Annotated in this window: 107 protein-coding genes (1 of these 107 running past the window's edge); 27 read left to right on the top strand and 80 right to left on the bottom strand. The window is 43.5% G+C overall.

The window, feature by feature from the left end; genetic code table 11:
* The 5 genes from CXK86_RS11595 to CXK86_RS11575 form a co-directional block, all read right to left on the bottom strand.
* On the bottom strand, positions 1-543 hold the 5' portion of the coding sequence (locus tag CXK86_RS11595; protein WP_036615975.1) for a sugar ABC transporter ATP-binding protein. It extends 939 nt beyond the left edge of the window; 543 of the gene's 1,482 nt are visible here — the first part of the coding sequence; its start codon is at positions 541-543; the stop codon falls past the left edge of the window.
* Between the two features lie 14 nt (positions 544-557).
* A complete protein-coding gene (rbsD, locus tag CXK86_RS11590; RefSeq protein ID WP_101313743.1) occupies positions 558-959 on the bottom strand; it encodes a D-ribose pyranase in 402 nt (133 codons plus the stop codon).
* Positions 959-1,837, bottom strand: a complete 879-nt coding sequence (rbsK, locus tag CXK86_RS11585) for a ribokinase (protein WP_101313742.1) — start codon at positions 1,835-1,837, stop codon at positions 959-961. The genes rbsD and rbsK overlap by 1 nt, the downstream gene beginning before the upstream one ends.
* The gene (locus tag CXK86_RS11580; protein WP_101313741.1) at positions 1,830-2,819 is read right to left on the bottom strand and encodes a LacI family DNA-binding transcriptional regulator; all 990 of its coding nucleotides are present in this window, start codon (positions 2,817-2,819) and stop codon (positions 1,830-1,832) included. Before CXK86_RS11580 ends, rbsK begins: the two co-directional genes overlap by 8 nt.
* A 310-nt stretch (positions 2,820-3,129) precedes the next feature.
* Positions 3,130-3,537: a cupin domain-containing protein gene (locus CXK86_RS11575; protein ID WP_036615986.1), complete on the bottom strand. Its 408-nt coding sequence runs from the start codon at positions 3,535-3,537 to the stop codon at positions 3,130-3,132.
* 281 nt (positions 3,538-3,818) lie between these two features.
* Between CXK86_RS11575 and CXK86_RS11570 the strand changes: the two genes are divergently transcribed.
* The gene (locus CXK86_RS11570; protein ID WP_373888061.1) at positions 3,819-4,298 is read left to right on the top strand and encodes a TetR/AcrR family transcriptional regulator; all 480 of its coding nucleotides are present in this window, start codon (positions 3,819-3,821) and stop codon (positions 4,296-4,298) included.
* A gap of 159 nt (positions 4,299-4,457) precedes the next feature.
* Positions 4,458-5,426, top strand: coding sequence for a DMT family transporter (locus CXK86_RS11565; RefSeq protein ID WP_101313739.1), 969 nt, complete (start codon positions 4,458-4,460; stop codon positions 5,424-5,426).
* A 100-nt stretch (positions 5,427-5,526) separates the two neighbouring features.
* On the opposite strand, the gene CXK86_RS11560 is transcribed toward CXK86_RS11565, so the two are convergent.
* The 9 genes from CXK86_RS11560 to CXK86_RS11520 form a co-directional block, all read right to left on the bottom strand.
* On the bottom strand, positions 5,527-6,669 hold the full coding sequence (locus CXK86_RS11560) for a DUF4309 domain-containing protein (RefSeq protein ID WP_101313738.1): 1,143 nt from the start codon (positions 6,667-6,669) through the stop codon (positions 5,527-5,529).
* A 294-nt stretch (positions 6,670-6,963) separates the two neighbouring features.
* Positions 6,964-8,097 carry a serine hydrolase domain-containing protein gene (locus CXK86_RS11555; protein WP_101313737.1) on the bottom strand — a complete coding sequence of 378 codons (1,134 nt, stop codon included), beginning with the start codon at positions 8,095-8,097 and terminating at the stop codon, positions 6,964-6,966.
* Positions 8,098-8,428: 331 nt separating this feature from the next.
* On the bottom strand, positions 8,429-9,013 hold the full coding sequence (locus tag CXK86_RS11550) for a nitroreductase family protein (protein ID WP_101313736.1): 585 nt from the start codon (positions 9,011-9,013) through the stop codon (positions 8,429-8,431).
* A gap of 31 nt (positions 9,014-9,044) precedes the next feature.
* Positions 9,045-11,015 carry an AraC family transcriptional regulator gene (locus CXK86_RS11545; RefSeq protein WP_101313735.1) on the bottom strand — a complete coding sequence of 657 codons (1,971 nt, stop codon included), beginning with the start codon at positions 11,013-11,015 and terminating at the stop codon, positions 9,045-9,047.
* Positions 11,016-11,196: 181 nt separating this feature from the next.
* On the bottom strand, positions 11,197-11,391 hold the full coding sequence (locus CXK86_RS11540; RefSeq protein ID WP_017688524.1) for a hypothetical protein: 195 nt from the start codon (positions 11,389-11,391) through the stop codon (positions 11,197-11,199).
* Positions 11,392-11,529: 138 nt separating this feature from the next.
* On the bottom strand, positions 11,530-11,844 hold the full coding sequence (locus tag CXK86_RS11535; protein ID WP_100526216.1) for a DMT family transporter: 315 nt from the start codon (positions 11,842-11,844) through the stop codon (positions 11,530-11,532).
* A 3-nt stretch (positions 11,845-11,847) separates the two neighbouring features.
* Positions 11,848-12,189, bottom strand: a complete 342-nt coding sequence (locus tag CXK86_RS11530) for a DMT family transporter (RefSeq protein ID WP_076327622.1) — start codon at positions 12,187-12,189, stop codon at positions 11,848-11,850.
* A gap of 250 nt (positions 12,190-12,439) precedes the next feature.
* Entirely contained in the window at positions 12,440-13,312 is an 873-nt protein-coding gene (locus CXK86_RS11525) for a YitT family protein (RefSeq protein ID WP_017688526.1), read from the bottom strand.
* 90 nt (positions 13,313-13,402) lie between these two features.
* Positions 13,403-13,759: a MerR family transcriptional regulator gene (locus CXK86_RS11520; protein WP_101313734.1), complete on the bottom strand. Its 357-nt coding sequence runs from the start codon at positions 13,757-13,759 to the stop codon at positions 13,403-13,405.
* Positions 13,760-13,870: 111 nt separating this feature from the next.
* Here CXK86_RS11520 and CXK86_RS11515 point away from each other — a divergent pair, with 111 nt between their 5' ends.
* A complete protein-coding gene (locus CXK86_RS11515) occupies positions 13,871-14,644 on the top strand; it encodes an SDR family NAD(P)-dependent oxidoreductase (protein WP_101313733.1) in 774 nt (257 codons plus the stop codon).
* 185 nt (positions 14,645-14,829) lie between these two features.
* On the opposite strand, the gene nspC is transcribed toward CXK86_RS11515, so the two are convergent.
* From nspC to CXK86_RS11490, 4 genes are all read right to left on the bottom strand, one after another.
* Entirely contained in the window at positions 14,830-15,957 is a 1,128-nt protein-coding gene (nspC, locus tag CXK86_RS11510) for a carboxynorspermidine decarboxylase (RefSeq protein WP_062834375.1), read from the bottom strand.
* A gap of 1 nt (position 15,958) precedes the next feature.
* Positions 15,959-17,197 (bottom strand): saccharopine dehydrogenase family protein, encoded by a 1,239-nt coding sequence (locus CXK86_RS11505; RefSeq protein ID WP_017688530.1) that lies wholly within the window; start codon positions 17,195-17,197, stop codon positions 15,959-15,961.
* Positions 17,198-18,135: 938 nt separating this feature from the next.
* Entirely contained in the window at positions 18,136-19,395 is a 1,260-nt protein-coding gene (locus CXK86_RS11495) for a cytochrome P450 family protein (RefSeq protein WP_101313732.1), read from the bottom strand.
* Between the two features lie 217 nt (positions 19,396-19,612).
* On the bottom strand, positions 19,613-20,506 hold the full coding sequence (locus CXK86_RS11490; protein ID WP_101313731.1) for a TetR/AcrR family transcriptional regulator: 894 nt from the start codon (positions 20,504-20,506) through the stop codon (positions 19,613-19,615).
* Between the two features lie 236 nt (positions 20,507-20,742).
* On the opposite strand from CXK86_RS11490, the gene CXK86_RS11485 reads away from it, so the two are divergent.
* Positions 20,743-21,390, top strand: a complete 648-nt coding sequence (locus tag CXK86_RS11485) for a TetR/AcrR family transcriptional regulator (protein ID WP_076253018.1) — start codon at positions 20,743-20,745, stop codon at positions 21,388-21,390.
* Positions 21,391-21,409: 19 nt separating this feature from the next.
* Complete coding sequence (locus CXK86_RS11480) at positions 21,410-23,734, top strand: MMPL family transporter (RefSeq protein ID WP_101313730.1); 2,325 nt, start codon at positions 21,410-21,412, stop codon at positions 23,732-23,734.
* A 108-nt stretch (positions 23,735-23,842) separates the two neighbouring features.
* On the opposite strand, the gene CXK86_RS11475 is transcribed toward CXK86_RS11480, so the two are convergent.
* A complete protein-coding gene (locus CXK86_RS11475; RefSeq protein ID WP_101313865.1) occupies positions 23,843-24,598 on the bottom strand; it encodes a gamma-glutamyl-gamma-aminobutyrate hydrolase family protein in 756 nt (251 codons plus the stop codon).
* Between the two features lie 215 nt (positions 24,599-24,813).
* Positions 24,814-26,013 (bottom strand): MFS transporter, encoded by a 1,200-nt coding sequence (locus tag CXK86_RS11470; RefSeq protein ID WP_101313729.1) that lies wholly within the window; start codon positions 26,011-26,013, stop codon positions 24,814-24,816.
* A gap of 245 nt (positions 26,014-26,258) precedes the next feature.
* Here CXK86_RS11470 and CXK86_RS11465 point away from each other — a divergent pair, with 245 nt between their 5' ends.
* A complete protein-coding gene (locus CXK86_RS11465) occupies positions 26,259-27,131 on the top strand; it encodes a helix-turn-helix transcriptional regulator (protein ID WP_101313728.1) in 873 nt (290 codons plus the stop codon).
* A gap of 94 nt (positions 27,132-27,225) precedes the next feature.
* Here the strand turns inward: CXK86_RS11465 and CXK86_RS11460 are convergent, their stop codons facing one another.
* The 3 genes from CXK86_RS11460 to CXK86_RS11450 all read right to left on the bottom strand — a co-directional run bounded on the left by CXK86_RS11460 (position 27,226) and on the right by CXK86_RS11450 (position 32,761).
* Positions 27,226-29,211 (bottom strand): methyl-accepting chemotaxis protein, encoded by a 1,986-nt coding sequence (locus CXK86_RS11460; protein WP_257467812.1) that lies wholly within the window; start codon positions 29,209-29,211, stop codon positions 27,226-27,228.
* Between the two features lie 243 nt (positions 29,212-29,454).
* Entirely contained in the window at positions 29,455-30,981 is a 1,527-nt protein-coding gene (locus CXK86_RS11455) for a response regulator (RefSeq protein WP_101313726.1), read from the bottom strand.
* 16 nt (positions 30,982-30,997) lie between these two features.
* Complete coding sequence (locus CXK86_RS11450; protein ID WP_101313725.1) at positions 30,998-32,761, bottom strand: sensor histidine kinase; 1,764 nt, start codon at positions 32,759-32,761, stop codon at positions 30,998-31,000.
* A gap of 206 nt (positions 32,762-32,967) precedes the next feature.
* Between CXK86_RS11450 and CXK86_RS11445 the strand changes: the two genes are divergently transcribed.
* The 3 genes from CXK86_RS11445 (at position 32,968) to CXK86_RS11435 (ending at position 36,054) form a co-directional block, all read left to right on the top strand.
* Positions 32,968-34,281 (top strand): ABC transporter substrate-binding protein, encoded by a 1,314-nt coding sequence (locus tag CXK86_RS11445; RefSeq protein WP_101313724.1) that lies wholly within the window; start codon positions 32,968-32,970, stop codon positions 34,279-34,281.
* A gap of 68 nt (positions 34,282-34,349) precedes the next feature.
* Complete coding sequence (locus CXK86_RS11440) at positions 34,350-35,222, top strand: carbohydrate ABC transporter permease (protein ID WP_101313723.1); 873 nt, start codon at positions 34,350-34,352, stop codon at positions 35,220-35,222.
* A gap of 1 nt (position 35,223) precedes the next feature.
* Positions 35,224-36,054, top strand: a complete 831-nt coding sequence (locus tag CXK86_RS11435; protein ID WP_017688542.1) for a carbohydrate ABC transporter permease — start codon at positions 35,224-35,226, stop codon at positions 36,052-36,054.
* A gap of 117 nt (positions 36,055-36,171) precedes the next feature.
* Here CXK86_RS11435 and CXK86_RS11430 read toward each other — a convergent pair whose 3' ends face one another.
* Together CXK86_RS11430 and helD are read right to left on the bottom strand one after the other, a co-directional pair.
* Positions 36,172-36,876 (bottom strand): SDR family oxidoreductase, encoded by a 705-nt coding sequence (locus CXK86_RS11430; RefSeq protein WP_101313722.1) that lies wholly within the window; start codon positions 36,874-36,876, stop codon positions 36,172-36,174.
* A gap of 220 nt (positions 36,877-37,096) precedes the next feature.
* Entirely contained in the window at positions 37,097-39,511 is a 2,415-nt protein-coding gene (gene helD, locus CXK86_RS11425; RefSeq protein WP_101313721.1) for an RNA polymerase recycling motor HelD, read from the bottom strand.
* 362 nt (positions 39,512-39,873) lie between these two features.
* Here helD and CXK86_RS11420 point away from each other — a divergent pair, with 362 nt between their 5' ends.
* The 3 genes from CXK86_RS11420 to CXK86_RS11410 all read left to right on the top strand — a co-directional run bounded on the left by CXK86_RS11420 (position 39,874) and on the right by CXK86_RS11410 (position 42,428).
* The gene (locus CXK86_RS11420; protein ID WP_017688544.1) at positions 39,874-40,191 is read left to right on the top strand and encodes a winged helix-turn-helix transcriptional regulator; all 318 of its coding nucleotides are present in this window, start codon (positions 39,874-39,876) and stop codon (positions 40,189-40,191) included.
* Positions 40,192-40,337: 146 nt separating this feature from the next.
* Positions 40,338-41,216, top strand: coding sequence for an SDR family oxidoreductase (locus CXK86_RS11415; RefSeq protein WP_101313720.1), 879 nt, complete (start codon positions 40,338-40,340; stop codon positions 41,214-41,216).
* A 231-nt stretch (positions 41,217-41,447) separates the two neighbouring features.
* Complete coding sequence (locus CXK86_RS11410) at positions 41,448-42,428, top strand: aldo/keto reductase (protein ID WP_036608033.1); 981 nt, start codon at positions 41,448-41,450, stop codon at positions 42,426-42,428.
* 75 nt (positions 42,429-42,503) lie between these two features.
* Here the strand turns inward: CXK86_RS11410 and CXK86_RS11405 are convergent, their stop codons facing one another.
* The 3 genes from CXK86_RS11405 to CXK86_RS11395 form a co-directional block, all read right to left on the bottom strand.
* Positions 42,504-42,875 (bottom strand): iron chaperone, encoded by a 372-nt coding sequence (locus CXK86_RS11405; protein WP_036608035.1) that lies wholly within the window; start codon positions 42,873-42,875, stop codon positions 42,504-42,506.
* Positions 42,876-43,003: 128 nt separating this feature from the next.
* A complete protein-coding gene (locus CXK86_RS11400; protein WP_101313719.1) occupies positions 43,004-43,477 on the bottom strand; it encodes an HIT family protein in 474 nt (157 codons plus the stop codon).
* Positions 43,478-43,664: 187 nt separating this feature from the next.
* A complete protein-coding gene (locus CXK86_RS11395; protein WP_036670869.1) occupies positions 43,665-44,705 on the bottom strand; it encodes an NAD(P)-dependent alcohol dehydrogenase in 1,041 nt (346 codons plus the stop codon).
* A gap of 191 nt (positions 44,706-44,896) precedes the next feature.
* On the opposite strand from CXK86_RS11395, the gene CXK86_RS11390 reads away from it, so the two are divergent.
* The gene (locus CXK86_RS11390; protein WP_017688550.1) at positions 44,897-45,310 is read left to right on the top strand and encodes a MerR family transcriptional regulator; all 414 of its coding nucleotides are present in this window, start codon (positions 44,897-44,899) and stop codon (positions 45,308-45,310) included.
* A gap of 99 nt (positions 45,311-45,409) precedes the next feature.
* Here CXK86_RS11390 and CXK86_RS11385 read toward each other — a convergent pair whose 3' ends face one another.
* Positions 45,410-45,988: a TetR/AcrR family transcriptional regulator gene (locus CXK86_RS11385; RefSeq protein WP_101313718.1), complete on the bottom strand. Its 579-nt coding sequence runs from the start codon at positions 45,986-45,988 to the stop codon at positions 45,410-45,412.
* Positions 45,989-46,277: 289 nt separating this feature from the next.
* On the opposite strand from CXK86_RS11385, the gene CXK86_RS11380 reads away from it, so the two are divergent.
* Positions 46,278-47,201, top strand: a complete 924-nt coding sequence (locus tag CXK86_RS11380; protein ID WP_101313717.1) for an AraC family transcriptional regulator — start codon at positions 46,278-46,280, stop codon at positions 47,199-47,201.
* Between the two features lie 141 nt (positions 47,202-47,342).
* Here CXK86_RS11380 and CXK86_RS11375 read toward each other — a convergent pair whose 3' ends face one another.
* From CXK86_RS11375 to CXK86_RS11355, 5 genes are all read right to left on the bottom strand, one after another.
* The gene (locus tag CXK86_RS11375) at positions 47,343-48,365 is read right to left on the bottom strand and encodes an NADH:flavin oxidoreductase/NADH oxidase (RefSeq protein WP_076249364.1); all 1,023 of its coding nucleotides are present in this window, start codon (positions 48,363-48,365) and stop codon (positions 47,343-47,345) included.
* A gap of 112 nt (positions 48,366-48,477) precedes the next feature.
* On the bottom strand, positions 48,478-48,822 hold the full coding sequence (locus CXK86_RS11370; RefSeq protein ID WP_017688554.1) for a rhodanese-like domain-containing protein: 345 nt from the start codon (positions 48,820-48,822) through the stop codon (positions 48,478-48,480).
* 51 nt (positions 48,823-48,873) lie between these two features.
* Positions 48,874-49,518, bottom strand: a complete 645-nt coding sequence (locus CXK86_RS11365) for an SDR family oxidoreductase (RefSeq protein WP_047842902.1) — start codon at positions 49,516-49,518, stop codon at positions 48,874-48,876.
* Positions 49,519-49,655: 137 nt separating this feature from the next.
* On the bottom strand, positions 49,656-50,081 hold the full coding sequence (locus tag CXK86_RS11360; RefSeq protein ID WP_036608058.1) for a MarR family winged helix-turn-helix transcriptional regulator: 426 nt from the start codon (positions 50,079-50,081) through the stop codon (positions 49,656-49,658).
* 186 nt (positions 50,082-50,267) lie between these two features.
* Positions 50,268-51,296, bottom strand: coding sequence for an ABC transporter substrate-binding protein (locus CXK86_RS11355; RefSeq protein WP_101313716.1), 1,029 nt, complete (start codon positions 51,294-51,296; stop codon positions 50,268-50,270).
* Positions 51,297-51,506: 210 nt separating this feature from the next.
* On the opposite strand from CXK86_RS11355, the gene CXK86_RS11350 reads away from it, so the two are divergent.
* The gene (locus tag CXK86_RS11350) at positions 51,507-52,319 is read left to right on the top strand and encodes an undecaprenyl-diphosphate phosphatase (RefSeq protein WP_036608062.1); all 813 of its coding nucleotides are present in this window, start codon (positions 51,507-51,509) and stop codon (positions 52,317-52,319) included.
* A gap of 87 nt (positions 52,320-52,406) precedes the next feature.
* Here CXK86_RS11350 and CXK86_RS32035 read toward each other — a convergent pair whose 3' ends face one another.
* Positions 52,407-52,577, bottom strand: coding sequence for a hypothetical protein (locus tag CXK86_RS32035; RefSeq protein ID WP_180361749.1), 171 nt, complete (start codon positions 52,575-52,577; stop codon positions 52,407-52,409).
* Positions 52,578-53,091: 514 nt separating this feature from the next.
* On the opposite strand from CXK86_RS32035, the gene CXK86_RS11345 reads away from it, so the two are divergent.
* The gene (locus CXK86_RS11345; RefSeq protein WP_101313715.1) at positions 53,092-55,662 is read left to right on the top strand and encodes an AAA family ATPase; all 2,571 of its coding nucleotides are present in this window, start codon (positions 53,092-53,094) and stop codon (positions 55,660-55,662) included.
* Between the two features lie 743 nt (positions 55,663-56,405).
* Here CXK86_RS11345 and CXK86_RS11340 read toward each other — a convergent pair.
* The 5 genes from CXK86_RS11340 to CXK86_RS32650 form a co-directional block, all read right to left on the bottom strand.
* Positions 56,406-57,167, bottom strand: a complete 762-nt coding sequence (locus CXK86_RS11340) for a phospholipase D-like domain-containing protein (protein WP_101313714.1) — start codon at positions 57,165-57,167, stop codon at positions 56,406-56,408.
* Between the two features lie 241 nt (positions 57,168-57,408).
* Complete coding sequence (locus tag CXK86_RS11335; RefSeq protein ID WP_101313713.1) at positions 57,409-58,587, bottom strand: hypothetical protein; 1,179 nt, start codon at positions 58,585-58,587, stop codon at positions 57,409-57,411.
* Positions 58,588-58,873: 286 nt separating this feature from the next.
* Positions 58,874-58,987, bottom strand: a complete 114-nt coding sequence (locus CXK86_RS32655; RefSeq protein WP_257467809.1) for an HNH endonuclease domain-containing protein — start codon at positions 58,985-58,987, stop codon at positions 58,874-58,876.
* 917 nt (positions 58,988-59,904) lie between these two features.
* Entirely contained in the window at positions 59,905-60,114 is a 210-nt protein-coding gene (locus CXK86_RS32030; protein ID WP_180361748.1) for a hypothetical protein, read from the bottom strand.
* A gap of 666 nt (positions 60,115-60,780) precedes the next feature.
* The gene (locus CXK86_RS32650; protein WP_257467808.1) at positions 60,781-61,146 is read right to left on the bottom strand and encodes a hypothetical protein; all 366 of its coding nucleotides are present in this window, start codon (positions 61,144-61,146) and stop codon (positions 60,781-60,783) included.
* A gap of 345 nt (positions 61,147-61,491) precedes the next feature.
* Here CXK86_RS32650 and CXK86_RS32645 point away from each other — a divergent pair, with 345 nt between their 5' ends.
* Positions 61,492-61,761: a hypothetical protein gene (locus CXK86_RS32645; RefSeq protein WP_373888060.1), complete on the top strand. Its 270-nt coding sequence runs from the start codon at positions 61,492-61,494 to the stop codon at positions 61,759-61,761.
* 1,275 nt (positions 61,762-63,036) lie between these two features.
* Here CXK86_RS32645 and CXK86_RS11315 read toward each other — a convergent pair.
* The gene (locus CXK86_RS11315; protein ID WP_101313711.1) at positions 63,037-63,894 is read right to left on the bottom strand and encodes an arginase family protein; all 858 of its coding nucleotides are present in this window, start codon (positions 63,892-63,894) and stop codon (positions 63,037-63,039) included.
* A gap of 105 nt (positions 63,895-63,999) precedes the next feature.
* Here CXK86_RS11315 and CXK86_RS11310 point away from each other — a divergent pair, with 105 nt between their 5' ends.
* The gene (locus CXK86_RS11310; RefSeq protein ID WP_036608870.1) at positions 64,000-64,365 is read left to right on the top strand and encodes a winged helix-turn-helix transcriptional regulator; all 366 of its coding nucleotides are present in this window, start codon (positions 64,000-64,002) and stop codon (positions 64,363-64,365) included.
* Between the two features lie 140 nt (positions 64,366-64,505).
* Here CXK86_RS11310 and CXK86_RS11305 read toward each other — a convergent pair whose 3' ends face one another.
* Positions 64,506-64,976 carry a GNAT family N-acetyltransferase gene (locus CXK86_RS11305; RefSeq protein WP_051449730.1) on the bottom strand — a complete coding sequence of 157 codons (471 nt, stop codon included), beginning with the start codon at positions 64,974-64,976 and terminating at the stop codon, positions 64,506-64,508.
* A 218-nt stretch (positions 64,977-65,194) separates the two neighbouring features.
* On the opposite strand from CXK86_RS11305, the gene CXK86_RS11300 reads away from it, so the two are divergent.
* Positions 65,195-65,860 (top strand): MBL fold metallo-hydrolase, encoded by a 666-nt coding sequence (locus CXK86_RS11300; RefSeq protein ID WP_101313710.1) that lies wholly within the window; start codon positions 65,195-65,197, stop codon positions 65,858-65,860.
* A 151-nt stretch (positions 65,861-66,011) separates the two neighbouring features.
* Here CXK86_RS11300 and CXK86_RS11295 read toward each other — a convergent pair whose 3' ends face one another.
* Together CXK86_RS11295 and CXK86_RS11290 are read right to left on the bottom strand one after the other, a co-directional pair.
* Positions 66,012-66,635, bottom strand: a complete 624-nt coding sequence (locus CXK86_RS11295; RefSeq protein WP_101313709.1) for a hypothetical protein — start codon at positions 66,633-66,635, stop codon at positions 66,012-66,014.
* A gap of 20 nt (positions 66,636-66,655) precedes the next feature.
* Positions 66,656-67,003, bottom strand: coding sequence for a DUF3888 domain-containing protein (locus CXK86_RS11290; protein WP_180361747.1), 348 nt, complete (start codon positions 67,001-67,003; stop codon positions 66,656-66,658).
* Positions 67,004-67,318: 315 nt separating this feature from the next.
* Between CXK86_RS11290 and metE the strand changes: the two genes are divergently transcribed.
* Positions 67,319-69,613, top strand: a complete 2,295-nt coding sequence (gene metE / locus CXK86_RS11285) for a 5-methyltetrahydropteroyltriglutamate--homocysteine S-methyltransferase (RefSeq protein WP_101313707.1) — start codon at positions 67,319-67,321, stop codon at positions 69,611-69,613.
* Positions 69,614-69,794: 181 nt separating this feature from the next.
* Here the strand turns inward: metE and CXK86_RS11280 are convergent, their stop codons facing one another.
* The 7 genes from CXK86_RS11280 to CXK86_RS11250 all read right to left on the bottom strand — a co-directional run bounded on the left by CXK86_RS11280 (position 69,795) and on the right by CXK86_RS11250 (position 75,237).
* Positions 69,795-70,286 (bottom strand): TlpA family protein disulfide reductase, encoded by a 492-nt coding sequence (locus tag CXK86_RS11280; RefSeq protein ID WP_257467843.1) that lies wholly within the window; start codon positions 70,284-70,286, stop codon positions 69,795-69,797.
* A 62-nt stretch (positions 70,287-70,348) separates the two neighbouring features.
* A complete protein-coding gene (ccmA, locus tag CXK86_RS11275) occupies positions 70,349-71,062 on the bottom strand; it encodes a heme ABC exporter ATP-binding protein CcmA (RefSeq protein ID WP_101313705.1) in 714 nt (237 codons plus the stop codon).
* Positions 71,055-71,876: an ABC transporter permease gene (locus CXK86_RS11270; protein ID WP_101313704.1), complete on the bottom strand. Its 822-nt coding sequence runs from the start codon at positions 71,874-71,876 to the stop codon at positions 71,055-71,057. The genes ccmA and CXK86_RS11270 overlap by 8 nt, the downstream gene beginning before the upstream one ends.
* Before the next feature lie 28 nt (positions 71,877-71,904).
* Positions 71,905-72,486, bottom strand: coding sequence for a nitrous oxide reductase accessory protein NosL (locus CXK86_RS11265; RefSeq protein WP_101313703.1), 582 nt, complete (start codon positions 72,484-72,486; stop codon positions 71,905-71,907).
* The gene (locus tag CXK86_RS11260) at positions 72,483-73,871 is read right to left on the bottom strand and encodes a right-handed parallel beta-helix repeat-containing protein (protein ID WP_257467806.1); all 1,389 of its coding nucleotides are present in this window, start codon (positions 73,869-73,871) and stop codon (positions 72,483-72,485) included. Before CXK86_RS11260 ends, CXK86_RS11265 begins: the two co-directional genes overlap by 4 nt.
* 317 nt (positions 73,872-74,188) lie before the next feature.
* The gene (bshB2, locus tag CXK86_RS11255; protein WP_101313702.1) at positions 74,189-74,869 is read right to left on the bottom strand and encodes a bacillithiol biosynthesis deacetylase BshB2; all 681 of its coding nucleotides are present in this window, start codon (positions 74,867-74,869) and stop codon (positions 74,189-74,191) included.
* Between the two features lie 23 nt (positions 74,870-74,892).
* Positions 74,893-75,237 carry a YojF family protein gene (locus CXK86_RS11250; RefSeq protein WP_017688572.1) on the bottom strand — a complete coding sequence of 115 codons (345 nt, stop codon included), beginning with the start codon at positions 75,235-75,237 and terminating at the stop codon, positions 74,893-74,895.
* Between the two features lie 267 nt (positions 75,238-75,504).
* On the opposite strand from CXK86_RS11250, the gene CXK86_RS11245 reads away from it, so the two are divergent.
* Positions 75,505-76,290 carry a DUF817 domain-containing protein gene (locus CXK86_RS11245; protein WP_101313701.1) on the top strand — a complete coding sequence of 262 codons (786 nt, stop codon included), beginning with the start codon at positions 75,505-75,507 and terminating at the stop codon, positions 76,288-76,290.
* A 92-nt stretch (positions 76,291-76,382) separates the two neighbouring features.
* On the opposite strand, the gene CXK86_RS11240 is transcribed toward CXK86_RS11245, so the two are convergent.
* The 9 genes from CXK86_RS11240 to CXK86_RS11195 form a co-directional block, all read right to left on the bottom strand.
* Positions 76,383-77,006, bottom strand: coding sequence for a hypothetical protein (locus CXK86_RS11240; protein ID WP_180361746.1), 624 nt, complete (start codon positions 77,004-77,006; stop codon positions 76,383-76,385).
* Between the two features lie 216 nt (positions 77,007-77,222).
* Entirely contained in the window at positions 77,223-78,131 is a 909-nt protein-coding gene (gene murB / locus CXK86_RS11235) for a UDP-N-acetylmuramate dehydrogenase (protein WP_373888062.1), read from the bottom strand.
* Positions 78,132-78,316: 185 nt separating this feature from the next.
* On the bottom strand, positions 78,317-79,297 hold the full coding sequence (locus CXK86_RS11230) for an SDR family NAD(P)-dependent oxidoreductase (RefSeq protein WP_101313698.1): 981 nt from the start codon (positions 79,295-79,297) through the stop codon (positions 78,317-78,319).
* Positions 79,298-79,467: 170 nt separating this feature from the next.
* Positions 79,468-80,079, bottom strand: a complete 612-nt coding sequence (locus CXK86_RS11225) for a hypothetical protein (protein WP_101313697.1) — start codon at positions 80,077-80,079, stop codon at positions 79,468-79,470.
* Positions 80,080-80,431: 352 nt separating this feature from the next.
* Positions 80,432-81,835, bottom strand: coding sequence for an outer membrane protein assembly factor BamB family protein (locus CXK86_RS11215; RefSeq protein WP_101313696.1), 1,404 nt, complete (start codon positions 81,833-81,835; stop codon positions 80,432-80,434).
* A gap of 195 nt (positions 81,836-82,030) precedes the next feature.
* Positions 82,031-84,082, bottom strand: a complete 2,052-nt coding sequence (locus CXK86_RS11210) for a serine hydrolase domain-containing protein (RefSeq protein WP_101313695.1) — start codon at positions 84,080-84,082, stop codon at positions 82,031-82,033.
* Positions 84,083-84,192: 110 nt separating this feature from the next.
* A complete protein-coding gene (locus tag CXK86_RS11205) occupies positions 84,193-85,491 on the bottom strand; it encodes a GHKL domain-containing protein (protein ID WP_101313694.1) in 1,299 nt (432 codons plus the stop codon).
* A 1-nt stretch (position 85,492) separates the two neighbouring features.
* On the bottom strand, positions 85,493-86,233 hold the full coding sequence (locus CXK86_RS11200; RefSeq protein WP_091030735.1) for a LytR/AlgR family response regulator transcription factor: 741 nt from the start codon (positions 86,231-86,233) through the stop codon (positions 85,493-85,495).
* 197 nt (positions 86,234-86,430) lie between these two features.
* Positions 86,431-87,195: a YheC/YheD family protein gene (locus CXK86_RS11195; RefSeq protein ID WP_076249384.1), complete on the bottom strand. Its 765-nt coding sequence runs from the start codon at positions 87,193-87,195 to the stop codon at positions 86,431-86,433.
* Positions 87,196-87,397: 202 nt separating this feature from the next.
* Here CXK86_RS11195 and CXK86_RS11190 point away from each other — a divergent pair, with 202 nt between their 5' ends.
* The gene (locus CXK86_RS11190) at positions 87,398-88,207 is read left to right on the top strand and encodes a DUF6492 family protein (protein WP_101313693.1); all 810 of its coding nucleotides are present in this window, start codon (positions 87,398-87,400) and stop codon (positions 88,205-88,207) included.
* A 17-nt stretch (positions 88,208-88,224) separates the two neighbouring features.
* The gene (locus tag CXK86_RS11185) at positions 88,225-89,598 is read left to right on the top strand and encodes a sugar phosphate nucleotidyltransferase (protein ID WP_101313692.1); all 1,374 of its coding nucleotides are present in this window, start codon (positions 88,225-88,227) and stop codon (positions 89,596-89,598) included.
* Positions 89,599-89,704: 106 nt separating this feature from the next.
* Here the strand turns inward: CXK86_RS11185 and CXK86_RS11180 are convergent, their stop codons facing one another.
* The 5 genes from CXK86_RS11180 to CXK86_RS11160 form a co-directional block, all read right to left on the bottom strand.
* The gene (locus tag CXK86_RS11180; RefSeq protein WP_101313691.1) at positions 89,705-92,515 is read right to left on the bottom strand and encodes a glycoside hydrolase family 2 TIM barrel-domain containing protein; all 2,811 of its coding nucleotides are present in this window, start codon (positions 92,513-92,515) and stop codon (positions 89,705-89,707) included.
* 187 nt (positions 92,516-92,702) lie between these two features.
* The gene (locus CXK86_RS11175; protein ID WP_101313690.1) at positions 92,703-93,497 is read right to left on the bottom strand and encodes an SDR family NAD(P)-dependent oxidoreductase; all 795 of its coding nucleotides are present in this window, start codon (positions 93,495-93,497) and stop codon (positions 92,703-92,705) included.
* Positions 93,498-93,626: 129 nt separating this feature from the next.
* A complete protein-coding gene (locus CXK86_RS11170) occupies positions 93,627-94,625 on the bottom strand; it encodes a helix-turn-helix transcriptional regulator (protein ID WP_076249388.1) in 999 nt (332 codons plus the stop codon).
* Between the two features lie 192 nt (positions 94,626-94,817).
* Complete coding sequence (locus CXK86_RS11165; protein WP_083677388.1) at positions 94,818-95,384, bottom strand: esterase/lipase family protein; 567 nt, start codon at positions 95,382-95,384, stop codon at positions 94,818-94,820.
* A gap of 192 nt (positions 95,385-95,576) precedes the next feature.
* Complete coding sequence (locus CXK86_RS11160) at positions 95,577-95,885, bottom strand: hypothetical protein (RefSeq protein ID WP_076249390.1); 309 nt, start codon at positions 95,883-95,885, stop codon at positions 95,577-95,579.
* A gap of 163 nt (positions 95,886-96,048) precedes the next feature.
* Here CXK86_RS11160 and CXK86_RS11155 point away from each other — a divergent pair, with 163 nt between their 5' ends.
* A complete protein-coding gene (locus CXK86_RS11155) occupies positions 96,049-97,281 on the top strand; it encodes a GAF domain-containing sensor histidine kinase (protein ID WP_076249391.1) in 1,233 nt (410 codons plus the stop codon).
* 46 nt (positions 97,282-97,327) lie between these two features.
* Entirely contained in the window at positions 97,328-97,753 is a 426-nt protein-coding gene (locus CXK86_RS11150) for a hypothetical protein (protein WP_076249392.1), read from the top strand.
* Positions 97,754-97,850: 97 nt separating this feature from the next.
* On the opposite strand, the gene CXK86_RS11145 is transcribed toward CXK86_RS11150, so the two are convergent.
* A complete protein-coding gene (locus CXK86_RS11145; RefSeq protein WP_076249393.1) occupies positions 97,851-98,273 on the bottom strand; it encodes a hypothetical protein in 423 nt (140 codons plus the stop codon).
* Positions 98,274-98,539: 266 nt separating this feature from the next.
* On the opposite strand from CXK86_RS11145, the gene CXK86_RS11140 reads away from it, so the two are divergent.
* Positions 98,540-99,814 carry a stalk domain-containing protein gene (locus CXK86_RS11140; protein WP_101313689.1) on the top strand — a complete coding sequence of 425 codons (1,275 nt, stop codon included), beginning with the start codon at positions 98,540-98,542 and terminating at the stop codon, positions 99,812-99,814.
* Positions 99,815-99,897: 83 nt separating this feature from the next.
* Here the strand turns inward: CXK86_RS11140 and CXK86_RS11135 are convergent, their stop codons facing one another.
* The 9 genes from CXK86_RS11135 to CXK86_RS11095 all read right to left on the bottom strand — a co-directional run bounded on the left by CXK86_RS11135 (position 99,898) and on the right by CXK86_RS11095 (position 109,300).
* Positions 99,898-100,116 carry a hypothetical protein gene (locus CXK86_RS11135; RefSeq protein WP_036608149.1) on the bottom strand — a complete coding sequence of 73 codons (219 nt, stop codon included), beginning with the start codon at positions 100,114-100,116 and terminating at the stop codon, positions 99,898-99,900.
* Positions 100,117-100,158: 42 nt separating this feature from the next.
* Positions 100,159-101,334 (bottom strand): Ger(x)C family spore germination protein, encoded by a 1,176-nt coding sequence (locus CXK86_RS11130; protein ID WP_180361745.1) that lies wholly within the window; start codon positions 101,332-101,334, stop codon positions 100,159-100,161.
* Between the two features lie 18 nt (positions 101,335-101,352).
* Complete coding sequence (locus CXK86_RS11125; protein ID WP_076249395.1) at positions 101,353-102,468, bottom strand: GerAB/ArcD/ProY family transporter; 1,116 nt, start codon at positions 102,466-102,468, stop codon at positions 101,353-101,355.
* 40 nt (positions 102,469-102,508) lie between these two features.
* Positions 102,509-103,918 carry a spore germination protein gene (locus CXK86_RS11120; RefSeq protein ID WP_076249396.1) on the bottom strand — a complete coding sequence of 470 codons (1,410 nt, stop codon included), beginning with the start codon at positions 103,916-103,918 and terminating at the stop codon, positions 102,509-102,511.
* Between the two features lie 200 nt (positions 103,919-104,118).
* Complete coding sequence (locus CXK86_RS11115) at positions 104,119-105,000, bottom strand: carbohydrate ABC transporter permease (protein WP_083684212.1); 882 nt, start codon at positions 104,998-105,000, stop codon at positions 104,119-104,121.
* A 14-nt stretch (positions 105,001-105,014) separates the two neighbouring features.
* On the bottom strand, positions 105,015-105,905 hold the full coding sequence (locus CXK86_RS11110; RefSeq protein WP_076249397.1) for a carbohydrate ABC transporter permease: 891 nt from the start codon (positions 105,903-105,905) through the stop codon (positions 105,015-105,017).
* 46 nt (positions 105,906-105,951) lie between these two features.
* Complete coding sequence (locus CXK86_RS11105; RefSeq protein ID WP_076249398.1) at positions 105,952-107,217, bottom strand: ABC transporter substrate-binding protein; 1,266 nt, start codon at positions 107,215-107,217, stop codon at positions 105,952-105,954.
* Between the two features lie 85 nt (positions 107,218-107,302).
* The gene (locus CXK86_RS11100) at positions 107,303-108,187 is read right to left on the bottom strand and encodes an AraC family transcriptional regulator (protein ID WP_017688600.1); all 885 of its coding nucleotides are present in this window, start codon (positions 108,185-108,187) and stop codon (positions 107,303-107,305) included.
* A 117-nt stretch (positions 108,188-108,304) separates the two neighbouring features.
* Complete coding sequence (locus CXK86_RS11095) at positions 108,305-109,300, bottom strand: LacI family DNA-binding transcriptional regulator (RefSeq protein ID WP_101313688.1); 996 nt, start codon at positions 109,298-109,300, stop codon at positions 108,305-108,307.
* Positions 109,301-109,464: 164 nt separating this feature from the next.
* On the opposite strand from CXK86_RS11095, the gene CXK86_RS11090 reads away from it, so the two are divergent.
* Positions 109,465-109,890, top strand: a complete 426-nt coding sequence (locus tag CXK86_RS11090) for a MaoC family dehydratase (protein WP_076249399.1) — start codon at positions 109,465-109,467, stop codon at positions 109,888-109,890.
* A 68-nt stretch (positions 109,891-109,958) separates the two neighbouring features.
* Here CXK86_RS11090 and CXK86_RS11085 read toward each other — a convergent pair whose 3' ends face one another.
* The 5 genes from CXK86_RS11085 to tnpA all read right to left on the bottom strand — a co-directional run bounded on the left by CXK86_RS11085 (position 109,959) and on the right by tnpA (position 115,152).
* Positions 109,959-111,149, bottom strand: coding sequence for an aminotransferase-like domain-containing protein (locus CXK86_RS11085; RefSeq protein WP_076317962.1), 1,191 nt, complete (start codon positions 111,147-111,149; stop codon positions 109,959-109,961).
* Between the two features lie 174 nt (positions 111,150-111,323).
* A complete protein-coding gene (locus CXK86_RS11080; protein WP_101313687.1) occupies positions 111,324-112,472 on the bottom strand; it encodes an NAD(P)/FAD-dependent oxidoreductase in 1,149 nt (382 codons plus the stop codon).
* A 6-nt stretch (positions 112,473-112,478) separates the two neighbouring features.
* The gene (locus CXK86_RS11075; protein ID WP_100528061.1) at positions 112,479-113,198 is read right to left on the bottom strand and encodes a methyltransferase domain-containing protein; all 720 of its coding nucleotides are present in this window, start codon (positions 113,196-113,198) and stop codon (positions 112,479-112,481) included.
* Entirely contained in the window at positions 113,185-114,342 is a 1,158-nt protein-coding gene (locus CXK86_RS11070; RefSeq protein WP_101313686.1) for a type III polyketide synthase, read from the bottom strand. The genes CXK86_RS11075 and CXK86_RS11070 overlap by 14 nt, the downstream gene beginning before the upstream one ends.
* Before the next feature lie 303 nt (positions 114,343-114,645).
* Positions 114,646-115,152, bottom strand: a complete 507-nt coding sequence (tnpA, locus tag CXK86_RS11065; protein ID WP_180361744.1) for an IS200/IS605 family transposase — start codon at positions 115,150-115,152, stop codon at positions 114,646-114,648.
* Positions 115,153-115,343 lie beyond the last annotated feature (191 nt).

Below are 115,343 nucleotides of genomic sequence, written 5' to 3'. Positions count from 1 at the left end.
TACACCAAACAGCTTCTGGATCTCACGCTCCGTAAGTGCTGCTGTTGGCTCATCCATAATGATGACCTTGGCATCTGTCATTAGCGCTTTGGCAATCTCGATCATCTGTTGCTGCCCGACAGAGCACTCTCCCGCAGGACGTTCCAGTGGTATGTCTACGGAAAGTTTGGCGAACTGTTCTTTGGCAAGCGCTTTCATTTGTCTTGTATTGAGCAATCCGAACGATGATGTCAGTTCCTTACCAATAAAGAGATTATCCAGCACCGTCATTTCAGGCCATACATTCAGCTCCTGATGTATGAATGTGAGACCCAGTTTCTCGGCTTCCTTCGGACTTGCAAAATAGTTTTCTTCTCCGTCTATGGTAATGGTTCCCTGATCACGCTGATGAAGACCAATCAGAATATTCATCAGTGTGGATTTGCCGGCTCCATTCTCCCCCATCAGGGCATGAACTTCACCATCCTTTAGTTCAAAATCCACTCCGCTCAGCACCTGATTCGTTCCAAACGCTTTATGAATGTCTTGCATCTGAATGTGCATTACGCAACCTCCTTTTAACCGAAATGGACTCCCGATTGTAAAATGCAATTGGCATAGGGTGTGGCTTCACCTGTGCGGATGACCGCTTTCACCTGCCGAGTTAATGCTTTGAATTGTTCATGGCTGACGGAAGCATCAATTGCTTCTACCCCGAATTTCTCTGTGATGAATTGCATAGCTACGGGATTGCCTTCGCAAATCTCTTCAGCCACAATGACTTTCTCAATGACCATATCTTCAGCGATCGCTTCCACCACTTCGCAAAAACTTGGTGTTCCCAGTTTAAGGGCCAGATCAATTTTGAGTACCCCGTCCGGTACCGGCAGACCTGCATCCGCAATCGCAATCATGTCCGTATGGCCCAGATCAGACAAAATCTTGGAAATGTGACTATTCAACATGCCATTTCTTTTCATTACAAGCTCTCCTCTACTTCATCACGCGTCGGCATGCCGCCCTGCGCTCCGAACTTGGTGACGGACAACGATGCAGCCCGATTGGCGAAGCGTATACTCTCTTGCAACGCTTTTCCTTCAGCCAAAGCAACTGCAAATGCGGCGTTGAACGTATCCCCTGCCCCCGTAGTATCAACAGCCTCAACTTTATAAGTTGGGACTAGAATTTCGTCAGTGCCATCAAAGTACCGTACACCTTTACTGCCCTCCGTGATGAACAATTTGTTAGGATACTGACGTAATGCCTGTGCCGGACTCATGCCCTGAAACAAAATCTCAGCTTCATGCTCGTTCGGTGTGATATATGCAGCGTTGTCGATCACTTCTTGCGGCAATGTTCTCGCCGGAGCGGGATTAAGCAGCAGCGGTGTTCCGAATTCTGCACACAATGCACTCACATGCACAACCGTTTCCTCCGGAATTTCCTGCTGAATTAATACGATATCTGCGTTTCGAATTACTTCAGCTGCCTCATCGACATATGCAGGAGTGACTTCCCGATTCGCCGCTTCAACCACTACGATACTATTATCACCTTCTGCCAGAATGATATGAGCCGTACCACTTTCTAAATGTGTAACCGGTTTCACATTTTGCGTATTTACAGCATTTGCTCTAAAGTTCTCTACAATATCTTTGCCAAAAGCATCGTCGCCTACCCGGCCGATCATCGCAACCTCGGCACCCAGTCGTGCAGCGGCAACAGCCTGATTGGCTCCTTTGCCACCAGGAACTGTTTTGAAGCTATCGCCAAGAACGGTTTCCCCCGCTCCCGGCCGTCTTGACGAAGTAACAACCAGATCCATTGAACTGCTTCCAATTACACATATTTTAGCCATCTGATCTCACCTTTCTCGTAGTGCCCCGTTCGATGAAACTTACGGGCAACTGTATGTTTTTATTCTCTATTGCAGCTTGTTCCACAAGCTGGATAAGTAATCCCGCCGCTTCTCTTCCCATCTCGTATGCTGGCTGACGGATGGTGGACAATGCCGGCGATAACAGGCTGCTCATCGGAATATCATCGAAACCAATCACTTGTACGTCATCAGGAACCTTTCTTCCGATTCGTGATGCCTCATGCAGTACTGCCATGGCTGCGATGTCATTGCTGGCAATGACCCCATCTGTGTCCGCATATTTCCTGAATAATTCTTCAGCCCATACACCTGCCTCGTTAATTGAAAATGAGGTCGTCTGGATCACCCGATAGTCTAAGCCAGCATCACGGATGATTTCAATCGTCCCTTCAAAACGATCCTGAGCGGGTCTGATCTGTGAAGGTCCCTGCATAACTGTGATCCGGCGACTGCCGCGTTTGATAATCTCCCTTGCAGCTAGTCTTCCACCTTCCCTGCCATCCGCATACACGGATGGACGATCCAGTGAAGTTCTGTCCAGAAACACAACGGGAATCTTCAGTTTTTCATATATCGAAGAATGAGGGTAGTTCGTTGAAGAGATCACACCAACCACGTTGTTCTGGATAAACGTCTGGATGTAATCCTGCTCCTTTTGTTCATCCTCGTCACTATTTCCAAATATCAGTCTGTAATCTTGCTCCTGCATCCGGTCCTCTACGCCGCGGGCTAACTGCGGGAAGTAAGGGTTCGTAATATCCGGCAACAACAGGCCAATCAGTTTGGACTTGCGTTTATATAATGAGCGGGCCACTTCATTTGGTGAAAAGTTAAGCGCCTTAACTGCATCTTCCACTTTTTTGCGTGTGTCCGCATGAACATAACCTCTATCATTAATGACCCTGGATACGGTGGCTACAGATACGCCAGCCAGTTGAGCTACGTCTTTAATTGTTGTCATAAGTTGCTCTCCTCTATGTGTAACCGGTTACAGACATTAAATTATCATATTATTTTCAATTTGACAAGCGTTTTCATTCTGGAAATTTCTCCAAGTATACATAAAGTGCACTAGAATTCATCTATATCATGGTTTCTTCCTGCCAGGGAGATTGATACTTCATAGATGTAAAGAGCCATCACTCGATTAAAAATCAGAGTGATGGCACCCGGATCAACATAAGAATCAGTAATCTCCTGAACTTAATTAGCCTTTAATTTAACAAATTAGATAGTAACATTTTCGAATAAATCAATTCATAGCGTTTATTTTATAACTCCCCGTAAACTTCATCTGTAACTGGTTCCAACCATTCTGGTGTACCTGCAGTGATCGCAATGTGTTCAAACCAACTATCTTTAGCGGCCCCATGCCAGTGTTTCACACCATCATGAGTCACAATAACATCGCCGACTTTGAGGAATTGAGCAGGTTTTCCTTCTTCCTGATACCAACCTTCCCCACCAGTCACTAACAACAGCTGAAATCCACCGCGATGGATATGCCAGTTATTTCTGCATCCCGGTTCAAACGTTACATTCCCAACACCCACATTCACTTTGGGATCAGCAACCAAGGATTGGAGATAACTTTGCCCTATGAAATATTGGGAAAATGCTTCGTTTTTTTCTCCTACCGGGAATATCACTCCATCTTTAACTTCTTCATGTTTAGCCATTTCATTTCCTCCAGTGTGATCTTATTGATTAATGCGTCCTGCCCCTATGTTGACCTAAATATGATTACACACATACGTGCGATATCGCACATTTGTGTATAATATAAAATAATTGCACAGCCTCTGCAAGGATCAAATGAACTCGATCTGTGCCTTATGGCGCACGGAGACAACATTTGTGCAATTACTCTTTGGAAAGAATGGTGATTACTATCGTTTCTGTCACAGATCGAAGAATACTTAAGTCTCAGGAAGCGATCAAATCTGCTTTTATCAAACTCATGAACGAGAAACCTTTTGATACCATTACGATGCAAGATATCTCTGATCATGCAAATGTCGGCCGCAGAACGATATACCATCACTATTCGGACAAATTTGACTTGCTGGATAAATTAATCGAAGAGCATATCGATGAACTAAGAAGATTGTGCAAGGAAGCATCCGATCTGGATTTTATAGAAAGCAATGTACTTTGGTTCGAATATTTTGAAGTTCACTATTCATTTTTCTCGGCTATGTTACTGAGTAAAGGAGCCCCTTTTTTCCGCAATCGCTTCCTGGCTCTTGTCATTGAAGAACTGGAAGATGAGGTGAATGTAACGGAGGGGAAAAATAAAGGACTAACAAAAGAAGTGATTCTCACGTTCTTTGGTACAGCAATCGTGGGTATCGTAGAATTTTATTTCACGAATGGATTACCCCGGCACCCTCACATTGTCGCAGAACAAGTTGGGATTTTATTAGAAAGGAATCTATAACATAGACTCCTCATGAACCGTTCCTTCTTTTAATCAGACCAATTGAAGAGCGGTTTATTAATTATCATTACAAAGATTAGCGATATGTGATATGGTCATTGAGGATGTTAATAGATTCATACATACATATGTACATGAAATGTGAGGAGAAGATCGAAAGTGATAGAGAGAAATACCCTTGAGAAACCGAGTAAATTTAGTGATCCCATTTTTGTCATGCTCGTGGCAAGCCTTTGTTGCTTGTTATGGGGAAGTGCGTACCCATCCATCAAACTTGGATATATCGCGTTTAACATTCTACCGGAAGATATTGCTTCCAAGTATGTATTTGCCGGATACCGATTTACACTGGCGGGCTTGCTGCTCTTGCTCCTGTCTCGTATCGTTAGAAAACAGAAGCTCCAATTGTCCAAGCCGCAGTGGACTAGCCTCATCATGCTAGGTATATTGCAAACGGGTTTGCAATATATGTTTTTCTACGTCGGCGTAGCCAATACAACGGGTGTCAAAGGCTCTATTATGAACGCTACTACAACCTTTTTCAGTGTTGTTCTGGCCCATTTCATCTATAAAAACGACAAATTAAGCAGAAATAAAATCGTTGGTTGCTTGCTTGGATTCGTTGGCGTAATCATCGTAAACTTCCATACGGATCTGCTTGCTTTTTCCTTTTCATTCACAGGCGAAGGCTTCGTTATTATAGCGGCACTTGTTTTTTCCGTTACGGCCCTTTACGCAAAACGTCTCACCGCCACCATCGATGTTCTGATCATAACAGGTGTCAGCTTATTCGTCGGGGGACTGGTACTTACGCTGTTAGGTCTATCACTCGGCGGTCGGGTCACCCATTTCACCCTGGAATCCACCAGTAACTTAATCTACCTGGCTTTGCTGTCATCCGTTGCATTTTGTCTATGGAATATGCTTCTCAAGTACAACAAGGTCGGAAGAGTGTCTGTCTATAACTTCCTAATCCCTGTATTTGGAGCTTTATTATCAGCGTTATTCCTGGGGGAAACGATCTTGGAACTGAAAAATCTGGTCGCATTACTGTTCGTGTCAGTCGGCATTTATTTAGTCAATCGTGTACGTTCTGTGCAGAGCTCTAATAACACTCCAATGAAATAGACTACGCGTCCACTTCCATGGATAACAAAAAAAGCCGCTAATCAGCGGCTTTTTTTGTAAGTACGTATATGAATACGTTCAGTTTTCGCTATGTTATACCTTAATATATATTCGTAAAGTCAATTAAGTCTTCTTCTTCCAAATAATTAAAAACTATAGTGTGCTTACCCAGCTCATATTCCATCTCATAACCACCCACAACTTCATTATAATATTCCGAGGTGGGTTTTCCCATCCATCGTTTCACATTCCATGGTGAGAGATACTGCTTTTCATTGTACAGCTGGATAACCGCAATACGTGATTTATTGGTAAGCTCGTGCATGTATGAATCAAACCCGACGCCGAATTTAGAATAATAATAGTACGCTCCCCATTCCCCGTTTGAACGAGAATTGGGTTTCCCCAGCTTTTTTTGCGCATTTTGAAGCGTCGTACCAATCTTGATGTCCGTCCGGCCTGGCAACACACCCTTTAAAGCAGCTTCCTTTAGGCTTTTCAGGTAAGCGCGATCGCCAACACCCGAGTTCGGCCAAGCTTCTGAACGAAGGTTACGTGTATCTGCCAACCGCATTTCCAATTTATTTACATTCAACTTAAACGTATCAACCCCATAGACGAATTGAAGATTGTTGTAATTTTTGAACTGCACTCGGGCACCTGAAAGAGTACGGATTCCATCATCTCTGCTTGCAGAGTAGGAATCGTCGATTTTTTTTCCCTTATTATCGACATATGTTACACGGCGCAATTCCCCGGAACGAACAATATACGTTTTCACCTCATTGAAATTAGAAGTTCCCCAATCGGTGATCATCAGCATGTCTGGTGTACTAGCCTCTTTACTCTTCACAACAAAGTTCCAGGTTTGAGGCAAAATAATCGTATTCAGATCCAGTTTTGCTGCCTGAACAGTTCCGTATGCTGCACCTTTTTTAAGCAAGGCTGCACGATACGTGCCTGAATAACTCTTGTCGCCTTTATTATTGTTGGTCCAACCATTTTCTTCGGTTAGTGTACTCTTCTGTTCATCATAAGCAAAAATATAAACGGTGTAAGCCGTTTGTTTGGCATCACGAAGCGTAAATGAAAGCCGGCTCATACTTTCGAGCTGTTTGGCGGAGATTTGCTCTCCTTTGGCAGCGGCATTAGGTGGTAGCAGAAGCAATGCGCTCAGAACATAGGCGATTAAGGTAAGTAAGGCCAGAGAAGCCCATTTTGCATTGTGTTTAGGGTGTATCATCGATGACTCTCCTTTGAGTAAAAAAATAAAATCTAACAGCTTTTTCTAATTATGAATCGTTCACAATCTCAACATTCAAACAGGTACTTGCTAGCGTGTAATCTTGATCAAACTATGTAATGAATTTAAGTTCATGTTCAATAAGCATATCCTCCTACTAGTACTATTTTCCTAAGAATGATAACATACCCTTTCTAATAAAGAAATAACAATCTAATTAATAGATTTCGATCCATATAACATAAAAAAGCCGCTATTTAGCGGCTCTTCAAGTAACTTCGAATACGATATGATTTATAGACAGGAGTAAACCACATTACGTAAGCGTCGTTGAACGTATGGTTCCTGACTGTTAAGCAGGTGCTGTGCATACATGACTGTAAGCTCTGAATCCGGATCAATAATAGCCATACAACCAGCAGCACCACTCCATCCAAATTCACCAATTGGACTCAGTGAGCCGCTTGCTGCTTTGGAGATATGTGTGCGAACACCCAGTCCATAGCCGTATCCATACATATGATCCCAGGAATAATCAGCACGAGTCATCTCGTTCAGGTGGTCCGTTCGCATCAGTTCCACTGAAGCTTGTGACAGAATGCGCACGCCTTCGGGACTCGTACCATGCCCAGTAAGCGCGTTCAGAAAACGTGCATAATCGCTAACGGTTGATAGTAACCCTGCACCGCCGCTTTCCAGCTCCGTACCCACACGGAATCCATTGCCGTCCAAACGTACAGCCTTTTCAAGCTCATCATTGTAAGCATACTGTGGAATCAGACGTGTCTGCTGCTCATCGTTCAGATTAAACGTTGTATCGTTCATGCCAAGGGGTCCGGTGATTTCGTCCCGCAGATACGTACCAAAGCGTTTGCCACTTACCACTTCCACCAAGGCTCCTAGCACATCATGGCACATGCTGTAATTCCAGTGTGTCCCTGGTTCAAACAGCAACGGTTCTTTCGCAAGCGCTCTCGCGAAGTCACGTGTTGGCAATGTTCCATCGGTGCTTTTTACAGCTTCTTGAATGCTTGGACAACCAACGTCATACGAGAACCCAGCAGTCATGGTGAACAAATCACGTACTGTAATGGCTCTTGTCGCCTTTTCCAGTCGGATCTCCCCGTTCGGCATCGTTTTCTTAACCGTCATCTCAGCGTACTCTGGCAGATAATCAGATAAGGGATCGCTTAACAGCATTGCCCCTTTCTCCACCAGTTGCAATCCTACCACGCAGGTCATAATTTTGGTCATGGAATATAGATTGAAGATCGCTCCATCACCGATAGGTGTTTTCTCTTCCAGATTGGCGTATCCATTACGATAATGGAAAACGGTATCATTTCGATGCATCACCAGCACCTCTGCCCACGGTATACGCCAGGATGTAATGCGGTCGATAAATGAAGCAAGCGGTTTAAAGTCCATTTTTTCCCGTCCTTCTATGTAAAATCGTTTATCATTTTGCGATGTGGTACACGTTCACTCCCACAATCGACATATTATTAATATACGACCTTTTACAACGATTGACTACCACCTATATGGCCTCAACCATCCATTTATTGACCGCCGAATTTGTATTTCATTTCGTTCATGATTTGGCAGGAAGTGTGAGATAACGTTAATCAGAAACAGTTTGAACTCCTCAATGTCTGACATCCAATCAACATCGATATTCAATTATGCAAAAAAGCCGCTATGTTCGCGGCTTACAATGAGTTCGTTTCACAGCTCGGAACCGTATGAAGTATCACTACTACTGTACTTCTGCTCTTGCCGTGGAGACAAAGGTCATCAATTCTTCTACGGGTGTGCGAGGACGAGGTTTGGGAACCTTGTTTGTATCAAAATACCCCAGATGAAGTGTGCCAACAATTCTCTCCCCTGGTCTCACACCGGTCTTGAAGTAGAAATCAGGATCAAAATTATATTCATTCGTCTTCCACACTACGCCGATATCCTGCTCCCATGCCAGGAGTTGAATATTTTGAATAAGGGCAGCACTAGCCCCCACAGCATCTTCCCATACCCGTTGTCTCGGATCAGCCTCAATCACAACCAGCAGATGGGCTTGGATAGATTCGCAATAGTCCTTTTGCAGCTTCTCTGTCCAGCGCTCCCGCTCATCTTTGGAAAACGTATTTAGCACCGCATCAGCGAATTGCTTCCGACCTTCTTCTACAAATAAAATGAAGCGCCAAGGCTCTTTACGGGAATGCACAGGTGCCCACACGGCAGCTTCGAGCAAGTGCATGATCGTTTCTTTCGCCAGCGCTTTGCCATTGAACTGACGAATGGTTCTTCGTTCACGAATAACCTTTTCCATTACAGACGTTTCCATATGCATTAATCCTCCTGTCTAGTTTCCTTATTTATTGGGTAAGGAAATTTACCGCTTCGTCGATAATCTTGGTCTGTCCGATGGGTCCTCCGGGACCCTGGAACCACAAACCGTAGTCAACGATGTAGACATTGTTGTTTTTAACAGCATTCAGGCTCTTCCACACTGCTGTTTTTTGCAATTCTGTCGTTTCATTCTCGTCTGATGACAACAGGAAAATATGATCCGGGTTAATCGATGGTAACGACTCCATGGAGATTACTTTCATTGAATCTGTCGGGTCAGGTATGGATACAGGAGGTGTCAAGCCTAGATCGTCGTACAGAACCTCGTAGTTTCTTTTACTGTAATAACGCACTTCTTTATCGGATAAACGCAGGAACATCACGGTCTCGTCTCCGATGGATTGCTTGATTTTCTCACGGGCTTCTGCAGCCTTCTTTTCGTATTCTTCAATGACCTGTTTGGCCTGATCCGTCTTCCCTAACATATCTCCCATATGTAACAGGCTTGTCTTCATACGAATAATATCTTGCTCGTCCTGCAGCTTCTCTGCCAGCAAGGTAGGCGCAATTTTGCTGAGGCTGTCATAGGCGTCACTCATGAAATCCTGTCCGATAATCAGGTCTGGCTCTGCCGCCAATATGCTTTCGTAGTTGGGATCAACCTGCCAGCCCAGATTTTCTTTTCCTTGTAGTTGATCGGACAGGTAGGTAGGAAACTGATCACTCCCCTCCTCATTACTGGATGCTGCCTGGGGTACAATACCGAGTGCTAACAAATAGTCAGTTGCAGCCGGGAACAACGAAATAATATGCTGAGGATCACCTTTGATGACAGTTTCTCCCCAAGGATGTTTAACAACACGCTCCTGTACTGCTGATTCGGTGGATTGCGCGACTTCGGTGGTTGGAGCATTGTTACCGCTTGTTCCATTACTGCTTGTTGCCGGACTGCCCTGAGAAGGGGAACAGGCTGATATTAATAATGTAAGGCTGAGCATCAAAAGCAATGCAACGGGTTTTCTCGATCTCATAGATGTAAGTGATTCTCCTTTTGAGTTGTATTGATAATAATTATCATCATCAATAGGATCATAACCGCGATGCATAGGACTGACAATGGACAATTCTGATTCATGGATAGCATTATTCTGACCGGTTGGCAGGGCGATACATTTTTGTTTGAACCGACCTGGTGAAAGGCCAACATACTTTTTAAATAAACGATTAAAATAGATCACATCCGGAATGCCGATTGCCTCGGCAATCTTCTGAAGAGATGCATCTGTGTGCAACAGCAGCTCCTTGGCTTTGTAAATCCGTATCCGAGTTAAATAGGTAATCAGACTGCTGCCTGTCTCTTTCTTGAACGTTCTCGACAGATGCCCTGCACTGCAATCCAGAAGTTCTGCGAGCGGATCGACCATAACGGGCAACATGTAGTTCTCTTGAAGATAACGAACGGCTTGAGCTACCAGATCGGGCTTGGCAGTCTCAATTCCTTGTGCACTTAACTGCCTCATTAATTCATTAATAAATTGATAAAATAACGTCTTTACCTGAAATTTCGAGAACGCATCCGTCCGTTCCCAATGTTGCTCTATTCTTTGGACTTTATCATATAAGTCAATGGGATAGCTTGGGGCGAAAGCATATTGCACATGAAACGGGAAATGTTGCCTGAGCAGAGCTTGATTCTCACGAGTATTGGATAACGACAAATTAGCGCGATAAAACATCAAATAAAATTCGAATGAATCCTCGTTCAGGGAGATATTCATCCATACCCCCTTGCCTCCATGTAAGACTTGCATCTGATCGATCGCGTACATCGTGTCATCCAGCGTAATCGTTGCATTGCCGCGAACTGTATATATAAAACCGCTAATTGGAAATCGATAGGCATGGATGGGTTCGCCAGCGCGCACGACGACGTGACGCACTTCCCATATTTTAATTGAGGCCAGATTCCATAACTTCACATGCTCTTCTACGTGCATCTCTTCCTTCACCTTCCACAACCCATTAAGTTAGCAAAACATCAGCAAAATCAGCGGATATTTTCACTTTTCTCCATTCTATCGATAATCATTCTCAACTACAACATATATCTTCCTATTCGATAAAATGCTACGCACGAATAAGCCGATCCATGAAAGGATCGGCTTATGTTGTAACGTTTTAGACTTCGCCGCGTCTGTTCTCAACCGATTTCATACGGTTTTGGTCATCTGGTACCCGGTCAACACTGAACTCTTGACCAGCTTCAACCTCACCATGACCTGAAATATTTCGGGAAAAATTAGTGAACTGTCTTTTTTGCTCATCCAGTTCATGTTTTTGCTTCAAAAGCTCTTGCGGGTCCTGCTTTGTCACTATGCTAACCTCCCATACATACTTGAAGTCATGCAATTTAATTCGTACTACAGAAGTTTTCCATAAGAGAGCTGTACTTATGCATGAATATAGATGAGATGGATATCGTTCCGTTGTTAGTACAGCTAATTTATCCAGTTAAGAGACTAGTTTCAATCCCACAATACTGACGATAATCCCACTAACGATAGCCAATTTCTTTGCATTTTTGGGCTCTTTGAATACATACATCCCTAATAGTACACTGCCCGATGCCCCAATACCTGTCCAGATTCCATAACCAATGCTGATTGGTATCTCTCTCAAAGACAGGGAAAGAAAAATGAAACTTAATCCCAGAAACATAGCGAACATCAATGTATGTTTCAATTTGGTAAATCCATCTGAAAGTTTCAGAAATATTACACCGCCAACTTCAAATAAACCAGCTAAGATCAAGAAAAACCAACTCATATTCTATACACCTGCCTTTGGTTTAGGTTCATTGGATACAAATTTCAGACCGATGATGCAACTGATTAATATCATGACCAGCACGATTTTGATTGCACTTACGGAGTCCCCCAAAAAAATCATTCCCACAATTGCGGTTCCAAATGAACCAAGTCCGGTAAACACCGCATAAGCCGTTGATACAGGAAGTACTTTAGTGGATTTTGCAAAGAAGTAGAAGCTGCCAATCATTAAAATAACCGTGGGGATTACGATCTCGATTTTCGAAAAACCATCGGAGAATGACAAACCTAATGCCCAACCCACCTCTAAAATCCCTCCAAGAATAAGGAATAACCACGCCATAAAACATTCTCCTCTTCTGCATTCATGTTGTTGTTTTGTAATCAACATTCCATTTAATAATGATAGTATTTTATATCATTTGATATAATAATAAACCACCTTTATTTTAATTGCAAATTTAAATATTCGTATCAAACTAATAAGAAAATCCGCCTGTTAAAACTCCAAGTTACGCTGTGAACATACAAAAAAAGCCAACCAGAAGTTCCTGGTTGACCAACTACGTATAAGTTAATTTTGTTTTTCGGAATCAGTGAATATCTTTCTTTTTGAAATTACCACCTCTGACTTCAGCTACATCGTATACGACTACAAAAGCAGTTGGGTCAATTTCGTGAATGATATCTTTAATTTTACTCTCTTCCATCCGGTTAATGACACAAGTAATTTCCTTGAATTGCTCATTAGAGTAGCCACCGTAAGCCTCGGTATACGTTGCTCCACGGCCTAAACGGTCCCGAATGGTTTCAACCATAATCTCAGGTTGATTCGTAATAATTTTAAACGTTTTGGAGCCGCTCAAGCCCTCTTCAACAATATGTATTACTTTAGAAGCAATAAAATACGCAAGTCCTGACAAGATCGCGCCTTGCAGACCAAACACGGTAGAAACGACAATAAATACAAACATGTTGAGGAACAGGATGAGATCACTGGTCCCAAAAGGTACTTTTCGCGAAAGGAGTACAGCCAGCATATCTATGCCATCCAATGCACCGCCATTACGTAATGCAAGTCCCATACCAAAACCGATGATAATCCCGCCGACAACCGTAACAAGCAAGGTATCACCTTCAATGATGGTTGGTATATGGTGCATCAGACTGGTGCTGATTGCGAGTGAAGCAATACCGATGATCGAATATAACGCAAAGCTTTTTCCGATTTGCTTGTACCCGAGCCACACAAATGGAATGTTAATAATCCCGATGAGCATCCCCAGTGGTAATCCGAACAGCTGTGATCCTACGATACTCAGACCTGTGACACCACCATCTGAGACATTATTCGGGATCAATATGGCTTCCAGGCCATATGCCGTTATAAATCCCCCTATGATAATCAATAATACTTTGGAGAGGATCTTTAACTTGTTTGACTTTTGTTTTCTGTTTTGATGCATTGCATTTCCCCCTTGATGAACAACCGATAAAAAACAGTCTATAATAAAAATCACTGTTTTGGCAATAGATCGTCATTTGTGTGTGTTAGTTCATTGTCCGATGAGCGTTCGATACGACGAAATTTTATGCTCAAGCATCTCATCTGCTGTGTTAAGTATGTGCATCTGTTTTTGAATCGACTCTTTATGCTCCTCCAGCAGCTTTAAACGATCCACCGCCGTATGCTCCCCTTCCTGAAACAAGGACGCATATTTCTTAATAATAGCAATGGGCATTTGAGTCTCTTTTAATTTGATCACAAATTGCAGCCACTTCAGGTGTGACTCGTTGTATCGCCTGTCTCCACTGGCATCTCGGAGAGGAGTTACAATCTGTTCCTTCTCATAATAACGCAACGTATGTGCACTGATATGGAGTAATTCTGCCACTTCACCAATGGTATGCATGGTTAACCTCCCCTCCATTTTCCCGCTTGACTTAGAGTAAGCTCTAATCAGTATAATCAACTCGTGGTCACATCACAATAAAAAATGAAATCAGATCCAGGAGGAATTTTCATGAAATATACAGTGATTACCGGTGCCAGTTCAGGCATTGGATATGAAGCGGCTTTAGCTTTTGCAGCTCGTGGCAAAAATATAATCCTGGCAGCACGCAGAACCGATGAATTGGACAAATTAAAAGCAAAAGTAACTGAAATCAATCCTGATTTGGATGTTGTCATTCGTACAGTGGATCTGTCTATTGCCGCTAATGTGCATGAATTCTATGAAAGTCTTAAGGCTTCTTCCATTGAGACTTGGATTAACAACGCCGGATTCGGGAATTTCGCTTCCGTTGGCGAACAACACCTGCCAAAGATTGAGCAGATGCTTCATCTTAATATAGAAGCTCTTACGATTCTTTCTTCCCTGTATGTACGTGATTATGCAAATGTTGATGGCACACAGATCATTAATATCTCCTCTGGGGGTGGATATACGATTGTAGCCGATGCAGTAACCTACTGCGCAACCAAGTTCTATGTTAGTGCCTTTACGGAAGGACTTGCGCAAGAGTTAAAAGGCAAGAACGCAGCGATGCAGGCCAAGGTGCTAGCTCCGGCTGCAACCGAGACGGAATTTGCGAAACATTCCTTTAATGTAGATGAGTTTGAATATGAAGGCAGGGTTCCCAAGTTCCATACAGCGGAACAAATGGCTGGATTTTTGCTGGAGTTGTATGACAGTGAGAGTGTAGTGGGCATTGTGGATGGGTTAACATATGACTTTGAACTAAGAGAACCGATCTTTCCATACGCTGCGAGAGCAGCCTCGAAACCACAAAATTAACCCGAAAACTGAAGTCGAAGCTAAGTCGGCTCAATACCGGTAAACATTCATCTAACCTCACTGATAAACATCATTAAATGTAATCGTTAAACTTCAGTTAACGTTAAAAAGGGAACCTGTCTCCAGGTTCCCTTCTTTGTATTTATTTTCAATTCTATATTAATACTTACTATATAATGAAGTAATTATGCCAGCCTCATTTTGAAATCCTGATATCCGAATTCGCGAACAACTTCGCAATCGCCGTCTTTTCTTTTGACTGCAATCGCTGGAAGCGGCATGCCGTTGAACGTATTGGTTTTCACCATGGAGTAAATCGCCATGTCCTCGAATACCAGACGGTCGCCTTCTTGCAAAGGCTGGTCGAATGAATAATCCCCAATTACGTCACCAGATAGACAGGTTTGTCCACCTAAGCGATACAGATGAGCCTTCTCGCCCACTTCTCCCGAACCGATCAGCGGCGGGCGATATGGCATTTCCAGCACATCCGGCATATGGCATGTAGCTGAAGTATCCAGAATGGCAATGTCCATACCGTTCTTATGGAAGTCCAGCACAGAAGTCACCAGATAACCCGCGTTCAGCGCAACAGCTTCTCCCGGCTCCAGATATACTTCCAGGCCATAGTCGTTCTGCATACGCTTGATGCATGCTTCCAGTCTTGGAATATCATAATCTTCACGTGTGATATGGTGTCCACCACCGAAGTTGATCCATTCCATTTGTGGCAACCATTGTCCGAACTTCTCGACCACTGCATTCAGCGTAGTCTCCAGATCATCGGAGTTTTGCTGACACAGTGTGTGGAAGTGCAGTCCGGAGACGCCTTCCAACAGGTCTGCATCGAAATCCTCCAGTTTTGCGCCAAAACGCGAACCTGGAGAACACGGATCGTAGATCTCATGTCCTTCTTGGGTAGAGCATTCAGGGTTGACGCGCAAGCCGACCTTACGGCCAGCTTGAAGCGCCTTATCCTTGAATTTTGCAAGCTGTGAAAATGAGTTGAAAATAATGTGGTCGCAGATGGAGAGAATCTCGTCGATCTCTTCTGCGCGGTATGCTGGAGCAAAGACATGATTCTCTTTGCCCATTTCCTCATGGCCCAGACGCGCTTCATACAAACCGCTTGCCGTTGCACCGCTCAGGTATTCTCCAATCAGCGGATACATCGCAGTCATGGAGAATGCTTTTTGAGCCAGCACGATTTTGGCACCTGTACGCTGCATAACACCGTTCAGGATTTTCAGGTTTTTCTCAATAAGCGCCTCGTCAACAACAAAACATGGTGTCGGTAATTGCTCGAACCGCATTTTAGCGAACAAGCTCCGATTCTTTAACTTCTTCTGGCAGCTCATCAACGAGTACCGGGTTGAAGTCTTCTACCCATGGGAGGCCCCATTTGTTCAACTCTTCCATGAATGGATCTGGGTTGAACTCTTCTACATTATATACGCCTGGTTTGTTCCATTTGCCTGTCATGACCATTGCTGCACCGATCATAGCTGGAACGCCTGTTGTGTACGAGATTGCTTGGGAACCAACTTCTTTGTAGCACTCTTGGTGATCACAGATATTGTATACATAATATGTTTTGTCTTGACCATCTTTTTTGCCTTTGAAAATACAACCGATGTTTGTTTTACCCACAGTACGTGGTCCAAGGGATGCTGGATCCGGCAGTACTGCTTTCAGGAATTGCAGTGGAATAATTTGTTTACCTTCATATTCAATAGGCTCGATTGAAGTCATGCCTACATTTTCAAGAGCTTTCAAGTGAGTCAGGTAGCTTTGACCAAATGTCATGAAGAAACGGATACGTTTCAGACCTGGCATGTTTTTTGCCAAAGATTCCAATTCCTCATGGTACAACAGGTACATGTCTTTCTCGCCAACTTCTTTGAAGTCGTAGACACGTTTGATTTCCATCGGTTTTGTTTCGATCCATTCACCATTCTCCCAGTATCTTCCGTTCGCAGATACTTCGCGAATGTTGATCTCAGGGTTGAAGTTGGTTGCGAACGGATAGCCATGGTCGCCGCCATTGCAGTCCAGAATGTCGATGTACTCAATTTCGTCAAAGTAGTGCTTCAGGGCATAAGCGGAGAATACACCAGTCACGCCTGGGTCAAATCCACTTCCGAGCAATGCAGTGATGCCTGCTTGTTCAAAACGCTCTTTGTAATCCCATTGCCAGCTGTATTCAAACTTCGCTGTATCATGTGGCTCATAGTTCGCTGTGTCCATGTAATTTGTTTTAGTTGCAAGACAAGCATCCATGATTGTCAGATCTTGATACGGCAAAGCAAGGTTCATAACGATATCAGGTTTAACTTCGTTGATCAGAGCGATCAGTTCGTCAACATTGTCAGCATCTACTTGTGCTGTTGTAATTTTTGTTTTTCCGCCGTCCAGCTTGGCTTTGAGTTCATCACATTTGGATTTTGTACGACTCGCGATGCAGATTTCCTCAAAAACTTCGCTGTTTTGAACGCATTTGTGTACTGCCACGGAAGCAACGCCGCCGGCGCCGATGATTAGTGCTTTTCCCATTTTACATTCTCCTATCCCAATATGTATTTTTTTTAATTGGTTTAATACGGTGACAACAAGACAACAAAAAAAGCAAGGTGAAAAATGCTCGCAATCGCGCATCATCACACTTGCTTATCGATATACATCATAAAAAAGACGTGAAGTCTCCATGACCAAAAAAGTTCACAAGAACTCCTTTGGCGGAAAGCTCCTTCATGTATATCAATATTGGATCAGAGTCTATATAGCAAATAATTCGCCTTTACCACTCTTATTGACCGTTTCACAAGTTGATGTGCAATTGCACTGGTTGTAAAGTAACCAACTTATAAAATTTGAGCTTTGAACTCAATCAATAAAGCAACGTAAGTTGCCAATCGGCGTTTGACCCGGCTGTCCGTATGGCCTTAACTTCCTGGTGAAGTGGTCAAAATTATCTGCTGGAAAGCTCTAATTCATATTGATAAATTAACTTCCCAAAATCACAGGTCTTACACTATCAGACGTTGAAAAAAAAATCAAGCAATTATCAAAAAAATAATTTTTTTTCCGGATAACGACTAGGAATGAAATTGATATCCTTCGAATAATTTCAAGCCTTCTGCGCTCAGTAATTCCCCCACTACTTCAGGTTTTTGAGGACTTTTCTCAAATACTTCTTCACACGAGATCATGATGTTGCCACCAGCAATTTCCGCTAATTGATCATGAGCCGAATGGTTCGTTTCCTTCTTTGCGAGCTTGCAGAGCAATCTCAATGGCTTTATGCATGAATTGTTCATCTTTATTCATAAGGTTTACCTCTACAACAAAATTTATGTACTCAATTTTATGTTTTTGCTTTAAGCATGTTCACTCCATGAAATGCTTCTTGTTCATCCCATTCTATCATCTATACAAATAAAGAGTATGACGAAAATTCGTCATACTCCAATGGGTTACACTAAGTTTATCTATTAAAATTTTACGGGCAATGCTGCCAATCCCTGTGATGACAAAGCAGAGTGCCAATGAATCTCTTCCTGAGGAATACTGAGCTGAATATCCGGTAGCCGACGTAAAAGCGTAGTAAACGCCACGTCCCCTTCTACACGAGCAAGTGGAGCGCCAAGACACATATGGATGCCGTGTCCAAAGGCCAAATGCCGTTTTATTTTGCGTTCAATATCCAATTCTTCTGGATCAGTGAATTGCTGTTCGTCCCGATTCGCTGATTTCAGGAGGGGAATCACAACATCTCCCTTTTGAATCAATTGTCCATCCAGCTCCGTGTCCTGTGTTGCATAACGAGGACCTGAGGAAGTCGCGGGTCCGTTATATCGTAGCAACTCCTCCACCGCAGAAGGAACCAGGTTCAGATCTTGTTTCAGTTGTTCCAGTTGTTCGGGATGGGTCAGAAGAAGATAAGAACCAGTTGCAATCAGATTGGAAGTTGTCTCATGTCCGGCAAATATCAATAACGTGATCATGGATATTAATTCATCTTCATTCAGTCGATCCCCCTCTTCCTCAATCGCAATCAATTGACTGATGAGGTCATCTGAAGGTTCTACTCGTTTGTTCGCCACAAGTTGTGAGGTGTACTCTGCGAATGATCGCAAGTGCTGCGCTACGGCAGGGTCCTGTTTACCAAAACCAAGACCTTTTGCAATGGCTTCAGACCATACATGAATCTGAGGTCGGTCTTCCTGAGGTATACCCAACATTTCGGAAATAACGTTTATTGGGAAAGGATAGGCATAGTCTTTTACAAGATCCATCTCTCCCTTTCCTTCGATTTGGTCAATCAACTCATCGGCAATTTCCTGGACGCGTGGACGCAGGCTTTCCATATATCTTGGCGTGAACGCTTTGGAAACCAGGCTACGCAATCTTCGGTGATCCGGTTCATCAACAAAGAGCATCGACTTTCCGGTAAAAAAAGTCTGGGGTTCCGATGAACCAAGCTCACCTGAGAGATTCTTTCGAATATCATTGCCACTATCAATAGAGTTCATATCTACCGTAAATCGAGAGTGATCTTTCAGCACTTCCATGGCAACGTCCATCCGAGTTACAATCCAGGTTTGCCCTGCTCCACCCATTGGATTAGGAATAGGGACAACGGAGCCTTTGGAACGCATCTGTGCAAACATGGCAAATGGATCTTTACTATTTTCTTCGCTAAACAAATTAAATTCTGCTTTTTCTGATGTCTGGTTATTCGAGTTATTCATATTAATCTTCCTTTCGAAGTGAAGTTATTCAAATCTATGGAAATATATGTTCATTTCGATTATATACTACTCGTATATTTAATTTCAAATATCATTGTTTAAAAAGCAAAAAGTAACTGTTATAACAACAATTAATTAATATACTAATAGTATATTAATTAATAACTAGAAGCATAAAAAAGCAAAAAAAGAGGTCGGCTACGAGCCAACCCCCATATTAATTACGATGCTTCACCAGTTCCAAATACCACCAACAGGCTTCGGTCAGTCTATTGGCTTCAGATTGAAACGCACTGGATTTGTACTCTTTGTGAAACGCTTGAAGCACCACTTCGATTACAGGAATATTTAAATCCTCTTGATCCTGTAATAGCGCTAAAAGCCCCTTCGAAAGTTGCTTCAATGATGCAGATTCCTTGGATTTTTGAACACGGTTGTTGAACTCATCAAATTCGATCAATACATTATCGATGTCCAGACCCATATCATGGTTACGCTCATCGGCATTCAGGAAATAGAGAGACTGAAAGTCGAAAATATGTTCATTTCTCTGATGCATTGTTCTTAGGATCACTTCAATGTACGTTAATACTTTGGGAACCACTTCGCTCCATACCGGTTTTTGCGTATTTAGACTTCTTGATGTGTTGGCAATCTGATGTAATATGCCGTAGCACAATATGGCCCCTTCGTTGGCATATAAGCTAATATCGTTCCCGTAAACCTGAATCAAGCGTGTGGACAGCCATTTTAGGTGAACTGTAGCCAGTTTGGCTGAGTTGATCTCCCCGGAATAAAAACCCGTCCAATATAATTCCCATACTCGCTCTTTATTAGGTACAGACATAGGAATCGCAATCTGATCTACAAGCAGGTCATAATCCGATGTATAGTGATTTTGTTCAAGCTCTTTGCGAATGAAAACATCCTCTTGCATACGCTGATCAATAATAGAATATAAACAGTCTTCTTTTGAACTGAAGAATTTGTAGAATGTGCCTTTGGATACACCCGATTGATCCAAGATCATCTGGATTGTTGTATTTGCATAGCTGTGCTCTAAAAATAGTGCAAGTGCTGTTTCCAATAAACTTTGTTTACGACTACTCATATCTCGTTATCGCCCCAAGTTTTTCTATTGATTTTAACATTCATTCCTCAGGAGTTGAAGCATTGATTCGCAGTATAGCTGTCATATAAAATAATTGCACAATGAGTAAATTTGCACAATGAGCAACTTGTTTGTTATGATAAACCTCACAAAGTGCATATTCAGTAAGTGTGCTCTTCTTAAAAGAATTAAACCATAGTCATTGGTATTGGAGGTGAACGCATAAGCGGAGAATAATGATCAAACGAAACTTGCGACATTTGAAGAAAGAAGCAACTGAAAAAGCACTTGCTAGTGCTGCATTTGAACTTACCCTTGAACATGGGCTTGATGGCTTTACGGTCGAAGATATCGTGCATCAGGTGGGTTGTTCCCGCAGAACATTTGCAAACTACTTCACATGTAAGGAAGAGGCAGTAGCCAGAGGCGCAATATCCGTTCAGAATACAACGGAACTCGAAGAGTTGCTCACCGAATTGCCCGACAACGTCTCCTTGCTTGACGTACTGTATAACCTGATCAAGATGCAGCTTACAACAGAACTAATAGGAAGACTTCATCAGCTACTATCGCTATCCCAGACCTATCCCGTGCTTGAACCGCATTACCTTGGAGCCATGCACCGGATGCAGACGCAGGCACAAGATACCTTATTAGACTTATCTAACGGGAAGTATGACGAGATCTATACTTATCTTTTGATCAACGCACTATATGGAACAATACTGCCATTAATTGATGGAAGACTCAATGTGTTACTGCCCGGACAAGTCATTACTGAAGATACCAAGCCCGGTGTTTTAACATTCGATCAATTTTTGGAAACCACGTTTAATCATTTACGGGCAGGATTTGAACATGCCAACCATCCACATTCATCATAGAGGAGTGTAAAATAGAGAAATGTCTACATTATTATACAGAGTGGGGAAAACCGCTTTTAGCAAACCTGCCTATTTCATCATTGGCTGGGTTTTAATTCTGGGAATTGTCATCTCCATGATCAGCATCAATGGTATTCACATCAGTTCCGAAATGAAGATTGAAGGCACAGAGTCACAGAAGGTTCTGGATCAATTGGCAAAAGAACTGCCTGCCGCCTCCGGCGGTCAAGGAAGTGTTGTCTTCAAAGCTCCAGACAACGAGCGTTTGGATACGCCTGAACGTTTGGCGGCCATGATGAAAGGTGTTAATGAAGTTTACGGATTAGACAAAGTCATTAACCCTGCGGACTATGCAGCTGAAGCGGGTAATTCGGGTGCTCAGGCGGAAATGGTTCAGAATGCTCAGGCTACTGATATGGCGCAATCCGCAACAACCACGCCTCCTCCCTATGGACCTTTGATGGTGGATGGTGTTCCTGTACCTGGCATGCTGATCTCTTCGGACGGCAGCATTGCACTGTTCCAGTTCCAATTTACAATTGAACAGTCTGCCATAACACAGGATGTATTTGATTCCGTTATTCAGTCCGTTATGACGGTAGAGCAAGGAACCAATATTAAGGTGTTGCCGGGCGAAACTCTCAAAACGGTATCGATTGGAGTCGGCTCGGCAGAGATTGTTGGACTGGTCATTGCTGTCATTGTATTGCTGATCACCCTTGGCTCCGTTGTTGCAGCAGGTCTGCCTCTGATCACTGCACTCCTAGGAGTTGCCATTGGAGTTGGTGGTGCGTTCTCCATCTCCAAATTCATCGAAATGCCTAGTGTCACTTCCGTTCTAGCTCTAATGGTTGGATTGGCTGTTGGAATCGACTATGCGCTCTTCATTGTTAATCGCCAGCGTCGAATGATCATTGATCAAGGCTTGAGCGCAAAAGAAGCAACGGCCAGAGCCATTGGTACATCGGGTAGCGCAGTATTTTTTGCCGGATTAACCGTCATTATTGCACTGTGCGGTATGCTTGTCATCGGTCTCACATTCTTGTCTACGATGGCTTTAGTCGCAGCTGCCACCGTGCTCATCAACGTATTTGTTGCTTTAACCCTGTTGCCGGCTTTACTGGGATTGGTAGGAGAACGCATCTGTTCCGCCAAAGCTCGTGAGAAAAGCGCGAAACATCCTAAAGCCACTAACCACGGAGTCGCGAACAGATGGGTGAAATTCGTTATCAAAAATCGTTGGGCTACCATTATCGCCATCATCGTCATTCTTGGTTTTGCCGCGACGCCGATCACCAAAATGGAAATGGGTATCCCCGGCGCTTCCTCAGCGAATCTGGATACAACTGCAAGACAAAGTTATGATGCCATCTCCGAAGGCTTCGGAGAAGGATTCAACGGACCCCTTATTCTGGTCGCAGAGCCTAATCAGTCTTCCGCAAAAGTTACACCGGAACTCTTGGGTGGTCTGGTGATGGAACTTCAAGGTCAGAATAACGTTGCACAAGTCACACCGCTTGGGATGACAGAAGATTTAGCTATTTTCAGTCTCATTCCAAAAACGGGTCCTAACGATAATCTCACTAAAACACTGGTCACTGATCTGCGCTCGGCTGATTCCGGCATCGCACAGACCTATGATGTGAAACTCGGAGTTACTGGACTCACAGCTGTTAACATCGATATGTCCGCCAAACTGGCGCAGGTGTTCCCTATTTATGTAGGCATTATTATCCTGTTGTCACTGATCATTCTGTTACTCGTATTCCGTTCGATCATCGTTCCCATCAAAGCAACAATTGGCTTCCTGCTTAGTATCCTGGCTACATTCGGGATCACCACTGCTGTATTCCAATGGGGCTGGCTGCATTCGCTCTTTGGTTTCGATACCGGCGGCCCGTTGCTGAGCTTTATGCCGATCATCGTAACAGGTATCCTGTATGGCCTGGCGATGGACTATCAAGTCTTCCTTGTGAGCTCCATGCGGGAATCCTATGTGCATGGTCATCGCGGGACCGAATCCGTTGTTCATGGGTACAATCAGGTAAGTCGCGTGGTTGTTGCCGCAGCAGTGATTATGGTCTCTGTATTTGCAGGATTTATATTCACTGACGATGTCATGATCAAGCAGATTGGTTTCACTTTGGCGGTAGGCATTCTGATTGATGCTTTTATCATCCGTATGGGCTTGGTCCCTGCCATCATGGCTATTTTCGGAGACAAAGCTTGGGCACTTCCAAAATGGCTGGATCGCATTCTACCAAACCTGGATGTTGAAGGCGAGAAGCTGATTGCTTCCCTGAATGCTGAAGAGCATGCCAACACGAAGTCTGGATCAAAATAATTCTGCCAATAGAACGGCGATACCATGATTACTATTACGACTGCATTAACCAATACAAAGACCTCCTCTGTTTTTATAAACAGGAGGTCTTTTTTTCTTTTTCACATTTTATGCGGTGATGTCTTCAATATGGATAGTATAGCGTGGGGATTTAGCAGCATTAACAAACGCCGCAAATAACTTCTGACTATAGTCATCTACTTTGTAGCTGTACTCTGGATGCCACTGCACAGCCAAAACAAACGAGCGGTTTGGCATGACCACGGATTCAACGAGTCCATCTTCAGCGACGGCCACAGCAGTTAACTTATCCGATAACATCTTGATTCCCTGATGGTGGTAGCTGTTCACTTTTATCGTATCAGTTTGCAAGATATCACGAAGCAAATTATTTTCCTCAATATGTACATCATGTACAAGATTCGTATACGGCGGACTTTGCTTATGATTAACGATCTTGTTCCCATGAAGTTGAAGGCTAGTGGGAATGTCTTGATATAAAGTTCCACCCAACATAACGTTAAATAGCTGCAGTCCACGGCATATGCCAAAGGTAGGTTTATCAAGCTCAATTACCTTTTGTAATAATATCGACTCCATCATATCGCGTTCAATACACAACTCTCCACAGGTAACCTCTGCATGCTCATGATACAGCTCAGGATTGAGATCATGTCCCCCGGTGAACAGGAACCCATCGAACTGATTAGCCAGCGTTGCTATGATCTCGATATCCGTTGTCAAAGGTAGCATAAGTGGAATCCCACCTGCTCCTTCTATGGCGTTCATATAATCTGGAAGCATCCAGTAACTTTTTTTGTCTGTATCATACAAAGGCAGAACACCGATCATCGGCTTTTTCATGGCATTACCTCCAAGCTTTTCATTCATTTTATCAGATCTCTTCATATATAAATTCACTGAATTATTGCATTATCCTACCTCTATCATCTACGAACCCGTTACATCCGGAATGCTGGAAAACTAAAAAAACAAACAAAGCCGTATAACAGCGACTTTGTTTGTAGTTCATATACCATATACACGCATTCATGCGTTTAGTCTAGACAGCATCTCATCTAAGCTGCTTTTACAGTGGTTGCTTCGTCTGAATTCACTTGGATGGAACGCTGACATATCAGGGTAACGACAAAAGCCAGCAAGGCAAGCATCACAGCAACTGAAGGCACCCACTGGAGACCACCCATATTAACGGCAATTCCCCCGACACCAGAGCCTAGCGCTATACCCACATTGGCCGCCACAGGCAGGAGTGTAGATGCAAATGCTTTGGACCCCGGCGCGATCGATCCTGACACATCAAACAAATATAACTGGGATGCCGCGCTCATGGAGGATGACAGACATCCAATCAGGAACAGAAACGCCAAGCCCATCCACACATTAGAAACGGTAAAACTCATGCCAAGGAACAGGATGGCTTGGATGACGAAAAGTCGCTTGAGCTTGGGCAGGAAGTCATCCTTGGCTATTTTGGCACCAATCCAGTTACTCAGTATGCTGCAGGCGCCATAGATCAGGAGTATGGCACTAATCCATTGTACTGGCACACCCATCGTCTCACTCAGGAGTGGCGTAATGTACGTAAAAACGACGAAAATACAGCTGTTTCCCAGTACAGGGATCAGACAGGCCAGCAATATCCGTGGTTTTAAAAAGAGAGACATCTGATCACTGAACGAACCTGCAATCGTTGTTGTTTGGCGTGGCAGAATACGGAACATGAACACCAGCGGCACAACACCTATGCATGCCGTAACAACAAACGTCATGGACCAACTCAGATGTTGTCCGATAAAAGTACCGAGCGGAACACCTAGCACATTAGCGATTGAAAATCCGCCCAGAATCCAGGCGATAGCTTCCCCTCTTCGCTCCCGGTTTACTGCGTCGCTTACGATCGAGATCGAAAGCGATATCGTAAGTCCACAAGCAACGGCCGACACGATGCGAATGGCCATCAGAGAAGAGAATGTTGTTGAGAACACGGTCAATAGATTTAATGCTAACACGATTGCAAATCCGATCAATATGGAACTTCTTCTGGATATTTTGGCCAAGAAAGCCACAGCAAATGGTGTACCCACTGCGTATGCAATCGCAAAACCGGAGACAAGCATACCCGCGGCAGCAAGTGATATTTTCATATAACTTTCAATTTCCTTCAACACACCCACAATGACATACTCGGTTGTTCCCAGTACAAAGCTAACAAGCGTAAGCGTTAAAATAAGTAGGTTCTCTCTATTTCTAGTCATAAATCAATACTCACTAATCCTTTCTATTGTTGCAAGCGCTTCAATTCTGTCTACGATCATTAATTCATGTATTTTCTGCTTTCCCATCCCTTCACTTTCGATATATAGTACATTTTGGATAGTGAAATTGTACTGTCAGATATACCATGGCGACAATCAAGGTTGTTGTGGTTTTATTGCAAAACATTATATATGTTGTCATTTCAACACAGACTTTCATTACAGATTCTGAAGGGAAGACATAGATGAATCCACACCACGAATCCGGCCAACGGCATCCAAATCGAGATTGCACCATTATTTATGTAGGAAAACTGGCCGACAATCCCCATTGGAGTTTTCCGACGCATAAACATGACGATCTGCATGAGATTATCTACGTAACTGAAGGCAAAGGATTGTTCACCATTGACGGTACCAAACACTGGGCTCAAAAAGGGGACATGCTCATATATAACAAGGGTACTCTTCACGAGGAGAAGTCCAATCCTGAATTCCCGTTATCCACCTTTTATTGCGGCTTTCGTTTTGCAGAAGGCACCCAGACCCTTGAGGATTGGGTCATCCCTCCCTCTAACAATCCGATCATTCGAGCCAACCGATATTCCGATGAGCTCCATTCGTTAATGCAGACTCTCTTCAATGAATTTTCAATCCGGGAACATGGATACGAGTCGATCTCTGGGCATGTCCTGAAAGCAATACTTCTGATCATCGATCGGCAGTCCCGTCAGCAGCTTCCTAGTGGGGAGATCGTTGAGAGCAATACCCTTGCTGAGAGCATTAAAGACTATTTGGATACCAACTATCGGCAAAACATTAAGCTCAAAGAATTGGCAGATCAATTTCATATCGATTTTTATTACTTAATTCATATGTATAAAAATCACTATGGCACTTCTCCTTATCATTACCTGATTCAACGAAGATTGGGTGAAGCCACCCGATTATTAGTCTCAACCAACAAAAAAATATGGGAAATTGCCAAACTGGTCGGTTACGATAACCCCAATTACTTTACGATTTTATTTACCAAAACGGTTGGTGAATCACCACGAAGTTTCCGAAAAAAGAATCAAAAGGATATGTTCGGGGATGAGGTGTCACATTCTTACTAATCGTACTACATGCAGAAAGGCGCTCCATTAGGGGAGCGCCTGGTGCTTTACATGTCTCTTTACATATTTCTTTACACACTTACTTACTTCTACTCTAGAGCTTAAACCGGCGAACCAGTTCTTGCATATTCTCAGCTGTTTTGGATAGCTGTGCAGATGATGCGGATATCTCCTGCATCGCCGCCATTTGTTCTTGGGCTGCTGCTGAAGTTGTCTGAGCACTATCAGCCGATACTTTAGAGATATGACTCATCGCGGCAACGGTAGCCGAGACTTCTTCCGTACTGGCTGACAACTGTTCTGAGACAGCGGAAATATCCTGAATTTGATCCACGATATGCGTTGTATATTGTTCAATGTTCGATATGGTTGCAGAAGCTTCTTGGCTGATCCGCATTCCTTCACCAACTTGATTACGAACTTTATCATTCATAAGAGACGTGGATTTGGCAATCAAATCAAGCATTTTGCCAATGGTAGCGCCAATCTCGTCCGCACTTTGTTTGGATTGCATCGATAACGTTCGTACCTCGCCTGCAACGACAGCAAAACCTTTTCCGTGTTCTCCTGCTCTTGATGCTTCAATAGAGGCATTCAGTGATAGAAGATTGGTTTGCCGAGAGATATCCGCAATCGCTTCATTCATTCGATTAGCTTCGGCGGAGAGACTGGACAGCTCATTAATCAATGCCGAGGTTTCTTCAACAGCTCCGAGAATGTGTTCCATTTGTTCTCCGACCTGGTTTATCGTTTTCCCACCATTAGCAACAGCGCGCTCCGTCTCTTCAGCCGAATCCACAATCGCACTCGCAGATTCTGCAATTGTACTGATGCCTCTCGCCATCTCTTCTACGGCATTCGCGGTTTGTTCCGAATTCTCCGCCCCAACGATAGCTGATTCCGCAGTCTGTTGCATGGTTTCGGCCACATGTTGAACCGATTGGGTGGTTTGTTCTGTACTTTCCTGAATCATCTGGGAAGAGTGACTTAACAACGATGAAGTCTGGTGAAGTTCAGCAACCACCGATTGAAGGGAGATGGTCATTTGGTCAAAATCATTTGCCAATATACCAAATTCGTTTTCGGTTTTAAGATTAACCCGTTCGGACAGATTCCCTTCGCTTACGCTGCGGGTGGCCTTTCGCAGTTTTTGCATAGGTACGATAAAAGATCTCAGAATGAAGAAAATAATTACACCGGCAATCAATACAGATATAACAATGACCGTTAGACTCGATACCATAATGGGTTTCGCTGCGGCGATAAAATCTTCATGGCCCATCAAAGCAATGACATTCCAACCCGTTAAAGCATTAACACCGTTATATACCTCCAGATCATACGCCAGATCCGTTCTGACAAATTGAGAAAATGCCATCGGTTCATCGGAATTTGAAGCCGTATTAGGATGGACTGGAATTCCCTCTATGAGTGCTCCGCCGAGCTCTCCTCCTCCACCTTTTGCAATCGCACCGGACCAAGCTGCAATCGTTCGATTGGAGTCTACTACAATCAGACTTCCATTACCTCCGACATCCACATATGATAACGCTTTTGCTAATGGCTCCAGATCAAGTTTAATACTTGCTACACCATGTTCATCTGAAAGAGCTTTTGAAATCTCTACATAAATCTTCCCCGATGCCGGATCATTCATAATACTCGAAAAATAGAGTGATCCATTGTTACTTTCACCATTGGCATACCATTCTGTGCTGCGTGGATCGTATGTTGCATCCTCTATTGTTGGAGATGATATAACATCGCCTTGGTCGTTGCCCACGGTTATGGCAAGAATATCAGGATATGTATCAGCTAACTGGTCGATTCCTACTTGTACTGCTTCGTTGTTCGTCTGACTGGGGGTGGTGCCATACATACTGTCTATGTAACTCAATAATGCTGCTTTTTCCCCCACCAGATTGTTAATATGCTGCCCTGTCATGGTTAAAATGGTGTTGATGGGATCCGTCATTTTTTGTTGTACCTGATCTTTGGCACTATCATATGAGAAATAACCGATAAGTGCAGTGGGGATAATAAGTACCGCAAGGAAAGCTGCAATGAGTCGAGTACTCATTAATCGTAAAACGGCTCCTCCTTTCTTATAAAATGACCTTTTTTCACTTTCCTTTTTCAAGTTCAATCTTCCTCTCTTTATTCATTTTTGGTAGAACTAATCGGCCAGTAAACGCAAAAAAACCCATATATATGCACACCCAAAGAAACTCTGAGCATGTATATACATAGGTATTGCCTGAATGAATTCAGTAACAAGCCGTATTTGTTTAGTATTATAACATAATTAAAAAGGGTTTGTTAACTATGATTGGGTCTTTATACCAGACATCTGTTGTTTATAATCCGTAGGACTTAGTCCCGTATACTCTTTGAACACCTTCGAGAAATAGTGCTGATCGCTAAACGACAGCAAATCGGAAACTTCCTTAAACTTCATGTCCGGTTGGCATTCCATCAGTCTGCATGCCTCCTTAATGCGAAGCCGGGTGTAATACTGAACAAATGTAATTTGTGTTGCATTTTTGATCACTCTGCTGACGTACGACGGGCTAACGTGAAACTTCATGGCAATGTCGTTGATAGATAATTGAGAATATTTATTTAGTTTTACGTAATCGTCAATCTGTTCAAACAGGATCGCCTTGCTTTTTCGAACGTGGGATTGCAGCATATCGAAGCACTGTCCCGTCCATTCCGCCAGTTCCCGGCAAAAATCGGCATAGGACTGTGCCTGGGCGAATTGTCTTGACCGAAGCTCCAGACCCAATCTCATGCCCGCCCCCTGTTCCTCGTACAGATGAGCAAACGTGTCTACAATCAATCCAATAAACCGATCCACCTCGGTCATATGTACATTTTCCTCTGCCCATCGATTCAGCAATTCGGATAACTTAAGAGCAAACCGTTCTTTCTGCCGAGCCTGTATCATCTGTACAAAAGCAGATTCCTGCACCGGATCCAGACAGCCTGTCTCAGATCTGGCCATCGACACCGGATTCCCGGTATCCAGCACTATTCCTTGTTTCAAACGTTGCTGCTCAGACAAAATGGACGACATGCGGTGATAGAGCTCCGGCAGATTACCAGACTCAGCGAATAGAAGTTGTCCTCCAATGATCGCATCGATGTCATGCGCAACCAAATGCCGTCGCAACGATTCAAGACATTCATGTACGGAAGAGTACACCTCAAGTGCACTCTTGTTGACAAAAGCGATAAATTGATATGGGGTTTGACTAGTGTAAACACGACAAGGATGGAATGCAAAAAAATCCTGCACTATGCCACCAAGTTCCCCCTGCACCCATCGTTCATGCCCTGCGGTAAAAGGCTGTTTGCTCATAATGATCATCATCTGGCTGAATAAAGGCGGAAACTCCTCCCCCTGTTTCGGCGTAGTCTCACATTGGGGATGAATGATTTCCTGCAAATCCAGCAGTTCCTTGGACATCTGTTGATCAAGTTGGTCAATTACCCGACTCATGACTTCTTCAAGCGCCTCTCGCTCGACAGGTTTTAACAAATAGTCAAACACTTGCAGGTTCAATGCTTTTCTTGTGTATTCAAAATCGCTGTAACCGCTAATCAAGATGACCTTCAGATCCGGGTTGGCAATTTTGGCTTGCTCAATCAGGGACAGCCCATCCATTTTCGGCATTCGTATATCGGTCAACAGCAGATCAATCGGTTCCTGCTTTAACGCTGCCAAGGCTTCTTCTCCATTCGTTGCCGTAGCCGCTACACGAATCGGGAAGCTCAGCGTCTCCAAGAGCATTTTAATATTACGTAATATCGGTTTGCTATCCTCAACGATCATAACGTTATACATCGCCTATGCCTCCTCGCTAGTAAAAATCTCTCGTCAGTGAGCCGATGATTTGAATCGTTGCTCCATGTTGCTCTTCCGCATGATTGTTAAATATATTAATAAAGAGCCGGTTGTTATACATTAGTTTGAGTCGATTGACACTGTTGATAATCCCCATGTTACCAAGGGCTGTTCCACGATCGGCAGTCTGGTTCATTACGGAACCCGATGCCTGAATATTGGCTAAAATCTCCTGGATCTTATCCGGTGGAAAGCCCTCTCCGTTATCTTTGATCTCCAAAGCCCATAATCCGTTATATTGCTTCACGGTAATCTGGATACGCCAAGGCGGCGCGGTGTTGGCAAAGGCATGTTCAATGCAATTTTCCACAAACGGCTGAATGACCAACCTCGGCAACCGGATATCGTTCGCCAGCTCGTCAGCACAGATGTCCCACTCCAGATCCTCTTCGTACTTTTGTTGTACAAGGGACAGATAATGTCTCGTATGTTGAAGCTCCTCAGCCAAAGTCACATGCGCGTATGGTGAAGAGACAATATAACGCAGACTGTCCGAAAGATGTTTGCACATATCCGATACAACTTTGGTCTTCCCCTCTTGGGCGGCAATACTGATCAGGTATAAGACATTATGAATAAAATGAGGTGCAATCTGGGCTTGCAGCGCCGAATTACGCGCCTTTACTTCTTCATGAAGCGCCGATTTTTCCCGGTCAATGGATTGCTGCAGCCTCTCCATCAGATCCTGAAAGGCTTCATTTAGCAATAAGAGATCGTTATTCTTCGGCGTTTCATCCACTTTCAGATTCATATTGCTGTAGTTCATGCGCCAGATCTGACCGCGTAGCTTGCGGATAGGCAGCAGCAGGTTACGTGTCGACAAGAAGATATACACAAACGAAACCAGCATCAGTGCTGTAATCAGCAGAATGGACATCGTCTGAACCGAATGGATCGAGCCTAGAACAGATTTTTTGGGCGTTATGATATACGTGATCCAGCCTGTACTGGGTGATGTGGAATGTGTGATATAATTGTCGTTTTTGTCTACATCCAGTCCCTCGTCTGATGCAGGCTTTGTCCAATTGGTAAATGTCACACCCGCTTCCGAACCTGTCATCTGCTCGCCTTGTTCATTCAGAATATAGACATCGCCAGCGGTAATGCCCTCCGTTAGGTTCTGTATATAGGCCTGTTCCATCTGGATGCTAAGATAACCGTACACCTTGCCGTTCTGATCATTGATCGTGCGCACAAAGGAGATCGTATCGTCTTGACGCAGCAGAACAAAACCACTTTCCGTCCAATCTCGTCCGACCTGACTACTCTCCATCATGGTGTTCAGGATTGCGGGAGGATTACCCGAACCCAGATATGATGTCAGGAGAACCCCGTGATTGTCGTAGATGGACATGTCCTTGATATTCATGCTCGGCCCGATGGCCTGAAACATGATGTCTTTGATGATCCGAATTTGCTTCAGTCTTTCATAGTTACTATGAGCTGAGGAGCTCTTGTCCATGGCTACAAATATATTTTTGCTGGATAATATTCGCTGCGACATCTGGTTCTGTTGTTCTACGTATAGATCAACTTGCTCTCTTACCTTCGTAGCTGTAACGAGCGTATCCTGCTCTGTTTTCAGTTTGAGCGGGCGGACAACGATCACATTTACATACACGATAAAACAGCCCAGCACAAACAAAAGCAGAGCCAGAAATGTCAAAAACACCTTTGTCTGCAAACTGAATTGAGTTGCTTTATGTATGAGCTTTGCCATTCTCAGAGATGCCCTCCTGTTCTGACATGATGTGAAATCCCTTATATTCATGTCTACTCTATCACGGTATTTCATGAAATGATAGCGATTTCAAGTTCAGGATTTTACACATCAACGTTCAAGCACAGACATGTACCGGGGCGAGAAAAGAATCTATAATCGGACTTGTAAACGGATTCACTACACGTTTCAGAGGGGGATTTGCATTGAAAACAATAAAAAGAAAAAAGGTGTTTTCCATTATTCTGGCCAGTTTATTATCGGTCTCATTAACGGCTTGTGGATCAGGAGGTACGGATTCCGGCACAGCTGCTGGCGGGGACAGCAAGAGTGGCAAAGTCACATTGGAGCTGGCAATCTCTAAAAGTTCTCAGGACTCTGCTTTCATCCAGCAGGACATTCTTGATGCATTCGAAAAACAAACGAACATTCGTGTCAATTTGCAGCTGATTCCAGCGGAACAAACGACAACTGTACTGCAAACCAAACTGGCTGTAGATGAAACGCCTGACATTATTCAGTACAATCTGGCGAGCGCAGTCACAGACCTGAACCTTGAACGTAACTTCGAGATTCTGGATAACGAGCCTTGGGCAAGCAGAATTGTGAACAAAGACGTCCTCTCTTCTGGTGGTCATCTCTACAGCTTCCATGTCAGCCAAGATACGGGGATGCAAGGGGTCGTTTATAACAAACAAATCTTTGAAGAACTCGGGTTGTCGCTTCCAACCAACTACGAAGAATTCCTGGCGATCTGTGAAAAAATCAAAGCAAGTGGCATTACACCTGTATTTATGCCGTACAAAGATGCCTGGGCTGCCAACATCTGGCCTGCTGCAGCTTTTGCCGATTTTGTAGCCAAAAATGAACCGACTTTTTTTGATGAGTTGAACAGCAACAAGAAAAAATGGTCTGATATCCCGGAATTCAAAACATTCCTGGAACAACAATATGAAATTTACACCAAAGGTTACACCAACACGGATGTGCTTAGCGACAGCTATGACATGGCCGTAGGTAAATTCCTGAACAAGGAAGTGGCCATGATGTTTATGGGCGATTGGTTAATTGAAGGCGTGGCCGAGCAAGATCCAAATATGGAACTGGGCGTATTCCCGATTCCATCGTCAGACAATGCCAGTCTGGGTGCAAGTCCACTGGGCGGACAACTGTTCATTCCGAAGAAATCCAAACATTTGGATGAAGCCAAACAGTTCCTAGACTATATCGCTTCCAAGGATGTCGCACAACAGATCGTGGACTCCAAAGGGTACGTATCCAATTTCAGTGACGTCACCACACCAGAATTGCCGGCTTACAAGCAGGATATTGTAGACAACTATATTACGCCGAAGAAAACCGTGCTGACAACGGATGCATACATGCTGGTTGATCGCAGCGAACTGTACCGATTATTGCAGGATCAATTTGCAGGCGGATTGTCACCGGAAGAAGTACTGAAATCCTGGGATGAGAAGTTCAGTCAGCTGATGCAGGATAAAGGTGTAGAAGGTTTCTAAAGAGTGAAATATAAGGCAGCATAACAGGATCGACCGTTATGCTGCCTGGCTATAACGGAGTGTGAGACATGAAAAGGACTAAAAATCTGTACTCGTATTACATGATATTTCCCGCACTGATTATCTACTCCATCTTTTTTGTTGTGCCTGCTCTCGCCGCTTTCTATTATTCATTCACGGATTGGCGGCTGGATCGGCTGGAGCTGAAGTTCATCGGGTGGGATAATTTCCAGAAAATTTTCTCGGACAAAACGCTTATTCTGGCGCTGAAAAACACGGCGATATTTGCAATCGTCACTGTAGTTGGCAAAAACGTTATCGGCCTATTGCTGGCCGTAGGACTTAACATGCGATTAAGAACAAAGAACCTGCTACGCGCGATCTTCTACGCCCCTTCTATTCTCAGCATCCTTGTGATCAGCATCCTGTTCACTCCCATGTTGCGTACCGAAGGTACCATCAACAATTTGTTGGAATCTGTAGGATTACATTCGTTAAGCCAAGCTTGGCTGACCAACCCATCGATTGTGATCTGGACGATTGCCATCGTCTCGATCTGGCAGAGTGCCGGGTTCCAGATGGCCATTTATCTGGCGGGCCTGCAGTCCATTTCTCAAGAGTATTACGAAGCAGCCAAGATTGATGGCGCAAGTTCGTGGAGAAGTTTTTTCAAGATCACACTACCACTCTTGCTGCCCGCAATTAACATTAACTTGATGTTGACATTGATCGGTGGACTCAAAGTATTCTCCGAAGTATATGTCATGACCGGTGGTGGCCCGGGTAACGCTTCCCAGGTCGTAGGTACGATCATTCTGCGATCTTTCGGCGAAGGCAACTGGGGACTTGGTACCGCGGTCAACACACTTCTCTTCGTCGTCGTTACCATTATTGCTATACCGCTATTGATCTTCATGCGGCGTAAGGAGGTTACGGAATAACATGGGCTATACACGCAAACTCGCCATCCGCAACTATATCGTGGAAGGTTTCCTGATTCTGGCCTCTCTTATCGTTCTGTTGCCGCTTGTCATTCTGATCTTTGGTTCATTCAAAACCAGCGCCGAAGTGCTTAGTTTCTCCCTGAGTTTTCCGGAAACATGGCAGTTCTCGAACTATGTTCGTGTCTTCCAGGAAGGCGGTCTGTCGCGAGCATTCTTCAACAGCATTTTGATTACTGGCGTATCTTCCATCATTAATATCGTTGCCTCTTCGGCAGCGGCATTCATTTTGGCACGTCGGGAAACCAAACTATCCGGCACGATCTACATGTATTTCTTCATGGGACTGATTGCGCCAATGTCGATTATTACGACCATACGGGTTGTACAGGGATTGGGATTCTACGGCAGCATCACAAGTGTCATCCTGATCTACGCCGCGTTAAATACAGCCTTCAGTGTATTCTTGTATAGTGGATTCATCAAAACCATTCCACGAGCACTGGACGAAGTGGCATTTCTGGAAGGAGCAAGTGTGTTCGGGGTGTTCTTCCGCATCGTCACACCGCTCATTCTGCCCGTTAACGCAACGGTAGCCATCATGGTGTTCATGTCCGTCTGGAATGACATCACAATTCCGGTGTACTTCCTGACAGACAGTTCCACATGGACGATGCCACTATCGATCTACAATTTCTACGGCAAATATAGCCGGGACTGGAACCTGATCTTCGCCAATCTCGTGCTTACTTCCCTGCCTGTATTCATCCTGTATCTATTCGGGCAAAAATATATCGTCAGCGGCCTTACTGCCGGTGCAGTTAAAGGTTAAACCTTATATTCTCACGGTTCTCAAGGAATAGAATTGGAGTATTCATGACATACTTAACCCCCACCAGATCTGGCGGGGGTTGTTTTATTTATAGCGTGAAAATGCATCTACACTTCTCTATTTTTGAAACAATTGCGGGTAAAGGGCAGCAACACCACCAGCAAGACCCTGTTGTACATTCCGACTAGTATCATCAGCAATAATCTCGTAGAGATCCGCTTCGATGGAATCTACTGCAATTTTGGCAATATCCGTTGGGTTCGTTTTTGGTGCGTCGATACCTGCAGTCATATCCGTATCCATGAACGCCACGTGCAATCCGGCAACACTAACGTTCTTAGGGGCTAATTCCAGACGTAATGCATTCGTAATTCCCCACTGAGCGGATTTTGCAGCTGAATATGCACCTGAGTTACCAAGGCTGAGCCAGGATAGAGCGGACAGGATATTCAGTATCGAACCGCCCCCATTCTTCTCTATTACCGGTGCAAACGCACGAATCATTGAAAGCGTACCAAATACATGTGTATTGAATTCCAAGTGAATATCGTTCAGCTCACCCGTGAGCAGAGAAGCACCCGTAGCGGAACCGGCATTATTAATTAGAAGGGTTACATCACTAGCTACCTCAGCTGCAGCCATGACAGATTGTGGATCCGTAATATCGAGTTGCAGTGGAATAGCCCCGGGCAGATTAATGGATTCAGGGTTTCGCGCGCCAGCATACACTTTGGTTCCCCTCGCCAGCAGTTCAAGAGCAAGCTCCTTGCCCAACCCTCGATTAGCCCCACTTACAATAGCAACTTGTTTGGAAATATTCATTTATTATTACTCCCTCTCATTGAGAATGTATTCATTTTCGAGATCTTCGGGAATGATCATTCTAATAACTCCCAATATCAATCTATCACATTGGGAACGATCAGTAAAGAATAACTTTTATGATCCATGTTTTTAGTAAAAGAAGATGCCCGATAACCTTTGAAAAAAGGCTCCGAGCATCTTTCTTTGGTCCTTCATTGAGAATGGATTTACATATGGATTATGATTTTATGTCATATAGATTCGCAGGTAACGCCTGCACAAATGGTGACCAGTCACTAACAGTATATAGATGAAGTCGGTGCATGGCCCGTGTGCATGCCGTATACAGAAGCTTACGATCATATTCCTGGCTGTAAGCAACGGGTGAAGCATCATAGACCAGGACAGCATCGAACTCAACGCCTTTGGCGAGATACACAGGAATAACCATGATTCCTTTTTCGAAAATCTGTGTGTCCTTTGTTATGAGCTGCAACCCTTCGCCGCCTTGACTTTGCAACCTTTCATAGGCGTCACGGCTTTCAGCCGCGGTCTTTGTAATCACAGCGATGGAATCAACCCCCTCCGCCTTAAGAGCGGCGATGTCTGCGAGAATCTGCGCACCACGCAGTTTTTCGTCCTTCAATCCTGTTAAAAGAGGCTTCTGATCTCCCCTTTCAAACGGTCTAATCTCTTCTCCCCCTGGTAACATCTGTCTCGTGAATTCAACAATCTCTTTGGTTGAACGATAACTGCGTACGAGCCGTATCAAAGTAGTTTCACCTTCTCCGTAAAGGTGAACCAGTGGCGAGTTAGGTGCTGCCAAATCCGTAGCCTGCATAAAGATCGCTTGCCCGAAATCCCCCAGCACCGTCATGCGGGCACGAGGAAACAGTTTCTTGAGATATTCGTATTGAAACGCCGAATAATCCTGGCCTTCATCGACAAAGACATAACGAATCTCTGTGTTCGTCCGGACGCCTTCGATCATCTCTTTGACATATAAATACGGAGTAGCATCCTCATGGAACAGCTTGTTCTGAAGGATCATGGCCTTGGTCTGTTTACAAATCTCAGGCCAGTGCTGTGGGGGGATTGCCCCATTCGTTTGTTCCCGATAAGCGGTCTCATCTACAAATAGTTGTTCATATATCCCTTTCACATCCACGAACTGAAATTTCCGCACACTCTTTCTTAAAGGTTTAAACATGTCTTTCACCAGTTTCTGACGAAGCAGCTCCTCTTCTCGCACTGCAAAGTTAAAGGCACCCTCATCTTGCACTGCGCTGTCATTACCGTTATCTCGTGCTGCGTATTTTTCCGCTACATCGAATACAGGCTTTTCTTTGTGCAACATGCGGAAAGCTTCCACATACTCATCCGTGTCCAGATAATTCAACTCCTCCAGAACCCAGTCTGCTTCCCGTTCCAGACGTTCCAGCGAAACAAGTTCTCTCAGCAACCATTCCTGCAAAAGAAGTATACGGTTGGACAAGGTAAGATTCTGATCCAAATTGTAAAATTGGGTCTTGATTTGGTCTGAACTGATGAATTCACGTCCCCGAAATTGAATGCCGTTAAACCGCGTCCCCTCTCTTCCTAACCACTTACCGTAGTTTTGGAGCACTTGCAGGAATGTCTCGGAAGCTTTGTACTTGATCGCCTCCATACGAGCTTCATATCCCGGATCATTCTGAGCTGTCAGCACATATTCAATCTGATCAAAGGCATCCTCTGGTCGGATGGAGGAATCCAGCCAATAATTCAGGTATTCCTGGAAAGTCGTCTGCTGCATATTCTCTTCCCCAAGTTCCGGGAGCACAGTCGAGATATAACTGGTAAACATCGGATTCGGCGAGAAAAGTACAATCTGATCTGCTTTAACTGTCTGGCGGTGTTTATATAGTAAGTAAGCGACTCGCTGTAACGCAGCCGACGTCTTGCCACTGCCAGCTGCCCCCTGAACGATAAGCATTCGGCTTCGGTCATCACGGATGATGGCGTTTTGTTCCTTCTGGATAGTTGCTACAATACTCTTCATTTGTGAGTCTGCACCCTTGGCGAGCACTTGCTGCAACAGTTCGTCACCAATCGTCTCAGTTGAATCAAACATGCTATGAAGCTGCCCATGTTGAATCTGGAATTGACGCTTGAGCTCCATCTTTCCGTCGATTCGTCCTGAAGGTGTGTCATAACTTGCTGGCCCGGGAGAGTGATCATAGTACAGACTTGCAATTGGCGTACGCCAGTCATAGATTAGAAAGTTCAATCCATCTTCATCCATGAAGGATGATACACCGATGTAGATCTGTTCAGTCAATGTCATGCCTTTTTCCTTATAGTCGAAACGGCCAAAATACGGCGTTGGAAGCAGTCTCTTTGTATTTTTCCATTGTTGTGTTAACAGCTTGTGCCCGCGCTCCCTCTCGGCCAACACTCTCGACTGCTGATTAATGGTATAGAATGCATCTTCAAAATCCGTGTACGAACCCGTATTAATCGTTACTTCTTCCCAGAACCGTTTACGAATTTCGGCAGCCTGTTCATGCAGTCCGGCAACCTTCGGTTCTAACTCGTCGAGTCGTGCCTGAAGTTTGTTCCTCACCTGCACTAGTCTTTCCTCTTCCAACTTCCATTCGTTTGTTTTATCCATGAATAAGTCCACTCCCTTTTCCATTTATTAGGACCAAAAAAAAGAGCATTGACAAATCGGAATGTCGGATGTAAAATTAAATTAGGAGAAATAATGATCCACCCTTTACATTCAATATAAATGTCAAGTGCGCTATAGATTATATCATGGCTTTTTTTCACGTTCAATGCTTTTTTTCGTTCTGTCTGAGTTGAACAATAATTTATATTATATAAGGTGTCCCTCGAACTACACTGGGGGCATCTTTTTTTGTGTCCTGGGCATGGTTCATACCCTGAATGCGCTGTAAGCTATACACCCCTTTATAAATTCGATAAAATGAACAAAACATTAGTTGATGCTTTTGGGAGGGATACATAAATATGAATATAGAACCTGTGGAGGACCGGTGTCCTGTTGAGTTTGCAGTCAATATGATTGGTGGGAAATGGAAGTTATTAATTATAAATCGTCTCATCCGCCATTCAACAATTCGATTCAATGAATTACAGAAAATGCTTGACCCCATTACGCATCGCACGTTAACCAGGCAATTACGAGAACTTGAAGAAGCTGGTTTGATAAACCGTGTTACCCACCCTGTAGTTCCGCCTAAAGTCGAATATTCCCTTACAGAAAAAGGACAAAGCCTGACTTCGATCTTGTTTCAGTTAGGTGATTGGGGATCGAAACATATGTAAAACGCCTTCCCATAGTATCCCAAGGGATACTTTATATCATTAATGTGCGTACTTACGCTCCTATTCTAAATCCGTTATGCTGAGGTCAATGCTGAGTGTTAACTCATTCATTCCAATCACATATTGAAAGGAAGTTATTGACCACTATGACACAGAATGATCGATTTTTAGTATATGGGGCATCGGGCTCCCAAGGCGGCGCTGTCGCTCAATTACTCGTTCAACAAGGTTGTGAGGTTCGCACGATTACTCGAAATGAGGCAACAGCCAAAACACTAAAGGAACAAAACATTGAAGCTTTCATCGGGGATCTATCAGATGTGGAACAGCTTCATACGGCGCATGAAGGTGTAAGTAAAGTCTTCCTGAACCTGCCGGTGGAGTTCAATTCGGATAAGATCAGACAATATACCAAAAATGCAATTGATGCTGCTATACAGGCAAACGTTAAATTGATTGTAGTTAACACGGGTACCTATGTTCCTGACCCTATCACCCATTCCAAAGGAATTGAATTGAAACGTGAAGTTATCCATGAATTGCAGCAAAGTGGTCTTCCATATATCATTGTGGAACCCATTGTATACTTGGAAAACTTCCTGATTCCCGGAATACTGAACAATGGCGTTTTGGCCTACCCGGTACCAGCAGACAAGCCGATCTCCTGGATTAGCTTAAACGATGCAGCTCAATTCCACTATTATGCCTTGACTCATTCGGAATTGGCAGGAAGCATTATCCCAGCACCCGGATTAGAAGCCCTGACAGGTACACAATTAGCGGAACAATTCAGTGCTGTATTAGGTGAAAAGATCAGCTTCATGTCTCTTCCTTTTGATCATTTTGAAGCAGCGATTCAGCCTTTGTTGGGAAGTGAGACAGCAGCAGGTCTTAAAGGATTGTACCAATGGATTGATGGGCATACAGATCTTCTTCCACGGTATGAAGAGTTAGATGATAATATCAAAGCCAATCTTAAATCAACCAAAATAAGCGATTGGATTCATCAAACAATGATTAAATAATATTTTATGAACAAGCCATTTGAATCTCCAACGGAGAAACGAGTGGCTTGTTCTTTTTATATGAGAACTTTAATGGGCTCAACTGATTCAAATTCAGAGATTCTGATAGGATTAGGCAAAACTTTGATAGAAATGTGGTACAGGTTGTTCCCTTCGTTATGACATAATAATGTGTATATAGATCACCCTACAGGTGGCAATAATAAACATTAGAAAGGATTTGAACATGACATGGAATATACTAAACTTGGTAATACAGGCTTGGACGTATCTCGATTTTGCCTGGGATGTATGGGATTTGGGGATGCCAGTAAATGGGTTCATGAATGGGTACTGAATGAAGAAAATTCTCGCCCGGTGATAAAGAAAGCGCTGGATCTAGGCATTAATTTCTTCGATACAGCGAATGTATACTCTCTGGGTACAAGCGAGGAGTATCTTGGTCGGGCGTTAAAAGATTATGCAAATCGGGATGAGGTTGTCATTGCTACCAAAGTACACGGACAAATGCATCAAGGACCCAACGGTTCTGGTCTTTCCAGAAAAGCCATCCTGAGTGAGATTGATAAAAGCCTGAAACGATTGGAAACCGATTATGTGGATCTCTATATCATTCATCGTTGGGACTACAATACGCCTATTGAAGAAACCATGGAAGCCTTACATGATGTGGTGAAGTCCGGTAAAGTGAGATATATTGGCGCTTCGGCCATGTTTGCATGGCAGTTCCAAAAAGCATTACATGTAGCAGAGAAAAATGGTTGGACCAAGTTTGTCTCCATGCAAAACCACCTGAATCTCATCTACCGTGAAGAGGAACGAGAAATGTTGCCTTTATGCAAGGAAGAAAAGATTGGTGTGACTCCCTACAGTCCTCTTGCTTCAGGCAGGTTGACCCGTGACTGGTCCGTATCAACACTTCGATCCGAAACAGACAAAATTCAGAAATCCAAGTACAATGCGACAAGTGATGCGGATCGGCTTGTTGTTGAACGAGTTGCATCCATTGCAGAAAAATACGGTGTCCCTCGCACACACATTGCACTTGCGTGGTTGCTGCAAAAAGACACTGTAGCGGCTCCAATTATCGGTGCCACCAAAATATCGCATCTGGAAGATGCGGTAGGTGCTCTTTCTGTTAAGTTGACCTCAGAAGACGTCTCATTCCTTGAAGAACCCTATGTACCTCACCCTGTAGTAGGTGCTCAATAATCGCTTTTGCTTAAAATATAGAAGACCTCCTCTTTCCGTATCCGGAAGTTGGGGGTCTTCTTTTTATATCGCGATTTATTTACGCCAGAATGTTGAACATTCTGCCTTATCCGCTATATTGAACTCAATCATTCTCTCAAGTAACGAAAAATCAATCTCCTGTTTCCACTTCATCCGCACCAACTCTTTGGTGTGATCATAACCCGCCTGTGTGATCTCTTCCGAAAAACGATTAATTCCTGCCTTCTCGGGAGCAACAGCCAAGTGTTGCTTGGATACACTAAAGCCAATAATAAAGGTCTCATGGTCGGTAAACATCGGTTGATTCCAGGCTATTTTTTGTTTTAAATTCGGGAATTTTTCAGTGACCCAGTTCAAAACTTCTTCCGTTCGTGCCTGGTGTTCCGGGTTATCGATGCGTGCTGTAAATTCTGCAAAGGTCTCCATTAGTTTCCCCCTATAACAAGAAATCTACTACTTATATTGTCCAATTCAATCTTATTCTATCATGAATATCAAATTCAAAAACCCTTATCTGCCGATAACTCAACAAAAAATGAGTAGCCTGCTAGACTTTAAATGTTTTCTTTTATCCAAGATCGCAACTGATCAGCATAAAAAGCGCGTTCATTTGGATCGGACGGAGAACCATTTGTCAGATAAAGTTGATCATTCACGTATCTAGGGTAAACATGCAGATGATAATGCCAGACGTCTTGATTGCCAGCAGGTTCATTATGTTGCCGTGTCGAAATCCCATCACATCCATATGTACTTTTCATTGCAAATGCTGTAAGCTGAGCCGCGCGGTGAATTTCAACAGCGTAATCCGCAGGGAGTTCAAAGATGTTCTCGAAATGTTGATTCGGAACAATAAGAACATGTCCTTTATTGTTTGGCCACCATTTGCCCGCTATAAATGCCGTTACCTTTTCATTTTGATAGATGATATCCCTTTGTTTTGTTCCCTGATCAGGTCGCTCGATACCCCAAATACGACAAAATGGACATTCGTACCCTTCAGGCTGATGTGAAAATGATACTGTCATCTTTCTCATTCTACTCCTTTCATGTTTACTTCACTAGTTATTAGACGCAGTTACCTTCTGTTCGTTGCGAAAAGAGCACGGGTTGTAGAATGATCAGGAATTAACAAACTGAAAAGCAAAAAGCAGCTGACCTTGGCGGCAGCTGCTTTTTTTCTATCTTTAACTATCATTATTGCACACTTCACAATTACATGGTGCTGATATCAATAACAAAGCGATATTTCACGTCGGAAGCCAGTACACGTTTGTATGCTTCGTCAATCTGGTCAGCGGAGATGACCTCAATATTAGGCGCAATATCATGTTCTGCACAGAAATCAAGCATTTCCTGCGTCTCACGGATGCCACCAATCATGGAACCTGCGAATGAACGGCGATGGCCGATAAGAGAAAATACGTTTACGGCTAGTGGCTCAGCAGGAGCACCCACGTTCACGAGTGTGCCATCCAGTGTGAGCAGGGAGAAATAAGCGTTAATGTCAATATTCGCACTTACTGTGTTGATCATCAGATCAAAGGTGCCTGCAAGTTTCTCGAATGTTTCCGGTTCGCTTGTAGCAAAGTAGTGATCTGCACCAAATTGCAGTCCATCTTCTTTTTTGCTCAAGGATTGGGAGAGAACCGTTACTTCCGCACCCATCGCATGTGCAATTTTGACAGCCATATGACCTAGACCACCCATACCTACAACGGCAACCTTCTTACCTGGGCCAGCTCCCCAGTGATGAAGTGGTGAATATGTCGTAATACCGGCACACAGCAAAGGTGCAGCAGCATCAAGTGCAATGTTATCAGGGATGCGAACGACGAAATCCTCTACGACAACAATATGAGTTGAATATCCACCTTGCGTAGGCTCACCGTATTTGTCTACTCCAGCGTAAGTTTGAATATTTCCTTTGAGACAGTATTGCTCTTCACCTTTGCGACAGTTAACACATTCACCACAAGAGTCCACCATACATCCGACCCCTACTCGGTCACCGACCTTATATTTGGAGACTCCAGTTCCTACATCGGTTACAATCCCGGCAATCTCGTGTCCAGGAACGAGTGGATAATTCACAGGGCCCCATTCACCGTGGGCAGTATGGATGTCAGAATGGCAGATACCGGCATATTTAATCTCGATTAATACATCATTGGTATCCAGATCACGTCGTTTGATTTCAGCACTTCTGAATTGTTGGTCTGGTCCGTCAACGGCTCTGGCTTTAGCTATAATCAATGGTATAACCTCCTAGTAATTTAAAGTTCAAAATAATCTTACTCCCTCTAGTTAACTCTAAGTCAAATGTTTATCTTACTTTTTTTATCTCCAGCTCACTTTGACATGTTGTATGCAGCATGGTAGAATTCACTCGGATCATCCTAGAGTTAACTCGAAGTCTACCCCCAGTAGAAAGGAATTTTATGAAAATGACCTATTCAATCGGTGAAGTTGCCAAAAAATTAGACCTTACGGTATATACATTGCGTTACTACGACAAGGAAGGACTCATGCCTTTTGTGGAACGTACCACAAGTGGAACACGTTTGTTCAAAGACTCCGACATTGACTTTCTAAAGATCATCCAATGTCTGAAGCTGACCGGCATGCCTATTAAAGACATTAAAGACTTCATTGAATGGTGCTCTGAAGGGGACTCCTCGCTGAAGCAAAGATATGACATGTTTACGGAGCGAAAAGCTATTGTGGAAGCACAAATGGAGGAACTAAGAAGAACCATGGAAGTCATCGAGCACAAACGCTCCTACTACGAAACAGCTTTGGAGGCTGGGACCGAAGAGATTCATAAAATTAAACCGATGGAAAATGCCATCACCAATTGATGGTTCATGCTTTCTATTTTCTAAAATTAGCGCAAAAAAAAAGTAGCTTGAAGTCCTCTAACGGATTTCAAGCTACTTTTTTGGGTACGTCTCTACTCATCATTTTTCCAAAAGTTTCATCGTTACATGGATAATACGGTTTAATTTTTCCTTATCCGTCGAGGTTCTTGCCATGGCTCTGATGCCGACAGAAATATTGTGCAGGTACTCTGCCATTTCCTTTGCATCATGATCAGAAGAGAATTCTCCCTCCCGCTGCCCCCATTGAATGATCTGCTCGAACATCCGCTCAGCTTCGTTAAACGATTCAAGAGATCGGTTGTCCACTTCCTGATCACGTGTGCCTAGCTCCACGGCGGAGTTCACGATCAAGCATCCCGATGGCGTATCCTCTGCTTCACTGATCATAACATCGAAAATTTTATGCAGTGCTTCCACTGCCGTCTTGGATGCCTTGATTTCTGCGAGTAATGTGGCGCTGATCTTGCCACTATAACGATCCATAGCCTTCAAAAACAGCGTATGTTTATCGTCAAATGTATCATATATACTTCTGCGATGAATTCCCATATGCTCAACCAGGTCACTCATCGACGTTTTCTCGTAACCTTGTTCCCAGAAGATCTTCATTGCTTTATCCAATACTTCGTTCACTTCAAACTCTTTACTTCTAGCCATTAGACTTCCCTCCCAAAATCAATCTAACACATCGGGAACGATCAGTAAATAAAAGATGCAGATACCCTTCTCATTCTCATCTTAGCATGTATTAGCTGAACCGTAAGTGTATATCTTCTGTACTTGTTGTATATCATGACCTGTGTACTTGTGATTATGTAACCAGCAATCAGAATGTCTTATCCATTCACATCAAATGTTTGCCTATTCCTATCCGTTTTCTACCGCCTTCGGTCAATATACGATAGAATGTGATTATTATGTTGTGAGGAAAAAAGGAGAACTTTGCATGTCTGACCAAATACATGAACAACAAAACGAATTAGCCACACTCATTGATCGTTATTCTGACAAGGATGGGGTACATCCTACGGCAATCCCTTCATTATTTCTAATCCGTGAATCGGTCGTTACTGAACCTATATTTAGAGTGAATGAACCATCCTTTTGCATTATCGTTCAGGGTGAAAAAGAGGTCCTGCTGGGACAGGATCGTTTCCGGTATGGTCCAGGAAGTTATATCGTGGCAACCGTTGACTTGCCGGTTAGTGGACAAGTAATCCAAGCCTCGTCTGAGGCTCCCTATCTGGCCCTGAAACTTGAATTCACATCCAGTGAGATTCTGGAGGTATTGAACCATTCCGATTTCCCAGCAAGACCGCGGAAAACAACGAGACGTGCGATGTTTGTCAGCCAAGCTGAGTCGTCTCTGCTGGATGCAGTCGTCAGGTTAGCCCGTTTGTTGGAAGATCATTCGGAAGATATCCCGCTGCTCGCTCCTTTGTTCAAAAAAGAAATTCTCTATAAAGTTCTGAAAGGCCCACATGGGACTGCTCTGGAACAAGCTACCATGGAGGGCAGCCATACCTATCGAATCAGAGACGTTATTGAATATATTATGAATCACTCTGAGCAAAATTTTCGGGTTGAGGAATTGGCGGATTTGGCAAATATGAGTACTGCCTCGCTGCACAGACACTTTAAAGAAGTGACTGCCATGAGTCCGATTCAGTTTCAAAAACAACTTAGGCTGCAAGAAGCGCGCCGCTTGTTATTATCCAAGTCCACCGATGCAGCAGATGTAGCATTTCAGGTAGGTTACGAGAGCCCTTCCCAATTCAGCCGTGAATATTCACGCATGTTCGGATTTCCGCCCAGAGAAGATATTAAACGCTTGAGAGGCAGAGCCGATGAGACGACTACCATCTCTTGACTGGTTACTGGCTAATATCGCTCCTTTAGCTCGTCTAGTCTAACCTCAAAAAGGACTCCTTCTGTTTTGCCAGTCGGAGTCCTTCCCTTATTCATGTATTAATGAAGATCACTAAATCATTAACATTAAATTATCAATACATTAAAAACCAGTCGTATATTGTTTTGGAACGTCCGTTGTCTTGCGCAAAGCAGACGCAGCTTCCAAGGCCCAGTAAGGATTTCTTAACAACCCTCTTCCGACTGCAACGAGATCAGCTTCTTCATTTCCGATGACTGCATTTGCCAATTTCGGGTCGTCCAGCCTTCCAACAGCAATCACAGGCACATCAAGAGCTTCTTTGATTGCTTTAGCGAGAGGTACTTGATAAGCTGCGTGAGTTCCTGGTCTGCCCGATGCACCAATAGGTCCCTCGCCACCAGATGAGATGTCAAATACGTCAACGCCTGCCTCTTTATAAGCTTTGGCAAACTCGGAACTTTCGTTAATGCCATAGCCACCTTCGACATATTCTTTGGCTGAAATACGCATCATCAGGGGCATGTCTTTTGGCATCTCTGCCTTTGCAGCCTGAATGATCTCCCGTCCAAATAACGTTAAATCTTGACCATATTCGTCTTCTCGCTTGTTTGTTAGTGGAGAATGGAACTGATGAATCAGATATCCATGTGCGCCATGAAGCTCAATCGCATCAAAACCAGCTTTCACAGCACGAGCTACAGCACTCCGGAATTTCTCAACCATTCCTTTTACTTCATCCGTTGTGAGCGCTCTTGGCTGCTTGGAATTCTCATCAAAGGCGATCGCGGATGGAGCAACTGGAACCTCAGCATCTTCTGCTTTGCGGCCCGCATGAGCAATCTGAATGCCAACCTTGGCCCCATAACTGTGACACGCATCTACGATCCGCTTCAGAGCCGGGATCTGTTCATCTGACCATAACCCAAGATCATAATCTGAGATTCGGCCATCCGGCTCCACATCTGTCATTTCAATGATAATGAGACCTGTTCCTCCTACAGCACGACTAACGTAATGCATATAATGCCAATCGGTTGCAATACCATCTTTTTGCTCAACTGAATATTGGCACATTGGAGCCATTACGACACGGTTTTTAAGCTCCAGGCTTTTAAAAGAATATGGACTAAACAAATCTGTCATCAAAATAAAACTCCCCTTTTCATGAATCATGTCTAATAAAAATGCATGCGCAAGCATCAAATCAATGCCTACAATTAATAACTCCGTATGATTTAGAACTCACATATATCTTTTACTTCATCACATAAAGACATTCAAATCCATGCTTTCGCAAAATACGAACAGCCTTTTTGGATTGAAGCATACCAGGTGACATTATAATTACGTTATCTTCTCGAAGAAGGTATTTTTCCCATGTGAAAGCAAGGCGTCCCAATGAGATGTTAATCGTATCCGGAGTAGGATTAGCCATATAATCCGTCGCATCTCGAATATCAATCACTTTATACTGCCGAAAATCACGCTCTTGTCTGAGGAATACTTGATAATCTATATATTCAAGATTGCGTACTGGCCAAAATTGACGTACAACGATGAAGATACCTAATATGAAGGTCAAAAGCATCAACATAATCATTGTATAGCCCTCTCTTAACTCATCAGATATCGTCGAAAATTTTGTTTTGGATCAAAGCCCACTCAATGCCTCAGATATTGTATCCTCACCAGCGATTAGATCAAATGAACGCTTGTAGGTATTCTTCTCACTCAAACTGGCCAAAATCACATGAGCTACATCTTCACGAGCAATGTTACCAGTTGTAATATTCTCAGCAGCAGTAACTCTACCTGTTCCCGGTTCATTCATTAGAATCCCTGGACGTATAATGGTATATGTTAATCCACTGATCTCTAGCAATCTATCAGCATAGTGTTTCGCTGCATAATATGGAAGGATGTTATCATGCCAGTTCTCACGATTATTGGCTTGGATCGCACTCACCATGATAAATCGATCAATACCCGCTTTTTGAGCCGCTTCAATGGTTTTCCCGGCACCATCCAGATCAATCAGGAGTGTTTTATCATATCCCGTTGTACCGCCAGAACCAGCTGCAAATACAATGGCATCACAACCCGTTACTGCAGCTACAAGTGAGTCAACCGTACCTTCCAAGTCGGCAAGCACCGTTTCCACACCCTGTGCTGCAAATGAATCTACCTGTTCTTGTTTTCGTACCATGGCAAGAACGATGTGTTCTTCACTATTCTTCAAAAGATGAATAAGCTGTTGACCAATCTGTCCATTTGATCCTACAACGAAGACCTTCATGTTCAATACCTCCTTTATACAAAATCACCGCACCCATATTAAATTCATGCGCATGCATTTAATTTAACGGATATATTAATGAGTGTCAAGTCTTCTTATAGGGTAAATGACTACATTACCCTATATTTCCCCTAGCCTTAGAACAATTCTTTAGTGAGGTTCTCTAATCGAGTCTCAAATCCATCCTGTTCCAATTCAGTTTGCAAGACCTGATTAAACGTTTGAAGTGCTCTCTTGTATTTATTCTCTCCAAGCTCAGTAATACGAGTGTAAATGCCACGTCGGTCATCTTCACATGCATGTCTTTCCAGAGCCCCACAGTCTTTGGCTTCCATCCTAACGACGAGCCTGGAAGTAGCACTTTGGCTCAAGCCTACTAGTTCTTGAAGTTGCTGTAGGCGTAATTCCTTACCCTCCGCATTATATATGAAGTTTAACACATAAAATTCCTTCAAAGATAAGTCATATTGTTGAAGCAGAGCTTGTTCCAGCTTCTCGTTCAGATGGGTATGAATGTTAGAGAAAGCCAACCAAACATTCAAACGTTCACTCTTTTGCTGCAATCTAGATCACCCCACTTGATATTTAATTTTCATCAGCTGTTATCCTATTGTATCAAGCTTAATTACATTGGTCAAAACCCATCCAAGTTCGACGTATATAACATCCTAAGCTCATAAGAAGAGCATTTCCCCGTCTTGTACCGACGTTTAGAAATGCTCCAGTATTACCATTTATGCAGTCTAATCTTACTTCGCGGTAAGCAGGCTATCGGAAATAAATCGAAGCTGACCTTCCAACGTTAACGGATCGTTGTACGAGTCTGAAGTCGGATCAAGCTGGAACACATGATTTGCCTTCACCGCAGGCAAGTTCTTCCACAATGTATTATCATATACGATCTTGGGATCGGTTGTATCTCCCGACCACGGGCTGGTGAAGATGATATCCCCCGCATACTCCGGTAATAGTTCCATGGAGATTGAAGCCCATCCAGTTCCGCTGTCAATCGCTTCAGCTTGGGCCTTGGCTGGTGCCTTGAGATCAAACTCCCCGTAAATAATTTCACCACCTCGACCATAGTTATGACCAAATACAAATAATCCTTTGGCGTATGGATTCAGTATGGAAACGGTACGATCGCCTACAGCTTCCTGAACCTTGGGCTTCAGTTCGTTGATCTTCGCTTCCCATTTAGCATTCCAAGCTTTCGCTGCGTCTTCTCTATTGGTGAGCTTACCCATTTCAAGCATTAGATCCTTGAAATTGCGCTTACCATATGCAATCTGTACAACAGGCGCAATCTGCTCCAGCTTGTCGATGCCCTCTGTTCCAGTGTACACGATAAATAAGTCAGGTTTTAAACTGATTAGTTTCTCTGGTGTAGGCTCTTGACCCAGATCACTGGTGCCCGCTGCTGCAAGTTGATCCTTGATATATTTGTTGTTCATCGCTCCTGATAAAGCGCCGACTACCGGTGCATCCAAGGCAACAAAGTAGCCTGTCGAAAATGATGTCAAATCAATAATGCGCTTAGGATTCTTCGGTACCTGTACTTCACCTGCATCCGATTGATATGTAACAAGTTCCTCTTCGGCAGTTGCCGTTGATTCAGCGGAAGAAGCTGAATCCGAGTCCGTCTTGGTTTCTGTCTCCGTAGCCGCATTCGTGCTGTCCCCGTTTGTACTATTGGTCGTCGCAGACTGACCACATGCACTAAGTACAATCAGCAAGATAAGTGCCATCATGATCCATATTGATTTTATCTGTTTACGCAAAATAAACCCACCTTTTCGTTGATATTGATAATCGTTATCAACGATATCATGCTATGCAGGATTTGACAAGCTATGTTTACTGCACCCCCTCTATGAACTCTAACTTGCAAGTCACCAAGTTAAACAGCTATCATCAATAGAGTAAACCATTCACTTTTTTTAAAAAAGTGAGTTTTGAAAAGCCAATGAAACGTAATCAAGGAGGACAACATGGAAGAGATTATATTGTGGTTAAAGTATTTGTTTTTAGGTATTGTTCAAGGTGCGACGGAGCCAATCCCCGTCTCCTCAAGCGGTCATCTGATCATCGCCCAGAAACTTATGGGCATCAAGCAGAATGGATTGTCATTTGAGATTTTAACAAACACGGCATCACTTATCGCTATTATTTTTATTTTCCGGGAAGATATCAAAAAGTTGATTATTGGTGCATTAGGTTACCTGCGTACTCGTAAAGAAGAATATCGAGCAGACTTCATGTTTTGCTTATACATAATTATTGGTACGATCCCTGCTGCTGTCGTTGCAGTCCTGTTCAAGGACCGGATTGAAGAAATCTTCTCATCCGTATATACCGTTTCCATCGCGCTATTAATCACCGGGGTTGCCTTGTGGCTTATTCGTAATCTTCGTGGTCGCAAGCAAGACGGTGATCTGTCTACGAAAGATGCATTGTTGGTAGGTCTGGCTCAGGCGGTCGCTCTTATTCCGGGCATTAGCCGCTCAGGGGCAACTGTAATTGCGTCCATCGCTGTTGGCATGAAACAGGAAACGGCTTTGAAGTTCTCCTTTATGCTGTACATTCCCATAAGCATTGGTGGACTCATTATGGGTGTATCCGACATCGCCAATGATCCGAATCGATCACAACTGGCTATCCCTTATCTAATCGCATTCATCACGACACTCTTTGTCACGTATTTCTCCATGAGATGGTTTATGGGCATTATGGCCAAAGGCAATCTGAAATACTTTTCGTATTACTGTTTTGCTGCAGGAACATTGTTACTGATCTTCTTATAAAAAATAGTCCACACACCAAAAGGAACAACCAGCGATGGTTGTTCCTTTGTTGTATAGTGGCAGAACCTTAATGACCTATAGCAAGAGCTAGACGGTCAGGCGCGTAGCCTTGTTGCTTCTGTTAACCAGCTCTGTAGCCGCGAACATAACACTGAACAGAATCAGCAGGATCAGGGGTACCATTGACATTCCCCATTGGCTGGCTATAAGTCCCATACCTAACGGGATGAGTGTTGAACCTGTATAGGCACTGGCCATTTCAAGTCCAATTACACTTGGGGATGCCTTCTCACCGAAGCGTTCCGGTGTCGCAAAACTCGATCTTGTTGATCGGGATACTTATTCGTAACAATCACTTCACTTTCTAAAACATTCTTAAACAAACACCCGAACGATGTTATGTCATTTGTAGGTGATAATAGTAATTTTGTATACTCCTTCGCATGCATCATTACTCATCGAAGATCCATAAATTTCCTTAAGAACCTTACGGTCAAATCTAACATCTCTACCCTTACCCAGCTGTAATCAAATCAACGTAAAATTTTAAGTAAGCATAGTCATTCACCAAAGCATCTAACAACATGTGTTATATCATAACGTCAGCTATAATTAAGCTTTCATAGCCTGTAAAACAGAAATATCTATAGTTCATTCTATGATATAAGAATAAATGTTTTTTTAATTGTATTCTTTCTATGAGCATGACTTAACTTAGGAACAGATGGTAAACTAGACTAGTACTATATTCAGATTTACAGGAGGGTTATGTGTGAACGATATATACACTGAAATTGAAAAATGGCTAAGCAAACGACCTCTTTGGCTTCAAGATGCAGCATCTCGGCTTTTAAAAAATGATCTACTGTCCGATGAAGATGTTAGTGAGTTAATACTTTTGTGTAAAGCAGAAGGCGGGATTACAGAGTCAAATAAGGAATTCCAGACCATCGAAGCAGGTGATTTTTCTTCAAAAGACTCGAAATCTCACTACCGGATCGATGAAATACATAGTGTTAAAGGAATAAATGCTCTAAGTCCAAGAAAACCATTAAGTTTCGTTGGCAATTTAACTGTGGTATACGGCCAGAACGGTTCAGGGAAATCAAGCTATGTGCGCTTACTAAAGCATATGGCTGGAGCTAAGAAATCTGGAACATTAATGGGCAACGTGTTTAATCAAGAACCTCAACCTCAAGAATGTACTATTAGCATTACAACTAGTGAACAAACAGACCACACTACTTGGACACCTACAATGGGAACATTGAAAGAATTAAGCACCCTACAGTTATATGATACAGATTGTGCGAATCTATATGTAAACGAGGAAAAAGAAGTTGCTTATGAGCCCTGGTTACTTCAGTTTTTCAGCAAATTATCAAATACATGCACACAAGTTGGACAAGCGATCAAGAACGAAATGGATACCATTCAACTAAAACAGTTTAATCCTCCTGGTGAAAGTACAACAACACAATCAGTCTTATGGCTAAATAGTATTAATCATTCGACATCCTGCGAAGAGATAAATAATCATTGTTTATGGACTGAGTCTGACGAAGATGTACTCAGAAACTTCAAGCAACAAATTTCTGAGGTGAATCCAAATGAAAAAATGGAATATTTCAGGAAAACTGTAAGTAATATTTCGCAATTAAAAGACCTTCTCTCAGGTGTATTTAACTCTCTAAGCGATAATATATGTGAAGAAATTTTAATTGCTAAGTCAGACATTAAAATGAAAAAACAGGCTGCAGAAAAAGATGCACAAAAAGTTTTTGACGGACTGCCCCTTGAAGGAGTAGGTACTGAAAGTTGGAAACTATTATGGGAAAGAGCACGACAATACTCAGAACAGCACGCATATTCAAATGAGAAGTTTCCTTTTACTTCGTCGGATTCACATTGTGTTCTTTGCCAACAACCATTATCACAAGATACACAAGATAGATTAAGTAATTTTGAATCTTATGTAAAATCTACTCTTAACAGAGAAGTTCAACTTGCAGAGGAAAAACTATCCGGTTTACTTAAAACAGTCAAACAAAGTCCTGATGGATCAAAATTAGACTTATATTTTAATTCCATTGGAGTCACATCTGAAGACGAAAAAGACAATATAACGGAATTTTGTAACACTTTACAGGAAAGATATATGAGCCTTTCAACGGCAGAGCTAATGAGTGAGCTTGTTACTTTACCATTAAATGATGTATTAGTTACTTTAAACGAAGCTGCCGTAGCTAACCAAGAACAAGCTTCTGTCTATCAAGAACTATCTAGGAATACTGATAGGGAAGATTTAAAAAACAGGATTTTAGAGTTAGAGGCCCGTAAGTGGTTACACCACAACAAAAATGATATCTCAGATAAAGTTAAGGACCTTCAACGAATAAATAAATTTAAGTCCTCACTGAATTTGACTAATACTCAACAAATAACTACAAAAAAGTCTTCGTTGTCTGACGAACTCATAACAACAGAATATATAAAGAGGTTCCAGAATGAACTGAAGGATCTCGGTGGATCAAAAATTAAAGTTGAGCTTGTTAAAACTAAATCACAAAAAGGCCGTATTTACCATCAAGTCAAATTATTAAACTGTCCAACAAAAGTTCGCACCTCCGAAGTCTTGAGTGAAGGTGAGTTCCGTATAGTTTCCCTTGCAGGATTCCTAGCAGACGTTGATACTGGTTTGGATAAAACTCCCTTTATTTTTGATGATCCTATTTCATCTTTAGATCAATTCTTTGAAGAAAACACCGTTAAAAGACTTGTAAAACTAAGTTTAACTAGGCAAGTTATTGTCTTCACTCACAGGATATCATTTTTAACTCTACTTAATGATGCTGCAAAAGAACTGGGAGTGAAATGTAATGAAACTTGGTTGAAGTCTGAGCCTTGGGGTGCTGGAGAGCCTGGTCAGTTGCCATTATATTCTCAGAAACCTTTACCTGCATTAAACTCACTATTAAATGATAGAGTAACTCGTGCAGAAAAAGTACTTAATGAACTAGGAAGAACAGAATATGATCTACTGGCTAAAGGAATATGCAGTGATTTTAGGATATTAATTGAGCGCTTTATTGAATCAGAATTGCTCTCAGAGGTCGTTCTGCGATTCAGACGTTCTGTGACGACAATGAATAGAATTCAAAAATTGGCCCTTATTACTCCAAATGATTGTAAAATATTTGAAGATTATATGACGAAGTACTCGACATACGAACATTCTCAACCTCATGAAACACCAGTGGAGTTACCTGAACCAGATGAATTGAAAGCGGATATGCAGAAAGTGATAAGTTGGTCCAAAGAATTTAGAAGTCGTGCCATTTGATTATTTGAGTCTTCATAACAAAAAGGAAGTTAAGTATTTCTTAACTTCCTTTTTGTTGATCAATAGTAGTATAAATTGCTATCAAGTTCGCGTTTTGTTAGCTATAACAGAATTGAATACGATGAGTCGCTATAACAAATCACAAAATCTATTTTTATTGCCGCATCACCAACATTGAAGTAAATTAACTTAATGTTGTGCGCACATTTTTTATAAGCTCTATATACAATCGCCCTCTGAATTTTATATTCAGATTAGGGTCATAAATTTTAACCAGATATAATAAGCTGCAGTTAACTGGAACGATCTCTCACGTTAATCCTTTGCTCTTCTTTGGCTTCACTGGGCGAATGATATCAGGCGTTATAACCAATGGTAGGGTAGTACTTTGGTTCTTCGTAACGTGGGAGAGGCCTCCTCTGGACTATCTCCAAATTGACCTCTATGTAATTTCCAACAAACTACATAGATATTTCTAAATTATCCTTTTTCCTTCTCTTTTAGCAATCAATTACCTATCCACCTGAACCATAAATTGTTTTCCTGAAACCTCTGGGACCAATCTTCATAAGGTTCACCAGACTGAGGCATAAAAGTCGGCAATACTACTTGATACAAATATAGAACCACACTAAACATAATAAATAATCTTACGATTACTACTAAGAGTACTGCTGATCTAGTCAGTTTTCCCCTCACAAGTCATTCCCCTTTAACCGGATCCACAGAGACTAGTGCGTATTTCAATCACTATTTTCCTTGTCAAAGCCAGTACTATCAGCCAACAGCGGTTCTTTTAGGTACTTGACCATAACAAGTCGTAAATAATCTCTTTTATCTACAATTCCTAAATCCGAGAGCTCCTTATGCAATTTACACAAGACATTATATAAGGATAAGTAAAAGCCTCTTAAATCTAGAGTACTCAGTTCATACTTCTCATTGTCATGAACAATTTTATTGCGTTTATGATATATATCATTTAAGGCCTTAATGTCTTCTTCAGAAAATTGGGAACCAGTTAATAATCTGATTTTTTTCGAGAATTTATCTGGACCACCTTGTACGCACAAATCAGCGGCCTTTTTTGAGAGCTCATAAACGTATGCTTCTTTAGATTCTGATGCAAGAAATCCATTTAGTGAGAATCCTAATTTATCTTTGAACTCTTTGTAATCTTTAGAATTCGCCAATATCTTCACTAGTTCTGGTTTACTCACGAAAATTGATAAAAAGAATTTTTCAACTATAGCGTCTATAAGAGACCAACAATAGACAACCATCTGATTCCCTAAAAGATCAAGAGCTTGCCGAAAAGTTGCCTTCCGAATCATTATATCTCCCTCAACATAATCGCTAGTAACAGACTGAGACCATGGTTCATTGGCAAGTTTCGCTCTTATTGCATCTTCATCACTTACAAAATCTTCAAGTAAATCGTATTGGCTGGTTAGTATGATAATTTCATCAATATACCTATCAAAATCAAAATATTTTTCAGTCATGGTGTACTCCATATCATAAGATTTATTATTGACTTCAGATCCTATAGTTCCCTTTAAATTAGATACTGGAAGACAAGCGCAAATACCAATCGCTACATTATATCTGAGTGATTAACAGCGTATCCTTATCATTGTGCGAACAACATTATGTATCCGCAGTCATGACAAGCATGGATTTTTACAGATCATTACAAATAATTTGTATTTCAAGCTATCCTTCTCTCTAACACATACTCATAATTCACTCATAATCCACTTCAATGTCATTTACATAATCAGACATTTCGTCGGATAGTTTCTCAGCTTTTTCCTGATATTGATTTGAAAGTTTCTGATTCGATGCCAACAAGGAATTGACGCTGTTTATTTCACCTTGTAACTTGTTTGCAATTTCTGAAACTTCTTTTTCGGAATATTGAGGTTGCGGTACTCCAGTTGAATTTTGAAGCGAAACTCGCTCCAACAAACTCCAATTACTATCTACCTCAGCCTTAGCATCCTTTAGATCCGATATATAACTAGAAATTCTCCATTCAATATCCTGGAACTGATACGTATCATCACTAATTGAATATTCGTTGTCACCTATGATATACAGGATATCTTGTACGACATAGTATTGATCGCTGTTGAATGGTTTTACTTTTGCAGCCGATAATAGCTTTTGTTTGTTGCTGTTCATTTGCTTCCAATGAGTTTCATATGATTCAATAACTGTTGTAAATTGAGAAGCGAAATTCTCACGTTGGTTGAGCTTTTCTTTAGCAGATTCAATTGAATTCTGGAGGGACCGATTCGCTTGCGATACTGCATTTTGTTCTTTCTCTATTTTCTTTTTGTCTGTGGTCTCCTGTCTCTGATGAGCTTCTATTTCAGCTTGTTGATCATTCGATTCTTTCACCTCATCAGTAAGTGATTGCACGGCAAAGTTGAACTCTTGAACGCTACTTTCTTTGAAAATAAGTTTACTTAGAATACCATCATTATTGGGAAAATAGAGGATTAACTCATCATTGTCAATCGTCCCATTAATCGTTTTTCCGTCAAGTGCATTAAAGAACCCTCCAGAAAAATTCAGACTTACAGAACCTTGACTCATCACACCAGTAAAGGGGAATGAATCTGTTTTGATGGAGTTCCGATTTCCTGATTGAACGCTTCTTGAAAACTGCATACTTCCATTGAGCTGATCCTTCTGGTCAGTCCAATTGACGAAAATTTGTTCTCTTTGTTGTGAATTACTATGTAGAAATCCCCTCATGGAGTTATCAGTTTCTGTAGATACGGCTGTTTCAGATTGCTGTAATGAGTGGCTATCTTGATTAGTTATATGAGGTTGCACCTCTACTTCTTTCGAATGGCAGCTTGTTAGCAAAACTAAAGCAGAGGCTAGAACTATGGCAACGGAAGTTTTTCTCATGGATATCTCCTTATATCATCGTTGATAGTTATGAAATGAATCCATATCAGTGATTATATCTACTGCTGCTGGTGAATGTGACTCACACACCTTATATTGATTATATTTCATCAATTTTACTCACTTATACAAGATGAATGCCTTTAAAACACTTTAAGCTCTTCTCCACACTTAGCCCTGACAAAGCAATCCAGAACTTACGAACTGGATTACTATTAATAGCCAGTTCAAATTCAGAAACGTGTTTATCTGTCTTTCCTATTTCCCTCAGCTACCCAAGAAGTGCCTAGTTCGGCTCTTCTAATTTTTGAATTATACCTTCTTCAGGAAGTATATTAGACTTTTTGCTATTGCACGTTTGATGAACAAACACAAGATTCCAAACATCGTCTGAATACAAATAAGACCAGGAAATAACATGGTCGAAGCAGGTGTTTCATTCTCAATTTTCTCACGGCATATAAAAAATCGTTTTTCAGTATTTTCAACCTCAAGGTACGCCGCAAACTTACCGAGTGGTTTTCGACGCACTTGCTCTTCATCCATTATTCGCACTTTTTTAGATAGTCTTGGTGAGTGGTTGAAGTTTTCCAACATCTGTGTCCAGCGATAATTGATTGCATCAATTACAACCAGACGATTACTTTTCAATGCAAGCAAATCAACCGTTCAAATAAATAATTGATCTGATTTTTGTTCGTACTAGTAAACGTCATCCATTACTTTACCTTCAACACGTAAAAAGCGATGACTCTCATCCGCTTTCAGTACTCTAACTGTTGCAGCTACTGCTACTTCGTACTCCAGATTACACACCATTTCAATATTAGACCTAAACCACTTCACGGGTTTATCAAGCCTACCCGGGTTTGCTATACAGATTTAAGTTGTTTGACAATGGAAACCATAACTGGTGGTTTAACAGGGTTTGAACTTTGCTTAAGATCGAAAAAGATAGTTTGTTCAAAATAGTAGCGAAGAACCTTAGTTGCAATATCCTTCAGTTGAATCTCAACAAGCGGAGGATTATTGGTGTTACTCAAATTTTCTTGCTCTACTGCTATTTCAGTAACGGCCTTCGCCTATGCCATCTTATATGTGTTATCAAATGAGCAATTTCGAATGATATGTAGCCATTTCTCCAGGAAGTTCATTCATGCACTCCGATCTAGTTTGTTGTTAATTGAACATGATACTTGCTACTGTGATTGATTTCTCCTTAAAAACTCCACCTTTTCTAGAACACTAATCAAAGATGAGATCTAATTTACTCTCCACCCGCCATGGTGCGTAATTTCAGAATAGGAGTGCATGCCGCTATATCAAGAAACTCACGCTTAATCCTATTTCACCCATTGTTTTTATTTTTTGAACCCATTGATTTACCGCATCTTTAGTGCAAAAATCGTCCCATTCTTCTCTGGTTGGATGCGGATGTTGCTGCCACCAATCAACAAACAGTGGTTTTGGTCCGTTCAAAGCTTCATGTAAAATTAGTTCACTTTGAAAACTCGTTTCCTCAAGCAAGGAGGGTAAACTTGCATAAATGCTTCTGACATTTCCCATCCAAGTATTTTGAGAAATGATAATAACGAAGCATCGTAAAGAACACGGTTTTGTGGCAATAATAGAGCTATAAATTTACGCATCACTTGACGTGCTTCTTTCGAGTTAGCTATAAGTCTCAACTCTTCTTAGGGCAAATTAGGTGTCTCCAAACGCTTTAGCTGCCACACACGATCAGGCACACGATACATTGCCTTACCTATATAGTACAACTGGGTCTTTTGAATCTGTTGACCAAGAACAGAGGTCTCTAAGAGCTTTACCGAAATTCACATTTTCTGATTCTAGGACAGCTGTACGCAAGTAAAAGTTGATTCCTTTTAAAAAATTAAACGGTGCCCCCTCCACTCGCCCCTTAAAGTTCTTAAGCAACTCAAAAGTTGATTTCTGATCTACAGAGAACATGCCTTTAAGCAGCGCACTAGTCACACGCACCGTTAGATCCGGTTCATCTGTAACAATCATCTCCAATCCAGTTATTACCGTTGGATGAGCGTTATAGCTAGAAGATTCTTGCTTGAGGAAAACATTGAGTCTCATCTAGATAATATTGGATCGGGAATTGAATAGAGCCATGAGATACCAATTCGCGAAGAGACATATCCGTAGAAACCGATTTTTCCAAGGTTAGCCACCTGCCATTTTGTAATATTGTACTAAAATATGGAGTATTACTGCAAGAAAACGAATTTCACCTGATATATATTGTAACTTGTGTGCTTTGAAGAATAAAACAATCCCAAGCATATAGAGACTGCAAAAGAGAGGCGTTGTTATGGAAAAGATAAATGGCAGGACGCATACTATAAGCATTGGTGATTGGAAAATATCCATGTTCATTCTATTTGCTCTACAAGTTATATCATTCTCTTCATGGACTTCAAGAACCCCAGAATTTAGAGATATTTTGCAAGCGTCTACTTCGGTCATGGGATGGATCATATTGGGAATCGCTTTAGGTTCTATAATAGGTTTATTATCGGCAAGTCTCATTATTAAGCGCTAAGAGGGAGAAAAACAATTTTCATTAGTGTTCTTGTGATATGCCTAGGATTACTCATTTCCGGGCTAAGTACCCTCTTAGCTATTAAATTACTGGTCTTTTTTGGACTAGTAGTTTTTGGGGTTGGTTTGGGAACCATTAAATCTTCTTACACATTCAGATTTCTTTTCTTATTTGGATTATATGCATATTTTTTTCCATTTTAACTCTTTGGTATTACTTCAAATTTACCTGAAGCTACCGGAAAAATAAAAGATGACCAGTTAGAATCCTCATCACAATCTAAATTCAATTTATTTAAGGAGTCCAAACTTTGGTATGTCGGCATTATTGTCATGGGCATGGCTTTGGCCGAAGGAACTGCGAACGATTGGATCCCTATCATTTTTGTGGATGGATACAAAGTGACCCATTTTACTGGCTCAGTATTCTACAGTATCTTTTTGCTGGCCATGCTTATAGGACGAGTTACGGGAGGCAAATTCTTGGATCGCTTTCGGCGAGTTCCTGTTTTGGGAACGTCTGCTCTTCTAGCTTTGTTGGGTTTAAGTATTGTTATTCTCAACGACAATCTTTATGCAGCAGCAATTGGTGTGTTTCTGTGAGGAATTGGAGCTTCACTAGGATTTCCCGTCGGTCTTTCGGCTGCAGGCGATAATCCAAATGGTGCAACAGAAAGAGTTGCTATCGTTTCAACGGTTGGATATTGGGCTTTTCTGGTGTGGCCACCTCTATTGGGATTCTTGGTGACTTCTTTGGCCTACTAAGGTCCCTAATCGTTGTCATGTTTGCTGTGTTTATTTCAGGTGTACTTACCCCAGCAGCAAAAAAACAGCAAAATTAAAGCGACAATCTATTTCAGATATCTTCATCGTGGATTATATATAGGCACGTAGTTTGAATCATTTCATTCAATCTCCGTCAGTTTGATTAAGAAAATACCAAGCCTAAAGATATGAATCCTGAATCTAATCCTGTTCTCATCGGATTTAGGTTCGTTTTTTCTACTCTAAGCTAACCTGCCCGTTAGCTTAATGAATTAACGGGCTAAATAACGATTAGATATCCGCCTAATCGGAAATACGAATATGTTCTTGTCCCTAACAATGACCAAATCAGCACTAAGTACGATATCTGCATATGTTTCCCCTCCCGTGATCCAAAATCACATTCAGCTTCGTCGCCTTTCCTTTGCTAAAGTGCTTGTTAACGAACTTGTTTTATCTATTTCAAATGGGATTACAGTTCCAGTGGAGATACCTCCTAGCGTTGAAGCTGGTCTCTTGATCATAATCCATCCTGTAGTCTGTTAATCGCTCAAAAGAGACTCACTTCTACACTTAGATATTTATGTAATCGGAAATGGGAACATGTTCTTGTCTATTTCGGCAATCGGTACAAGTTCTTGTCCTCAGCAGCTAGTTTCAGTCCGATATTTCGCTCTTCTTAATACCTAGCCGCCGGTTTTAACCAATCATCGTGTCAGTTGTTCTAAACAAATGTGAACCTTTTAAGCGATACGCTCTATTATTAGATATCGATCTAATCGGTAATCTAACTATGTTCTTGCCCATTCTGGTAATCGGTACAAGTTCTTGTCCTTGGCTTGGGACACGAACTTGTACCGATAAAATAAAAAAGCCGCTAAAATAGCGACTTTAATGGGAACATGTTCTTGTCCCGCGACACAGCCCTATAAATGCGAGATAAATAATGATTAACAATAACGTGACCATCTGGGTGTCTCTCCTCAGTTTGTTTAATTTCTGATTCTCGTCGAACCACCCATATAATAATATTGATATTTCTATCTGTAATCTTCCTATATTTTGACTCCTTATATCAGTATTCTGATATATTCTGGCGACTTATTACCTATATCACTGGTTCAGGATAGGTATTTCTCCAAGCAAATTCTTCAAGTTAATGGCATCCCACGGCATATGCTCAGTTATCCCTAATCCAACTACATCTGTTTCTTCAGACAGTTCTTTGATCAGATGAAGCAAGTGTGGTAATTGCATGGTTCCCGCTGGTGAAAACACATAAGGTTCCCCTGGCTTGGCGAATAACAATGAACGGAACATGTTGGGATCAAGCACATCCAGATCAAGATGAATTGCCAGGTGTTTGAACCCAGTCTCTTTAATCCACTTCTTAATCGAATCCATGCCATGGGTTAATTCTTCAGTTCCAGCCGTTCGGATACCCAATCTTTGAATTACTTCGGTTTCCTGTTCCGTGGGGGTTGTCAACCCGGCCATGAAGACATGTTCGGGCTTCAAGGGGACACTCACATGTTTAGCAAACTCCGGATCGCCTTCCCCAAGAAGGTTCCCAAGCGGTAAAGTATGACCGTTGTCATAGCCCTCGTATCTAACCAGATCACCATGTGCATCAATCCATATCAAACCAAGTTCTCCGCCATATCGTTCATTTAAATAAGCAAACGGGGCTTGTTCAACCAAACAGTCACCGCCAAACATGACAATGCGATCGGGCTGGTGAGCTTGAATAATATGCTGGGCAGCCTTCAATTGCTGAAGTAGCTGTGCTCTGCCTTTTATCCCGTTCTCGCTTACCAGAGATGTTCCATCATAAGCGTCAACAGGAACATGAATGAGAGGTTGATCATTGTCAGGTGCAAGCCATGCAAGCAGCTCCGCTCCAAAAGAGTAGTTAGGATTATCTCCACCTTGCCATTGTGGCATAAGCAGACGTATTGTTTTTTGAGTCATCGTAAATCTCCTTTACTTCAAAGTAAGGTTAGTATAAACTGAGCCCAAACAAATAAATAGTACGGTCTTTTATGATAGGTACTACCCGGAAGGATAGTGTAAATGATGAGTATGGCTGAATACCACGGTAAAGTTAAAAACATTCAAGATACCCCTTTTGGATATACGTTGTCTGTCATTGGTGGTAAATGGAAAATGGTGATTTTGTATCTTCTGGCAGAAAACCCACCTGTCCGTTTCAATGAACTAAAAAGACAGATCGGCGCTATCACGTATAAAACGCTGAGTTCACAACTCAAAGAATTAGAAGCAGATGGTATGGTCGAACGGAAAGAGTATCCCCAAGTCCCTCCTAAAGTCGAGTACCGTCTGACAGCCAAAGCTGAAACGTTATTGCCCGTTTTGGAAGGACTATGCGAATGGGGTGTCCAACATCAAGAACCTTCGATCAATAATAGCGCAACGGATTGAACGCTTTTGTCTATATTTCAGATGAGATAATTGGAGTAAATGCAGTATGTAAAATGCAAAAAGTCGCCAATCGGCGACTTTTTACTTTTTCTCTTGTGTTCCTCTGTCCGTTCAGCAAATAAAAGCTGTGATTCGTAGAATTATACTTTTTCGTGTACCAGATCTTTCTGATAGGCCAACACTCTGTCCCAATTGCCACTGAAAACAGGAATTCGATAATACCCTACACGCTCATACAGCGCTGCAGCTTCTGGTTGCAATGGACCTGTTTGCAGTTTCAGATTGGTATAACCAAGTTCGTTCGCAAGACGCTCTGCCTCGGCCAATATAGCCTGGGCAATCCCCTTACGGCGGTAACCATTGCGTGTATACATGCGTTTAACTTCTACAGATGTTTCATCAAGGGGTCTAAGTGCTCCGCAACCAACCGGATACCCGTCGATCCTGGCAACGATAAAAGCCGCACGGGGCACCTCAACGTCTGACAGTTGAAATCCCGCCGTTCCATCACCGCCATATAACAAACCGAGTTCTTCACTCAGTTCCTTGATCAATAGTAGCGAATCCTCGCTTCGAATATCTTCAGCTGCTGCATGCACGATATGTGTCATCCCACATACCCCCTTTATCTTATTGGACTTATTGGTTTAAATGATATATCTAAATTATCATTCCCAACAGCAAGCGTCAATTCCCCCATTCATTGAATATTTCTATAAGTACACCCTATAAATACCCGAACGTATCTTATTGCTGTCTTTATTCGTTTACATAAGAAATATAACAAGCAACGATGTATATGAATTTCAACTCTCGGAGGTCTGATATTATGGAAATTTCAAAGGGAATAGAGATGCTTCAGCTTGATTTTGAGGGGAATATAATTCACCCTGTTCTGATATGGGATGAAGAAATGGTTGTGTTAATAGATACCGGTTTCCCTGGACAATATGACGATTTGCGTATCGCACTCGAAAAGATTGGTGTGCCAATCAGCCGACTTAAAGCAGTGATTTTGACGCATCAGGATGTGGACCATATCGGGTGTCTTCCCGAAATTTTGAAAGAGTGTGGCTCACAAGTCAAGATATATGCGCATGAGCTGGATAAGCCATATATTGAGGGGCAGCTCCCTCTTCTGAAAGACAGTCACCTTGAGCATCCTCCAATGGGCAAAGTAAATGAAACGGTGACTGATGGTCAGGAACTGCCGTTTTGCGGCGGAATTCGCGTTATTCATACACCTGGTCATACGCCAGGTCATATCAGTCTATATTTGATGGACAGCAAGACGCTCATCGCCGGAGATTCAATGTACAGTGTAGACGGCATGCTTGGAGGCATTCATGAACCTACTACGCTGGATACAGAGACAGCTCGATTCTCTTTGAAAAAGTATATCGAACTCGACATTACATCTGTGGTTTGTTATCACGGAGGACTAACTCATAGGAATGTAAATGAACAGATCTCAGGGCTATATAAAATGAACTAACGAATATTTACACTGGACACTCCGATGACAGAACAACCTTCCGATGTAACTTTCTTGCAGAAAGCTTGTAGGCGAACGCTCCGCTTCTTCAGGTTCTTTCTGTCCTCTCCGTTTTGTGTAAATGTTTCGTTCAATTTATATAGTTAAGGGTTTATGGTTTGGCATACTGCAAAATGGCTGTAGCCGCACGAATTCGCAGCTCTTCTTCTTCACTGCGTAACGCTTCTCTCAGCACCTGGAGAGCTGTCTGAATCGTGGCTTCATCTATCCCTGTTGAGAGAGAGTTGGTTGCTTCGGTTGTTATGCTGACTGCAAGACCTCGATCCAGCTGTGCTTGTGATATGGGATACTCAAACTTCGCAAGGATGGCTGAATCATTTTGCAGTGCCTGCACTTTGTCATTCAGCTCAGCGAGAGAAATACGCCCCAACCATGTAACTCCGCGACGGTGACATATCAATCCCTCTTCTGTACCAGCGGAATCGTCGTAATAATAATCCCCGATATCCCCAACATACGTCCATTCATCATCGCTAATTAATACATAATCTCCATCCTGCATGAGGTTACCAAACATATGTAATGTCGCGAGTGTGCTCGCCAATTCTGCTTCATCCAAGGGATAGTGTTGAACCAACAGTTCCTTCCATAGTTCCCGGGGCGTTTGCTCCAGATCCCCTGTACCTGACCAAGCAATACCAATATAATTGTCTTCCAGAAATGATGCTCCTCTGTTGACTCCGTGCACGGTGGACTGGATGTGATACAGATTCACAAATACCGCCTTCCTTTCTTTCAATCATTCGTATGAACATAGTTCACCATTGTAACATTAGTGGTGTCTATTTCAAACGTAATGACTTCTTTCCCATATGGCGGGTTATGTGGACCATAGAACGTTCTGACTTCCAGAACCGTTCGAAAATTATAACCACCTTGTGTACGCCTTTTAAGTTCCAATACGTGAATGTCATATAGCCCATAGCTAGGGACCGGTTTATGATTTTCCTGATAATAGTTGGTATTCTCACGGTAAATGTATGGGTTGAGCATCGTAAGTGCTATTGCCTTATAGTCATGCTCCTGTATGCTCTCAGGATCTGCATATGTAACATCTGTGTATAGGGAAACACTATTTATCATTAATGTTGCTGCAAGTATAAAGTGAAAAAGTTGTTTTTGAAATCCCATACTCATCAACCTTTTTTAATTTCTATTATTCCGAGTGAATGCAAAAGCATACAAAATATGATTATGATCTATTATTTATGCTTAGCTGAGTGGAAGGTTATTCTGTCATCGGAGTGGCAAGTGTAAATACTCGTTAATTCAACTTATGTAGCATACACCTTTTGATATAGCCCTAGGCTATAACTAGGTATAATTTAATGGAATTACATTATAACTCCGGATCTGTGATAAATTTTGTGTAACATAAAAGCAGAGGGGTTTTAAACGATGACAAAAAGTAGTGTATTGGGATATCCGCGTATTGGTGCTGATCGGGAATGGAAGAAAGCGTTGGAAGCGTTCTGGGCAGGTAAGCTGGAGGAATCAGAATTTCACGCACGTTTGCAGGAGATCCGTATCGATCATTTGCGCAAGCAACAAGCAAAAGGCATCGACATCATTCCGGTGAATGACTTTAGCTATTATGATCATATCCTGGATACGGCCGTGATGTTTGGCATCATTCCCAAACGATTTGCTTATGATGGTGGCTCGGTTCCGTTGTCTGTATATTATGGCATTGCCCGGGGAACGAAAGATGCCGCAGCAAGTGAAATGACAAAATGGTTTAACACCAACTATCACTACATAGTACCTGAACTGGACGGGGCTTCCCCAACTCTGACGGAGAACAAACCACTTCTCGCTTATCGTGAAGCAAAAGAAAAACTCGGCATTGAAGGAAAACCGGTTATTGTTGGACCTTTGACCTTCCTGAAGCTCTCCAAGGGCTATGATAAATCCGAGACGGACGCTTGGTTGGACCGTTTGCTGCCACTGTACACTCAATTGCTTCAAGAACTTGCAAGTGAAGGCGTTCAGTGGGTGCAGATCGACGAACCTATTCTGGTAACCAAATTAAGCGATGAAGACGTACAGCGTCTGAATAAAATATATGAAACATTTGCATCAGCTGTTCCAGGCTTAAATATCATGCTGCAAACGTACTTTGAATCTGTCGAAAACTACAGCGACATCGTGGCATTGCCAGTTCAAGGTGTAGGACTTGATTTTGTACATGGACTCTCTGGTAACACACAATCTATTCGGACATCCGGTTTCCCGGCAGACAAAGTGCTCGGAGCAGGTATTATTGATGGACGTGGGATCTGGAAAGCTTCCCTTCAAACAAAACTGAATTTGCTGAATGAATTGACTGAGTTCGTGACGCCTGAACGTATTATCGTGCAATCGTCCTGCAGCCTGCTGCATGTGCCAGTTACAACTGAACGTGAGGCAAAACTTACATCTGAACTGAAAAATGCTCTTGCCTTTGCAGATGAAAAGCTGGATGAGATTGTTCTTTTGACTACAGCCTTATCCTCACCAAGTGCAGAGATTACCGCTAAAATTAACGAAGCAGAGCTTCCTCTTCAGGCGCTTCAACAATCCGAAGATCGGAACCGTACCGCTGTACAGAAAGCCGTTGCTTCCATCAGTGTTCAACAGCCGGAGCGCTCCCGTCCTTTTGCCGAGCGTCATGAAGCCCAACAGGCCAAATGGCAATTGCCACTCTTCCCGACAACAACGATTGGTAGTTTCCCACAATCTGCTGAAGTCAGAAAAGCACGTCAGTTGTGGCGTAAAGGCGAATTGAACAACGAGCAGTATGCTGCCTTCATCCGGGAGCAGATTGATATCTGGATTAAACTTCAGGAAGAGATTGGAATTGACGTATTGGTTCATGGTGAGTTTGAGCGTACCGACATGGTTGAATTCTTTGGCGAGAAACTTGCCGGTTTTGCCTTTACACAGTTTGGCTGGGTACAATCGTACGGTTCACGTTGCGTGAAGCCACCTATTATCTTCGGTGATGTTGCGTTTACTGGTGAAATGACTGTTGAAGAAACGAAATATGCTCAATCGCAGACAGAGCGCCCTGTCAAAGGCATGCTGACTGGCCCGATTACCATCATGAACTGGTCATTCGTACGCGAAGACATTGCTCGTGAGCAGATTGCCTATCAATTGGCATATGCTTTGAGACAGGAAGTCGAAGCACTTGAACAGGCAGGCATTGGCATGATCCAGGTTGACGAGCCGGCTGTTCGTGAAGGGCTTCCGTTGAAAGAAAATGAACAAGCCGATTACCTGGCTTGGGCAGTCAAAGCGTTCCGTATCTCCACGTGCACGGTGCATGAAACGACTCAAATTCATACACATATGTGCTATTGCGAATTCCATGACATGATTGATTCCATTGAAGCTATGGATGCGGATGTTATCTCCATTGAGACATCCCGTAGTCACGGTGAACTGATTCATAGTTTTGAAAAAAATACGTATGAGCTCGGTATCGGTCTTGGCGTATATGATATCCATAGTCCACGTGTTCCGAGTGTAGATGAAATGAGCAGCATGATTGAACGTGCCCTGCGTGTTCTTGATCCGAAGCTGTTCTGGATTAACCCGGACTGCGGATTGAAAACCCGTGGACAAGAAGAAACGGTTGCTTCTCTGCGCAATATGGTTGATGCAACCAGAATCGCTCGTACCAATCACGCTTCAGCTGCTGTATTGTAATCGGCTGCGAAGCAGCATATCTTCAAAAGCAAAAGTAGCAAAGGCGGACACCCCTTCGTTAGATGGGTGTCCGCCTTTTTATGTTATATTTTTGTAGTTACTTTTAACATACATTCATCTACTCCAAATTTGGGCGATCTCGAGCGTTCCTGCCCCTTTTCTCACCATCCAACGCTTACAACTAGATACTCTCTTCCAGCCATTGCTGCAATGGGATATCCTCGGTCAGTTCGCCAAGCAATATATGACGGAACTCCCCTTCCTTATCAATTACCATCGTTGCGGGCAAACCCGTAATACGGTACATACCTGATATATTGCCCGTCACATCAATGATCACCGGAAAATCGAACGCCTGCTTATCCATGAACTCACGAATCGTGCCCTTCGATTCCCCCACGTTAACAAACAGGGTTTCCACGTCGTTCTGATAGTCCTGAGCAATCTGGTGAACGAGTGGCATCTCCCTTACACAGGGTGTGCACCATGAAGCCCAAAAGTTAATCATGACGGCTTTGCCACGATAATCCGACAGCCTGACTTGTTCGCCTGCTGAATTAACCGCTGTAAACTCAGGAGCCACGGCACCAGCTTCAATGGCGTTACCTCGCCGAGATTCGGGTGTCGATACATTTTCGAAAATGGCCCATGTACCTGCTAACAATGCGATCACACCAATCAAAATTGTAAGTGTACGTCTACTTTTAAAACTCTTCCTCTTCAATAAACTCACCTTCACTTTAAACCAAGACTTTGATGAAATGCTGCATGGAGCGAACCGAATTGATCACAAAAGTCGTGAGTGGAGCCCTCGCCAACATTACGTCCATGGTTCATGAATATTACATGATCCGCAATGTCGTCTGCGATCTCCAATTGATGGGTAGAGAACACGACCATATGACCATCCTGTTTGATTCCCTTGAGCAGCTGAGTTAATTCCTGCATCCAGAATGGGTCCAATCCATTTGTTGGCTCATCCATGATGAGCAGTGGAGGTTTGGACAGTACAGCCTGGGCAAATAACACACGTTGGCGCATGCCTTTGGAGAAGGTCGTAACCCGGTTTTTCTTTTGATCCTCCAAACCTACCATGGTCAGTACTTCCTGTACTCTCTCCTTGGGAACTTTCCTCAGAGAAGCCCAGAACAGAAGCATTTCCTCCGCACTCAGTCCTTGATTAAATTGATAATCGTCCGGCATATATCCAATCTGCTCTGAATAACGCTTGCGCTCCTTCAACCATCGCACATTGTTCACCGCAACCTCACCGGAGGTAGGCCGAAGAATTCCTGCGATCATTCGCAGAACCGTGCTTTTCCCTGCGCCATTCCCTCCACAGAGGGCAAGCACTTGGCCAGAATTCATGTGAAAGGAGATATCCTCAACAATTGGTTGCTTTTTAATGGATTTGCACAATCCTATCACTTCGAGCCCCGCTTTATCCATGAGAACGCCCCCTCTCCCAGATCGCGTATACCGCCAGGACAGAGCAGGTGATCCAGAACAGGCATATCCCGATGAAGATCCAACTGCCACTTGGTTGCTGCACCCACTCCACCCATCGATAATATTCTGGTCCAAGAATGGAGCCGCCTCCCAGTTTGATGACTACAAACAATCGCACCAGCTCGGCCGGATTGATGAGTGTTAGCATAACCAGCAGCGGTTTCACCCATAGATAAGGCATCAGTCCCAGCACAGAGAGCAATAAGGTCGGCCATCCAATGACTGCGAAAAACCATACGGTCACGGATATGGTTAACGCCTGCCACCGATTGCGCGACAACGAACCGATAAATAGCGCCAACGTCAGGAATAACAACACCAGTCCACAAGAAAATGCCAGAAAGAGAAGATATGTCACGGCATCCAGTAGATTCCCGATTACTCCGCTAATAACCCCCATCAGGCCGTATCCAAACGCAACAATGGTAATTAAAACAATCGAGAGCCCAAGATACTTGCCCACAATAAAAGACATCGTGCCAATGGGATACGTGGACAGCAGTTGCCAGCTACCGTCTTCCTTTTCGGATGTTAGTGAGAAGGAACCGAGGAACAGCGTCATTAATGGTAAGAGGTAAAGAATGAGATTCAACATCGAACCTGTTGTGCCCGAATATCCTTCAACCAGATTCTGCGAATTCAGAAGTAACAAGCTTAAGCTAAATGTGCAAAAAAGGATCAGAAACGAATACGCCCAAGGATTGCGAAATCCCATTTTCACTTCTTTTCTTGCAATCTGTATCATATCTGACATCATTGATCACCATTTTCTATTGTCATTCCTAGTGGCCTGACTCTTCTTTCATCTCACCTTCCTGATGCATCTCATTACCGTCTCCTTCTTCACCATGTCCGTGCTCATCATGCCCATGTTCACCCATCATGTCCATATTCTCTGTGTTCTGTTTCCAGTCATGGGAGGCAAGATCCTCAGCGGTCATAATGGTTCCGACACCTTGCTCTGCAATGAAAGCTTCAGCCGAAGGCTTGTCCTTAAAGTTAAGAATTCCATAAGCCATAGGCGTACGCAATGAAGCGTCGTACACATACGTGGCTTTACTGTATTCAATCCATTCCTTGTCATTATAATCACGTACATAGTCCATACCGATGTTATCTGTGCCATTTTCTGTTTTCCACTGGTTCATGCAGCCGATGTCATCGAACTTGTAATTTTGGCCGTCTTTCGTAGTGAGCTGTGTTGCATATGCATCGTCCTTCACCTGCATTTTACAGATCGCACAGATATCCACGTCTTCATTGATCGGCAATGCCGCGTATTTTGTTCCGCAAGCGGTTAACAATACCATGCCAAACATAAATACCATAACCATGGACCATCTTCTGTTCAAGCTTTTGTTCATTTTCGTAATACCCCCATATAGATGATTATAAAAGTTGCCATACCCAACAGAACTAACCCGAGCATCCACACCACATTGGAACCTGCTACCCTTTCCACTGACATGTTCAGATCAGATCCCGTATCCATGCTCATTCGTGGCGAATCGTCGGTAGTCCATTGTTCTCTGCCCTCTGTAAATAAGTCACTCAGAAAGACCATACCCGGTGATTGAAAAAAGAGCTGATATGCTGAATTTCGACTGACCAGTTGCTCATAAAAAGGATTGATGGCATAGGATATTTCACTGATCCCATCCTGATTCAGATCGAGCCCCTGAAAGGAGTCCCAGTAATTCTCCATCATGGTATTATTCGGGCTATCCAGCGCTGAAGCTTCAATAACATTGGATACCAATTGGTTATCTGTAAACTCATTAGCTTCTGCCAGAACAAGCTGGATGCCAACAAAATTCCGAAGCACCGCATTGCCACGGATTTCATTGCCCGATGACTCTGCAATATTCATGCCGACACGATTACCCTCCACCACATTGTTATGAATTGAGGATTGATGCACGTCATACAACAGAATGCCTTGGGAATGAACATTAGTACTCTGTTTGCGAAAAGAATTGCCCGAGATTACCGTATTCTTGACGCCCATAATCATGGCACCTGTCATGTTCTCTTCTCCGGTATTATCCATGACAGAAGAGCCGTCAATGTACATACAGTGGATGCCATACCTTGTATGTAACAGCCTGTTATTTTGCACGATAGACTTGCGACTGTTCTCCAGATAGATTCCATCCCTCATGCCGGTGATCTCATTGGCTTCAATGTAGCTATCATGGGAGTTGTACAGATCAATGCCATTGCCCTTCTGGCCACTGGAAGCAGAATCAGACCCGGCCCACGTAATGTTGTTCCGCTGAATCGTTGCCTGACTCGAATTCCGGATGATCATCCCATACCCCTGGGTCTGAATATGCAGATCCGTGATTTCACTGTTTTTCCCTTCAACCTGAATCGCTGCAGTCTGTTCATTCGTATCATGTTCAATTGTAAAACCGCTCAATTTCACCCCATCCGAGCGAATCATTATCGTAGAGGTGGCTTCCGCATTAACAACTATGACCGTAGGATCACCCTGAATGGTGATGTTTTTGTCAATCGTCACGGGTCCAGAGTAACGACCTGATGCAAGTTCAATGACTTCTCCTGGCGCAGAACGGTCAATCATAGGCTGAAGGGGAATGAGATCACGATGTCCAGAGGAGGCAATGACTGCACCGTGTGGAAGGGATAGCAGGAGCATCATCATTCCGATTAGAAAAATGAAACCCGTAACCCGACTCTTCTTACAACTGTTGAATACACTCAAGCCTGCCCAAGGATTACTCATAATTCAAACCGCGCAATTCCGGCTTCTTGTTACAGTTGCTTATTGCTGTGGCAATGTATTCAACGGGTCTTACGTTAATCCAAAATATACGTTGGTTGTACACACCATCCCTCCATTCCACTTAAAATCAACTCTCCATGTTCCTCATCCATTGAAGCAACGTAATAAATGAAGCGTTATCACAATCCTGATCATAGTGTACTTAAAATGATATTTATTCCATATAGCTCAATTAGGCTATAGACGCTCCATTTTTGTGTCGATATTGTGATGTAAATCAAAAAAAGCCGCCATATAGGCGACTTCTAAGTAATATATTATTCAAATGGATAGGTCCAAAATGTTTCTCTGCCAAAACGTTTCTTGATTTCTTCATTATTCAACTCACGATTCCCTACAAGCTCTGCTGCCTGGAATTGTGAACGATGGGCACGAATGGACGCCATTTTTCGATCCAAAAATTCGGATACGTCAACAAATACATCCGGTTTGCCAATGTACTGTTCCTGATTATTAGCGAACGCAACGCAGTGAACAATCGGACGTTCATCCACAGGAAGTTTAGTGATTGTACGTATAACAGCGGCTCCCGTTGCATCATGATCGGGATGAACACTGTAACCCGGATAGAACGTAATGACCAGCGTAGGGTTCAACTCTTTAAGTAGCGACATGATGGTATCTTCCAGTAACTGTGGGTCTTCGAACTCCAGCATTTTATCGTGGAAACCCAGCATTCTCAGGTCCTGAATACCAATCGCTTCAGAAGCTTCGATGAGTTCCTGTTTACGGATGGCAGGCAACGTCACTCGGTTGGCAAATGGAGGAATCCCCATATTGCGCCCCATCTCGCCAAGCGTTAGACAAGCATAGGTTACATGGGCACCGCCATCTATGTATTTGGCTAACGTTCCCGATACAGAGAAAGCTTCATCATCTGGATGTGGATATACCACCAAGATACGCTCATGCTCTTGCTCGTTGTGTGTAGTATTCATGGTTATTCAATCCTCCGCTTTCATCAGAACATCTCTCGGCTTAATTGTAACGCCACAACTAGTTTACCTTGGCTGTCGTGACCGGCGAGAATCAGTCTTTCTTGTTCCTGCTCATCAATATGTGTAAGTCCTTCGGCGTAAAGCCATCCCTGCGTTGTTTTCAGACCAACACGGTATGGACCTGTACCTGAAATGGACCCCTGCGTATATCGTATGGCCGCATTAGTAATGAATGCCGATGCTGGATGTTTTGTACTGTCCATGTGTTGTGCGTAAGCACCTGACGTAAGTTCTAGATGTACGTATAAGTCCTGATCAGCAAGATTATTGATCCGGAGCTGAATGTCTTGAGGTTTAATCGGTTGCATAGCGGCCTCCTTGTCTAATGTAATTGTACGAATTTCATTTTAACATATCCACAAGAGAATATACATGGAGTGACCCTGTCGACCTCACATAGAGCCCTCTCATGATGATTCCAGTTTGAAAACAAGAACAGATTTGCGTGTTTTTTTCTCTTTTTATTCATGGATCATATCTATATTATGAAGTGTAGACAAAAACGCCCGTGATGAAGAACCTTAAATCTGAAATGAATCTTGCTCCAACATGTTTGGAAAGGAGTTTAACTCGACTTGAAATCTCTAATACAACTACTTCATTTTGGCTATCATCAGGCAATGAGCTGCATATTTCCCGTAGCAATCTTTGGAACACTGGCCCTGTCCAGCGTAATTCCTATTCCTTTCCTTCATCGATATGATGCCATTCTGCTCGTATTACTTGCTGTGCAGTACCTGATGTATCGAAGCGGCTTGGAAACCAAGGATGAAATCAAGGTCATCTGTGTATTTCACATTATTGGCTTCGTGCTAGAAATCTATAAAGTATGGATGGGATCATGGTCATACCCTGAGCAAGCATACAGCAAAATCCTGGGTGTCCCTCTTTATAGCGGATTCATGTATGCAAGTGTAGCCAGTTTTATGTGTCAGGTGTGGCGAAGACTGCGAATGGACATGACCGGATGGCCTGGTTTTGCACCTTCGATGCTGCTGGGAGCAGCTATCTATATTAACTTTTTCACTCATCATTTTATGCCCGATTTCCGCTGGTGGCTGACGGCGCTTGTATTTATTGTCTTCTGGAAAACCTGGATTATTTACCGGGTAAGAGCAACGACCTATCGAATGCCCTTATCGCTTGCTTTTATCATTGTTGGTTTCTTCATTTGGACTGCTGAGAACATCGCTACATTCTTCAATGCCTGGAAATATCCTGATCAGCATGATGCCTGGCAACTGGTTAGCTTTAGCAAAATTAGTTCGTGGTTCCTGCTGGTCATCATCAGTGTCATCATCGTTGCGCAGCTCAAATATGTGAAGGCCAATCGAACCGCAGATGATCCAAAATCCAGGTAACTATTTATTCTCTTACCGTAAAACAGCAGCAATCTTAGACTCGTACCTAAAGTCTTCGAATGCCGCTGTTTTTTGCGTGGTTCTATTTGAGATTATTCAACAAATAATGAGCCAAAGCCATCTGCCTCTTCAATGTCTTTGTTGATTAAGAGGTTCTCCTTTTCATCGTATGCTTTGATCGTATAAGGAGGAGTCGCTGATGAAGGCAGGAACGCGTACCAGATTTGTTGGTTCTCACCTGCCTCAACCAGCTTCGCATCGAAAGTGGCAGACTTTCCATTTTGCTTGATTTCAACAGTTACACGTTTGATAGTGGAGTCTATGATGTCACCAAACAACATGGGAAACGGGGCCGAGACTTTTTCCAATTTCGGTATGCTCATATAATTCAACGCAAACTTGGATTCAACTGATTCATTAATGGAATATCCTCCACCCCATACCCATTTCCATCCGAAAATGTTCTTGCGGGTATACTCCATCTGAAGATTACTGTTGTTTTCCCGACCCTTTTTGTGCGTGAACAAAATCATGCCCCCGTCCACAGCCTCCTGATGAATGAATTGGGAGGTATAAGATTCACCTCTAAATTCTTGAACGGCCCCTTGAGGACTGTTCGCTATAGGAATATGTATAGGTTCATTCAATCCCCAAACTTTGGATATCCGTTGATCGGCTAGCCCGCCAGCTCGTTCATTCATATACATATATGCCAAGATTGACAGGGGCGATAGTAAAATTACCATTGCAGTGATTAGCAAAATTCTCCTGTTACGCTTGATTATCTCCATGTACACTCCTTATGATAACGATGAAATATTAAATACAATCACTCTGATATTACCATAATTAGCATATTAGTTCTTGTTTAAGTATAATTCGGACAATCAAAAAAGGCCGCCATTGGCGACCTTTCAAGTCATTCATCAAAGCTATTCTCCCAGAAAGATTACTTCGGTTTCCAATTCAACTTGGAACGTATCATATACTTTCTTCTGAATAAATTGGATCAGATCCATATAATCCTGGGCAGTAGCGTGATCCACATTTACGATAAAACCTGCATGCTTCATGGAGATTTCAGCACCTCCGATGCGAGTGCCCTGCAAGTTACAATCCTGAATCAGTTTACCGGCAAAATGTCCTTCGGGTCGTTTAAATACACTTCCACAAGAGGGGAACTCAAGCGGCTGCTTAGATTCTCTCAGGAACGTTAATTCCTTCATTTTGCTCGCAATATCTTCCTTGTTTCCTTTTTTGAGCCCGAATTCGGCCTCCAGTATGATATAGTGATCCATCTTGAAGAGACTATTTCGATAACCAAACTTCATCTCTTCTCGCGGGATCTCCAACACTGTACCGTCTTTGGTGATCACAGTTGCACGTTCAACAACATCGGCGATCTGACCGCCATAAGCACCCGCATTCATGTAAAGTGCGCCCCCCGTGCTGCCGGGAATACCACAAGCAAACTCCAAACCGGTCAAGCTATGCTCCAAAGCAAGTCTGGATACATCAATGATATCAACGCCGCTCTGCGCAATCATGCTGTCCTCACTCACTTTAATTTGATCGAAGTGGCTAAGAGAAATCGTTACTCCCCGGATGCCCCCGTCTTTAATAATGACGTTTGAGCCTTTTCCAATGACCGTCAGAGGTAACTGATGTAAGTTGGCAATTTCCACGATTTTAGTGATTTCGTCTATCGTTGTTGGATGGATGAGGATATCTGCGTTACCACCTATTTTAATAAACGTGTGATTTTTTAGCGGTTCATTGAATTTCACTTTTTCCAAAGGTATCTGATGCTCAAAAATATTCATGATTTTCTCTCCCTGAATTCATAAAGAAATGATTGCACCATCGCGAAAATGAGATGCTCCTTCTTTATTATATGCTAAATAGGAGATTTTGTTTGAAATTATGTTGTTTTCATTATAATTAATCGCATTCTCTTTAGATTTCGAACTTTTCCGTGAGCTCCTGCATGGAAGCAAGCCGTTGCTTTGTTGCCGCAACTACATGATTATGAGAGTTCTATGTCTGTTTGAGTCAGCTTGGCCGATAGCTCCCATAAACGAATAGCTTGCTCAGGGTCGATAGCATACTTCTTGACCCCATAGAAACCTCCATCCTCGGGAGCCATTTCACTGATGTCACAATCCTCGCAGTAGACACCGCCTTTTCCCTCAAGCTGATGTGAAGTTGCTGCCCAGACTTGCGTCGCTGCCCCCTGCTCAGGTGTTTTGAACGCAGGATTGGCCACTTGTCCAGATTCATCAATCCAGCCCAGAGCAATCATTTCCTCTTTTGGCATATGACGCTGTAGTGGTGTCATAATTCCGCCTGGATGAACGGAGAAAGCCCGTACTCCGTGCTCTGCACCTCGACGATCCAGCTCAACGCTGAATAAAATCGTTGCTGTTTTGGACTGTCCATAGGCAGGGAATTTCTCATATCCATGTTCAAATTGGATGTCATCCCAACGAATCGGTGAGAAATGATGTCCCGCTGATGCCAAGGAAACAACACGTGCTCCCCCCTGACTTGCGAGTGCTGGCCATAACAGATTAGTCAGGGCAAAATGGCCCAGATGATTGGTTGCAAATTGAGCTTCCCAGCCAGGACCAACCCGCGTCTCCGGACAAGCCATGATGCCCGCATTAAGAATCAGCATGTCAATGTTCCGATCACTCGCCAGAAATCGCTCGGCAAAAGCACGAACGCTGGATAAATCAGCGAGGTCCAATGCATCTATTTCAACACCTTCCAGACCAGAAAGTGCTTCCTTCGCAACCGCTGGACGACGCGCAGTCACCACTACACGGGCTCCCGCATTAACAAGCGCACGTGTCGTCTCCAACCCGAGGCCTGAATATCCACCCGTTACAATAGCAAGCTGTCCTGACAAGTCCAGATCTCTCAATACATCCTCCGCTGTACTGTTATGGTTGAAGCCAGAGCCCATTTTATGTTGTAAAGTTCTAGTATTATTTTCCTGTGTCATTCTCTTCATCTCCTTGGTAATATTTCTACTTCTTCAAAGTCTACACCCTAGAGCGTACTCTAAGTCAAATGGAAGTGAATACATCACCTCGCAACTTCTCCGTGCAATCTGCAAAAGTAAAAAAAGCCGCCAGTTGGCGACTTTCGTTGAAAGGATTATGGTCATCTAAGTTACGAATCACCCTGAACGGTGGATAACGAAACAAGGACCGGGCTGGCAAAATCAGAGGCCTCTTCTCCTTTTGGATTATGAAGACGGAATAAAAATGCGTCCCCTTCTTCTGATTTCCAGACCATATAATCGCTAATTCCTTCTTCACCTGAGGCCTGAAGATAGAGCTCGGCATAACCAAGCGGGTGTTCTACCAGTTCTCCACTATAATCGGATACCTTACCTGCTTTTTCTAATTCTTCTTTACCGGCCGTCTCCAATTCTGCGAGATTATAATCCGAAGGGAGTGGTTCAATATCCACATAATAGTCAGCGTTACTAGTCAGTGCCAGACGGCCTTGAGCAACATCAAATGTGAATTTCTCGAATACGTACAAGGAAAATCCTTCTCCTTGTTGCAAGGTCGCTTCAAGTGATTGATTGCCATCTGCAGTCAACATTTCAAAACTTTCGGTCTGTGGACGCTTCGTTTCATTCGCTTCTTCTGTTCCACCTACTGGCATTGATGGTTGAGGGCTAGGCAAAGGTTCATTACTACCAGAGCAAGCTGCAAGTGTTAGAACTATAACGATTAACGAGATACTCATCATAATAGAACGTGGTTGAAACATCAGGTTCATTCCTCCCTGTCTATATTCTGCGCTTACATGTTATTACCCATGGCAGAGACTCGGAACCCATAGGTCCAACCTATGAGTTTATCCATAATCAGTATTTCCCTAGGGTCAGGGAAGAACCCTTGATACAGACACCTCGGCATCGATCGAAAGACGCAAGGTGGATATCAATGCCACGCTGGAGGATCAATTGGTGTGGTTGGAGGAAGCAGGGTTTCGCGTGGCAGATTGCATGTACAAATACTTGGACTTTGCAGTGTTTTATGTGCAAAAATAAAAAAAGACCGGATTATCAGCAAGCTATGCCGTAATCCAGTCTTCTCACATATTTTTCATCTTAAATCACTTATTTCAGCGATGCTGGCAGCTTAACGCCGAGAAGTTTGCCTTCGGCTTGGATGATGATCATTCCGTTTGTCTTCAACGTCGTGTTGTGCAGATCTCCATCGGTGGAGACGCGGAAGACCGACTGACCCGACATCATGTTGAGGGCAAGCAGGGTGCCGTTACGTTGTGCTCGATACATCCCTTTGCCGTAAACATCAATCTGAGAAACGGGGGCATCACCATGCCACTGGACCTCTTGACCATTAGCCAGCTTGATGCCTGTAAGTTCTCCCGTGTTTCCGTTTTTGAAGATCAACCTTTCCTGTGTAATGCCAAGCCATACCATATTTTCGCCGTAAGGACGGTGAAAAGTTCGAAGTGGCGCGGTTCCCGGATTGCTTGAGGTCAACGGATACTCCGCTATCGCATCCCCTTGTAGAATGTATAGTTTGTCTTTATTGGAAAATATCCCTCCATACCCATTCACATACGGTGGATCCCCCGGCATGGTCCACTTATACTCCTGACTTCCTTTTAACACACCGGTCTTCAGATTGTACGCATTCACTTTCCATTTGCGTTCTGGTGAAGACTCGTCATTTTCCAACATCGAAGAATAGTAGTCCGCTGAGTATACAAGACCGTCTTTGATCTGAATAGCTTCCCCCTGACCAAAATGACCCCATAACTTCTTGCCCGTTTTCTTGTCATATGCATTAAGCTGTAAGGATGTAAGTGCCCCTTGGACAAAAAAGGTTCTCAGCACCACACCATTAGATTCTCTCAGATACTCAGTACCATTACCTTCACCTAATGGTTCATCTGCTTCCCAGCGCAGTTTGCCTGACTGGATATCCAGTGCAAACGTTGTACTCCCCTTAATCACGTAGAGGGTATCCACCGTTGGAATCAGAGCTTCCGTACGGTTATACGTATCAATCCAGGTGGATGTGCCTGACTGCCATTTTGCTTTGCCTGTCTTCGCATTCAAGGCATATGGCTTGTGATCAGTGGTCAGTCCGTAGAGAATCCCGCTTCGATAGGTAACATAAGGAGTCAGGTCTTTGCCGTAAGTCCACAGCCGTTTACCTGTTGTCGCATCAAGTGCAATCAGCTTCGATCCAGCAAACGTGAATACTTTTCCTTCTTCTGCGATGGCACTAGCTCCGATGTACGTCTCGTTCATATTCAAATAGTTATCTACTTTTGCTGTCCAAGAAGGTTTCAGTTCAGGTACAGTGATTCGCTGATACGAATACCAGTTTTGAATGGATACATCCGATGCTTCCGCATGTGCCTGCGATGGCAACACGCCGATGACGCCGTGAACCATCAGCATTCCGGCAGTAATACCTGCAATGATGGGTCTTCCTGCTCTTCTTTTCCATTCCTTATTCATTTGACGTTTATGTATATTGACCATGGTAAATGAATTCCTCCTGTTATTAAAATCCTGAGATATAACTACATAAACATAACGCGTGATAGGTCCAAATAGTTACCGGATTGTTAAATCATTCAAAGAAAATATCAAAAAAGCCGCCACCAGGCGACTTCTTGATAACTGTATTTTTTCGGTGATAAGTTGCGAACGTGACTCATTAATGAAGTTTCTGCTTTACTTTAGTTGGATCTGGAATACATCACCGGCGTCCCCACCAAAAACGATAAAACCACTTTTCGGGAGCTTCGTCGATTCCTGATTGGTTGCTACAGAGAAGTCAACCATTTCCCCTTTATCATTATACACTGCATAACCTCCGGTCTTGGGAGAATCCACCGTGATGGATTTGTTACCCGATCGGGCGTCGATCGCATACCACCGGGCTTGACCGTTTGCCGGAATAGTCGTAATTCCTTTTTTTCCACCAAAGATTGGAGTAATCGCATCCTCGGCAATGTATTCCTGCCCATCCTGGAGCAAAATCTCGGCGCCATTCTTTGTGTAAAATTGCAGATCAAACGCGTCTCTTCCGTTCATTACAGGAATCTCGGCGATATTCTCTGCGTTGTTTGCATCCATGATTTGCGTGCCATTAGCATAGCCATTTTTAGCATCAACAGACAGGTTCTTGATCAGCATCGATGGAAGCAGATAAAAGATCGACGTTATTTTTTCATCCAACGCGTAATATTTCGAGCCGTCACGAGCTGTCCATTTCTCTTTCGTTGCTGCGTCAAGCGCATTATGATCCAGTTTTTGATAATCATACGTGTTCATTACCGTTTGACCTATACCGGGTAACGTAATCATGCCTTGAACTTTAACATACACCTTGTCATTACGTTCCTTCACAAAACTAGCTTTCACACTGCCATCCGCACTTGTAAAATGTTCGTCGCCTGTGTACACATATTTCTGCTCTGGAATAATTCCACCCAGCAAAGCAGGCAGTTGCATTTCACCATCCTTAATCGTTATATCCAATGTCTCTCCTACCGTACCATAGAGACCGGAGTACTCGCTTAATTCTGTTGGCATCTTCACTTTGACAGGTGGTGAGAATTTCTGATCAGGCTGAACATCATCGATGATGCCCTGATCCTCCAGAACGTCCAGCAGCACTTTGCTGGCAAACATCTGATTGTAGACGGAAGATCCACCAGATGATAGAACCGCCATTGAAATATCATGTTCCGGTATGGTGATTAACACGGCATGGTACAACATGGTATCCCCGCCTTTGGCAAGCGCGGTAATCCCATAATCGCTGAACGGTGCAAGGTCAACCGCGTCCCAGCCCAAGCCATAATTGATCGTATTTTGTTCATCCGATACCCATATGCCCTTACGATATTCATGAGATTGCATGGCCTTCACAGCAGATTCGGACAGAATATCCGGTCTGTTCCCCATTAAAACCTCTCCGAATTGACTCAATTCTTCTGCGGTAGAGTACACTCCGCCTGTGCCGATAATGTTTGCATTTTCGGTAGGCATCTTCATCTCAAGTGTAGGCCAATAGGTTTCGGATAATTGCGCTCTGTCAAAGGAATCTAGTGGTGTCTTCGTTGATTCCAACTTCAACGGCTCGCTGATGAACTTGGCGATATATTCGCTGTAGCTTAATCCGCTCACCCGTTCAACCAGGATTTCAAGCAATTGAAAACCGTCATTGGCGTAGACGGAGTATGCGCCAGGTTTGGATTTCAGTTTTTCGGACTGAAGTTTGAGCAATAACTCATCATGATTGCGGGTGTCATTATCTTCAAACAACATGCTGTTTCCATAATGTGTACCGTAAAGACCGGATGAATGATTCATCAACATGCGCGGTGTGATTTGAGTATAGCGCGCATCTGCCATTTTAAAGTCCTTGATATACGAAGTAAGCGGCTCATCCAGATCTACTTTACCGGAATCAACCAGCTTCATGGCGGCTGCCGTAACAACCATTTTGCTAACCGAACCTATGCCATACATGCTATCCTTGTCTATTGGCTTCTGTGATGCCTTATCGTGCAGTCCTACACTATCTGATAAAATGTATTCTCCTTCATCCATTATCGCATATTGCACACTGGTGACACCGTAGTTTTGCACCATCTCCTTGGCGATCTGCTCCGCCCGTGCCTCAATCGTACTGCTGTTATTCGCCTCTGCGCTGACATCTGCCAGCGGTGTAATTACAAGCACCGCTGTACATAAAAGACTAATTAATTTCTTCATCCCATGTCCTCCCTCAAATGTTCTTATGAATGAATTCATCATATCCGGGAAGAGACTGTTCGAACGCAAACGGACCCTGAATGGAAAAAAACAACCCCTGAACGGCAGGTTCAGGGATTGTCGGTGTGGAACGGAAGCACGACCATGTTGTTAAATTTCCGATGCTGATGCTCAATACTCATATGTCCACCATATTTCTCGCACATTCTCGATATATTGGTTAGACCAATCCCATGGTACTCCGGATTGGGCTTGTCACTTTTCAAGTCAACGATCGGTTGCTCCACATGATTCATAATCTGGATGACCAGTGTAGATGATGTGGAGTGAATGGCAATGAGGATGTATCGATCCTCCGCCTGTCTAACCTTCTTGGAGGCTTCAATTGCGTTATCAAGCATGTTACCCAGCACCACACACAGATCATATCGATCGATCTGGATATGTTGCGAGTGGAGCTGGATTTTGGTGTCGATTTTGATCCCGTTTGCCTGCCCCATAGCAAGCGTATTCGTAACGAGAGCATCAATGACCAGATTGCCAGAGTTCACCCGCTGGTACGCACCTTCAATGGTATTTAATGTAGACTTGATATGGTCACCTGCCGCTGCCAGTTCGTTACGTTGGATACATTCATCAATATACAGAAACTGCTGATTGATATCATGGATGATGGATTTAATGTTTTTGAAACTGTGAACGGTCTTCTCATAGTTGGCATCCTGGTAGTCCATCTGACGCTGTAACTGGGTATTTTCATGCGCAAGCTGTACCTTTTCCACCATGTTATCGAATACATATACAATGAACACGTTGAGAAATAGCGAGCCTAGTACAGAAAAGACGTAGAATATGTTTTTTTCACTATATATGGAGGCCACATTGATCTGATAGATCGTAATAATGGGTACGATGAGAAACAGCAAATAATAACGATAATGCACGGCAAAACTTCTTCGTTTGGCCACTAAACGCACAATTTGAATAACAATGAACATGATGCTGCAACCAACAAGCATCACTTTGGAGAGAATCCAGTGGTTTTCTCCGTTGAACTGTTCCCATGAGATGAATTCTGTGGATTCCAAAACTCCGAGAATATATACAGCTATCGTATTTGCCATTGTAATCAGAACCGCATACAGGATGGTAAAAACAAGTTTGATTTTGAACTCTACTTCATAGGATTGTGCCAGACTGAAGATTAATAACAGAGCAACAGCAGTAGAAACGATGTCCGAGAAGGAAGAAACCAAATAAAAATAACAAAGCAGGATAAAAACGATGAAATAGATCCCTCTGCGCGGCTTACGCCTGGACTTGCCCAACACAGAATCAAAATAAAAGTTCGCCTGAAATGCCATAAGTAAAGTCACAAAGATGATGGAAAAGATCATATAGGTACCCATATCATTGAATCCTCATGATCATATATTTGGTGTAAGCATCCTTGATTTCTTTGACCTTGGATCGACCTATGGGCAGTTCCGTTCCATTCAACATGACAACTTGGGTACCGGAAAACTTCTGAACATGCATCAGGTTGATGATAATCGAGCGATGAATCTGTAAGAAACCATGGTCTTTCAAACCTGTAGCGTAGCTGGATAAAATGCCTTTGGTTTCATGTACATTTTCCTGTGTCACAAAATTCAACTTGTTCTTGATCGTTAAACTTTTGACGACCTCAATCCAGAGAATATCATCATATTTCAGCAGCAGTTCATCATAGTCTGATTTGATTAGTACATACTTTTTGTCCAATGCCTGAAAATATTGACACAGCTTAATCATCTTTTCCTCGAAAACTTGCGGCTGGATTGGCTTGATCAGATATTGAAAGGTGATGACATCAAAGCTCTCCACCATATATTCCGGGTAACTGGTCAGAAACATAATCTGTACATCCAGAAACTTCATGTTCCTGATCTCTTTAGCGGTCTGAATCCCGTTCATTCCGCCCATCTCCACATCCAAGATGAGAATATTGAATGTATCCCCAACCTCTCTGTAGTGTGAGAGCAGTTGTTCACCAGATGTGAATAGGCTAATTTGAAAATCAAAATTGGTTTTTAGAGATAAGGAGACCAGCATGGATTTCACACGTTCTCGTTGCTGCTCCTCATCATCACAGATTGCAATATTGAACATGGGGGAACATCCGCCTTTCATCGACATCGACTCTGAATTTCACTCTCGAATATACTATTTTAGCATAGGTTTCGGAGTCGAATGGGGATGAAATGCATTATTCCGACCCTAAAACGCAGATCAACAAAAAAAGTCGCCACATTGGCGACTCTTGAGCTTGAAACCTTCTCCAGCATTCCTATGAAAAGTCCAGTCTGTTATTTTGTTTTTTTGGGGAAAGCATGGCGGTAATACCGTATTACCTTGCGATACATCGTCTTGTCCTTTAATTGATTGAATATATATGGGTCAGGTTTGACATTTACTTCAATAATCCAGGGTTTCAGACTGTGGTCAAGGCCGATATCTACACCGATTTGCTTAAGATGCGGGTACTTTTTTTTCATATGACGAGCTATGCGCAGGCTAAGCTCATTCATCTCTTGAATCAGTTCATTTCTGCGTTTGGTGGATGCATGTGATTTTAGCAGCTTGTGAATATCCATCGGTGTACCACCACTATGATAATTGGTTACGATTTTCTTTGGATGACCCAGTCGCCCGATGATTCCGGTAGCTTCCCAATGTTTGGTCGGGCTTAGCTGTATCATGACTCGAATATCAAAACGTCTGTTATTGTGCTTAAGCAGATGGATTCCTCTCTGAATCAGATAACTTCTTTTATTCACCAGACGAGTCAGACTGTTATAAAACGATTCAAAGCTGTCAAACGTCAGGCGTTTTTGCTCTATTTGATAGACAAAATGTTGTTGACTTTCCATCTCCGCCTTAATAACACCCATCCCGAAAGTACCTCTCTCGGGTTTGACATAGACCATTCCATATTTGCTGATCATGGATTTCAGATTCGTCTTGTTATATTTCTGTGTGTCGGGGATAAACGGTTTAATTAATTCATTATTAATGATCAATTTTGTTTTTAACCACTTGCTTCTTAACGGCTGCAACTTATCAACTCCCATGTCGTAAACTCTCCCTTCAGCAACCGCATCAAAGCCTGCTGTTTGATCAAGATCCTGCAAGCATTATATGTAATACCGATAAAGGAACCCTCAACAAAAGCCCCTATTCGTAAAAATGTATATTTGCACATGCCCTGACCAAAACACTTTTGCACACATACCATATAATGAGTCATCACGATTTGTGCAAGGAGTTGAGAAGATGTCCGCCCAGCCTGGAATCCGGTTGAACAATGCGCCTAAGATTGATGTTCTTATACCAGCGATCGAGAAAGATTTGGCTACCCTCCCCCTCGTCATCGATAACATTCGCCGTTATGTAAAACATCCCATTGGAAGCATATATATTGTTTCTCCGGTCAGCACCAAGATCAGAAAACTCTGTTCCCTTAAAAACTGCATTTTTGTTAATGAGCGATCCGTCCTGCCTATAACCAAAAACGACATACACTACCAGTCCTCCCGATGGAATCGGTCAGGCTGGTTATATCAGCAGTTGCTCAAAATGAACGGAGATTCCATTGTGAAGGCAAAGTACTTTCTAGTCATGGATGCAGATACCGTACTGATTAAACCTCATTCATTTCTTGTAGAAGGCAAAACAGTCTTTTACTGCCGTGACTGGAGCCAGCCGGAATATTTCAATACCTACCGCAAGTTGTTAGGCATGAAAGCTCCGCGCCCCCGCTCTTTTGTCACCCATTATATGCTGTTCGACAAATCAAAACTCGCTGCCTTAAAACAGAAAATTGAAGCGGTTCATAAGCTGCCATGGTACAAAGCGATCATCTCCAATATCAATAAGAAGAAACAGTTTGGTTTCTCCGAATATGAAACGTATGCCAATTTTATGTATACGAAAAACCCAGGTAGCATGGTCCTTAGAAGTTCCAAGAATAAAAGTCTGAATGTGAACGCTTCTTCGTTAAAAGAGCAACAAATCCGCAATCTGGCTCTTAAATATCGTTCTCTTTCCTTTCATAAACGGAAAATCTATAGTAAAGCTCCCTGAGCTTAAGGAGGAAGCCCATGCATATCGTAATGCTGTGCGGCGGCTCTGGCAAAAGGCTCTGGCCGTTATCCAATGAGCTTCGCTCCAAGCTGTTCATAGATATACTTCCATCACCCGCTGGAGGTAGGGAATCCATGATCAGCAGAGTATGCCGCCAGCTTGACAGTTCATCCCTAACGGATTCAACACTCATTATTTCACATCAAGATCAGGCTAATATTACGGCACGACATACTCAAGGCAAAATACCAGTCATTGGGGAACCTTATAAACGAGGCACTTTTACTGCGGCGGCCTTAGCGACGTTATATCTGCAATCCTTCCGAATGGCCAAAGATGACGATGTGATCTGTATCGCGCCAGCTGATGTGTTCGCAGGTGAAGATTTTTTCAGCAACTTCCAATTACTGCCGGATATACTGAAACACTCTCAAGCCGATATCGCTTTAATTGGGACAAGGCCTACACATGCTTCAGAACAGTATGGATACATCCTGCCGGATGGGGAAGAACGTAATGCTTATGCGCCCATAACACAATTTATAGAAAAACCCGAAGCCTCCATTGCTGAAACGCTGCTACAACGTGGGGCACTATGGAACTGCGGTGTGTACGCGTTCACTGTCGCGTTTATGATATCCCATATTAAAAAAATGGGGCTTCCGGTTCATTATGATCAATTGTCGTCCCTGTATGAAGCGTTGCCTGAACGGAGTTTTGACAAGCATGTTGCAGAAAAGGCACAGCGAGCCGTAGTCCTGCCTTATGAGGGAGTATGGCAGGATATTGGAAGCTGGGATACGCTGTGCGCACAGTTAGATACCCATGTAATCGGACATGGCGGAATCTCGGGTTCTTCCTCCGATTCCTATATTATTAACGAGCTTCCCTACCCCATCCAAGTCATTGGCGTGCCAGGTATTATCGCTGCCGCAAGTCCGGATGGCATTCTCATTGCCAACAAAAATAATTCAAATGAAATTAAAGCGCAATTGGGTAACTTGCCATTAAAACCGATGTATGGTGAAGCAACCTGGGGCAGTTATCGTGTCATTGAGAGTTCGTTAGACAATGAGAATACAACTGTAACCACATTAAACATAACGGTTCTACCGGGCAAACATATCGGGTTGAACTGGCATAGAACTGGGTGTAGAGCATGGACCGTGCTTGCAGGCAGTGGGCAAATGCTTGTCAACGGAAAGGTCATGCAAGTGAGTATGGGCAATCAGTTCGCGATTACCAAGGAGAGTCTCTTTTCTATTCTGGCTGAAACCAGGATGGTGATCCTTGAGGTCCGGATCGGAGTAACAGAGGAGAAAGACAACATACTTTTTGAAGAAAAAGATTGGAATGTAATCCTAAAAAGTGCAGGTTCATTTAACGCATAATGATAGAATGAACCGGTTCAATCTGCGTGTCTTATAGCCCCTTCCATTCGCGGAAGGGGCTCATTGGCATAATTAAGGGAAACCTGACACTTCTTCTCCCTATATCTTAGTTAAACAACTTGCGAAGTTCCTCTACTTCCAGACGTGCAACTGGCTGGTAAGCGGAACTTTGTACATAACGCTGGAAGCTGTATAACAACTGTCTGCCCTCCAATGTAGTCATCAGACGCTCCAGATTCAGCGCTCCCATCAGCACTCTCCCCTTCCGAACCCGACACTCCATCAACAGGCCGAGCTTGTGGTTTCGCTCAAAATTGTCAATGGTCTGCACGATCGGATTCAAGTCTTTATCCAACTCATCCAAGATGATCGATGACGACTCGGACACGATGCTCCACCACGGATAAGTTGAGTGCTCCTCTGTGACAAAATGTTCGAAGGCCGGATGATCCTGTTGAATTAACAAGCCCATTGTGCCCACAGGAACTTCTCTTTTCATATTCTCCGAGATGGATCGGAACATAGGGTAAGACCAGAAATCGGTGCTATAGAAACCTTGGATCGCGTGTTGAAGCTCATTGGGATTCGGGAAAAGTAAAATATCCTCGCCCTGCTCAAGCAGCGCCAACGCCTGTTCCGAGAGTTCGGTAAATAGATTCAAACCGCTCAGGTCCACTTCCTCCTGTCTCGGGTAGATCCACAGGTCGTAAGACTTACGGATATCCGTGCCCGGAATGGACAGTCTAAGCTCCACTTTGGTCATATTGGAGACTTCAGGAATGCGAATGCTGAGATCCGCGACATTCACATAATGTTCTCCATGGGTCGCTGGCAGGTCTGCTTTCCCTTCTGTAAGGGTGGAATCCTCACCATGTAGCTCCCACTTCAGATGACGTCCGTCCAATGCCTGTCTGCGGAAGTAACTTAGTTCAATGCGTGCTTCGAACAATTCACCCGCTTGATAATTATATTTGGGGAATCTCGCCAACAACACAGCGTCGGAACAAAACGTTCTCCACTCCTCAGGTGTAATCATGCCTTTGGAATCCATGAATGCGTCCAGTACACCCACCAGCGCCGTTCCCTGACCACTGAAATCCTGAAGATCCAGCAGCTGGAACCCGGCTAGTTGCTTCGAACGAAAAGCAGCTTCCAGTTCTTCCTTGTAACATGCGACCGCGAGTTTACCAGAGGCTCTGAAGTATGCTTCCGCCAGATGTCCCAGCCCGTTGGCATTCAGACGCTCTCGAAACACTTCGAAATTCTTGGCTTTGAGAGAACCCGTATACTTGTTGATCTCCTCGAAATTAGGAAACGTGGCGTACTGTCCAATTTCATGCGAGATGATTGGTACGTGTGAGACAAGTTGGTCACTTCCAGCTTCGGCCTGCACTGTTTTGGAACCTGTCCCATACTGAATCTGAATCTCTTTGTCCCCAGTCTGACCAGAAGGGTCAGCATCGCTGCCTTGCTCAGGTACAATGTTTGAATCGTAATCTTTCAATGTATTTGGCAGGTCGGTCTGCACGTGACCGAGCGGAGCATCACACATCGCATATGAACCTCTGAACAGGCGCTCTTTGGAGAAACGAACCCCGCAGAAGAATTCACTTTCCTCCAGAATGTCCGGCACAAACTGAAAGTTATTCGAACCTTCGGTGTATAGATGACGATGATCATATGCTTTGTATGCCTTCAGGATCGAATTCAATCTGTCCTTGCTTCCCCATAGTTCATTCCCCATGGACATCATGACAAACGAAGGATGATTACCAAAAGCACGCAGCATCGCAAATCCTTCGCTAATCAAGTAATCCTGCTCGGCTTGATTATGCCCATCCGAAGATTCATCCGTAATCGTTCCCCAGAACGGAAGCTCAGGCTCCATGTAGATGCCGAGCAGATCCGCTGCAATAAAAGCAGCCTCCGGAGGACAACAGGTATGGAAACGGTAGTGATTGATACCGTAGGACTTGGAGATAGCGAGAATACGAACCCATTCATCCACATCTGTTGGAGCGTATCCCGTGAGCGGAAAGATCAGCCCGTCATGTTTGCCTCGAAGAAACGTTTTGCGACCATTAATGGTGAATTTGTCTCCGGCAGCCCGGAATTCCCGTAATCCCGTCCATACTTCGGTGGAATCCAGCACTTCCCCGTCCTGATCTTGCAGATGAATATGAAGTTGGTACAGGTTAGGTTCATCATCACTCCATAACATCGCATCTTCACCAATCTTGTACGTCAGCTGGATTTCCTGCGAATCCGGGGCGAAAATCTGTTCCTCGGTCGTATACACCGGATCTGCACTGACTGCAACAGCTGAAACCACGATTCGTACTTCTTGCAGGTCACCAACAAGTGCTGCCTTGATCTCGAAAGATCGAGTCGCAAGATCGGGATAGACCTGAACATTATCCAGGAAAACACGCTCGAAAAATTGAAGTTCCAATTTCCCGGTGATGCCGTTCCAATTCGTCTGCGTGTCTTCGGATGTAAGGTGACCACCTTTGGTTGGATAATTGGTATTGTCCACTCGAATGGTAATTGTATGAGTCCCAGCGGTTAACCCTGCCTCAATCTCGTAACGGTGAGGTGTGTTCAGACTGTTTTGCGTTCCCCATTCCACCCCATCAATCCAAACTGTGGTTACTCGTGTTCGTTCCAGATGCAAGAAGCAACATTTTCCAGCCAAGTGTTCGGGAATTTCAATCTCTCGTGAAAACCAGGCATAACCCTCAAATAAGTACTCATCCGTCAGCGCACCGATTAACACATTCTCGTTTTTCTTGCCCTTGGCCGCATGAGATGTAGTATTTGGCAATGTAATAACGTCTGAGAAATTCAGACCACGTTCCACCTTATGTTCATCAAGTTGGAGTTTCCATATGCCTTCCAGATTTATTGCTTCTATCATGATAGTGTCCCCTTTTAAATTCATATAATCGATAAAAGTAATCGCTTCCAATGAACAGAAATCGTTTTCGAAAATCATACCTGTATTATAAACTCGATTGACGCCCCTCGCATAGATCATTTACAAATAAAAAAGTCGCCAATGCTGGCGACATCTTATGGATAGATATCCTGTATCCTGAACAATTTTAAAATATGGTGGGAACCATGCCCCCGTCCATCCGGATGGGAGAGCCTCTGAAGGCTGAAGCATATGGGCTGCATACAAATGCAGCGAGTCTGCCTATTTCACTTGGTTTGATGAATCGCTGTAATTCGGACTGTGGCAGATTACTCTTCATAAAGTCTTTCTCTTTTTCCTCAAAAGTCAGTGCCTCATCAGGGTATATGCCCTCAATGATTTCTTGTACGTTTTCGGACAGTGTTGGACCTGGCAGGATCGTATTGATCGTAACCTCGGTTCCTGCTGTCAGTTTGGACAAACTTTTGGATAATGACAGCAGCATTGACTTGGTCATGCAATACTGAGGCATCTGGCCTGAAGGCATAAGGGCTTCTTCACTTGCAATGAAAATAATACGTCCGTCATTGTTCTTCACCATTTTAGGTAAATAAAATTGGGACAAGCCATTGGCAGCAAGTACATTAGTACGGAAATATTTCTCCCACACTTCATCATTTATGTCTTCATAACTCATGATTTCATATATCCCCATGTTATTGATTAATATATCAACTTCAGGAAATTTCTCGAATAAAGCTTGGCGTTGCGCCAGATCCACAAGATCAGCGGTAGCCTTTTGCGGAGAGGTCTCCGGAAAAGTGGACTTGATTTCACGAACGGTTTGTTCCACCTCTTCATCATTACGTCCATTAATCAGAACATGAACACCTTCTCGAGCGAGTGCTATAGCAATCGCTTTGCCGATCCCTTTTGTTGATCCTGTAACTAAGGCTGTTTTCTCTTTTAGTCCCATATCCATCCTGCATTTCTCCTTCATGATTACAACTATCCGGCTGCTTCTTCTGGACATTGCCAATAGCTTCATGCACCGGATAGGTATAATATTACGCAGTCTGAAGGACCTAGTAACTAGCATTTTGCGCCAGAGTTATTGCCTTACACGCCAATTTGAAGGTGTATCCCCTTCCCAGGTCTTGAAAGCACGATAGAACGAATTCTGATCTTCATACCCAACCAGAAATGCCACTTCTTTGATATCAAGTGAAGGATCTGCAAGGTACGCTCGGGCCTGCTCACGTCTGGCCTCGGTTAATAATTGCTTGAAGTTTGTGTTCTCCTCCGTCAGTCGCCGCTGCAAGGTACGATCACTCATGCGAAGCTCTTTGGCGACCGTCTGGATGTCAGGGCGCTTTCCTGTGAGGCTGCGTTTCATAATCCATTTGACCACTTCAGTAATGGAACGATTGCTCTCTTGTTCGTCCAGCGACCGATCCAGTGCCGGGGTCAGAATCTCCAGTAACTCCTCGTTATACGATAGAAATGGAAGACTCAGATCTTTCCGTTCTAGCGTCAGCCGATTATGCTTAGAATTCGTATCAACTCGGCAGCCGAAGTAAGCCTCAAGGGTGGCTACGTCACCCATCGGTTGGGAGAACTCAACCCTTTTGGCAGTCAAAGGTTGTCCTGTGCCCCTCCGTCCAAGTTCGATCAGAAATGCCAGCGTAATACCAACAAGTAATGGCGGACCTTGTTGCTCCTTATGTAACCATTCGAGTTCAATGATACATTCCTCCCCTGCTTCGGTAATCTGCAAACTCTCGGGAGGACACATTTGCTTGTAACGCACCATGCGATTCAACGCATCACGATAATCACGAGCATGGTACATCGCCAGTACAGGCGGAGGATACTTCGATATTTCATATCCGGTTGCAAGTTTGATGATGCCCTCGGCGGTGTCCCCATTGAGATCAGAGTAGGCCTGCCAGATTGCGAAGTATTGAGATTGGGTCACTACAGGTTGAGTGATTACTTCAAGAGGCAATTGTGCAGTGCGAGCTACGTCGTGAGCACCAATCCCTAATTGATGTAAACCAGCCCAGAAACCTGGATGAACTTTAATTCGATCATTCGGTAGAAGTTGCATGTATATAGACTCCTTTAACTTGTTCCATTTTTAATTCTGATTTCTAATTATAGAACGGATGTACCTATTTTTGAAACTTACCTCAGCGAGCCATTTCCGGGTAATACGAAAACACGACTGCCCATAAATGGCCAGTCGTGTTCAAGTCAATCATTGTATATCAATGAAAAAATGCACATTTTGTATGTTCAGCTACTCATTCAACGCAGTTTTGATCAGGGCATTCACCCGCGAGTTAAACAGCAGACCGATATGGGATACGAGGGAAACCGAAACGTTGTTCGCCCCGTTCAAACGGGAAAGTACCGGGGACACAATCGTGTCACTGGTGGAATAGATCGAAGTCACCTTTATTCCACTCGGAGCTGTCGTTGTGGTCAATCGATTAGCCCCGCCAAGGGTAATCAACTTATCCACTTTGGAAGCGCCTCCACGGTTAAGTATGTAATAGAGACTATTAGCTCCACCCATGCTATGAGCTATAATATTGACTTTTGTATGACCCGTTTGGCGCAGAACATCATCTACGAATCGACTAATTGCTGCGGAGTTCAACAGCTGGTTTCCTTGTTTGCTAGGAAGGTCAATCGCGAATAATTCGTCTCTTGTCCACCCTTGACTACGCAAATAACTCTCAATTGCTGTAAAATTGCTATCTGAACCGGTCAATCCATGTACCAATACAATGGGTGTACGTGCCGTAGCTGCAGAAGCCTTTGAACTCGATCCTATTCCAGTTATTGATAAGGCAAGGATCATGCTCAGGAATACAACAAGTATTAATTTGGTCTTTTTCACTTCATTACCCTCCTGTAAAATGTTTTATATTCCATATATTACAATCTAACATATGGAATATAAATGAATCTTTAGTCTCATTTTTACAGGGATCTCTAAAACATACTACAACTAACATCATTACATTTTTATCAAACTCTAGTTCTCTACTTCTTATCCTTCAACGATATCTGCACGTAGATCCGTTGCAATCTCAATCATTTTGGGAACAATAGCTTCGTTAGAAATAGCTACATACAGATCCCCCATGTACAAACGAAAAGCAATCTGTGCACCCTCAAGGTCCCACATAAAAAAGTCCCCGTCGATGGTCATGGTGCTCTCAGCTCCTACAATGTTAAGAACCGGTGAATAGGTAAAATCGGGTTGGGATTCGAAGTAGAGTTTGCACTCTTCCAGCGAGATGGATTGTTCCGCATTGCTTTCCTGCATGGATCGGGTAATTCGAAAACGCTGATTCATTGATTTGCCTCCAAAACTTTATTAATATATACATGTTACACAGCATTATATTTTCTCATTTCCGTCTTCCACTGTCAAAACCATACATGATCGATTCTTCAAATTCATATATACTGAATACAGTGCACAACGAATTTCTACAATCAGGAGGAGTCAAATCAATATGTTAAAAACAGAATTCATTGATGTACTATCCCTTGTCTCACATAAATTATATGATTCGGCTGCTAATGTCATGGACACGGCAAGCAGGTTAATTCCTGCAAACACGTTTTGTATTGCCCAGTTGGATCATCTATCCACCAAGGTTCTGAACGTATATAATCGTGACAAACTCATTCTGGGTGAGGGGCTGGTCGTTGATAACGCCGAGTCATACTGTGCACTTGTGACTGAACATTCCCAAGGCCCGTTAGTAATCAATAATAATCTAACACATCCATTAACCAGACATATGGACGCAACCGAATTCGTAGGTGGGTGTTCATTTGTCGGTGTGCCTATACATAATGAGAACGGAGAAATTTACGGCTCCCTTTGCTCATTTGATCAGGATTTCTATTCCTATCAACAAAAGGACGTGGATCTGCTTCTCTCCTTGTCTTCCTTTTTCACGAGTCTTCTTGAGATGGAAACAACTCTGCAACAATTAAAACAGGCGGAAGAGACCGCTGCAAAAGTGCTTGAAGAAAAGAAAAATTTGCTGGCCGTTCTCAGCCATGAAATCCGGACGCCAATGAATGGTGTTCTTGCAATGGCCAATCTGTTGCAATCGACCAGGCTAAGTGAGGATCAATCGTTATATGTTAATGTCATTGAGTCAAGTGGCGCCAGCCTTCTGTCGATGATGGATCAAATTCTGGACTACTCCAAAGCAGAAGCTGGTGCGATCTCTCTGGAGATCAAGCCCTATAGTGTCTCTGACACAGTTGAACATGTATTACAATTATTCTCTTCTGAAGCACAGAAAAAAGGAATTAGGTTGTACGCAGAATATAATATTAATGATCATCTGATGCTTATGGGCGATCAGCACAAAGTTCGTCAGATTTTAATCAATCTCGTTGGGAATGCGCTAAAATTTACGGAGACAGGTGAAGTATGCATCTCTACTGAGGTATCTGCTGATACCAAAGGTACTCTCCATGCATCCTACGAAATAAAGGATACGGGCATCGGCATCCCGCAGGACCGTCAGGATCTGTTGTTCAAATCCTATTCCCAGATTCATGGTAATTCAGGAAAGTATGGCGGAGCGGGGCTGGGCTTGTCCATCTGTAAACAACTCGCTGAATTAATGGGTGGCGTTGTATGGCTTAAAGAGTCCAGTCCTATGGGCAGTCGGTTTGTCTTTAATATCTCCAGCGCTGCACCCAACGTCCATACAAATATCTGAATGATGAATATATTATTCTATCTGAAACAGATAGGAGGTATATACGTTGACTCAATTTCTCGATGCAAGATCATCGCAAAATGCTGCGTTGTTTAATTCCATTTCCATACCGATTCCAGTGATTTTTACGCCACAATTATTCGGCCAGATTGGTCTCATCACCGCTGGAGCCGGAACCAATCTAAGAGTTTCATTAAAAGGAACCATCACGGTGCAATTGCCGCGTGCACTTTTTATAGTAAGGATTACTGTGGTAAGAGGAACAATCGCAACCGATCCAATTGTATACTCGGGAAACCACACATATGGTCTGAATGGTCTGCTTAACCCTGAAGTGATTGTCTTCTCTGCCACTGACTATAACCCACCGCTCATGCCCCAATTAACCTATACCGCATTTATCAGCACAAACCTGCTCGGGACTACTCGGGTGGGACCCGAGAGTTTCGACGGATTTGTCGTTTCAGATTGAACAAACACGTACAACCCCATACCTCTAATCGGTTTCCCGTAGATTAGAGGTATGGGGTTGTTTTTACGATTAACATAACTATTTTTAGAGCGAGCTATTAATCAGAGACCACAAATCCATCAAAATTCTCGGGACCAACACGGACTGTTCCCAGCAAGTTGGAGCTTATAAAAGCAGTGTAAGTTAATTGTGGTAAAATCGGTGGATTAAAATCATTTCCAGAGAATGTTATTACTTGTGGTGCCAATACACTTAAACCAAATGTGGACGTTGCGGAGTAAATAACCGGGTCCGTTGACAAGGTACCTCTTACAACGGTAATCGTTATTCCCGCAAGAGCTAAAGGTAATTGTACAGAAACCGTTCCTTTAAATTGAACTCTGGGATTCGCTCCTGCTCCGGCAGTTTGCAGACCGATTTGACCAAAGAGCTGTGGGGTGTTCAGTAATAATATTGGAATAGCTATTGAGTTGGCCAAACTGGCATTTTGTGATGTTCTTGCATCCAGAAATGTGCTCATCAATCTACCTCCTAATGTTGGGATAGGATAGTATATTCGTAGCGTACTATTGTGTTTGGACTTCTAGCCAACAACTCACCAAAGCTATCATTTAATTACACTATTGTCGGAAGAACCTATTAAACAGCGATATGGTATATATGACTACATTCCGGACTCTTATATTGGAACGATATGAAAATTTTGTTATGCTACATATGTTAGATTACTAGATTCTGTTCAAAATACGATTCTACTATTATGTACGGAGTTGGAGGACACAAACGATGCTTATTAAAAGAGCAGGAAAAATCGCTGCGGTTACTGTAATTGCTCTCTCTATTCTTGGAAGTACCCCCAATATCGGTGGAGCCTATGCTGCCCCGGCCATCTCAGTTCAATTGGATGATGTGCCCCTGAAATTTGATGCAGCTCCACGAGTTGATAAAGGTGTCACTTATGTTCCGTTTCGGACGGTCGGTGAAGCCCTAGGTATTGATATTACCTGGAACAGCAAATCACAGACTGTAAAAGCAACGAACACGGTGAAAGGACAAACTACCGAGGTACTATTACAAGTTAGCAGCACCACAGCGACCGTAAATGGAAAAAAAGTTACACTCTCAGCTGCACCCGTTCAGCGGGAGGGCCGCGTACTTATTCCACTAAGTTCGTTCAGTAACCAATTCGGTGTACAAGTAAGCTGGAATCAAGCAACCAAGACGGTCTCCCTTGTCTCCCCACAACGCGAGATGCACCTGAGAGCCTTCTATGCATTGCAATCCTTTCAAGAAAAGGACCTTATTACTTCCATGAATTCCGTAGCCTTTGGCTGGAGCCGCATTGATCGTGAAGGTCAGTTCACGCTCCAAGGGGATGAGTACCGCCTCCCTGCTGCTGCGGGTGATATTACACCGCAGTCCATCGTTGATGACGCAGCAGATCAACAGATCCAACCACAGCTCATGGTGTATGCCTTGGACGGAAATGGCGAACTGACCAAAGTTCTGAGCGACAAGAGCCTGCGGCAGAAATCGATTGAAGGCATAACTGCTGCTGTCGCAGAGCATGGTTTTGGCGGAGTTGTTCTGGATTTTGAAGGATTGGGCTTTAAACTGGATGCGGTAGAACAACAGAAGCTGCTCAATGCTTACGTGAAACAATTAAAAAGTTCCTTGCCCCAGGACACAGCTTTATCTCTGGCAGTACCGCCGCTAAATAGTGCTTATAAAGGTTATGATTACAAAACACTTGCCTCTATTGCAGATGATCTTATTATTATGGCCTATCAGTATAATCCGGTTGGCACCAAATCTCAGGTACCTGAGCCAAATAGTCTTGTAGATCAGGCAATTCAATTAGCCATACAGGCCGGTGTCCCAAAGAGTAAACTTCTGCTCGGTATCAGTCTAAGCAGTGAAACGCCGTCCTCTGTTGATGATAAGCTGGGTCTCGCCAAACGTTATGACCTCAAAGGAGCCGCGTTCTGGCGTCTGGGTCTGTTCCGTTCCTACAATACAAAAATGGAAGATGCCGTAAATGCTTCTGTGATCAAAGAGTAAACTTTCTAACTGGCTACAACTTAAATAAAAGAAGGACCGCGCCTCTGGTACGCAGAGACTTGGTCCTTCTTTTTCCCATCATCTTATTTTATAAATTTATCCACACTTCCAAATATAAGCTTCACAAACTGGGTAGGACCAGGCAAACGGGGCTGAAAGAGAAGAATGATCCCAATTACTGCCGCCACAGCAGTAAATCCCGCGCTCACTATTCTGGCTCGCTTCTCTTTGCTGCTCTTCCACTCTCCATACACTATCGCAGTCGCCAGCATCAATATTCCAAGGATTGAGCCTAGTTTCATTCAATCACCTCTCTTCCAGGCTTGTACAGGAGCCGATTCTGTTCAACTTTCGTCCTCATTAGGTATCCCCTGTGGTCCTGTTGATTTTCCGGTACGTACTACATGTGCATCTACGTTGACTTCCACGTCCATATCAGGATAGATGGTTTCCCAGTTCTTCTCCTGCGCTTTCCATTGATGCGGGTAATATCTGCGAAATTCAACTGCGAATTTGAAGAAATCGGAGCGCAGCTCTTTCTGGGACATGACTAAAGCATCATGAGCCAAAGATGTGAGTTTAGCCGACCATTCCTTTTCCAGTTTAGTTAATACAGCGGGATCCGTCAGATTGGCATCCGTCGTATTTAACACCACTTCTCCCCTGGTTTGGATGTCGACCTTCATACTCCACTGTTTGTTTACAATTCGCGGCTTCAAGGAGGTTTTATTTTCAATGAGTCTTATCGAAAAAGAACCCTTTAACGGCTCAAACTCAACGGGCATGATAATGCTGTTCAGTTCTTTTGCAAGTAGTAATACACCTACGCTTAGTGGTTCTTTGACCGTCTTGACATAACGATCCTTCTTATACATACTCAGACCTTTCACATATGGCGTAGTCGTCAGTTTATCCTGATCAGGCTCCGGGGGTAAGATTAACATGCGAGACAAAATGGCTGAACTGCTCGGACCTTCAATAGATTTAGCTAGTTCAAGCGCAGTAACACGTGTACCTAACTTCAGATTGGCCATCTCACGCAACGATTCAGCAGAACTTCGCTCCAGTGGATCAAGTAACGCAAGGATATCTTTCGCAGCCTTTTCACTGGAAAAGACATATGCATGCTCCCTGAACTGAGGGTAACGCAGGAAGAAATCGATATACTCGCGGATACCGCGTTTGCCGGCTTGCTCACTAATGATTATGACTTCGCAGTGGCCCCAGAACATATTCCGGGGAACTTTACGTTGTAACCGATTCAATGCCTCGGCAATTGTACGTCCTTCCGCTGTTCGAATCATTGTAACCCCGCTTGGACTACCTCCACTCCCACTGCTATCTCCTGCACTCGCCTTTCGCGGAATGAAAATCTGTGAAGTCAATTGTACTTTGCCATCTTCATAATCTATCCCTGTAGCCAGCACGATAGCCAAATCGTTAATCTCGATGCGATCCCAGCATCCACTTAAAAGCACACAACACAATATTGGCATTAGTAGTACTCTATATATTCGCAAGTGCTCCTCCCCCATCAATCAGGTGTTCGCTCGATTCTTCCGAAAATGTGCCCACCCTTTCTTCAGCCATGCGACACCGTAAATCATAGCCGGAAGGATTAATAAAATGCTGATCGTATACAAGTTGGCTGAAGCGCTAACCAAACTGGAAATACCGGATCCACCGGACACAACCCAGTAAGCAAATATCATGCACAGGAACGAAAGTGGACCAACCACAGGTTTGTAGTCCCGCAAACCAAACCATTCCGCGGTTGATGTAGCAAAGATATATAGAAAAACGGAAATTTTAACGAAAATACCGAAAATCCAGATAGCAATAATAAGGGATTCGATATGCTGCAGAAAGTCCGCAATGGTTATGTATCTTGCTGCGATCATGACCGGAAATACAAATGTATCCGTCAAATCACCAATTAAAAACAGGCAAAACAGATTGGTAACTGTCATTGCAGTTGTTGTAAACACAAGGGAACCTAACATGACCCGGGTTATTCGTTTTTTTTCATTCACATAGGGTAGCAGAAAAGCCAACACGATATATTCACTAAACCATGCAGCAGGTGCAGCAGCCCCCGTAATAATGGGAATTGGACCCTTCTCCATAAAAGGAAACAGCTCGGCAGGATTCAGTTCACCAATCAACAATATAAAGATCAAAGCTAGCAGAACGATCAGCAGGGTAACAAACACCTGAGCGGTTCGTCCGACAACTTCAATCCCGAGTCTGACATTAATCGCACATACAACAACCATGGTACCCATCACAACAAACAAAGGTGTACGTGGAAGTGCATTATTGACAATGAATTCACCGTATTCCCGAATAATCAAGCCCGTCAGGTGGGGCAAAAAAGCGATATATATCAGGCCAAATAACTTGCCTGGAATCCGACCAATAATCAATACGCTGGATTGAATGAGTGTTTTTCCAGGGTACAGACGATCAAGTCCAACTGAAATACCAATAGCAGCCAATCCAACGATTGAACCTATAATTGGAGTCATCCACATGTCATGTCCTGCATAGTGCATTGTAATTCCCGGAACAGACAGGATAGCCGTCGCGAAAATGGCGGGAAAGACCATAAATGCCAATTGAGTCACCGATATTTTCCCTTTGTCAGTCAACATATGTAATCCCGCTCCCTTGTTTGCTCGAATGTAGATTGTTCTAGTGTGGTTTGTTCCTTGGGGATGGACGCCACCATACATCCTTAAGTTCCTTAGCCATCGTAGGTGCTACCGGTGAGAGATAAGGTGTTCCAAATGAACGAAGACTGCTCAGATGAATGACAACCAAGATGACTCCCAGCATGACACCCGTGAGTCCCAGCGTTCCCGCCAGAAACATCATGGGAAAACGTAGTAGACGGGTCGCGATGCTGGCAGCATAGCGGGGGATCATGAAAGAAGCGATACCGGTAATCGCGACAATGATAATCATGGGGGCTGAGACAATTCCGGCACTCGTCGCAGCTTGCCCAATAATTAAGGCGCCCACGATACTGACCGCTGATCCGACCTGCTTGGGCAATCGGACACCAGCCTCACGCAATGCTTCAAAGGCGATTTCCATAATGAGTGCTTCCACCAGGGCAGGAAAAGGGATCTCTTCTCTCGCCCGAGCAATACTGAGAAGTAATACGGTAGGAATCATCTCCTGATGAAACGTCGTAATCGCTACATAAGCCGATGGAAGCAGCATGGATAAAACAAAAAAAATGTATCGCAGCCAGCGTACAAAAACACTCATGAACACATTTTGATAATAATCTTCGGGGGATTGTAACATGGAAAAAATGGTTACTGGCGCGATAAGGGTAAACGGCGTTCCGTCAACGAGAATAGCAAAACGACCTTCCAGCAAGTTGGAAACAACGACATCCGGGCGTTCCGTCGCAATCATCTGTGGAAATGGTGAATATCGCTGGTCGACAATGCCTTCTTCAATGTACTGACTCTCCAGTACGTCTCGGAGCTTTAAATCGCCAAGTCGTGTCTCCACTTCCTTAACAAGTTTGGGATCAATAATCCCCTCCATGTATACAAGTGAAATACTGGTGTTTGTACGATCTCCCATGTTACGTGTATGAATCTTCAGTGCAGGTGTCTTGAGACGTTTGCGCAGTAATGACATATTCATGGTCAACGATTCTGTGAACCCATCCCGTGCACCACGCACGGTCGATTCAGCTAACGGTTCCTCCGTTGAACGATTTGCAGCTTGGTATAGTGGGTATGTTGTTCCGCCTATTGAACCATCCAGTAGTAACAGAGCTTCTCCTTCAAATATGGCCTGTACTGCCTGAGTAGTCGTTTCAACTTGCTTAACAGAAGCTAGCGGAACTTGCGCAGCTTCGATCCCCGTTTCCTGAAGGGGCGTTAGTACCTGGCGTTCCAGCCGCTCCGTATCGCATACACCAACACAATATACGCATAATGCTGATGTAAGACACGCGGTTTGGAATGTATGAAATACAACGTCCGAGCAACCCGCAAAAACGGAGCGTAACATTTCTTGATCAATAGCAAGATTTCCGGTTAACGGTAAGTCCTGTTGTGTTATCGCTGATGTGTCCATGACGCCTCCCCTTTCCGTAAACGCTCCGTCCAGATATTCTCAGTTAAAGGTATCCTTTACTTATCAGTTAGGATATATACGCAAAATATAGAATGCCAAAAAAGCCGCCCTCATGAGCGACTCTGATGATATAAAACGCTATTGCATTCCTATGAATTCGTTGATCTTGCTCTTTGCAATTCCCTATTTTCTATTGATCGCTATCCTTTCACAGCACCCAAAGCAACACTCCCAATAATCTGTTTGGAAAATATAGAGAATACAATGATAATAGGCAGGATTGAGATCGCTACCCCCAAATACAAGAGCCCATAATCCATCCCATAGTACCCCTGCACTAGCGCAACCAATACCGGAAGTGGATATTTATCCAGGGAGAAAAATAGCACCAGCGGTGTCAGGAAATTATTCCATGATCCGATAAACGTGAATATGCCAAGGGCGGCGATTGCCGGCCCCAGAATAGGCAGTACAATCTGATTGAACGTCCGGAACTCACCGGCACTGTCCACCCGTGCAGATTCAATAATCTCATCCGGGATGCTGCTCTCCATGAACTGTTTGATAAAAAATACATTAAACGCATTAGCTGCAGCAGGCAAAATAATTGCGGCATAACTATCCAGAAGTCCCATCATGCTGAAAAGTCGATATACGCCAATCAAAGCCAGTTGACCCGGTACCATCATGGTTGCTAACAAAAACAGGAACAATCCGTTTCGTCCTTTGAATTTAAATTTAGCAAATCCATACGCAGTTAGAGCCCCAATATACAGAGATAATACGGTCGATGTTCCGGCAATAAATATGCTGTTGGCAAACCCACGCCATATGTTGATTTTGGATACCATGTTCATATAGTTATCAATCAAGAATGATCCAGGGAGAAATGTAAACGTCGAAGCAATCGTTGCATTATTATGTGTGGAATAGATAAGCATCAGATAAAATGGAATAATGCAGAGCACGGCAAGACCTGTCAGCAACAGATAGATGATGATTTTACCTGCCGTCAGCCCCCTTGTATTGGCATATTGCTGAATCGCCGCATTTGGTTGTTCAACTGATTTTGCAGTTTGCATAAGAACTCCCCTCCCTATGAACGGCTCTTCCGCTTGGTCATGATGAAGGATACAACGGACAACAATATGATGATAATAAACAGGCAAAATGCGATGGCAGCGCCGTAACCAAATCGTGTGCTCTGAAATGCTACATTATAGAGATACATAATGCTCGTCATGGCTGCTCGGTCAGGACCGCCATTGCCGTTGGTTAGTGTAAATGGCTGATCGAAAATCTGGATGCCACCAATAATGGATGTAATCATCTGAAACAGAATTATTGGACGGAGCATCGGCACGATAATATGGATGAAAATATGTTTCTTTTTCGCGCCATCCATCTGTGCAGCTTCCAGCAATGAAGGATCAATGCCCTGAAGACCTGCAAGGTAGATGACCATGGAATAGCCGAAGTATTGAAAAAACAAAATGGATGATACAATCAGACGCATAAACCAGGGGTCATTTTTCCAGTTAATTGGATCTTGTATTATGCCGGTCTGCACCAAAAAATGATTCAGTCCGCCAGACTGCCAGTCAAAAATCAAGCTCACAAGCAATCCAAGTGATGCAGCCGTAACGATGTTGGGAAAAAAGTATACGGCTCTGAAAAAGTCCCGTCCTTTGAGCAGCTTATCATTCAGGATAAAAGCCAACACAAGTGAGATTGTGAGTTGTGGAACTACAGAAACGCCCCAGATGAATAACGTATTAAACAAGGTTTTGTAGAACAACGGGTCTTGTAATACGGCGACGTAATTACCGATCCCTACAAAGTCAGGTGTCGTGATCCCATCAAAGTTGGTGAAACTGATGTAGAGCGAATATAAAATGGGATACAGCCCAAAAGTGGTAAAAATAATAAAAAACGGAGCAATGAAGTAGTAGCCGTAATGGTCCTTGCGAATCGTTTTGGCAAACATGCTCTATCCCCCCAGTTATCATCGGATGTGTATATTCAATCGCTTACTAATCCACTTCCAGCTCCGGAAATCTCAAGGTAACATCACGTTTGATTCGCTTTACGACTTCTTCCTTGGTCTGAATGTCCTTGTTGAGATATAACTGGAGTACAATCTTGTAGATATCATTGTTAATCGTGGCATCATATTTGGTGCGTTCGTATACAGGTACCCGTTTTGCGGCCTCCGAGAAAAACTCGAAATGCTTCTGTCCTCCCAAATAGGTCGATGAGAGAGACGGGGCAAGTTCATCATTCACAACCATGTTACTGGTGAAATAATCCTGTTCTTTCGCTAACTCGGAAAGAAAGTCGTGGTCAAAATTATAGAACTCAATAAACTTCCAGGCCAAATCCTTTTTCTCACTTTTACTGTACATCGCGATATAGGTTCCACCTGAACTAAAGGCTGACGGTCCCTGGGCTAAGCCCCACATGCCTTCGGTATCCGGAGCGTTTGCCTTGAACGTATATTGCAAACCCCAGGTTGCCCCGGGATAAAACATGACCTCTCCTTTTTGCATGGATGCAGCGTAACCGGCACTTCCATCTTCATACTCGGCAAGTACATTCCGCTCACGTGCTTCACGTACAAGATCGAGCACTTCCAAGTACGTTGGATCGATGACAAGTTTGCCGTCCTTCACCCAAGGTATACCATCATATGAATTCGATATAGCATTCCAATTCGCCAATGCATGTACTTTATTCCCGCTTAGTTGCTGCACCTTCTCTCCAATCTCGAAGATCTTCTCCCATGTATCGATCTGTGAACCCACCTTCTCAGGATCATCGGTGCCCAGATATTTCTTCGCCAAATCCCGACGATAGTAGATGCCCCCTGGTGTTCCCTGATAACCTATCGCTCTGACATTTCCCTCACTGTCCTGTTCATTGGCCTGAACAAAAGCATATTGTTCCTGAATAAGTTCATTGGCGTTATACGGCGAAGCTGATAGATTCTCCAGATATGGAACGTCAATCAGCTCTCGAATATTCGCATTTTCAATCATAAATACATCTGGAGCCTTCGAGGTTGTCTGTAGCGCAGATTTCAGCTTGGTGATATAGAAATTACCGGGGATGTTGACAAAGTTCACTTTGATGTCAGGATATTTCTGTTCGAATTTCTCGATGGCGTACCCTGCTTCATCTGTAAAACTCCACACGGTAATCTCCTGTTGCTTGGTTTGATTCGATGGACTGAACTGACAACCAGCTAACAACATCGCTGCACATACAAATACAATAGTTGGCTTAAACCACTTCTTCATAGGCCCCCTCCTTCAAAAAGGAAACGCTTACAATTTATTAGAGTATATTGATTTTGGAGAGGGCTTTCTCCACAAATATTGTGCATTACCCTCCATATTTTGTGATATTCGTACGATGTTTCTTACGAAATTCGGAGGGTGTACAGTCATTATATTTTTTGAAAAGACGATTATAGGAGTTAACATTGTTAAATCCATGTCCGATCGCAATCTCCAGAATCGTATCCTGACGGAACAATAAGGCCCACTCTGACTTGATAATTCGAAAATGATTCAAGTATTCCATCAATGTTACTCCCTTGATCTCTTTGAACAGTTTGCAGACATGGAACTTGCTGAATTTAATATGTTCCGCCACCTGTTCCAGCTTAATGGGCTCAGCATAGTGCTCCTCCAGGTATTCACAGACCGATTCAAGGAATTCAAATTTTTTGGAAGAAGTACATGCCCATCCTGAAGATGAAGATTCATCGGTGGTAACCGGTACTTTGGTACGTAATAAAAGTATGATGAGATCATACAACCTGGATACCATTAACCATCGGTATCCCGGCTTCTGATTTTTCTTCTCGGTAATGATGTCATCTATATATTGAGTCAGATTGCTCTGACTTCCCGTATTCGAGGGAATAACAGTTGTTTTGTTGAAAAGTTGTCCGAGATCCTGAATTTCGGCTTCGGTCGTGAAACTCCCCGTTAACAATTCGAGTCGGAACAAGATAATGGTCAAATGTTCAGTCCCCGGCAAAAAGCAGTGCACATCCCCTGGTTTGATCAGCAGCACATCCCCTTTTTCCAACTCACACACGTGGTCGTTCACGCCAATTCTGGCGCTCTTACCATTAACGAGAACCAGTTCAACCTCATCATGCCAGTGTGCAGCATAATTGAACTGATTTCCTGTATGAATTACCCGAATGGGAAAACCTTCTTGCATATGGCCTGTCTCCAAAAAAGTGGGTACGCCCATCGTATCAACCTCCATTTATTTCCAACGCAAAATACTCCTCGTCTTTATATTATGCATTAATGGCTACTCTCCTTTCTTTTTAAGAATTTAAAATTCTATAAAATGCAAAAAAACTCCTCAACTCAGGTTGAGGAGCCGAACAGAATCACGTTCCACGCATTGGATGTCCAGTGTATATAACGTCTCTACGATCTCTCCGTTCAGCAGTTGGAAGAGAACATGACCTGCAAGCTGGCCTGCATCCCTCTTTGGCTGACGAAATGTGGTTAGAGGTGGATTCATGTACTGAGATGCAGGTATATTGTCAAAGCCAATTACGGATAACTGCTCAGGTATTGAGATATTATGCTCCCTGAAGGCTTCCAAGCCGCCGATCGCCATCTCATCATTTGCAAAAAATACAGCGGATGGCAACTCTCCTTCAAGCAGTTTCTTGGCTGCATTGTAGCCATCTTGCTTCATGTATTGTCCGCCAATTTTCCATTCGGGGTTCTCTTCGATACCTGCCTCCTTCAGGGCTTTCAAATAACCTTGATAACGATGGAGATTACATTCCGATTGTGACGGGCCACTAATATAAGCTATTGTCCGATGCCCTTTATCGATCAGATAACGGGTAGCCAAGTAACCGCCTTGCGTATCACTCATCAAAACCTTTACAATATGTTGAGCATCCAGATCCCGATCCATGACAACAATCGGAAACCCTGCTTCAGATGCTTCAATCAGCAACTGATCTTGAATATTCTGAGCAATAACAATAGCTCCGTCAATTCTTCGTTCACGAATGTAACGATGGGCTGTCGACTTCTCTCCACCCAACGAACTACATACGATCATATCGTATCCATGACTCATGACGACGGTTTCTATTCCGTTCACCAAATCCGAGAAATACGGGCTGGACATGTCATGGACAATAATACCAATGGTTTGTGTACTATTTCGTTTTAATTCCGATGCAGGACCATGCCTAACATAATTGAGTTGACTCGCTGCCTCAAGCACTCGAAGTCTTGTCGGCTCACTTACATTCCCTTTATCGTTGAGTACGCAAGATACGGTCGAACTGGCTACACCAGCCATCTTGGCTACATCTTTAATCGTTGTCATCATATATACTCCTCAAAAACAGCTTCATCTGTTTAGTTCATTATGGCAGTAACACAGCAATACACACGGGATAGTTCACTAGCATTTTAACACGTCAGTCCAGTCATGTCTCTTAGCAAAACATCAACTACGAAAAAACATATTTAAGAAACCGAGGTGCCTTCATGAGATTTAGTGAATATGTAATAGGTCAGCGTTACGAAACCACATCTTTGGCATTATCCAAGCGTGATATTATTGAGTTTGCCACAATCTATGACCCACAGTACATGCATTTGGATGAGGAAAAGGCCAAGCAAGGCCGATTTGGCAGTTTAATTGCTTCTGGCATGCAAACGATGAATATCTCCTTTAAATTATGGATTGAGGTCGGGGTCTATGGAGAGCATGTCGTGGCGGGCACCGGAATGAATAACATTCAATTCCTGAAACCTGTCTTTCCGGATGATGAACTTCATGTCATTGCAGAAGTCATTGGACTGACTCCCAGACGAAAAGGAAATGGGATTGTTACGGTACTGCTGAGTACTTTCAATCAGAAGAATCAAAAGGTATTTCAGGCAGAATTAAGTGCTTTAATCGATAATTAAGGCTGAGAAAAAGCCCAAAAAAACCGCCAATTGGCGGCTTTTCGTAAATATATCACATTGAATCATTTTTAAGCGTTATACCCTTTCAATACCTGCCCCAAAATCTCTACACCCTTGACAATCTGTTCGTCTGACGGGGTTGAGAAATTAAGTCTGATGGCATTACAAGGGTCTTGCTCGTTCACCAGGAATGCATTTCCCGGTACAACCGCAACCCCTTGAGCTGCCGCTGTCTTGGCATAATCAAGCATTGGCACATGTGCTGGCAGATCACACCAGAGGAACAGTCCACCATCCGGTTGGGTATAGGTAATGGACTCACCCATATGCTCTTGCAGCTTGTCCATCATCAATGTTGCTTTTCTCCGATAGACCTCACGAATGCTGTTAATGTGCCCCGCGTAATCATACTCTGTCATGAACTTGTACGCCAGAATCTGTGGAAGCATGGCCGTATGTACGTCTTCTCCCTGTTTGGCAACAACCATCTTCTCCACGACTTCATGGGGCGCTTGTACAAAACCAACGCGCAGTCCAGCCGACAGAATTTTGGAGAATGATCCAACATAGATGACCAGACCCTCATCATCCATAGACTTGATGGTTGGCACATCGTCTCCATTGAATCGAAGTTCTCCGTACGGGTTATCTTCCAAAATCATAACGCCATACTTCTTAGCCAGCTCGTATATGGCCTTACGTTTTGCAAGACTCGTTGTTACACCGGTAGGATTCTGGAAACTTGGGATCACGTAGATCATTTTCACATTAGGCTCCGTTTGCAGCGCCTGTTCCAGCTTCTCGATATCCATACCGTCCATCTCCATCGGAACACCTGCAAGCTTTGCACCAGATGCCCGGAAGGAGTTCAGGGAACCAATAAAGCTCGGGCTCTCACAGATGATCGTGTCCCCTTCATTACAGAATACTTTACAGGCCAGTTCAATCCCCTGCTGCGCTCCAGATACAATGAACAATTGATCGGATGGTTTACCTGTATCAAAACCTGTCTTCAAATGTTGAGTCAATGCTTCCCTGAGGGGAACATATCCTTCCGTTATCCCATATTGCAGAGCTGTGACGGGGTCATGCTCCAGAATGGATTGAGTGAATGTGCGAATCGCCTCAATAGGAAAGGTTTCCGGAGCAGGATTTCCCGCAGAGAATGGAATTACATTTTGCCCCGAAGAAGCCTTCAGAATCTCACGAATAATGGATGGTTGCAGTGCTGCGATACGATTGGAAAATGAATAGTTCATCTTAAATAGTGCCTCCCGACATTTCATCTGAATTAACTCTCTATCATTACATTAGATTCTATTATACGAGCATTTCCCGAATTTCCAAACTGTCTCCACAAAATTAATGTTTGTACGCCAAAAAAGAGGCCGCCGTCAGCAACCTCTTTCCCATAAGTATTGAGCAAAATCCTGTTAGCGCGCTGTGTTCATCTCGGATAACCGTGTGGCCTTCACTACATAAGCGGCTAGACCGGGGATCATCCGAGCCAGACCAGGATAGAATTTATTGGTTTTGGCAAAAGCCAGCTTTTGAATTCTTCTTGCGCGTCTGAGCAATTGGGTGAATTCACGGCTTGCTTCCAGCGTGTAATTACTCTGCCAATCGGCATGTTCAATGTCACCTTGCAGGTACTTGTCAGTCCACCTTGCACACAGGAGTGAGGAGCGAAGAGCAATGGACATTCCGTCTCCACATAAGGGTGGTATCATCAGCATGGCATCCCCAATATGCGGATATTGGGACCACGGCTCAGGAACGTTGGACAGATGCAAGGGCGCAATCGACACTTGCGTTCCATCTACAGGGTTTCCCTCGGCTAAACGGGCCGCCAAACTCACGTTTGTCAGGGATGCCGCCTGTAAAATATCGTTTACAGATTTGCTACTTCCCTGGACGGTATCCAGTGTCAACAATGCGGCGACATTTACAATGCCATCCTCAATCGGGGAAATGCCCACGTAACCACCCTCGCAAAAATATAACTCTACCCTTGCGGGAATCTCTATCCCGCTGAAGTGGGACTTAACACCAACGTATACGGTTTGGTCCCGCAGATCAGGTGCGGAAGCCATCCCGCGCGGCTTTTTGGTCCCATGTGCCCCGATAACGGCTTTGGCTCTGTAACTGATCCGCTCATCTCCCTGTTTCACCTGAACCTCATAACTGGCATCCTCAAGCTGCTCGATACTCGTTATGGTCGCTTTGGTCACAATCTGGGCTCCGGCCTCCAGCGCCTTCTGATGCAAAATCTGGTCCAGCTCATATCGACTTATGCCATATGCGAATCCCGGCAGCGGTGCTTCGATCACTCCGCCTTGTGGCATAACGATTTTGGCATGATCCATGGTGCTCGGTTTCTTTGACTGGTCCAGAAGGTGAATATCCAGAACTTCTAACATCTCCTTCGTTTCGGGTGACATGAACTCACCGCAGGTTTTGTGCCGCGGGAACTCCTGGCGATCCAGCAAAAGGGTCCGATGTCCTTTCCCTGCCAGTTGCATTGCACATGTACTGCCGGCAATTCCGGCTCCGATGACAATCACATCTATCGATTTCGACACGTAAGATCACCTGCCTTTCGTGGGAATAACAACAGAGTAACGGAATAATGGCTTCCATTCATAGGTCATCGTATCATGATTGAGACGTTGTTTAAGTTCCTTCCAATCCCTTCCTGTAAAACCTTTGGCTACGGAAAGAGGCCCATCATGACGAATATAACGATTGCGCGAGATCATACGTGTAGTAATCCAGACCGCCTTATAGGATACGGGGTGGCGGTGAATATCATTAATAACGACACCGTATCTGGATGCTCTCAGCATATGAGAAACCATATCAACCAGCTGATCTCCGTCAAAATGATGCACAAACTGGGAGCCTGTCACGATATCTGCTGAAACATCCGGCAGTTGTGTAAGATCGGCACGTTGTACCCGAACTCGGGGTTCGTCACGGAATAGTTGTCTCGCTTCCTCACACGCTTCTTCCGTCAGATCAACCAGCGTAATTTCCAGCTGAACACCCTGACGATCCGCCCATTGCAGTAGTTTCTGGTTCACATCCCCTGAACCTGCCCCCACATCCAGCAGGGTCAGCTTATTCGGCTTACCGACTGAATTCCATAACTTCTCTACACCAGCCAGAGTTGGGCCAGGTGCTGCAAATATTTTGTTAAGACGTCTCAGATGTCTAAGCGCTTCACGCAGCTCCTCCCCTCCCAGAGAGAAGTCATCCATCAGTTCATCTTCCTTGGCTCGAATGGACAATGTTCTAAAAAAGGACATGATCGTGCTCCTCCATCACTGAAGATAATGAGGGGACATAAGTGAATTTCATCAACTCTGCGGTGAGTCCCGGTCCAAATGCCATGGCTACACCATCTGTGGAGGATTGACCCTGTGCCTTCATGTCCTCACGCATCGCGTTCAGTACAAACAGAATGGTATTGGAAGATAAGTTACCATACGTTCTGAGGACATCCCTGCTATACTTCGTTTGCTCGTCTCGCAGCTTCATTACATTCTGCACAGAGTCCACAATCCCGCGTCCTCCCGGATGAATGGCCCATAGTTCAGGAAGCTGTTCACTTTGCAATAAAAGACGCAGTTCCTCTTCCAGATGAACACCTAACAGCTTCGGAATACGAGGGGATAGATACAGGTCATACCCCAGATTCCCCACCTCCCAGGTCATATCTTCAGTCGAATCCGGAAGAAGCACAGAATAACCCGTTCCCAGACTCAAATAATTCTTGTGCTGAGAGTCTGGTGTGCCCACTACACAAGAAGAAGCAGCGTCTCCGAAGAATGAAGCTGCAAACAGCGCTTCCCGATCTTGTACGGGCTGAAAATGAATGGTGCACAACTCTACACAGACCACAAGGACCTGTGATCCGGGAGCTCCCTGCACGACATCTCGTGCCATCTGAATGGCTTTCAACCCTGCGGCACAACCCTGAAAGATCAGCGGCAGTCGATTAACTCGGGCAGACAAACCCAAATGACGAATGAGCATAACATCAAGACCCGGCAGATACTGACCGGTGCAGCTTACCGTGATGATATGTGTGATGCTCTTTGGAGATACGCCTGAATCTTCCAGGGCTTTCTCTGCCGCCTCAATCCCGAGTGGAAGCGCCTCTCGCTTGTATGTATTCATTCGTTCTTCGGTTGTCGGGATGTCTGATCGCTCACCAGAGGGCAGATAACGGCATTCTTCCAGTGAACCCAGATAGCTCGGTTCCACGGTATATCGTGTTTCAACACCACAGGACTTGAATATTCGCTTGGCAAAACGGGCCAAATCTGGCCGATCCTGAAGAGAAGAAGCGATTAATTCTGCAATATCTGACTGCGCTACGGGGTGAGCAGGTAGAGCCGTCCCCATGCCAAGAATCGCGATATCGGATGGACTGTTATATTGGTTCATAATAAACCTCCTGGTATTGGTCATTATTTCCTCTAATTTAACAACTCTTACCCTTAACGATATCGTTATAATCTCAATAAGGCTCCTAATCTAGTTTATTAACACATCCGCAAGCTCAGAAGCTTGGTTTCGCCAAGCCATTGAAGCAATCACACCAATGAATCAGGACCACCCGTCCAACGGGTGGTTTGCTCTTGGGGTATAACCCCCTGTTGCCAAACTGCGCCTAAAGACGCTAGCCTGACAGCAGGGCTGTTCAGGCTCAGTGTTATTTGTCACTTTCACTCACCAGTTAAACTGGTTTTACTTCTTTTTGCTCCGATGACTGCTGAATGGATCTTCGTATTCTTTTACGCTCAGCTTATCTAACGCTTGATCATGTGCTTCTTGTTCACGAATATACTTTCTTACCGTTGCTTCATTTAGACCCACTGTACTCACATAGTACCCTTCTGCCCAAAACTTTCGATTGCCGTATTTATACTTGAGCTGAGCATGCTTCTCGAATATCATTAGCGAACTTTTTCCCTTTAGATATCCCATGAACGTTGAGACAGCTATTTTCGGTGGAATCGCTACCAACATGTGAACATGATCGGGCATCATATGACCTTCTATAATTTCTACTCCCTTGTACTTACACAGACGTTTGAAAATTTCGATTAAATCTTTTCTCACTTGATTATAGATTTCTTTCCGTCTATACTTCGGGGTAAATACAATGTGGTATTTGCACATCCACTTTGTGTGAGCTAGGCTATAGCTCTTGTTTGCCACCCTAGACCATTCCTTTCTTTTGAGCCTGAACATCTCAATTTTATCGGAATGGTCTTGGTGGTCAAACCCTCGATCCCTCCACCCGCATAGCGGGTGGTTTTCGTATTGTCAGGTTAGCCAGTAATTACTGGTTGGCCTTTTTTTGTGGTCGTTTTACGATGGGGGAAGCCGGGAGAACGTGGCGGTTTTAGGGGCTAGGACCTCGTAACAAAAACAGTTCTCCC

This window comes from Paenibacillus sp. BGI2013 (assembly GCF_002843485.1).
Classification (GTDB): domain Bacteria; phylum Bacillota; class Bacilli; order Paenibacillales; family Paenibacillaceae; genus Paenibacillus; species Paenibacillus amylolyticus.
Note: the sequence above shows the minus strand (reverse complement) of the source record. Positions and strands in the feature narration are given on the sequence as shown.

Coding starts and splice junctions, on each gene's coding strand:
- CXK86_RS11230 (WP_101313698.1), bottom strand. CDS start 79,297: ATGACACAGGAAAATAATACTAGAACTTTACAACATAAAATGGGCTCT.
- CXK86_RS11335 (WP_101313713.1), bottom strand. CDS start 58,587: ATGAGAAAAACTTCCGTTGCCATAGTTCTAGCCTCTGCTTTAGTTTTG.
- CXK86_RS11505 (WP_017688530.1), bottom strand. CDS start 17,197: ATGGGAAAAGCACTAATCATCGGCGCCGGCGGCGTTGCTTCCGTGGCA.
- CXK86_RS11570 (WP_373888061.1), top strand. CDS start 3,819: ATGAACGAGAAACCTTTTGATACCATTACGATGCAAGATATCTCTGAT.
- CXK86_RS11090 (WP_076249399.1), top strand. CDS start 109,465: ATGAGATTTAGTGAATATGTAATAGGTCAGCGTTACGAAACCACATCT.
- CXK86_RS11175 (WP_101313690.1), bottom strand. CDS start 93,497: ATGGATATGGGACTAAAAGAGAAAACAGCCTTAGTTACAGGATCAACA.
- CXK86_RS11260 (WP_257467806.1), bottom strand. CDS start 73,871: ATGAGTAATCCTTGGGCAGGCTTGAGTGTATTCAACAGTTGTAAGAAG.
- CXK86_RS11305 (WP_051449730.1), bottom strand. CDS start 64,976: ATGACACATATCGTGCATGCAGCAGCTGAAGATATTCGAAGCGAGGAT.
- CXK86_RS11110 (WP_076249397.1), bottom strand. CDS start 105,905: ATGTTTGCCAAAACGATTCGCAAGGACCATTACGGCTACTACTTCATT.
- CXK86_RS11100 (WP_017688600.1), bottom strand. CDS start 108,187: ATGGGCGTACCCACTTTTTTGGAGACAGGCCATATGCAAGAAGGTTTT.
- CXK86_RS11535 (WP_100526216.1), bottom strand. CDS start 11,844: ATGAGTTGGTTTTTCTTGATCTTAGCTGGTTTATTTGAAGTTGGCGGT.
- CXK86_RS11470 (WP_101313729.1), bottom strand. CDS start 26,013: ATGACTAGAAATAGAGAGAACCTACTTATTTTAACGCTTACGCTTGTT.
- CXK86_RS11075 (WP_100528061.1), bottom strand. CDS start 113,198: ATGTCCTTTTTTAGAACATTGTCCATTCGAGCCAAGGAAGATGAACTG.
- rbsK (WP_101313742.1), bottom strand. CDS start 1,837: ATGGCTAAAATATGTGTAATTGGAAGCAGTTCAATGGATCTGGTTGTT.
- CXK86_RS11205 (WP_101313694.1), bottom strand. CDS start 85,491: ATGGGTACCTATATGATCTTTTCCATCATCTTTGTGACTTTACTTATG.
- CXK86_RS11140 (WP_101313689.1), top strand. CDS start 98,540: ATGCTTATTAAAAGAGCAGGAAAAATCGCTGCGGTTACTGTAATTGCT.
- tnpA (WP_180361744.1), bottom strand. CDS start 115,152: ATGTTCAGGCTCAAAAGAAAGGAATGGTCTAGGGTGGCAAACAAGAGC.
- CXK86_RS11455 (WP_101313726.1), bottom strand. CDS start 30,981: ATGTATAACGTTATGATCGTTGAGGATAGCAAACCGATATTACGTAAT.
- CXK86_RS11450 (WP_101313725.1), bottom strand. CDS start 32,761: ATGGCAAAGCTCATACATAAAGCAACTCAATTCAGTTTGCAGACAAAG.
- nspC (WP_062834375.1), bottom strand. CDS start 15,957: ATGCGGTTCGAGCAATTACCGACACCATGTTTTGTTGTTGACGAGGCG.
- CXK86_RS11225 (WP_101313697.1), bottom strand. CDS start 80,079: ATGTTTCAACCACGTTCTATTATGATGAGTATCTCGTTAATCGTTATA.
- CXK86_RS11135 (WP_036608149.1), bottom strand. CDS start 100,116: ATGAAACTAGGCTCAATCCTTGGAATATTGATGCTGGCGACTGCGATA.
- CXK86_RS11520 (WP_101313734.1), bottom strand. CDS start 13,759: ATGCATACCATTGGTGAAGTGGCAGAATTACTCCATATCAGTGCACAT.
- CXK86_RS11555 (WP_101313737.1), bottom strand. CDS start 8,097: ATGGACTTTAAACCGCTTGCTTCATTTATCGACCGCATTACATCCTGG.
- CXK86_RS11155 (WP_076249391.1), top strand. CDS start 96,049: ATGTTAAAAACAGAATTCATTGATGTACTATCCCTTGTCTCACATAAA.
- CXK86_RS32035 (WP_180361749.1), bottom strand. CDS start 52,577: ATGGCCAGTGCCTATACAGGTTCAACACTCATCCCGTTAGGTATGGGA.
- CXK86_RS11475 (WP_101313865.1), bottom strand. CDS start 24,598: ATGAAAAAGCCGATGATCGGTGTTCTGCCTTTGTATGATACAGACAAA.
- CXK86_RS11210 (WP_101313695.1), bottom strand. CDS start 84,082: ATGAAGAAATTAATTAGTCTTTTATGTACAGCGGTGCTTGTAATTACA.
- CXK86_RS11310 (WP_036608870.1), top strand. CDS start 64,000: ATGAGTATGGCTGAATACCACGGTAAAGTTAAAAACATTCAAGATACC.
- CXK86_RS11265 (WP_101313703.1), bottom strand. CDS start 72,486: ATGAACAAAAGCTTGAACAGAAGATGGTCCATGGTTATGGTATTTATG.
- CXK86_RS11270 (WP_101313704.1), bottom strand. CDS start 71,876: ATGTCAGATATGATACAGATTGCAAGAAAAGAAGTGAAAATGGGATTT.
- CXK86_RS11350 (WP_036608062.1), top strand. CDS start 51,507: ATGGAAGAGATTATATTGTGGTTAAAGTATTTGTTTTTAGGTATTGTT.
- CXK86_RS11415 (WP_101313720.1), top strand. CDS start 40,338: ATGACACAGAATGATCGATTTTTAGTATATGGGGCATCGGGCTCCCAA.
- CXK86_RS11170 (WP_076249388.1), bottom strand. CDS start 94,625: ATGCAACTTCTACCGAATGATCGAATTAAAGTTCATCCAGGTTTCTGG.
- CXK86_RS11165 (WP_083677388.1), bottom strand. CDS start 95,384: ATGATCCTTGCCTTATCAATAACTGGAATAGGATCGAGTTCAAAGGCT.
- CXK86_RS11545 (WP_101313735.1), bottom strand. CDS start 11,015: ATGCACGTAGAAGAGCATGTGAAGTTATGGAATCTGGCCTCAATTAAA.
- CXK86_RS11400 (WP_101313719.1), bottom strand. CDS start 43,477: ATGACAGTATCATTTTCACATCAGCCTGAAGGGTACGAATGTCCATTT.
- CXK86_RS11105 (WP_076249398.1), bottom strand. CDS start 107,217: ATGAAGAAGTGGTTTAAGCCAACTATTGTATTTGTATGTGCAGCGATG.
- CXK86_RS11580 (WP_101313741.1), bottom strand. CDS start 2,819: ATGACAACAATTAAAGACGTAGCTCAACTGGCTGGCGTATCTGTAGCC.
- metE (WP_101313707.1), top strand. CDS start 67,319: ATGACAAAAAGTAGTGTATTGGGATATCCGCGTATTGGTGCTGATCGG.
- CXK86_RS11480 (WP_101313730.1), top strand. CDS start 21,410: ATGTCTACATTATTATACAGAGTGGGGAAAACCGCTTTTAGCAAACCT.
- rbsD (WP_101313743.1), bottom strand. CDS start 959: ATGAAAAGAAATGGCATGTTGAATAGTCACATTTCCAAGATTTTGTCT.
- CXK86_RS32650 (WP_257467808.1), bottom strand. CDS start 61,146: ATGAGACTTGCCGATAATAAACCTATTATAGAACCTAAAGCGATTCCC.
- CXK86_RS32645 (WP_373888060.1), top strand. CDS start 61,492: ATGGGCATGGCTTTGGCCGAAGGAACTGCGAACGATTGGATCCCTATC.
- CXK86_RS11495 (WP_101313732.1), bottom strand. CDS start 19,395: ATGAATAACTCGAATAACCAGACATCAGAAAAAGCAGAATTTAATTTG.
- CXK86_RS11095 (WP_101313688.1), bottom strand. CDS start 109,300: ATGACAACGATTAAAGATGTAGCCAAGATGGCTGGTGTAGCCAGTTCG.
- CXK86_RS11190 (WP_101313693.1), top strand. CDS start 87,398: ATGTCCGCCCAGCCTGGAATCCGGTTGAACAATGCGCCTAAGATTGAT.
- bshB2 (WP_101313702.1), bottom strand. CDS start 74,869: ATGAATACTACACACAACGAGCAAGAGCATGAGCGTATCTTGGTGGTA.
- CXK86_RS11375 (WP_076249364.1), bottom strand. CDS start 48,365: ATGACAGATTTGTTTAGTCCATATTCTTTTAAAAGCCTGGAGCTTAAA.
- CXK86_RS11380 (WP_101313717.1), top strand. CDS start 46,278: ATGTCTGACCAAATACATGAACAACAAAACGAATTAGCCACACTCATT.
- CXK86_RS11115 (WP_083684212.1), bottom strand. CDS start 105,000: ATGCAAACTGCAAAATCAGTTGAACAACCAAATGCGGCGATTCAGCAA.
- CXK86_RS11180 (WP_101313691.1), bottom strand. CDS start 92,515: ATGATAGAAGCAATAAATCTGGAAGGCATATGGAAACTCCAACTTGAT.
- CXK86_RS11385 (WP_101313718.1), bottom strand. CDS start 45,988: ATGGCTAGAAGTAAAGAGTTTGAAGTGAACGAAGTATTGGATAAAGCA.
- CXK86_RS11290 (WP_180361747.1), bottom strand. CDS start 67,003: ATGATAAATAGTGTTTCCCTATACACAGATGTTACATATGCAGATCCT.
- CXK86_RS11435 (WP_017688542.1), top strand. CDS start 35,224: ATGGGCTATACACGCAAACTCGCCATCCGCAACTATATCGTGGAAGGT.
- CXK86_RS11405 (WP_036608035.1), bottom strand. CDS start 42,875: ATGGAGACCTTTGCAGAATTTACAGCACGCATCGATAACCCGGAACAC.
- CXK86_RS11515 (WP_101313733.1), top strand. CDS start 13,871: ATGAAATATACAGTGATTACCGGTGCCAGTTCAGGCATTGGATATGAA.
- CXK86_RS11410 (WP_036608033.1), top strand. CDS start 41,448: ATGGAATATACTAAACTTGGTAATACAGGCTTGGACGTATCTCGATTT.
- CXK86_RS11440 (WP_101313723.1), top strand. CDS start 34,350: ATGAAAAGGACTAAAAATCTGTACTCGTATTACATGATATTTCCCGCA.
- CXK86_RS11550 (WP_101313736.1), bottom strand. CDS start 9,013: ATGGAAACGTCTGTAATGGAAAAGGTTATTCGTGAACGAAGAACCATT.
- CXK86_RS11160 (WP_076249390.1), bottom strand. CDS start 95,885: ATGAATCAGCGTTTTCGAATTACCCGATCCATGCAGGAAAGCAATGCG.
- CXK86_RS11120 (WP_076249396.1), bottom strand. CDS start 103,918: ATGGACACATCAGCGATAACACAACAGGACTTACCGTTAACCGGAAAT.
- CXK86_RS11460 (WP_257467812.1), bottom strand. CDS start 29,211: ATGAGTACTCGACTCATTGCAGCTTTCCTTGCGGTACTTATTATCCCC.
- CXK86_RS11195 (WP_076249384.1), bottom strand. CDS start 87,195: ATGGGAGTTGATAAGTTGCAGCCGTTAAGAAGCAAGTGGTTAAAAACA.
- helD (WP_101313721.1), bottom strand. CDS start 39,511: ATGGATAAAACAAACGAATGGAAGTTGGAAGAGGAAAGACTAGTGCAG.
- CXK86_RS11185 (WP_101313692.1), top strand. CDS start 88,225: ATGCATATCGTAATGCTGTGCGGCGGCTCTGGCAAAAGGCTCTGGCCG.
- CXK86_RS11200 (WP_091030735.1), bottom strand. CDS start 86,233: ATGTTCAATATTGCAATCTGTGATGATGAGGAGCAGCAACGAGAACGT.
- CXK86_RS11575 (WP_036615986.1), bottom strand. CDS start 3,537: ATGGCTAAACATGAAGAAGTTAAAGATGGAGTGATATTCCCGGTAGGA.
- CXK86_RS11365 (WP_047842902.1), bottom strand. CDS start 49,518: ATGAAGGTCTTCGTTGTAGGATCAAATGGACAGATTGGTCAACAGCTT.
- CXK86_RS11340 (WP_101313714.1), bottom strand. CDS start 57,167: ATGACTGAAAAATATTTTGATTTTGATAGGTATATTGATGAAATTATC.
- CXK86_RS11370 (WP_017688554.1), bottom strand. CDS start 48,822: ATGATTATGTTGATGCTTTTGACCTTCATATTAGGTATCTTCATCGTT.
- CXK86_RS11070 (WP_101313686.1), bottom strand. CDS start 114,342: ATGAACCAATATAACAGTCCATCCGATATCGCGATTCTTGGCATGGGG.
- CXK86_RS11315 (WP_101313711.1), bottom strand. CDS start 63,894: ATGACTCAAAAAACAATACGTCTGCTTATGCCACAATGGCAAGGTGGA.
- CXK86_RS11465 (WP_101313728.1), top strand. CDS start 26,259: ATGAATCCACACCACGAATCCGGCCAACGGCATCCAAATCGAGATTGC.
- CXK86_RS11485 (WP_076253018.1), top strand. CDS start 20,743: ATGATCAAACGAAACTTGCGACATTTGAAGAAAGAAGCAACTGAAAAA.
- CXK86_RS11125 (WP_076249395.1), bottom strand. CDS start 102,468: ATGTTGACTGACAAAGGGAAAATATCGGTGACTCAATTGGCATTTATG.
- CXK86_RS11430 (WP_101313722.1), bottom strand. CDS start 36,876: ATGAATATTTCCAAACAAGTTGCTATTGTAAGTGGGGCTAATCGAGGG.
- CXK86_RS11560 (WP_101313738.1), bottom strand. CDS start 6,669: ATGATACACCCTAAACACAATGCAAAATGGGCTTCTCTGGCCTTACTT.
- CXK86_RS11490 (WP_101313731.1), bottom strand. CDS start 20,506: ATGAGTAGTCGTAAACAAAGTTTATTGGAAACAGCACTTGCACTATTT.
- CXK86_RS11250 (WP_017688572.1), bottom strand. CDS start 75,237: ATGCAACCGATTAAACCTCAAGACATTCAGCTCCGGATCAATAATCTT.
- CXK86_RS11390 (WP_017688550.1), top strand. CDS start 44,897: ATGACCTATTCAATCGGTGAAGTTGCCAAAAAATTAGACCTTACGGTA.
- CXK86_RS11300 (WP_101313710.1), top strand. CDS start 65,195: ATGGAAATTTCAAAGGGAATAGAGATGCTTCAGCTTGATTTTGAGGGG.
- CXK86_RS11085 (WP_076317962.1), bottom strand. CDS start 111,149: ATGAACTATTCATTTTCCAATCGTATCGCAGCACTGCAACCATCCATT.
- CXK86_RS11420 (WP_017688544.1), top strand. CDS start 39,874: ATGAATATAGAACCTGTGGAGGACCGGTGTCCTGTTGAGTTTGCAGTC.
- CXK86_RS11145 (WP_076249393.1), bottom strand. CDS start 98,273: ATGAGCACATTTCTGGATGCAAGAACATCACAAAATGCCAGTTTGGCC.
- CXK86_RS11215 (WP_101313696.1), bottom strand. CDS start 81,835: ATGGTCAATATACATAAACGTCAAATGAATAAGGAATGGAAAAGAAGA.
- CXK86_RS11530 (WP_076327622.1), bottom strand. CDS start 12,189: ATGGCGTGGTTATTCCTTATTCTTGGAGGGATTTTAGAGGTGGGTTGG.
- ccmA (WP_101313705.1), bottom strand. CDS start 71,062: ATGGATAAAGCGGGGCTCGAAGTGATAGGATTGTGCAAATCCATTAAA.
- CXK86_RS11525 (WP_017688526.1), bottom strand. CDS start 13,312: ATGCATCAAAACAGAAAACAAAAGTCAAACAAGTTAAAGATCCTCTCC.